This window comes from Pseudomonas sp. NPDC089396 (genome assembly GCF_044749545.1).
Lineage (GTDB): Bacteria > Pseudomonadota > Gammaproteobacteria > Pseudomonadales > Pseudomonadaceae > Aquipseudomonas.
Genome location: NZ_JBIVIC010000003.1, coordinates 284,308 through 399,650, shown reverse-complemented (window position 1 = coordinate 399,650; position 115,343 = coordinate 284,308). Strand labels below are relative to the sequence as shown.

General features: G+C 63.3%; 95 protein-coding genes, 6 pseudogenes and 1 riboswitch (2 of these 102 only partly in view). Of the genes and pseudogenes, 53 read left to right on the top strand and 48 right to left on the bottom strand.

All coding sequences use genetic code 11. The features are described from left to right. The 18 genes from ACIPZB_RS07785 to ACIPZB_RS07700 form a co-directional block, all read right to left on the bottom strand. A protein-coding gene (locus ACIPZB_RS07785) for a hypothetical protein (protein ID WP_400639662.1) crosses the window boundary here: on the bottom strand, window positions 1–1,108 show its 5' portion. The gene continues 14 nt to the left of window position 1, outside the view; only the first 1,108 of its 1,122 coding nucleotides appear in the window; it begins with the start codon at window positions 1,106–1,108; its stop codon lies off the left edge, out of view. An 11-nt stretch (window positions 1,109–1,119) separates the two neighbouring features. Continuing rightward, entirely contained in the window at window positions 1,120–1,374 is a 255-nt protein-coding gene (locus tag ACIPZB_RS07780) for a PAAR domain-containing protein (protein ID WP_400639661.1), read from the bottom strand. Between the two features lie 35 nt (window positions 1,375–1,409). Beyond that, complete coding sequence (gene tssA / locus ACIPZB_RS07775; RefSeq protein WP_400639660.1) at window positions 1,410–2,504, bottom strand: type VI secretion system protein TssA; 1,095 nt, start codon at window positions 2,502–2,504, stop codon at window positions 1,410–1,412. A 98-nt stretch (window positions 2,505–2,602) separates the two neighbouring features. Next, on the bottom strand, window positions 2,603–3,121 hold the full coding sequence (locus ACIPZB_RS07770) for an Hcp family type VI secretion system effector (protein ID WP_400639659.1): 519 nt from the start codon (window positions 3,119–3,121) through the stop codon (window positions 2,603–2,605). A 107-nt stretch (window positions 3,122–3,228) separates the two neighbouring features. Then, window positions 3,229–5,721, bottom strand: coding sequence for a type VI secretion system membrane subunit TssM (tssM, locus tag ACIPZB_RS07765; RefSeq protein ID WP_400639658.1), 2,493 nt, complete (start codon window positions 5,719–5,721; stop codon window positions 3,229–3,231). Further along, window positions 5,718–6,641, bottom strand: a complete 924-nt coding sequence (gene tagF / locus ACIPZB_RS07760) for a type VI secretion system-associated protein TagF (RefSeq protein ID WP_400639657.1) — start codon at window positions 6,639–6,641, stop codon at window positions 5,718–5,720. Before tagF ends, tssM begins: the two co-directional genes overlap by 4 nt. Window positions 6,642–6,675: 34 nt before the next feature. Next, window positions 6,676–10,557: a type VI secretion protein IcmF/TssM N-terminal domain-containing protein gene (locus tag ACIPZB_RS07755; RefSeq protein ID WP_400639655.1), complete on the bottom strand. Its 3,882-nt coding sequence runs from the start codon at window positions 10,555–10,557 to the stop codon at window positions 6,676–6,678. Between the two features lie 21 nt (window positions 10,558–10,578). Next, complete coding sequence (gene icmH, locus ACIPZB_RS07750; RefSeq protein ID WP_400639654.1) at window positions 10,579–11,292, bottom strand: type IVB secretion system protein IcmH/DotU; 714 nt, start codon at window positions 11,290–11,292, stop codon at window positions 10,579–10,581. Continuing rightward, window positions 11,289–12,632 (bottom strand): type VI secretion system baseplate subunit TssK, encoded by a 1,344-nt coding sequence (gene tssK / locus ACIPZB_RS07745; RefSeq protein WP_400639653.1) that lies wholly within the window; start codon window positions 12,630–12,632, stop codon window positions 11,289–11,291. The genes icmH and tssK overlap by 4 nt, the downstream gene beginning before the upstream one ends. After that, window positions 12,625–13,335: a type VI secretion system lipoprotein TssJ gene (gene tssJ / locus ACIPZB_RS07740; protein ID WP_400639652.1), complete on the bottom strand. Its 711-nt coding sequence runs from the start codon at window positions 13,333–13,335 to the stop codon at window positions 12,625–12,627. The genes tssK and tssJ overlap by 8 nt, the downstream gene beginning before the upstream one ends. Window positions 13,336–13,419: 84 nt before the next feature. After that, window positions 13,420–16,017 carry a type VI secretion system ATPase TssH gene (tssH, locus tag ACIPZB_RS07735; protein ID WP_400639651.1) on the bottom strand — a complete coding sequence of 866 codons (2,598 nt, stop codon included), beginning with the start codon at window positions 16,015–16,017 and terminating at the stop codon, window positions 13,420–13,422. Then, on the bottom strand, window positions 16,014–17,084 hold the full coding sequence (tssG, locus tag ACIPZB_RS07730) for a type VI secretion system baseplate subunit TssG (RefSeq protein WP_400639650.1): 1,071 nt from the start codon (window positions 17,082–17,084) through the stop codon (window positions 16,014–16,016). Before tssG ends, tssH begins: the two co-directional genes overlap by 4 nt. Then, the gene (gene tssF, locus ACIPZB_RS07725) at window positions 17,048–18,880 is read right to left on the bottom strand and encodes a type VI secretion system baseplate subunit TssF (protein ID WP_400639649.1); all 1,833 of its coding nucleotides are present in this window, start codon (window positions 18,878–18,880) and stop codon (window positions 17,048–17,050) included. Before tssF ends, tssG begins: the two co-directional genes overlap by 37 nt. Further along, complete coding sequence (tssE, locus tag ACIPZB_RS07720) at window positions 18,880–19,362, bottom strand: type VI secretion system baseplate subunit TssE (protein WP_400639648.1); 483 nt, start codon at window positions 19,360–19,362, stop codon at window positions 18,880–18,882. Before tssE ends, tssF begins: the two co-directional genes overlap by 1 nt. Window positions 19,363–19,394: 32 nt before the next feature. Further along, complete coding sequence (gene tssC, locus ACIPZB_RS07715; protein ID WP_400639647.1) at window positions 19,395–20,897, bottom strand: type VI secretion system contractile sheath large subunit; 1,503 nt, start codon at window positions 20,895–20,897, stop codon at window positions 19,395–19,397. A gap of 14 nt (window positions 20,898–20,911) precedes the next feature. Further along, entirely contained in the window at window positions 20,912–21,445 is a 534-nt protein-coding gene (gene tssB, locus ACIPZB_RS07710) for a type VI secretion system contractile sheath small subunit (RefSeq protein ID WP_008100185.1), read from the bottom strand. Window positions 21,446–21,508: 63 nt separating this feature from the next. Further along, on the bottom strand, window positions 21,509–22,258 hold the full coding sequence (locus tag ACIPZB_RS07705; protein ID WP_400639646.1) for a hypothetical protein: 750 nt from the start codon (window positions 22,256–22,258) through the stop codon (window positions 21,509–21,511). Between the two features lie 562 nt (window positions 22,259–22,820). After that, complete coding sequence (locus ACIPZB_RS07700; RefSeq protein WP_400639645.1) at window positions 22,821–23,372, bottom strand: hypothetical protein; 552 nt, start codon at window positions 23,370–23,372, stop codon at window positions 22,821–22,823. Between the two features lie 102 nt (window positions 23,373–23,474). Here ACIPZB_RS07700 and tri1 point away from each other — a divergent pair, with 102 nt between their 5' ends. From tri1 to ACIPZB_RS07580, 24 genes and pseudogenes are all read left to right on the top strand, one after another. Then, window positions 23,475–24,590: an ADP-ribosylarginine hydrolase Tri1 gene (tri1, locus tag ACIPZB_RS07695; protein ID WP_400639644.1), complete on the top strand. Its 1,116-nt coding sequence runs from the start codon at window positions 23,475–23,477 to the stop codon at window positions 24,588–24,590. Window positions 24,591–24,692: 102 nt separating this feature from the next. Continuing rightward, the gene (locus ACIPZB_RS07690; RefSeq protein WP_400639642.1) at window positions 24,693–25,397 is read left to right on the top strand and encodes a hypothetical protein; all 705 of its coding nucleotides are present in this window, start codon (window positions 24,693–24,695) and stop codon (window positions 25,395–25,397) included. 1,214 nt (window positions 25,398–26,611) lie between these two features. After that, window positions 26,612–27,148, top strand: coding sequence for a hypothetical protein (locus tag ACIPZB_RS07685; RefSeq protein WP_400639641.1), 537 nt, complete (start codon window positions 26,612–26,614; stop codon window positions 27,146–27,148). 11 nt (window positions 27,149–27,159) lie between these two features. Next, window positions 27,160–27,615 (top strand): hypothetical protein, encoded by a 456-nt coding sequence (locus tag ACIPZB_RS07680; RefSeq protein WP_400639640.1) that lies wholly within the window; start codon window positions 27,160–27,162, stop codon window positions 27,613–27,615. Continuing rightward, window positions 27,616–28,311 carry a hypothetical protein gene (locus ACIPZB_RS07675; RefSeq protein ID WP_400639639.1) on the top strand — a complete coding sequence of 232 codons (696 nt, stop codon included), beginning with the start codon at window positions 27,616–27,618 and terminating at the stop codon, window positions 28,309–28,311. Between the two features lie 26 nt (window positions 28,312–28,337). After that, window positions 28,338–30,194, top strand: coding sequence for a type VI secretion system tip protein TssI/VgrG (gene tssI / locus ACIPZB_RS07670; RefSeq protein WP_400639638.1), 1,857 nt, complete (start codon window positions 28,338–28,340; stop codon window positions 30,192–30,194). Window positions 30,195–30,205: 11 nt separating this feature from the next. Next, window positions 30,206–30,790: a hypothetical protein gene (locus ACIPZB_RS07665; RefSeq protein ID WP_400639768.1), complete on the top strand. Its 585-nt coding sequence runs from the start codon at window positions 30,206–30,208 to the stop codon at window positions 30,788–30,790. A gap of 35 nt (window positions 30,791–30,825) precedes the next feature. After that, complete coding sequence (locus ACIPZB_RS07660) at window positions 30,826–31,293, top strand: DcrB-related protein (protein WP_400639637.1); 468 nt, start codon at window positions 30,826–30,828, stop codon at window positions 31,291–31,293. A gap of 6 nt (window positions 31,294–31,299) precedes the next feature. Beyond that, complete coding sequence (locus ACIPZB_RS07655) at window positions 31,300–35,529, top strand: RHS repeat-associated core domain-containing protein (RefSeq protein ID WP_400639636.1); 4,230 nt, start codon at window positions 31,300–31,302, stop codon at window positions 35,527–35,529. Continuing rightward, a complete protein-coding gene (locus tag ACIPZB_RS07650) occupies window positions 35,523–35,939 on the top strand; it encodes an SMI1/KNR4 family protein (protein WP_400639635.1) in 417 nt (138 codons plus the stop codon). Before ACIPZB_RS07655 ends, ACIPZB_RS07650 begins: the two co-directional genes overlap by 7 nt. 208 nt (window positions 35,940–36,147) lie before the next feature. Continuing rightward, a pseudogene (locus tag ACIPZB_RS07645) lies at window positions 36,148–39,056 on the top strand (RHS repeat-associated core domain-containing protein); the annotation flags it as partial. An 18-nt stretch (window positions 39,057–39,074) separates the two neighbouring features. Next, entirely contained in the window at window positions 39,075–39,659 is a 585-nt protein-coding gene (locus ACIPZB_RS07640) for an imm11 family protein (RefSeq protein WP_400639634.1), read from the top strand. Window positions 39,660–39,934: 275 nt separating this feature from the next. Beyond that, window positions 39,935–43,048: pseudogene (locus ACIPZB_RS07635) on the top strand (RHS repeat-associated core domain-containing protein); the annotation flags it as partial. Between the two features lie 362 nt (window positions 43,049–43,410). Further along, window positions 43,411–43,959, top strand: coding sequence for a hypothetical protein (locus ACIPZB_RS07630; RefSeq protein WP_400639633.1), 549 nt, complete (start codon window positions 43,411–43,413; stop codon window positions 43,957–43,959). 190 nt (window positions 43,960–44,149) lie between these two features. Continuing rightward, window positions 44,150–45,006, top strand: a protein-coding gene (locus ACIPZB_RS07625; protein WP_400639632.1) for an IS5 family transposase whose coding sequence is annotated in 2 segments (ribosomal slippage) — window positions 44,150–44,488 and window positions 44,491–45,006 — 855 coding nt in all. Because the reading frame shifts where the segments join, the coding sequence is not laid out codon by codon here. 143 nt (window positions 45,007–45,149) lie between these two features. Continuing rightward, window positions 45,150–45,306 (top strand): annotated as a pseudogene (locus tag ACIPZB_RS07620) (IS5/IS1182 family transposase); the annotation flags it as partial. Between the two features lie 109 nt (window positions 45,307–45,415). Continuing rightward, window positions 45,416–45,829: an alternative ribosome rescue aminoacyl-tRNA hydrolase ArfB gene (gene arfB, locus ACIPZB_RS07615; protein WP_400639766.1), complete on the top strand. Its 414-nt coding sequence runs from the start codon at window positions 45,416–45,418 to the stop codon at window positions 45,827–45,829. Window positions 45,830–46,052: 223 nt separating this feature from the next. Further along, the gene (locus ACIPZB_RS07610) at window positions 46,053–47,228 is read left to right on the top strand and encodes a M20 aminoacylase family protein (protein WP_400639631.1); all 1,176 of its coding nucleotides are present in this window, start codon (window positions 46,053–46,055) and stop codon (window positions 47,226–47,228) included. Window positions 47,229–47,324: 96 nt separating this feature from the next. After that, window positions 47,325–48,635: a citrate-proton symporter gene (locus tag ACIPZB_RS07605; protein ID WP_400639630.1), complete on the top strand. Its 1,311-nt coding sequence runs from the start codon at window positions 47,325–47,327 to the stop codon at window positions 48,633–48,635. After that, window positions 48,632–50,089 carry an amidase gene (locus tag ACIPZB_RS07600; RefSeq protein ID WP_400639629.1) on the top strand — a complete coding sequence of 486 codons (1,458 nt, stop codon included), beginning with the start codon at window positions 48,632–48,634 and terminating at the stop codon, window positions 50,087–50,089. Before ACIPZB_RS07605 ends, ACIPZB_RS07600 begins: the two co-directional genes overlap by 4 nt. A 69-nt stretch (window positions 50,090–50,158) precedes the next feature. Beyond that, window positions 50,159–50,944: an IclR family transcriptional regulator gene (locus tag ACIPZB_RS07595; protein ID WP_400639628.1), complete on the top strand. Its 786-nt coding sequence runs from the start codon at window positions 50,159–50,161 to the stop codon at window positions 50,942–50,944. Between the two features lie 246 nt (window positions 50,945–51,190). After that, window positions 51,191–51,850 (top strand): ABC transporter ATP-binding protein, encoded by a 660-nt coding sequence (locus tag ACIPZB_RS07590; RefSeq protein ID WP_400639627.1) that lies wholly within the window; start codon window positions 51,191–51,193, stop codon window positions 51,848–51,850. Beyond that, window positions 51,847–54,306, top strand: a complete 2,460-nt coding sequence (locus tag ACIPZB_RS07585) for an FtsX-like permease family protein (RefSeq protein WP_400639626.1) — start codon at window positions 51,847–51,849, stop codon at window positions 54,304–54,306. Before ACIPZB_RS07590 ends, ACIPZB_RS07585 begins: the two co-directional genes overlap by 4 nt. Further along, complete coding sequence (locus tag ACIPZB_RS07580; protein WP_400639625.1) at window positions 54,296–55,360, top strand: lipocalin-like domain-containing protein; 1,065 nt, start codon at window positions 54,296–54,298, stop codon at window positions 55,358–55,360. Before ACIPZB_RS07585 ends, ACIPZB_RS07580 begins: the two co-directional genes overlap by 11 nt. Before the next feature lie 129 nt (window positions 55,361–55,489). Here ACIPZB_RS07580 and ACIPZB_RS07575 read toward each other — a convergent pair whose 3' ends face one another. Then, the gene (locus tag ACIPZB_RS07575; RefSeq protein ID WP_400639624.1) at window positions 55,490–56,677 is read right to left on the bottom strand and encodes an MFS transporter; all 1,188 of its coding nucleotides are present in this window, start codon (window positions 56,675–56,677) and stop codon (window positions 55,490–55,492) included. A gap of 135 nt (window positions 56,678–56,812) precedes the next feature. On the opposite strand from ACIPZB_RS07575, the gene ACIPZB_RS07570 reads away from it, so the two are divergent. Continuing rightward, a complete protein-coding gene (locus tag ACIPZB_RS07570; protein ID WP_400639623.1) occupies window positions 56,813–57,718 on the top strand; it encodes a LysR family transcriptional regulator in 906 nt (301 codons plus the stop codon). Here ACIPZB_RS07570 and ACIPZB_RS07565 read toward each other — a convergent pair. From ACIPZB_RS07565 to ACIPZB_RS07545, 5 genes and pseudogenes are all read right to left on the bottom strand, one after another. Continuing rightward, on the bottom strand, window positions 57,708–58,478 hold the full coding sequence (locus ACIPZB_RS07565; RefSeq protein WP_400639621.1) for a substrate-binding domain-containing protein: 771 nt from the start codon (window positions 58,476–58,478) through the stop codon (window positions 57,708–57,710). The two genes, ACIPZB_RS07570 and ACIPZB_RS07565, sit on opposite strands and share 11 nt — an antisense overlap. 12 nt (window positions 58,479–58,490) lie before the next feature. Next, window positions 58,491–59,783 (bottom strand): MFS transporter, encoded by a 1,293-nt coding sequence (locus tag ACIPZB_RS07560; RefSeq protein WP_400639619.1) that lies wholly within the window; start codon window positions 59,781–59,783, stop codon window positions 58,491–58,493. 132 nt (window positions 59,784–59,915) lie between these two features. Continuing rightward, a complete protein-coding gene (locus tag ACIPZB_RS07555; protein WP_400639618.1) occupies window positions 59,916–61,295 on the bottom strand; it encodes an APC family permease in 1,380 nt (459 codons plus the stop codon). A 315-nt stretch (window positions 61,296–61,610) separates the two neighbouring features. Continuing rightward, window positions 61,611–64,148 carry an HWE histidine kinase domain-containing protein gene (locus ACIPZB_RS07550; RefSeq protein WP_400639617.1) on the bottom strand — a complete coding sequence of 846 codons (2,538 nt, stop codon included), beginning with the start codon at window positions 64,146–64,148 and terminating at the stop codon, window positions 61,611–61,613. A 199-nt stretch (window positions 64,149–64,347) separates the two neighbouring features. Continuing rightward, a pseudogene (locus ACIPZB_RS07545) lies at window positions 64,348–64,494 on the bottom strand (cytosine permease); the annotation flags it as partial. 254 nt (window positions 64,495–64,748) lie between these two features. Here ACIPZB_RS07545 and ACIPZB_RS07540 point away from each other — a divergent pair. Then, complete coding sequence (locus ACIPZB_RS07540) at window positions 64,749–65,267, top strand: peroxiredoxin (protein WP_400639616.1); 519 nt, start codon at window positions 64,749–64,751, stop codon at window positions 65,265–65,267. A 23-nt stretch (window positions 65,268–65,290) separates the two neighbouring features. On the opposite strand, the pseudogene ACIPZB_RS07535 reads toward ACIPZB_RS07540, so the two are convergent. Then, a pseudogene (locus ACIPZB_RS07535) lies at window positions 65,291–65,725 on the bottom strand (electron transfer flavoprotein subunit beta/FixA family protein); the annotation flags it as partial. A 185-nt stretch (window positions 65,726–65,910) separates the two neighbouring features. Here ACIPZB_RS07535 and xth point away from each other — a divergent pair. Further along, window positions 65,911–66,699 carry an exodeoxyribonuclease III gene (gene xth / locus ACIPZB_RS07530; protein ID WP_400639615.1) on the top strand — a complete coding sequence of 263 codons (789 nt, stop codon included), beginning with the start codon at window positions 65,911–65,913 and terminating at the stop codon, window positions 66,697–66,699. Window positions 66,700–66,710: 11 nt separating this feature from the next. On the opposite strand, the gene ACIPZB_RS07525 is transcribed toward xth, so the two are convergent. Continuing rightward, window positions 66,711–67,712: an SCO family protein gene (locus tag ACIPZB_RS07525; RefSeq protein ID WP_400639614.1), complete on the bottom strand. Its 1,002-nt coding sequence runs from the start codon at window positions 67,710–67,712 to the stop codon at window positions 66,711–66,713. Between the two features lie 135 nt (window positions 67,713–67,847). Next, complete coding sequence (locus ACIPZB_RS07520; protein WP_400639613.1) at window positions 67,848–71,240, bottom strand: Ig-like domain-containing protein; 3,393 nt, start codon at window positions 71,238–71,240, stop codon at window positions 67,848–67,850. 272 nt (window positions 71,241–71,512) lie between these two features. Next, window positions 71,513–71,627: riboswitch (TPP riboswitch) on the top strand. 78 nt (window positions 71,628–71,705) lie between these two features. Between ACIPZB_RS07520 and ACIPZB_RS07515 the strand changes: the two genes are divergently transcribed. The 3 genes from ACIPZB_RS07515 to ACIPZB_RS07505 all read left to right on the top strand — a co-directional run bounded on the left by ACIPZB_RS07515 (window position 71,706) and on the right by ACIPZB_RS07505 (window position 74,447). Continuing rightward, complete coding sequence (locus ACIPZB_RS07515; RefSeq protein WP_400639612.1) at window positions 71,706–72,353, top strand: TenA family protein; 648 nt, start codon at window positions 71,706–71,708, stop codon at window positions 72,351–72,353. Beyond that, entirely contained in the window at window positions 72,350–73,018 is a 669-nt protein-coding gene (tenA, locus tag ACIPZB_RS07510) for a thiaminase II (protein ID WP_400639611.1), read from the top strand. The genes ACIPZB_RS07515 and tenA overlap by 4 nt, the downstream gene beginning before the upstream one ends. A gap of 124 nt (window positions 73,019–73,142) precedes the next feature. Beyond that, a complete protein-coding gene (locus ACIPZB_RS07505; RefSeq protein ID WP_400639610.1) occupies window positions 73,143–74,447 on the top strand; it encodes a M20 family metallopeptidase in 1,305 nt (434 codons plus the stop codon). A 21-nt stretch (window positions 74,448–74,468) separates the two neighbouring features. Here the strand turns inward: ACIPZB_RS07505 and ACIPZB_RS07500 are convergent, their stop codons facing one another. Together ACIPZB_RS07500 and ACIPZB_RS07495 are read right to left on the bottom strand one after the other, a co-directional pair. Beyond that, the gene (locus ACIPZB_RS07500) at window positions 74,469–75,473 is read right to left on the bottom strand and encodes a DUF1214 domain-containing protein (protein ID WP_400639609.1); all 1,005 of its coding nucleotides are present in this window, start codon (window positions 75,471–75,473) and stop codon (window positions 74,469–74,471) included. Further along, window positions 75,470–76,765: a DUF1254 domain-containing protein gene (locus ACIPZB_RS07495; protein ID WP_400639608.1), complete on the bottom strand. Its 1,296-nt coding sequence runs from the start codon at window positions 76,763–76,765 to the stop codon at window positions 75,470–75,472. Before ACIPZB_RS07495 ends, ACIPZB_RS07500 begins: the two co-directional genes overlap by 4 nt. Window positions 76,766–77,079: 314 nt before the next feature. Here ACIPZB_RS07495 and ACIPZB_RS07490 point away from each other — a divergent pair, with 314 nt between their 5' ends. The 3 genes from ACIPZB_RS07490 to ACIPZB_RS07480 are packed head-to-tail and all read left to right on the top strand — an operon-like array spanning window position 77,080 to window position 79,787. After that, window positions 77,080–77,598, top strand: coding sequence for a 2,4'-dihydroxyacetophenone dioxygenase family protein (locus tag ACIPZB_RS07490; protein WP_400639607.1), 519 nt, complete (start codon window positions 77,080–77,082; stop codon window positions 77,596–77,598). 33 nt (window positions 77,599–77,631) lie between these two features. Next, the gene (locus ACIPZB_RS07485; RefSeq protein ID WP_400639606.1) at window positions 77,632–78,654 is read left to right on the top strand and encodes an NAD-dependent epimerase/dehydratase family protein; all 1,023 of its coding nucleotides are present in this window, start codon (window positions 77,632–77,634) and stop codon (window positions 78,652–78,654) included. 53 nt (window positions 78,655–78,707) lie between these two features. After that, a complete protein-coding gene (locus ACIPZB_RS07480; protein ID WP_400639605.1) occupies window positions 78,708–79,787 on the top strand; it encodes a zinc-binding dehydrogenase in 1,080 nt (359 codons plus the stop codon). Here ACIPZB_RS07480 and ACIPZB_RS07475 read toward each other — a convergent pair. Further along, entirely contained in the window at window positions 79,778–80,809 is a 1,032-nt protein-coding gene (locus tag ACIPZB_RS07475) for an AraC family transcriptional regulator (RefSeq protein ID WP_008089496.1), read from the bottom strand. The genes ACIPZB_RS07480 and ACIPZB_RS07475 overlap by 10 nt on opposite strands. 227 nt (window positions 80,810–81,036) lie before the next feature. On the opposite strand from ACIPZB_RS07475, the gene ACIPZB_RS07470 reads away from it, so the two are divergent. From ACIPZB_RS07470 to ACIPZB_RS07445, 6 genes are all read left to right on the top strand, one after another. Then, window positions 81,037–82,908 carry a DUF1302 domain-containing protein gene (locus tag ACIPZB_RS07470; RefSeq protein WP_400639604.1) on the top strand — a complete coding sequence of 624 codons (1,872 nt, stop codon included), beginning with the start codon at window positions 81,037–81,039 and terminating at the stop codon, window positions 82,906–82,908. Between the two features lie 26 nt (window positions 82,909–82,934). After that, a complete protein-coding gene (locus ACIPZB_RS07465) occupies window positions 82,935–84,290 on the top strand; it encodes a DUF1329 domain-containing protein (RefSeq protein WP_400639603.1) in 1,356 nt (451 codons plus the stop codon). 70 nt (window positions 84,291–84,360) lie between these two features. Further along, window positions 84,361–85,311, top strand: a complete 951-nt coding sequence (locus tag ACIPZB_RS07460) for a WD40/YVTN/BNR-like repeat-containing protein (RefSeq protein ID WP_400639602.1) — start codon at window positions 84,361–84,363, stop codon at window positions 85,309–85,311. Between the two features lie 3 nt (window positions 85,312–85,314). Further along, on the top strand, window positions 85,315–87,699 hold the full coding sequence (locus ACIPZB_RS07455) for an RND family transporter (RefSeq protein ID WP_400639601.1): 2,385 nt from the start codon (window positions 85,315–85,317) through the stop codon (window positions 87,697–87,699). Window positions 87,700–87,926: 227 nt separating this feature from the next. After that, entirely contained in the window at window positions 87,927–88,925 is a 999-nt protein-coding gene (locus ACIPZB_RS07450; protein WP_400639600.1) for a DNA-binding protein, read from the top strand. Window positions 88,926–89,002: 77 nt separating this feature from the next. Continuing rightward, complete coding sequence (locus tag ACIPZB_RS07445; RefSeq protein WP_400639599.1) at window positions 89,003–89,245, top strand: hypothetical protein; 243 nt, start codon at window positions 89,003–89,005, stop codon at window positions 89,243–89,245. A 49-nt stretch (window positions 89,246–89,294) separates the two neighbouring features. On the opposite strand, the gene ACIPZB_RS07440 is transcribed toward ACIPZB_RS07445, so the two are convergent. Then, complete coding sequence (locus ACIPZB_RS07440) at window positions 89,295–89,801, bottom strand: GNAT family N-acetyltransferase (RefSeq protein ID WP_400639598.1); 507 nt, start codon at window positions 89,799–89,801, stop codon at window positions 89,295–89,297. A gap of 10 nt (window positions 89,802–89,811) precedes the next feature. Beyond that, the gene (locus ACIPZB_RS07435) at window positions 89,812–90,525 is read right to left on the bottom strand and encodes an MgtC/SapB family protein (protein WP_008089476.1); all 714 of its coding nucleotides are present in this window, start codon (window positions 90,523–90,525) and stop codon (window positions 89,812–89,814) included. A 408-nt stretch (window positions 90,526–90,933) separates the two neighbouring features. On the opposite strand from ACIPZB_RS07435, the gene ACIPZB_RS07430 reads away from it, so the two are divergent. Further along, on the top strand, window positions 90,934–91,401 hold the full coding sequence (locus ACIPZB_RS07430) for a sterol desaturase family protein (RefSeq protein ID WP_400639597.1): 468 nt from the start codon (window positions 90,934–90,936) through the stop codon (window positions 91,399–91,401). A 3-nt stretch (window positions 91,402–91,404) separates the two neighbouring features. Here ACIPZB_RS07430 and ACIPZB_RS07425 read toward each other — a convergent pair whose 3' ends face one another. The 3 genes from ACIPZB_RS07425 to ACIPZB_RS07415 form a co-directional block, all read right to left on the bottom strand. Continuing rightward, a complete protein-coding gene (locus tag ACIPZB_RS07425; protein ID WP_400639596.1) occupies window positions 91,405–92,304 on the bottom strand; it encodes a bile acid:sodium symporter family protein in 900 nt (299 codons plus the stop codon). Window positions 92,305–92,415: 111 nt separating this feature from the next. Next, the gene (locus tag ACIPZB_RS07420) at window positions 92,416–93,072 is read right to left on the bottom strand and encodes an RES family NAD+ phosphorylase (protein WP_400639595.1); all 657 of its coding nucleotides are present in this window, start codon (window positions 93,070–93,072) and stop codon (window positions 92,416–92,418) included. Beyond that, window positions 93,065–93,751 (bottom strand): hypothetical protein, encoded by a 687-nt coding sequence (locus tag ACIPZB_RS07415; protein WP_400639594.1) that lies wholly within the window; start codon window positions 93,749–93,751, stop codon window positions 93,065–93,067. Before ACIPZB_RS07415 ends, ACIPZB_RS07420 begins: the two co-directional genes overlap by 8 nt. Before the next feature lie 166 nt (window positions 93,752–93,917). Here ACIPZB_RS07415 and ACIPZB_RS07410 point away from each other — a divergent pair, with 166 nt between their 5' ends. From ACIPZB_RS07410 to ACIPZB_RS07380, 7 genes are all read left to right on the top strand, one after another. Beyond that, window positions 93,918–94,799, top strand: a complete 882-nt coding sequence (locus ACIPZB_RS07410; protein ID WP_400639592.1) for a Dyp-type peroxidase — start codon at window positions 93,918–93,920, stop codon at window positions 94,797–94,799. 89 nt (window positions 94,800–94,888) lie between these two features. Beyond that, entirely contained in the window at window positions 94,889–95,797 is a 909-nt protein-coding gene (locus ACIPZB_RS07405; RefSeq protein ID WP_400639591.1) for an aldo/keto reductase, read from the top strand. 4 nt (window positions 95,798–95,801) lie between these two features. Further along, entirely contained in the window at window positions 95,802–97,103 is a 1,302-nt protein-coding gene (locus ACIPZB_RS07400) for an NTP/NDP exchange transporter (protein ID WP_400639590.1), read from the top strand. 126 nt (window positions 97,104–97,229) lie between these two features. Next, window positions 97,230–97,448, top strand: coding sequence for a KGG domain-containing protein (locus ACIPZB_RS07395; protein ID WP_008090016.1), 219 nt, complete (start codon window positions 97,230–97,232; stop codon window positions 97,446–97,448). Window positions 97,449–97,574: 126 nt separating this feature from the next. Further along, the gene (locus ACIPZB_RS07390; protein WP_400639589.1) at window positions 97,575–98,165 is read left to right on the top strand and encodes a nucleosidase; all 591 of its coding nucleotides are present in this window, start codon (window positions 97,575–97,577) and stop codon (window positions 98,163–98,165) included. 89 nt (window positions 98,166–98,254) lie between these two features. Next, window positions 98,255–98,383 (top strand): PSPA7_2676 family Cys-rich small protein, encoded by a 129-nt coding sequence (locus ACIPZB_RS07385; RefSeq protein ID WP_008090012.1) that lies wholly within the window; start codon window positions 98,255–98,257, stop codon window positions 98,381–98,383. 10 nt (window positions 98,384–98,393) lie between these two features. Then, complete coding sequence (locus tag ACIPZB_RS07380; protein ID WP_400639588.1) at window positions 98,394–99,254, top strand: Ku protein; 861 nt, start codon at window positions 98,394–98,396, stop codon at window positions 99,252–99,254. 11 nt (window positions 99,255–99,265) lie between these two features. Here the strand turns inward: ACIPZB_RS07380 and ACIPZB_RS07375 are convergent, their stop codons facing one another. Genes ACIPZB_RS07375 through ligD form a run of 5 tightly spaced genes read right to left on the bottom strand, consistent with a single transcriptional unit; the run spans window position 99,266 to window position 104,810 of the window. Further along, window positions 99,266–99,928, bottom strand: a complete 663-nt coding sequence (locus tag ACIPZB_RS07375; protein WP_400639587.1) for a glycosyltransferase — start codon at window positions 99,926–99,928, stop codon at window positions 99,266–99,268. Beyond that, on the bottom strand, window positions 99,925–100,524 hold the full coding sequence (locus ACIPZB_RS07370; protein WP_400639586.1) for a class I SAM-dependent methyltransferase: 600 nt from the start codon (window positions 100,522–100,524) through the stop codon (window positions 99,925–99,927). The genes ACIPZB_RS07375 and ACIPZB_RS07370 overlap by 4 nt, the downstream gene beginning before the upstream one ends. Before the next feature lie 10 nt (window positions 100,525–100,534). Further along, window positions 100,535–101,290: a PIG-L deacetylase family protein gene (locus ACIPZB_RS07365; protein WP_400639585.1), complete on the bottom strand. Its 756-nt coding sequence runs from the start codon at window positions 101,288–101,290 to the stop codon at window positions 100,535–100,537. Further along, entirely contained in the window at window positions 101,287–102,330 is a 1,044-nt protein-coding gene (locus ACIPZB_RS07360; RefSeq protein ID WP_400639584.1) for an acyl-CoA dehydrogenase, read from the bottom strand. Before ACIPZB_RS07360 ends, ACIPZB_RS07365 begins: the two co-directional genes overlap by 4 nt. Next, a complete protein-coding gene (gene ligD / locus ACIPZB_RS07355) occupies window positions 102,327–104,810 on the bottom strand; it encodes a DNA ligase D (RefSeq protein WP_400639583.1) in 2,484 nt (827 codons plus the stop codon). Before ligD ends, ACIPZB_RS07360 begins: the two co-directional genes overlap by 4 nt. A gap of 158 nt (window positions 104,811–104,968) precedes the next feature. On the opposite strand from ligD, the gene ACIPZB_RS07350 reads away from it, so the two are divergent. Together ACIPZB_RS07350 and ACIPZB_RS07345 are read left to right on the top strand one after the other, a co-directional pair. Further along, on the top strand, window positions 104,969–105,430 hold the full coding sequence (locus ACIPZB_RS07350; RefSeq protein ID WP_400639581.1) for a phosphotransferase system, HPr-related protein: 462 nt from the start codon (window positions 104,969–104,971) through the stop codon (window positions 105,428–105,430). A gap of 2 nt (window positions 105,431–105,432) precedes the next feature. Next, window positions 105,433–105,663, top strand: coding sequence for a metallothionein (locus ACIPZB_RS07345; RefSeq protein ID WP_400639580.1), 231 nt, complete (start codon window positions 105,433–105,435; stop codon window positions 105,661–105,663). Window positions 105,664–105,871: 208 nt separating this feature from the next. On the opposite strand, the gene ACIPZB_RS07340 is transcribed toward ACIPZB_RS07345, so the two are convergent. Genes ACIPZB_RS07340 through ACIPZB_RS07325 form a run of 4 tightly spaced genes read right to left on the bottom strand, consistent with a single transcriptional unit; the run spans window position 105,872 to window position 109,261 of the window. After that, window positions 105,872–106,300: a hypothetical protein gene (locus ACIPZB_RS07340; RefSeq protein WP_400639579.1), complete on the bottom strand. Its 429-nt coding sequence runs from the start codon at window positions 106,298–106,300 to the stop codon at window positions 105,872–105,874. Between the two features lie 29 nt (window positions 106,301–106,329). Then, entirely contained in the window at window positions 106,330–107,289 is a 960-nt protein-coding gene (locus tag ACIPZB_RS07335) for a lysylphosphatidylglycerol synthase domain-containing protein (protein ID WP_400639578.1), read from the bottom strand. Continuing rightward, window positions 107,289–108,491 (bottom strand): cardiolipin synthase ClsB, encoded by a 1,203-nt coding sequence (clsB, locus tag ACIPZB_RS07330; RefSeq protein ID WP_400639577.1) that lies wholly within the window; start codon window positions 108,489–108,491, stop codon window positions 107,289–107,291. Before clsB ends, ACIPZB_RS07335 begins: the two co-directional genes overlap by 1 nt. Further along, on the bottom strand, window positions 108,488–109,261 hold the full coding sequence (locus ACIPZB_RS07325) for an endonuclease/exonuclease/phosphatase family protein (protein ID WP_400639576.1): 774 nt from the start codon (window positions 109,259–109,261) through the stop codon (window positions 108,488–108,490). The genes clsB and ACIPZB_RS07325 overlap by 4 nt, the downstream gene beginning before the upstream one ends. A 169-nt stretch (window positions 109,262–109,430) precedes the next feature. Between ACIPZB_RS07325 and ACIPZB_RS07320 the strand changes: the two genes are divergently transcribed. From ACIPZB_RS07320 to ACIPZB_RS07305, 4 genes are all read left to right on the top strand, one after another. Then, window positions 109,431–109,817, top strand: a complete 387-nt coding sequence (locus tag ACIPZB_RS07320; RefSeq protein ID WP_400639575.1) for a low affinity iron permease family protein — start codon at window positions 109,431–109,433, stop codon at window positions 109,815–109,817. Between the two features lie 48 nt (window positions 109,818–109,865). Beyond that, entirely contained in the window at window positions 109,866–110,417 is a 552-nt protein-coding gene (locus ACIPZB_RS07315; protein ID WP_400639574.1) for an ATP-dependent Clp protease proteolytic subunit, read from the top strand. A 160-nt stretch (window positions 110,418–110,577) separates the two neighbouring features. Next, complete coding sequence (locus ACIPZB_RS07310; protein ID WP_400639573.1) at window positions 110,578–110,790, top strand: general stress protein; 213 nt, start codon at window positions 110,578–110,580, stop codon at window positions 110,788–110,790. Window positions 110,791–110,908: 118 nt separating this feature from the next. After that, complete coding sequence (locus tag ACIPZB_RS07305) at window positions 110,909–111,196, top strand: DUF6555 family protein (protein ID WP_400639572.1); 288 nt, start codon at window positions 110,909–110,911, stop codon at window positions 111,194–111,196. Here ACIPZB_RS07305 and ACIPZB_RS07300 read toward each other — a convergent pair. The 4 genes and pseudogenes from ACIPZB_RS07300 to ACIPZB_RS07285 all read right to left on the bottom strand — a co-directional run. Further along, window positions 111,154–111,321 (bottom strand): hypothetical protein, encoded by a 168-nt coding sequence (locus ACIPZB_RS07300; protein ID WP_400639570.1) that lies wholly within the window; start codon window positions 111,319–111,321, stop codon window positions 111,154–111,156. The two genes, ACIPZB_RS07305 and ACIPZB_RS07300, sit on opposite strands and share 43 nt — an antisense overlap. Before the next feature lie 236 nt (window positions 111,322–111,557). Beyond that, window positions 111,558–113,606, bottom strand: a complete 2,049-nt coding sequence (paaZ, locus tag ACIPZB_RS07295; protein ID WP_400639569.1) for a phenylacetic acid degradation bifunctional protein PaaZ — start codon at window positions 113,604–113,606, stop codon at window positions 111,558–111,560. 32 nt (window positions 113,607–113,638) lie between these two features. Further along, window positions 113,639–114,871, bottom strand: coding sequence for an OprD family porin (locus ACIPZB_RS07290; RefSeq protein ID WP_400639568.1), 1,233 nt, complete (start codon window positions 114,869–114,871; stop codon window positions 113,639–113,641). Window positions 114,872–114,898: 27 nt separating this feature from the next. Beyond that, window positions 114,899–115,343, bottom strand: a pseudogene (locus tag ACIPZB_RS07285) (cation acetate symporter) (its annotated part continues 1,124 nt past the right edge of the window); the annotation flags it as partial.

Here is a 115,343-nt window from a genome sequence, read left to right as displayed (position 1 = left end):
TCGTTTGCAGGCCAGCAACTGCTACCTGCGAAGGGGCAAGCAACCACCCCTGGGTCTGCGTCGAGCCATGCCGGTCGAACACCAGCACCGCGCCCTCCAGGCTGTTGGCCGCCTGCAAGGCGAGCGCCAGCGCGCTCATCTCGCTGATCCCGTGCCCGTATTCGCCCGCCAGCAGGGCATGCCCGATAACATGCTGCTGCAGGTCGCAGTCGGGCAGGCAGGTGTTGAGGAACTGATACAGGTGCTCGAGCCGGTTGTCGTCGTGGTGGCCGTCCGTGACCAGGGCCTTCACCTCGGCGATTGCCATGCCGCTGCGTTCGCACAACTGCTCGGCCACCTGCTCGAGACCGCCCGTGCTCTTGCGCGGCATCAAGCCGCGAGGGCCATGGGCCTCGGTCACCGGCGGATGAAGCTGCCAGTGGGCATTGCCTTCGGGGTTGGCCAGGTCAACCCGTTGCAGGTTCAGCACGGCAATCGCTTCGCCCGCCATGCGCTCGCCTGCAGGGCCGCCGGCCCTGGTCACGGTCGCCCACGAGTCGAGGCCGATGCACAGCAGGTTCGGCGCTTGCAGGTCGTTCTGCAGCGCCCAGGGCAGCCAGGTGGCGAAGGCTTGCTCGGGGGCGATGAAACCGTGCCCGGGCAAGTAGTCGAATGGCCACATTTCCAGCGCAGCATCCAGCCACGGGTCGGCCTCTATGTCGGTGGGCGCGAACAGCACGACCTGGGTCTGATCCCAGTCCAGTTCGGCGGCAAAGTCGTGCCACTGGCCGAGCATGCCTTGCAGCAGTTGCCGCGCCCTTGGCAGGGCGTGGATTTCGGCACGGCGGGTGCCCGCGTGGATGCGCCGCACATTCCGCCGGTGCCCGGCCGGGCTGACCAGTCGTGGGTCGTGTTCGAAATCGGCGCTCAGCTTGCCCAGCGCCTTGCCGGCCCGGGCTTCGGCCGGGCTCAGGTTGGGCAGCCACAGCCAGGCATGGCCCAGCCCGATGCGCGTGGTGTCGTAGTGCGCCACGGGGCGCGGCGGCGGGGCCAGGCGCTGTTCCTGTTCGCGGCGCTCGCCGATCACATCCCATAGCGAGCGGTGGCCCTGGGCAAAGGGTTTCAACATGCGGGCTGTCCTTAAAGTATTCCAGTGTCGCTGTTGGTGGCGATCAGGCTGGAGCCGCAGGCGGTCTTGTCGCCATGGCGGGCCACCGGCATGCCGTCGACCAGGGTGGTGCTGTCGCCGCTGGCGATCACGCAGGCACCGTGCACGCACATCACCTTGTCGCCCAGCCGGGCCACGGCGCGGCCATTGACCAAGGTGGAAGATGAGCCCTGCACGACCATGCCGCCGCGGTCAGTGGGGTCGTTCACGAGAATGATCGGACGCATGTCGAAACTCCTTTTCTGCCGGCTAGGACCACGAATCAGTCACGAGGTTGCAAGGTGCCAAGCACATCGCGGATGCCATCGACCACGCTGCTGTCCTTGATCACATCGTTGAGCCAGGACTCCAGCGGCATGTTGCCCCACTTGATCGCCCGCTCCACCAGGTACGGCACCGGGCTGTGGGGCTCGGTCTGCTTGAAGAACTGCGCCACGCCCTGGAGCAGGGCGAAGGCTTCTTCACGGTTCAGCGGGGTGGTGCGCAGGGGGGCCTCGCTGCTGCGCCGCTCTGGCGCGCTGGCGGCAACCGGGGCGGCAGCGTCGGCGCCTGGCGCCTGCTCGGGCTCGCTCGGGTCGGGCGCCGTGGCCAGTTCCACGCCGCGCTCCTTGAGCAGGCGCTCGACCAGTTGGCGGGCGTGAACCAGCACGTCGTTGAGCGCCAGGAAGCTCGGCGCGTCCTGCTCGAACACGGCCTCGGCGGCCGTTTGCAGTTGCTGGCAGGCATGCAGGCACTGGCTGATCTGCGCATGGCGCTGCTGCAGGTGTTCGGTGTCGGTGAGCACCACCGAGCGCTGGAACAGTTCGGCGTTGATCTTGCCTTCTTCCAGCGCCTGGTGCATGGCCGAGGGGTTTTGCCGGGCGAGGTTCTCGACCTGCCGCGACTCTTCGTACTTGTGCAGGCTGTAGTGCTGCCCCTGGGTGATCGGCAGGGTACGCACCACTTGGGTCAGCGTGGTGGTGAGCCACGCCAGGCGGGTGGCGCGTTCCTCCACCCCCTCGTCGAGGGCGGGGTACAACGTGTCCCAGAAATCTTCCAGCAGGGCCTGGGCCACTGCCAGGGAAAAACGGATGCCAGGAAAGTGCTTGCGGTGTGCCAGGCCTTCGCTCAGCCAGGCCACCAGCATCAGGTCCTTGCTTTGCTCGGTGAGGCCGGCCGCGGCCAGTTGGATCACCTGCTCCCAGTCGGCCTGCTTGAGGTCGGTTTGCCAGTCGCCCTGGGTCAGGTAGTCGGCATCGGCGCGGCGAGCCTCCTTGATCTGATCGAACAGGCTGGAAAAACTCAGGTCCTCGCCGGCACCGCCATCGATGGGGGCACGCAAGGCAGACAATGAAAGGTCGTCAAGAATGTCGGTCATGGACGGCTCTGCAGCAAAGGTAAAGGGAAGGTCCCGTGCCGTGACGGCACGGAACCCTCGATCGAGCTGCCCGTTACCGGCGGCAGCTCAGGTCAGGCTCAGGCGTAGACCTTGTTCAGCGAACGGTCCCAGCCGCCGGTGACCTTGCCACCACCTGCGCCATCGGAACGCTTCTGCTGGGTGTAGGTGGTCTTGATGCGCGAGAAGTTGAACTTGATCTCCTCCATCGGCAGGTCGCTTTCAGCCTTGGCTTCGCCGTCCAGCGGCAGGTTGCCGAGGAAGTTGACCGAGGAGATCACCACTTCTTCCAGGGTGATGGTCAGGTAGGTCACCTTGTCACCACCGGCGCGGTTCACGTTCAGCACCACTTCCTTGATGTGCTGGCCTTTGCAGCACGCCTCGAAAGCCTTGGCAGAGGCCTTGTCGACGTACTTGCGGATGGTGAAGTCGCTCAGATTGACACGCTCGGACGACGCACCGCCGGAGGAGCTGGCAGTGGCCGAAGTGGCCTGGGTAGCGCCGTACTGGTAGCCCAGCACTTCGATCCAGTCCTTGTGCTTGTCATCCAGTGCTTCGCCTGGGATGCCGTCAATCTTGAGGTAAGCGTCAAATGCCATGTTTACGTTTCTCCATAGGTGTAAAGGGCTTCCATGATCCATAGCGTGGACCTGCCCTGAGGTTGACCCCGGCGAACAGCTCGCTGGGGTCGTATTGAGACCGGGCGTCAATCAAGTGCCCGGACCTCTATCTCTACGCGCCTGTTGGGTTCCAGGCACTGAATCAGCTCGGCGCGCGGCGCTTGCAGGTTGCAGCGCACCAAGGGTTTGTTGCTGCCTTCGCCCACGGCGTCGACCAGCTCTGCCGGCAGGCCTTTGCCCACCAGGTAGGTCTTGATGGTCTGCGCACGTTGCCGCGAGACCTGCAGGTTGCTCTGGGCATTGCCGATCTGGTCGGCATGACCGGTGATGACGATCTTGCCGACGTTGGGGGTGTTCAGCAGTTTGTTGGCGATGCTGTTGAGCTGGCGTTGGCCGGCGGCCTCCAAACTCTGGAAATCGGCACGGCCGAAGGCGAACAGCGTGTCGGACTCCAGGGTGATGGTCTCGATGGCGCGCAGCGAGCGCGACAGCAGGCTGTTGATGTAGTTGCGCGAACTGGAAATCAGGAACGCGTTGTTGAGGATGCGCGGTACGTCCGGCTCGCGAATCTGGTCGCTGTAGAAGGCAATCTGGCGCCCGGCGAACTGGTAGTCGTCAGCTTCGCCTGCGGCCTGCGCGGTCTGCCCGGCCGTGCGTGGCACCTGCTTGTAGATCGCCGGGTACCAGTAGTCGGGGATGCGCGCCTTGAGCACGGCAGGCTGGGCTTGCTCGCGCTGCGCCTTGGACAGCATCAGGTAGGTGTCCAGGGTGGTCTGGCCGAAGGTGGCCACCGACTGGGCCCGGTTGTCCACCGGCAGGGCGCGTGGCTCGACGCTGTCGATGCCGCTCACCGTTTCCAGGCGCGGGGCATTGCGCTGGTAGATCTTGATGCTGCTGAGCAGGTACAGCGAGCGGGTCAGGTTGTCGGCGGTGGGCTTGAGCATGACCTTTTCCAGCTGGGCGAAATAGCGCTCGCGGATGAAGGGCTCGATGGCGTGGCCGCTGTACAGGCCCATGCGCATGGCCAGTGGCACGCCGTCGACGTGGTGGCGGGCGTACAGGTCGGCTGCCGCCTGGCGCAGCTGGTCCAGGGTGTGCCAGTCGGTGTACTGCTGGCTGGCTGCGGCGTCCTGTTGCTGGGCAGCCTGCAGGTTGGCGGCCACGGTCTGGATGGCGGCCTTGTTGTTGCTGTACGACCAGCCCCAGGCCAGGCACAGTGCCAGCCCGGCAAGGCCGGCGGCGGCGACCCAGGCGCCCTTGCGCCGGGCCTCGCGGCGGTTGCTGGTGTACAGCGCCACCAGGTGCTGGTCGGGGATGATCACCTTGCGGAACAGGCTGGCGATGAACAGCGGCGCGGCCTGGCTATGGGCGGCGGTCGCGTTGTCTGGTGCCGCCAGGGCGAAGCGCTCGCGCACCTGGCGGGCGTAGGCCCCTTGGGCCGGCTCATCGGCGTCCAGGGCGCTGGTGAAGTAGAACCCGCGCAGCAGCTCGGCGCTCTGGTAAGGGTTGGCGCGCAGCAGGTCGGCGACGAAGGTGTTGAGCAGCGGCTTGAGCGCCGCCAGCTCCAGGGGCAGGCGGTAGGCCGCCGGGTCCTGGCGGGTCAGCTGGACGTCCTGCTGCAGGACTTGCTGGTCGGCCAGTGCCTGCCAGTGCTCGACCAGTTCGTTCAGGGCGGTGGCGAAGCGCGTGCCCCAGTCGGCGTGTTCGAAGCCTTCGTGGGTAAAGGTCTTGCCCATGACTTCGTCGCGGGCGGTGTGCTCCAGCTGGCGGTAGAAATGGGTGAAGCCGGGCAGCAGGTCGCACTTGGTGAATACCAGGTAGATCGGCAGGCGCAGTTCGAGCAGCTCGTGCGCCTCCTGGATACGCTCGCGCAGGCGCTTGGCCAGGCGCTCGCGCCCTTCGGCGCTGGCTTGCAGGATGTCTTCGAGACTGACCGCGACGATCAGGCCGTTGAGCGGGCGGCGTTGACGGTGCTGGCGCAACAGGCCGAGGAAGGCGCGCCACTTGCCGGCTTCTTCCTGGTTGTCCATGTAGCGGCCGGCGGTGTCGAGCAGCACCGCTTCGGAGCTGAAGAACCAGTCGCAGTTGCGCGTGCCGCCCAGGCCGGCGACCCGTGCGCCTTCACGGTCGGCGTAGGGGAAGGTGAGGCCGGACTGGTAGAGCATGGTGCTCTTGCCCGAGGCTGGCTGGCCAATCACCAGGTACCAGGGCAGGGCATACAGGGCGTCCTTGTTGGTCCCAGGTTTAGCCGAGCCTTGCAGACGCTCGATGCTCTGCAGCAGGCGCTCGCGCAGCAGGCTCACTTCTTCGCGGTCCTGGGGGCTGGCATTGAGCACCGCCTGGTCGGCATCTTCGCGCAGCAGCGCCTGCAGGTCGTGCGGGTTCGACACGCCACGGTACATCAGCAGCACATAGGCGGCCGACAACAGCACGAACAGGCCGATACCGGCCAGCAGGCTGTAGAGCGAGGCGAAGCCCAGCGCAAGGCCTGCCGCCCAGACCAGGAAAATGGCCAGGAAGAACACCACGCCGAGCACGTAAGGCTGGTATTTGAAGAAGTAGTACTTGAGCCTGTTCATCGATACTGTTCGTCCCGAGCGCTGGCAAAGCGCTCAATGAATGCGTTCAGGGCCAGGTCGTCGGCGGGCAGCGTCAGGGCGCCGCCTGCCGCAGGCTGTGGCAAAGGGTCCAGCAGGTTGTAGCGCTCCTGGGCGCCGGCCACGCCGGTCAGCACGCGGTACACCTCGTCACTGGCGCGCGAGGCGAAGCACAGCAGGCCAGGGCGCATGAAGTCGTCCACCAGCACACTGACGTCCGGCATGCCGGACGTGCCGCGCAGGCGTGACAGCAGCGTGCACCAGAGGTCGGCCATGGGCCGCTTGAGGCCGCTCTGCGCAGGCAGTGGCAGGCTGATCGCGGCCGGTTGCGCTTGCTGCAGCACGCTGCGCAGGCGGTACAGGCTGGCCATGCCGGCCTGGGTGTCGAATTCCGGGTAGCTGTGGCGCAGCGGCCGGACGACGTCGCGCAGGTTGAAATCGCGCAGGAATTTCTCGTGCACCCGGCGGTACAGGTCCAGGTCCTGCGCGGTCCAGCCGCGCATGGCCTTGATGCGGGCAAACAGCTCGGCCATGTCGCTGCCTTGCGCGGCCTGCATCAGCAACGGCTTGATCTGCCCGGCAAACAGCTCGCAAAGAATGTGCGGGCTGACGAACTGGCCGTCGTGCTCCACGCGGATGCTCTGGAACACCATGAACGGGTAGCGCCGCCCGCTGGTATCGCGCGAGCTGATGAAACCGCCGAGCAGCCAGTGCCCGTTGCGGCTGCGGTAGCAGAAGAAGCACACCGGCAGCGCGTCGAAACGCTCACGCCAGTCGGCTTCTGCCTGCATGCGGCCCAGGCCGTTCTGCAGCCACAGGTCGAACTCGCAAACCTCCGGCAGGGCGCCGTTGAGGCTGACGAAGTCGGCGCTGGCCGGGACTTTGCCGAAACAACCAATCATCGTGCGTCGGCCCCTTGCATCGTGCTCGCCATCATCAGTTCACCCGCGCGCTGTCGTTGAGCACGCTCAGTGCCTTGACCTGGGCCAGGTCGGTCATCTTCACCCCGCCATAGTTGCGCACCACCAGGCTCACCGGGCCTGCGGCCGATTGCCAGGTGAAGCGCTGTTGAATGGTGTCCAGGTCGCTGACCCGGGCACTGTCGTTCATCTTCAGCAGGCCCCAGCGGCCGGGGTAGTCGAACACGGTGATGCGCTGGCCCTCCAGGGTCACCACGTCCAGGCGGGCGCCCGGGGTGTTGTTGCTGCCTGGCCAGGCGAAGCGGTTCCAGCTGGTGCGGCCGTTGCGGTAGTGCTGCTCCTGGCCGTCGAGGGTGAAGATGATGTCGGTGTAGCGGGCGGACGGCTCCAGCATGATCTCGAAGCCGTTCTCGCGGTCCGACAGGCTGGCGATCACCTGGCCAACGGAACTGGCCTTGTCGATGCTGGCGACCATCCTGGCGTTGACCAGGGGGCTTGCGTCGTTGCCGCTGCCCATGCCCAGCCCTTCGCCACCGGCGAGGTTGCCGATTTCATTGCGCTTGAAGGCCGGCAGCAAACCGCTGTCGGGGTCGACGAAGCGTTGCAGGTCCTTGACCGAGGCTTCGTTGTCGCTGCTGGCGACGATCGGGTAACGGTGCGCCATGACCTGTTGCCACGGGCGCGCGATGTCTTGCGCCCAGGCTTTGGCGATCTGCTGTCCGGCCGGGTCGCGCAGGGTTTCCCAGGTGTATTGCAAGGGCGAATTGAACAACCGCAGCAACGACACGGACAGGCTGCCGGCGCTGGTGTCGACGCTGGTCTCGATGTAGTTGCGTACTAGAGTCACTTCCGAAGGCTGGCCTTCGAGGGTTTCGCTGATCAGCAGCTTGCTGTTCTTGCCCACGTCCTGGGAGCGCTGGATGTTGCTCAGGCGCACCTTGAGCTTGCGCAGGGCGGCCAGGTAGCGGTCCATCACGGTGCTGTCGGCGCCCTCGGCATTCTGCGCGGCGAACAGCCGCGAGACCGGTTCGAAGCGTTTGGCCAGGCTGCCGTCGTCAACCCGTGGCAGCTTGGCGACGATGGCATCCGCCGCTACGCCCTGGCTGGCGAACACGCCCTTGATGCTGCTCCAGAAGCTGTCTTCGACGGTATTGGCCGGGGAGGCGGCCGCTTGCTTGGGCAGGTCCCAGTCGGTGTTGTGGTTGACGGCGGCCAGCAGGCTCTTCACCGGCGAGTTCTGCACGTCGCTGAGCACCGTCAGGCGCTCGCTGGCGTTGGCCATGTCGGTGAAGTGACGCACGCCAACGCCTTGCAACAGGGTGTACCAGGCTTCGGCGTAGTCGGCCTTGTAGCGGGCCAGCAGCTCACGCATGAAGTTGGCCTTCTGCACCAGGCCGTTGCCGCCTTCGCCATCGAGCACCCAGTCGCTGTCATTGCGCAGCTCGCCCGAGAGCAGCTTGATCAGCTCGGGCTGGACGAACGATTCCCAACCCTGGCGGGTATAGAAGGCAGGGACCGACTCGGCGGAGAACAGCTGGTTGCGGCTGCTGGCCGGGACCATGTCGGCCAGGGTCAGCGCCGGGTACTGGCGCCCGGACTCCAGCTGCAGGCGTAGGTATTCACGGTCGACCAGGGAGCTGGCGATCATGAACGAGCGCAGGCTCTGCCGCGCATCGGTGACCAGTTGCTCGTTGCGGCGCAGTGCCGGTGCCGTGCCTTGCTGCAGGTAGCGCACATACACGGCGCTGTTGGCCGCGATCAGTTCCGGGCTGATGTCGAGCCCCTGCGCCTGCGCCGCCTGGGCCCAGGCACGCGGCAGTTCGGTGGCGACGAAGTCGGCATCCGGGTGCGCTTGCGGGTTGGACAGGATCAGGTACAGCTTTAGCGCGCTGTAGGCTTCGATCACCGACGCGATCTGTTGCTCGCTGAGGCGCCCGAGGCTGTCTTCGGACAGTGACAGCCCGGCGGTGAGGGCGGTGTCTTCCGAGGAGTCGGCACTCGATTCCGAACGTGCCTTGTCCTGCAGTGCGTCGAGCGCGCGGCGGCGGCCTTCCTGGCCAAGCGACGGGGTACCGTTACCGGCGACGCGGGTTACCAGCTCGGCAGCCTGCGGGGCCTTGAATACCTTGACGCCCTTGGCGGGTGCAGCGTTGCTGGCCGTTGCCTTGGCCGTGCGGCGTTTGCCGGTGTCGGCCAGCGGGGTGCGGTCAACGGTTTCGGCAAACTGGTTGAGCTCACGCAATTGCACTTGCAACTGTTTGCCAATGGGGTCCAGGGCCTGGGTGCGCAACTGCTGCAGGTAAGCCTGGCGCAGCGGGCCGAGCAGGTCGGCGCCACTGTACAGCCCGGCGCCCAAGGCCAGCGGTACGCCCTGGGTGTCATAGCCCTCGAACTCGCCGAGGTAGCGGCGCAACTGCTCCATGGCCTGGCCGGACGCCAGGCGCTCGGCCTGGTCGGGTGCCTGTTCGAGCTCGCTCAGTTCGCCACCGATGTTACCCAGCACTTCGCGGTTGTTCTGGAACGAGACACCTTCCCACGCCAGCAGGGCGACGCCGGCAAGGGCGGCGGCACCGGCGAGGGCAGGGGTGAGGGCGCGGGTACGCCCTTGGCGCGAGTAGTAGAGGCTCAGGTTGCGGTCGGGGAACACCACCTCACGGAAAGTACCGGTGATGAAGAAGCTCTTGTCGCCGATCTTGTGCGCAGGCTGGCCCACCCCCGGACGCTCTTTGGCCTGCAGCGCGTAGTGGGCGCCCAGCGCATCCTCATAGACCGGGGGCAATTGCTCGTCGGTCTGCAGTGCGCTGGTGAAATACACACCACGCACGATCGGTGGCGTGCGGCCATTGGCAGTGCGTTCGAACTGCTCGAGGAAACCGCCCAGCACCGTCGAGAGCTCGGCGAAATAGTTGGGGAACTGCAGCAGTTCGACGTCGGCCGTGTTGCCGCCGCCGATCAACTGGCTGTCGACGTGTTCGCGCACGCTGCCCAGCAACTGGCTGAAGCGGGCCTCAGTCACGGCCCGCAGGCCTTTGCTGCGCACCTCGGCGAGCGGGAAAGTCATCCCCAGCGGTTGCTGGCGCTGGGTATTGTCCAGGTCTGCGAAGGCCTGGTTGAAGCCCGGCAGCAGGTCGGTCTTGCTGAGCATCAGGTACAGCGGTGGGTTGACGCCCAGGCATTCGCTGTATTCGTCGATCCGACTGACCAGGCGTGCGGCGATGGCCTCGCGCTCGGCGAGCGTGGCACAGATGATCTCCGGCAGGCTGACCACCAGCACCAGGCCGTTTACCGCAGGCTTGCTGCGTTGCTTGCGCAGCAGCTTGAGGAACGCGGCGAACTCGCTGGCCGAGGCATCGTCACGCAGGTAACGGCCGGCGGTATCGATCAGCACCGCCTCTGGGCTGAAATACCAGTCGCAGTGCTGGGTGCCGCTGTCGAAACCGCTGGCCTGCGCACCGGCGATCGAGGCCTGCAGCCCGGAGCGGGTCAGCAGCGAGGTCTTGCCCGAGGCCGACATGCCGATCACCAGGTACCACGGCAGGTCGGACAGCGCCGAGGCACCGCCGCCACCGGCCGAGCGTGCCGAGCGCAGCATGGCGATGGCATGCTTGAGGCGCTCGCGCAGTACATGCTGGTCACGGAACTCACCTTCGCTGCCCAGCGAGCGGTCGACTTCCAGCTGAACCAGGTGCTCGATGTTCTGCTCGGCGCGGATGCGTCGGTACTGGCGCAGCACCACCAGCAACAGGCACACCGCGCTGAACAGCGTCATCGCGACGTACACCTGCTCTTGCGCAACCTGCCAGCGCGGCAGTGCGAACCAGCAGGCCAACAGGCCAATGACCCAGCCCAGGGCCAAGGCAAACCAGAAATTCTTCAAACAGCGCAGTAGTGCTTTCATGTCTTCCTGACCGTACCCAAGTTAAACGCCGAACAGCTGTCGGACGTGTTCTGCCAACGCGGCGACTTCCTTGCCCAGCAACCAGTCCAGGGTCAGGTACACGGCGCCGCAGACCAGTGCGATGAGCACCAGGTAAAGCCACAACGGCACCTCGTAGCGCAGCATCTGCGACACCTGGTCGGGCAGCGCCCATTGCGAGGCGAGAGCCTTGCGTGGCCCACGGTGGCGGGCGATGTCCTGGCCCAGGGTGTTGGCGATGTAGCGCAGCTGGTCCTTCTGCTCCAGGCTGTACTTGCCTTCGAAGCCCAGCGCCAGGCACAGGTGGTACACCTCGAGCACGTCGAGGTTGCGCTTGACGTCTGTGCGCAGGCTGTCGAGCTTGTCGAAGAAGCCCTGGCCGGCCAGGTGCACGCCGAAGTACTGGAACTGCAGCGGGTTGATCTCGATCTGGTTGCGGATCTCGCTGGGGCCGGCGTTCAGCACGCTTTCGTCGAGGAACGCGCACAGTGCGTACTGGGCGTCCTTGACCTGCTCGACGCTGTAGTTGGCACGCCGCGCATCGCGCTCCAGTGCCGGGAAGAACTCGTCGACGCTGGCGCGCAGGCGCTTCACGTCGACGACCTTGTTGCCTCGGCGGATCATCAGCGCCATGGTCAGGAAGTCCTTGACCAGGTCCTTGAGGGTCGAGGGTTGTTCGACGGCGGTTGCGCCGCCTGGCATTACGGCAACAGTCATTTGAGCACCGCCATCAGTTCGAGCTTGAGGTTCTTGAAGGCACTGGGTACGTAGAAGGCGATGGCATTGGCGCCCATCATGCGTTCATACACACGTCCATGCGGTTCGATCGCGAAGTACTGGTTGTCCAGGCGCACCGGAATGGCATTGGGTGTGCGCACGCAGTGGTTGAGCGTGGCGCCGGGCATCGCCGTGTTCACCACCACTTCGATGTCTTCCGGCGAGCCGACCTTGAACGCCCGCGGCACCAGCTCCAGCACCTGGGCACCCGGCATGTCGGCATGCACCGAGATGTAGAAGTCGGCGTCGACCAGGCGCGGGTCGTTCAAGCGGCCGACGTAGTACGACGGCCGCGTCTGGTCCAGCGGAATCGGGATGTACTGGTTGGGCACGACGTTGTTGAGCAACTCGCGCACCAGGCGATCGAGCTTCATCATCGACGCGGCCGGGTCGTTGTGGTCGTAGGCCGGAATGTCGTCCAGCCGGGCGTTGAGCGAGAAGGTCAACAGGCTGCCGGCCAGCTCGGCGAGGAAGCGGTACAGCGCCTCTGGGTGCAGGCGCGAGTGCTGCAGCAGGTGGGCAAGGCCGGGGTAGGCGCGGTTGACGGTGTACAGCAGCCAGAACAGGCTGACATCGCTTGAGCCGAACTCGGCGATCTGGTCGGCGCGTTCGCGGCGACGCCCGGACAGCGTCTCGCTCTTGCTTTGCAGCAGCGCCAGCAGGCGCTGGGCGATGGTCAGCAAGGTTTCGTGGGCACCCAGGTGCAAGGCCGGGTGGACGAACTGGCTGTCGATGCTGAAGGCGTTGAGGTTGTTGCGCTGCAGGTGAAGCAGCGGGCAATAGCTGTAGCCGTCCAGCGCATCGCCATCGACCAGCAGCACCACGTTCAGGCGCAGGCTGGTGATTTCGTTTTCCAGGTCGCCTTCGTTGAGGTCGGGCAGGGTATCGAAGGCTTTGCGGTAGCGGCGGGCGCCTTGGCGTTCGGCGCCTTCTTCGAGGTAGTTGGCGCTGTAGGGCTCGGCCAGCTTGAGGGCGGCGTACACCTTCAGGCCCGAGCCTTGCATCACGTCCTTGAGGTCACGGGCAGCCGGCAGCGGGTCGTGCTGCGGGGCGTCGAACACCGAGCCGTCAGGAAACACCAGGTGCAGCCGCTTGAGTTGCAGTACACCGCTGCTCAACGCCTGTTCATCGACTTCGAGTGCCTGTACACCCCAGTGGAAGGGGGACGAACGCAAGGTCGCCTGGGCCAGCTGGTGCTGGTGGAACTCGTCCTGGTACTGGAAGTGCTGGGGCAGGAGGAACATCCCCTCCGACCACATCACACGGCTCTTCTTACTCATGGATACCTTCCAGTGCTGAGTCGAACAGGTTGTTCGTGGTTTTCTTGATGGATTGGTCAGCAGCCTCTTCGGCGGCCTGCTGGGCCGAGTCCAGCGCCTTGGCCTGCAGCTGCTGGGCCACCGAAGGTTGTGCCGGCTGCAAGGTGGCGATGGCCTGCTGGTTGGGCAGTTGCAGGACGTCCTCGCCGCGCTCGGCGGTTATGGCGTTGTGGTCCAGCAGGACGCGACCACCTCTGGACGAGAAAAAGATGCCGTCCTTGCGGAAAGCGTCGGCATTGAAGGCCATTTTCCAGCGCCCGCCGCTTTCGTCGCGGAAGAATGCAGCCACGGCGACGTAACGTGCCTGCTGGGCCAAGGGCCAGCGCTGGATGTCGCCGATGCCCGGCAGTACCACCAGCTCACGGGTGTCGAGCAGGGTGTTGCCCAGCGCCTGTTCCGGGTGATCCTGCAAGGTCTCGGCGTCAGTGCTGACGAAGCGTTCGAGGCTGGTGAGCTGATAGATGCGGGTGACCACCGACAGCGGCCTGCCGGACGCGTCGGGGTTCAGCTGGTTGCCACCGTCGACAGTGAGGATCACCTGCTCGTCGCTGCTGAACAGCATGTCGCCTGCCCAGGTGTCGTCGACACGCTTGCCGACCCGGTCGGTGATCCCGCAGGCGCTGAGCGCCGACGCCACGATCAATACCCCCAATAACCTGCCCATTGCACTGCTCCTGAAATCTCGGTCTGGCAGCACCCGAACGGCGCGGGCTGCTGCTGATGGTCCTTGCGTGAACGTTTGCGCCCCTTACGCCAGGCTGTAGGCGAAGCCACCGGCTTCATCCAGCTCGATGCGCAGGCTGTTGATCGGCTGATCCTGCGCCATGCGCGCCAAAACGTGCTCGGCCAGCTCTGGCATGAGGCTGCCCGACAGGATGTTGTCGATGTTGCGCGCGCCGCTGTCGACTTCGGTGCAGCGCGCGGCAATCGCCGGCACCAGCGCCGGGCTGAAGTGCAGGTGGGCCTGGTGGTTGCGTTCGAAGCGCTGGCGGATGCGTTCGAGCTTGAGGCCGACGATGCGTTCGAGAATGGCGTCCTGCACCGGGTAGTAGGGGACGATGCTCAGGCGGCCGAGGAAGGCCGGCTTGAACACGGCGTTGAGCTGCTCGCGCAGGTCCTCGACCAGTTGTGCCGGGGCCGGCGCCTGTTCAGTGCCCAGGCAGCTGCGCATGATGTGTTCGGTGCCGACGTTGGAGGTGAGGATGATCACCGTGTTGCGGAAGTTGATCTCGCGCCCTTCGCCATCATCCAGCACACCCTTGTCGAAGACCTGGAAGAACAGTTCGAGCACGTCCGGGTGGGCTTTCTCCACCTCGTCGAGCAGCACCACGCTGTAGGGCTTGCGCCGCACTGCTTCGGTCAGCACGCCGCCTTCGCCATAGCCGACATAGCCGGGTGGCGAGCCTTTGAGGCTGGAGACGGTGTGGGCCTCCTGGTATTCGGACATGTTGATGGTGATGACGTTGCGCTCGCCGCCATACAAGGTATCGGCCAGCGCCAGGGCGGTTTCGGTCTTGCCCACGCCGCTGGGGCCAAGCAGCAGGAACACACCGACAGGTTTGTTCGGGTCTTCCATGCGCGCCCGGGAGATCTTGATGCGCTTGCCGATCTCGTGCAGGGCGTGGTCCTGGCCGAGCACGCGCTCGCCCATCAGCGCCGGCAGGCGCTGCACGGTGTCGATTTCATCACGCAGCATCTTGCCCAGCGGGACCCCGGTCCAGCCGGCGATCACCTCGCCAATGGTGGCGCCATCGACCAGGGCGTGGACCAGGGGTTCTTCACCCTGGACATCGGCCAGCTGCTTGCGCAGCGCGGCCAGTTCGACGCGATTGTCGTTGTCGCCGGGCTCTCTGAGGGCGTGGATCTGCCTGACCAGTTCCAGCTCGCGCTGCCATTGCAGGTTCAGCCGCTGCTGGCGCAGGGTGGCCTGTTCGAGCTGTTCGTGCAGCTGTTCGAGTCGGCGCTGGTGGTCGCTGCCTTGGCGTTGCTCCTGTTGCAGCAGGGTGATTTCCGCCTGCAGATGATCGACCAGGCGCAGGCAGTCTTCCAGGCGTCCCGGTTGTGCTGCCTGGCCCAGGGCGACCCTGGCGCAGGCGGTGTCGAGGACGCTGACGGCCTTGTCCGGCAGTTGCCGGCCGGTGATGTAGCGGCTGGACAGGCGCACGGCCTGCACCAGGGCATCGTCCATCACGGCCACGCGGTGGTGCGCCTGCATCTTGTCCAGCAGCCCGCGCAGCATGTAGATGGCCTGGTCCTCTTCCGGCTCCTCGACCTTGACCACCTGGAAACGGCGGGCGAGGGCGGCGTCCTTCTCGAAGTACTTCTTGTATTCGGCCCAGGTGGTGGCGGCGATGGTGCGCAACTCGCCGCGCGCCAGCGCAGGCTTGAGCAAATTGGCCGCGTCGTTCTGCCCGGCCTGGCCCCCGGAGCCGATCAGCGTGTGGGCTTCGTCGATGAACAGGATGATCGGGTGGACGCTGCGCTTGGTTTCCTCGATCACCGATTTCAGGCGGTTCTCGAACTCGCCCTTGATCCCGGCACCGGCCTGCAGCAGGCCCAGGTCAAGGGTGTGGATGGCGACATCCTTGAGTGGCGTCGGCACATCGCCCAGGGCGATGCGCAGCGCCAGGCCTTCGACCACGGCGGTTTTGCCGACGCCGGCTTCGCCGGTGAGAATCGGGTTGTTCTGCCGGCGACGGGTGAGGATGTCGACCATCTGGCGAACTTCAGCCTCGCGCCCCAGCACCGGGTCGATCCGGCCTTCGCGGGCGCTGCGGGTCAGGTCGACGGTGTACTGGTCCAGTGCCGGTGTCTTGCCCGACGTGCGGGCCGGCGCCTGGCTGCTGGCATCGGCGGCCAAGGGCGCGGCGTGCTGCGCTTCGCCACTGGCGCTGATCAGCTCGCCGAGGTTGGCGCGCAGGTCGTCGACGTTGATCTTGTCCAGTTCGGCCGCGCTGGCCAGTACCAGCCGGCGCAGGTCGGGGTCGTTGAGCAAGGCCAGCAGCAGGTAGCCGCTGCGGATCTGTTGGGTGCCGTACTCGATCGAGGCCAGGACCCAGGCGCGCTCGATCAGCTGGGAGATGTGCGGGGACAGGGCAGGGGTACGGGTGTTGCCGGTCTTGAACCCTTCGAGCGCCTGGGCCAGCTGTGACTGCAGGCGCTCGACCACCACGTCGTAGTGGCGCAGCAGCGGGCGCAGGTCATTGTCGTCGCCTTCGAGCAGTTGCAGCAGCACGTGCTCGATGTCCACTTCGTAGTGGCGCTCGGCAAGGCACAGCGCGGCGGCGCTCTCGGTGGCGCTGCGGCAGGTGTCGTTGAGCTTGGCAAACAAGGACTTGAGATTCACAGCGAGACCCCATCAAAAGGAATACTAAAAATGCCGCAGCGCGCAGGCCTGGCCTGGCTGCCGGGCCGCTTCAGCCAGCCCAGCCAGCCCAGCGCCACACCGCCCTGGCGGCCCAGACGGGCGACCGGTACGGCTTCGGGCTTGAGTTGTGGTGCCAGTTCGAAATCGAGGCTGGGGCCGAGGTAGAAACGCACCAGCTCGACCAGCTTGCGGTAGTTGTCGGTGCCGGGCAGGAAGCGCTGGTAATCGGCCAGCTCCAGTGGGCCGATTTCGATGCGCACGCACGACTGGTAGTCCCATACGCGGTTGCCGGCGACACTGCTCTGGCCCAGCTGGGCATTCTGTCGGCCCAGGCGTGTGCATTGTTCTGGCTGCAGTTTCAGCCAACGCCCCGTGAACTGATGCACGGTGAAGTCCAGGCCGAAGTAGAAGCTCAGCATCGCCTGCAGGTTCTGTGGGTTGCGCGGGCGCTGGGTGAACAGCCCGGCGAAATGGCTGAACAGTTCGTGCCGAATCCCCGCGCCTGCGTCGGCGAACTTGCGCTTTTGCCCTTGCTCGCCGAAGCCGACCAGGTTGAGCAGGTAACCCTCGAAATCCGAGGTACCGTTGCGTTCGTGTTCGATGTGGAACTTGTACTTTTGCCAGGCCTGGTAGAACAGCGCGACCATGCGGTGGGAGAACAGGTCCAGGAACGCATGCGCGGCATCGTCGCGGTACTGGATGTGACGGTTCATCAGCAGCTCGGTATACGGCCGCGGCAGTACACCGGACGGTCCGACCAGGCCCATGAAAGTGACCTGTACTTCAGACAGCGGCTGGTCGTTGATGTTGGTGCGCTCGGCACGCTCGAACTTCAGATCGCTGACTTCGCTGACCGGAAAGTTCAGCGACAGCTGCGAGCGAAAACGCAAGGGGTCGTCGTGCGGCCGCGTTTCCGGGTCGATGCGACCCGCGCGGCTGTAGTGCAGGCGCAACAGCCTTACCAGTTGAAAGAATTCGAACCGGTATGGCTCCGCGCGTGCCTGGTCGATCAGACCAGGGGTTGATCGCCGGTTCTGGCTGGCCATTGTACGATTCTCTTTTCCCGCTGACGGGTACGCAGGGTAAGTTGGGTAAAGCTGTTGACGGTGCAGTACTGGCTGAAGAAGTGGTCGAGGATCTTGCCGAACAGGAACACCCCGCTGCCGATGTACTGGCTTTCGTCGAGCTCCAGGGTGATGCCCACACCGCGCACGAAGTTCGGGCGGGGGTGGCCGATGCGGGCCACCACCGGTTCGCTAGTGATCGAGAGAATGCCGCTGATCTGCTTGCGCACGGCCAGCGCGCGCCGGTAGTTGTAGAGGCTGAGCATTTCCTGCAGCACCTCCTTGCCCTGGGAAACCAGCGACAGGTGGTTCAGCGACAGGTGCGAAACCAACCGCCAGATCAGGCCATCGCCCAAGGGGACGCGCGCCGTGGCAGTGGGCTTGCGCAGCATGCGGATGCTGTCGACCACGCCGTTCTGGTCGAGGTTGAAGTCGCTCTGGCTGCCGCCATAACTGAGCAGCTGCGGCAAGTCGCGGTTGCTGCAGGTCACGGCGAGGCTCAGGGTGTCGCTGTTGGTGTCGATCAGGTCCAGCTCACGGTCGACCACGCGGATCAGCATGTCGGTGCCGCTCTGGCTGCCGCGGCGCGACGGTTGGCGGCGGCCGATCCAGTAACATGCGTTGGGCCCCAATTCACCCCGTGGCTCGAAGAACGGATTGCACTCGCTGACGTGGTCCTTCCCGGCCACTTTGCGCACCCGCTGTACGCGATCGATCGACACGACCTCGGCATTGCCTTGCAGGCGCACGTCCGCAGTGACGAGATAGTCGTGCTGGGCGTGGGTCAGCTTGATCGGCTCGGCCTGCTGCTTGAACAGGTTGATGATCGGGGTGCAGCCGAGCTTGAAGTTGTGGCGCCCGATATTCTGCGCCAAGCGCACCAGGCGCTCACCGAGTTCGTAGTGGGCGAAGTAGAAGTTGATCTCGATCGTGCGCAGATCACGGCCGCTCAGGCTGCGCTTGAGCCCGCCGATATCGATGAACATGAACTTGTCGGGGAAGGTGAAGTAATCGTGCAGCAGGCGGTAGCCGGCGAACGAGCGCGCCGAGTAGTCCACCAGGCCATCGGCCGCTTCGAAACCGACCGCTTGCAGGGCATCGGCGGGCAGGCCGATCTCCCGGCGCTGGCCGTTTTCGGTAAAGCTCACGGTGGCTTTTGCCAGGTTGTTGAACAGCAGTTCGTAGAGTTGCAGCATCAACGTGCTTTCGCCGTCGAGGAAGAACCGCAGCGAGTGGATGTCCAACTGACCGAAATGCTGGTTGGTGGTTGCCGCCAGGCCGATTTTCAGGTGCGCAACCAAATCGGCGCTGTGGCCGTTGAATACCGAGCGTTCGAGCTCGACGAACGAGGCCTCCTGCACGACGATGGGCCATAGCTGCACCGGGTAACAGGTGCGGAACCGGCAGGCGACACCGTCGATGCTGCGTGAAGCGATTTCGGTGTGGCGCTCGATTTCGTGGCACGCCGTCAGGGACGCCCGGTTGCCGGCGGAGAATTCCGCGATCGACAGGGCGGGCGTCGGTCGCAGGTAGTGCGGGTACAGCACTTCAAGAAACGCTTCGACGATTTCCGGAAACTCGTCATCGAGCTTTTTATGGATACGTGCCGACAGGAACGAAAACGCTTCGATCAGGCGCTCGGTGTGGGGGTCTTCGCAGTTGTCCCCTTCGATCAACAGGCGCGAGGCGATTTTCGGGTACTCGCGCGCGAATTCCTGCCCGAGATAGCGCAGGTGCGAGAGTTCCTTTTCGTAGTAGGGCAGCAGGTCGTCGAGCATCAGTTCAAGTTCTGCACTTTATATTCTTGTGTATTGACCTGCAGTACCGCGTCGAAGGACACCTGGCGTGTGGCGTCCTGCAGGTGCAGCACCGCATCGACCCGGAAGGTCAGCATGCGGTGGCCCATCTGTTGGTTCATCAGTTGTACGCGCACTGCGCGAAAACGTTTGTCACCCACGCTGATGGCGCGCTCCAGCTGCGCCTGGATCAGCCGTCGATCCTCGGGGTTGAGCACGCCTTTGCTGGTGAAGTCCGGCATGCCGTACTCAAGGATGGTGCCTGCCAGATCCGGATGGCCGTCAAGCCGTTCGGCGACCAGGCACTGGCGGGTGTTGACCAGCACCTCCAGGTCGCGGATCAGGCTGGCCTTGTAATCGGCCAGGGAGCACAGGCGCTTGGAAACCGCCTCGCTTGCCTGGTGCGGGACGTCATCGAGCAAGCGATCCAGCAGTGTTGGCACCAACTGATAATGACGGCTCATGGGTGAACTTCGCCTTCCTGGCTAGGGCTCGATCAGCTACGGGTGGACTGCGGAAGCTCGGCGACCAGTCGCAGCGAGGCGGTCAGTTCGTCGAGCTGGTAGTGCGGGCGCAGGAATGCCACGGCCTTGTAGACACCTGGCTTGCCGGGCACTTCCACCACTTCGACACTGGCTTCGCGCAGCGGGAACTTGGCCTTGGCCTCCTGGCCGGCGGTGTCGTCGAGCAGCACATAATCCGCCAGCCATTCATTGAGGAACGACTCGACATCCCTGCGCGAGGCGAAGCTGCCGATCTTGTCGCGCATGATCGCTTTCATGTAGTGGGCGATACGCGAGGTGGCGAAGATGTACTGCAGCTGTGCCGACAGGCGCGCGTTGGCGTTGGCGATGTCGGTGTTGTACTGCTTTTGCTTCTGCGTCGACTGGGTGCCGAAGAACGCGGCGTAGTCGGTGCCCTTGCAGTGGACGAGGGGAATGAAGCCCAGGTCCGACAGCTCCTTCTCGCGGCGATCGGTAATGGCGATTTCAGTTGGGCATTTGAGTGCGATCTCGCCATCGTCGGTCTTGAAGGTATGGGTGGGCAGGCCTTCAACCAGGCCACCGCCCTCCACGCCACGAATCGCGACGCACCAGCCGTAGCGGGAGAAGGCATCGGTCACACGGGTGCCCAGGGCGTAGGCGGCGTTCATCCACAGGTACTTGTTGTGGTCGCGACCGTCGACGCTTTCGACGAAGTTGAATTCGTCTACGGGCACGGTATCCGGCCCATAGGGCAGGCGGCCAAGCACGTGCGGCAGGGTCAGGCCAACGTAGCGCGAGTCTTCCGCGGCGCGGAAGGATTTCCACTTGGCGTACTCGACGGTGTCGAAGATCTTCGCCAGGTCCCGCGGGCCGGACATGTCGGTGAACGAGTCCCAGCCGAACAGTTCCGGGGAGGCTGCCGAGATGAACGGTGCGTGGGCGGCGGCGGCGACGTGCGAGATCTCTTCGAGCAGGTACATGTCTTCCGGGCTGCGGGTGAACTCGTAGTCGCCCACCAGCATGCCGAACGGCGCGCCGCCGAAGGTGCCGTATTCTTCTTCGTAGATTTTCTTGAACACCGCGCTCTGGTCGAATTCGCTGGCGGACTTGAGATCGCGCACCAGGTCTTTCTTCGAGGCGTTGAGCAGTTGGATTTTCAGCGTGGTGCTGGTCTCGGTCTGATCGACCTGGTATTTCAGACCGCGCCAGGAGGCTTCCAGCTGCTGGAACTCGCGGGCGTGCATGATCTCGTTCATCTGCTCGGACAACATCGCGTCGATTTCAGCGATGCGCGCATCCAGTACCGCGATCAGGTCCTTGCTCGGTGTCAGTTCACCTTCCAGCACCTGGCCGACCAGCTCACCGATCAAGTCGCGGGTGCGGCTGCGTTCGGTTTCCGAACGGGCCACGCGGCTTTCCGAGATGATGCTGTCGAGCAGCGAGGCCTGCGGGGCGAAGTTTTCCACTTCGACCAGGTCGGTGTCCTGCTGAGGGAGTGCTTGTTTGTCGGTCATCGTCTGGCTCCTGCTTACTCGTTGCCGTCGGTGGCGGGGACGGCGGCCTCGCGACCGAATTCCTTGCCCAGGGTTTTCAGCTTCTCGGTGTTCTGCAGCACGTCCATCAGCAGCTCTTCGAGCTTGTCGTTGCCGCCCATCTTGTTGCGCAGGTCGGCCAGCTTGTTGCGTACTTCCAGCAGCTTGCGCAGCGGCTCGACCTGCTTGACCACGTTCTGCGGCTCGAAGTCTTCCAGGCTGTTGAAGTTCAGCTCGACACCCAGCTGGGTGCCGTTCTTGGCCAGGGTGTTGTCGACGCGGTAGGTCAGGCGCGGCTTGATGCCCTTGAGCACGCCGTTGAAATTGTCGCGGTCGATGTAGACGAACTTGCGATCCTTGAGCTTGGGCAAGGGCTCCAGCGGGTTGCCGGAGAAATCACCCAGCACGCCGACGACGAAGGGCAGTTCCTTTTTCTCCAGCGCATCGCCGATGTCCACGTCATAGGTGATGTGGACCCGTGGCGCGCGAACGCGGTCGAGTTTGTGCTGGGTGCTTTCCTTCTTCGCCATCGTGATCTCCAATGCGAGCAATTCGCTGCGAATCTTGGCGCGGCCCGGTTACGGGCGCGCGCGTTACAGTCCTTCGATCGTCAGCAGCAGGCGCTGACGGATTTCGTCGTTCATTTCCAGGATGTTGTCGCGGCCCACCAGCTCTTCGAAGCTGGTGTTGCCGGCAATCTGCGTGCTGCTGCGGATGACCGAATCGTCGGGCAGTTCCGAACGCACCGGCGCGCTGATGACGCAGAACGGGAGGTCGCCCAGGCCCTTGAGGCGCTCGAAGCTCAGGCCGAAGCGCAGGCCTTCGAACAGCCGGCCAAGGCCGGGCGACTTGCTCAGGCAGTAGAACAGCACCAGGTAGTGCACCACGAAGCGATACAGCTCGGCGCTGCTGCGATTGGGGTCGTTGATGACGGCGCGAAAGCGCGCAAGCTCGAAGCCCTGGAAACCGACCACCCAGCGCACCGGGCTGGTGATGCGGATGACCTGGCCGTTCTGGGCCAGGACCTTGTCGTATTCGAGCGGGAACAGTTCGGGGGTGGTGCTGATGAGGTTGAGCGGCACGTCCAGCGCGCTGACCAGCTGGAAAGGCGCGGCGCAGCCGATGCGCTCGTAGAGTTCGATGAGCGACTGGAAGTGGCCCTGGGTTTCGCGCCCGCTGCTGCGTTGCGCGCCCTGCAGGTATTCGCCGAACAACGTTTGCGGACGGATCAGCGGGGCCACGGTGGCGAGGTAATCCGACGCCTGCGCCTTGAGCGCATCGGAAATAGCCCGCGTCTGGCTACGCAGCTTGATCAGTGCTTCGACGTCAAACGTCTGTGTCATCGGTAAATCGTCCATGAAGCTTTGTGTTCGTCCCGTAACGCCGTTGGCGCGGACCTGAAACTGGGTGCTGGCACATGAATAGCGTGTTGCCAGCAATGCCGTGTAGGGCAGTTCGCAGTCGGAGAAGTTCCAGCGAAGTCGCCGATTTTTTCCCTGTTTTGTGAACGGGCGCAATGGTGTCGCATTGCTATCGGCTGGCGGTTGAGCGCGCGAAAATCAGGGGGTAAGCCCCGTAGTGACAGGGTTTTTGGCGGGGCAAATGACCGACGAAATTGCTGAGAAATTATTTTTGGAAAGGTGATGTGGGTCGCATTTTGAGTTGCTTGGGAAACTTCGGTTGGGGCTTGGCAATAGGCCATCCAATGATGGCAATGCGACGGAATAGGGCGCGCTGAGTGCGCAGGTTCTGGCGATTGGTTGTGTCAGTCACGGCCCTATCGCCGGCAAGCCGGCTCCCACATGTACGGCGCCGATTTTGAATACTGCGAGATACCTGTGGGAGCCGGCTTGCCGGCGATAGGGCCGGAACTGCCACTGAAGCAGCCAAGGGTCATCATCGAGACTATCTGCCATCGACCTGAATGCAGATGTCCTTCTCGCCGACTCTTTTGCACGGCCAATGGTCGTTGATGTAGAAATCCGGCGTGAAGCACACGCGCTCATCGTTCACCCAGAACATCTGCCAGCCGGACCCCGAGATCCGCAGCTTCGGGCAAGACCAGTAGCCCTTCGCCGAAAGCGTGGCCGTGGTCAGCGCGATCATCCCCGGGGCGAGGCAGGCCATCATCACCAACGTCAACTGCAGCGAGCGCAACTGAAACCCGTAGAGCCACGAAGTCTTGGGTGGGTCGAACTTCTGCCCGGTCCACGCAGCGATTGCGCAGGCCACGATCATCAAGGGTGTCAGCGCAATTCCGGCGATTACGAAGAAGCCCTTGAGCGGCGTTTCCACGACCGGCGCATTGCGGTAGAGGCGGCCATAGAGCGGCACGATCTCCGTCCACAGCACATAAACGCCAAGCGCCCCCACGGCAAGCATGCAGAGGGCGAAGCCGATGGCCATCAACCTGAAGAGAAGAGGGGATCTGACATGGAGTTCGGGATGATTCCTCACGGTGACCTCAGCGTTCCTTGCTTGGTTAGCGTCGTTGCTAGGTTACCGCAGGGGTGCGCAGAATAGGTGCACGGACGAGACCACCCAATGCAAGGAATCCGCATGATCGACCTCAGAAGCCCGGATGCAACCCTGAGCGAATACGCGCAGCGTTACAACCACCTGTACCCCGAGCCATCGCCGCAGTTGCTGCAGCGCATGGACTACATGCTCAAGCCCGACGCCCCCAGGCTGCCTCGCGTGAAACCCGCCTGGCTCAACGACCGGCCCTGCACGTTATCACAGGACCAGGCGCTCGACCGCGCGCAAGGCGCACTGCTGGGGTTGGCGATTGGTGATGCGGTGGGCACCACGCTGGAATTCCAGCGCCGTGATGTGGGGCGGGTTGACGACATGGTCGGCGGTGGGCCGTTTCGCCTGACACCTGGCGAGTGGACCGACGACACCAGCATGGCGCTGTGCCTGGCGGATACCTACGTAACCCACGGCACGTTCGATTTCGCTGGGTTCGCCGATGCATTGGTGCGCTGGTATCGCCGGGGCGAGAACAGCGTCAATGGCCGCTGTTTCGATATCGGCAATGTCACCCGCAGCGCACTTGAAAGCTGGGAGACACAGGGCCTTGCAGGGCCGGTGAATCTTGAACCCTCTGCTGCAGGCAACGGGTCGTTGATCAGGCTTGCGCCAACGGCCATTTTCCGCCGCCATTCGCTCTCGGCAACCTGGCGCGAAAGTGCGACGCAGAGCAGGGTCACCCATGCCACCCAGGAGGTGCTGGACTGCTGCAGCCTGTTCGGCGCCCAGTTGCATCTGGCGCTCAATGGCGCCGACAAGCACGAAGCGTTGGCGCCGAAAGTGCGGCCACTGCTGCCTCGGGCCAGGATCATCAATGCCGGCGAATACAAGCTCAAGTCACGCGAGCAGATTCGCTCTTCCGGTTATGTGATAGACACGCTCGAAGCCGCGCTGTGGGCCGTTTGGCACACCGATAATTTCAGGGACGCGATACTGCTGGCCACGAACCTTGCCGACGATGCTGACAGCGTGGCGGCCACGGCGGGGCAAATTGCCGGGGCGTTGTATGGGGTGTCGGGAATGCCGCCGGAGTGGGTGGCCAGGGTGGCCTGGGCGCAGCATATTCGGGGGTTGGCGACCCGGCTGTTCGAGGCATCGCCTCAAGGTGATGAGCTCGACGAGCTGGCATACGACAGCCATTGATGGGCTGATTCGCGGGCTTAGCGGCTCACTTGGTCATGGGTGACGATTAGACGGGCCGGGGAACGAGCCTCGGTGATTTCTTGAGAGGCGATGATTAGGCTTATGTTTACCACAGATCGGTTCTTCACCAAGATTGGGGCCGCATGGTTTTTGATTGTAATGCTCTCGGTGTTCATCGCTGGGGCAGGTCCAAAACTACTGGCCATTCCAGCGGTTGCCGCTGTCATCGCGATGACCGTGTGGTGCATCGAGTGTGCCTACCGGACCGAGCGTTTTGTGAATTACGCCAATCTACGCATGTTTTTCAACTTGGCGTATTCGCCGCTCTTCGCAACGATGGTTACGCTTATGCTTACCTACAAGAAAATGAAGTTGAATGCATTGACCTCTCTTGTGATGGGGCTTGCACCTCTCGTGTTGGCACTGTTGGCATACACGTTGGCTTATTACTGGCCTGGCAAGAGCAGCGCGCTGCAGTTTCAGGGTATCCGTGTGGAGTCCAACGAGCCTGCGCAAGCGGTTCAATGGTGGCAGGCTGGTGCGTCGGCTGGTCTCGGCAGCGTGGCCTATCCGTTGATGAAAAGCCATGGTGTGCCTATGACCGGCTTGATCTACGTATTCGTTTTTCTATCCCTGTTCATGATCTTCTATCACCGTGACAACATCACGGCGCTCAGAAAGTTGAAGGCGCGGGAAATGCGTGAAAAGCGACGTTTCACTTTCATGGATATCGAGCGTATTCAGGCAATGAGGGCCGAGTCCTGGCTAGGCAGGCTATTCGCCATCAGGGGGCGTCGAGGTTCGTAGTCAAGATACGTGGAGGTTTCGCCTCAGGGGTGGGAAGATGACAGGTGAGCGCTCGAAAGCATTCAGCTGTCACCTATTGCTACAAGATTATTCCCCTGGCAGGCGAATCTTCAAGCCATTGGCCGATTGTTCTGCAATCTAATAAACATGAAACAAAGCCGTCGAGCTTTGGCCGTCGATGAGCGTTGCGTAAAACGAGGCGTAGGCAGCCTCAAGGTCGCGGTACGCGCCCAAATTAGAATTACTGGCGGCCATCAACCTGGATGCAGGCATTTTTATCACCCATGCGCTCGCAAGGCCAGCCGTCAGTGGTATACGAGTCAGGCTTGAAGCAATACCGCTCATCATTGACCCAGTACACCTGCCAGGCAGATCCCGAAATCAGCAATTTTTGGCAGGGCGTGTAACCTTTGGCCCACAAGCCTAGTGTCACAAGTAGCGCAAGCGCAGGCGCTATGTAAATTATTGACCACAGTGTCAATCTATAAGAATTGTGCTGAAAACGGAATAGATGGGTGTTGGAGGGAGGATCAAACTTCTTTGCATGCCAGCATGCGTACGCTGAGGTGATTACAAGTATTGGGCTGACCGTGCACATGGCGATGAGCATGAACCCTAGGTACGGGGTTACCACGATGGGTGCATTTCTATACATTCTGCCTACTAACGGGAATACATCGTGTACCAGCCAATAGGCTGAAAGTAAACCTAAAATACCTGTGAAAATACCAGTGGAGAGTGTCACGAGACGAAACAACTGTGGTGAACGCTCGTGAAACGCATGGGGTTGATGTTTGGTCATTGTTGAAATTACGCCTGTGACAGTCCTTGATAAGTATTGATGCATAGACAAAAGATGGCGCAATGCCATCTCGTTCATAATGGCTAATACAAAAGCTAGTTGATGGCATTATGATGCCATCGAGTGTTATTCATAGTTGACAGCGTCGCGCATTCCGGTGTTTCCTGCGCCCTTCATAGCGCTGCCGACAAATCCATTTGTGATCTGTTTGGCATTTTCTGGTGTTATTGGGAACTTTGCTTGGCCGCATAGGTCGCAGGGCCTGATTGGTGGGCCGAAATGCGCAAGTCGCGCAAGCAGGATTTTTGACAAGGATTTCAGTGAGCATGGAGCTTTCTCCGCCAGCAGGCACCTACGCTGCCGCCATTTGTCTTCACGCCCACGCCCCTCAGCGAGCAGCACGGAGGGCGGCGTGAACAGAATCTATCCCTGTACCGCAGCCGACCCGATGGGCACCGGCGGGCAAGACGGCCTCCTTGGGCAAGGCGACTTGCCTTGGCCAAGTGTTGTAGCCGCGAGAACCTACGCCAGGATGGATGTAGGCGGCCTTTATTCGGCTGATGACATGAGTGCCGCCGAGTTTCTTGTCGCAGAACTTCAGTCGTCCGAAACGCAATTGAGTGCTGACGAAGCCGAGGAATACGCGCAGTTACTTTATAGCCTGATTGCAAAAATGGAAAAATCCGGGCGTTTTGCCGCGGATGAACTGCTGGCCATCAAGGAGAAGGCCGAGAAGATTCCAGTCGTAGGGTCACTATTATTTTCAACTGCAAATTTACCCGGCACGCTTGCCAACGTTGCTGCGCTAGGCCATGCCGCATCCAAAGCCACCAAAGTTGAAAACCTGCTGAACATGACGGATGCCACGCGCGGCAAACTGAAGAAGTGGGCAGCGTCACGTGGCAAACCCGGCAGTGTGTCTGCCGCCAGGGCCATGAAAGGCGCCTGAAACTGGTGCGCATGGGCGCAAACCTCTACTTCGAAATACCCGCCAATAGCCAGGCAAGTTTGTACAGGCTGCCCGGTCGGGGCAGTAACCTGCATGTGGCTGCTTTCAATACCGCCAAGGCGATGCGTGCAACTGCCCATATTGACTCGGCCGGGTACAGCAGCCGTGGTGTAGGCAAAGTACTGACGGGGGCCAAATTAGGCGGCGCATTGGCGTTCGGCCCCCAGGCTTACCTGGATGCGACGGAGGCAAAAAGTGTCTCGGAGTTCTTTCAGAAGTCGGCTTATACCCAGCCAACCAATGCATTGGCCTTCGGTGTCGGGGTATTGGTCGGCGGGCTGACAGGGCCGGCTGTAGCCGTAATTGCCTTCTCTTTGGGTGCGGGTTTGGCAGTTCAGTTTTTCATGAGTGACGATTTTTCGGGGCTGGGCACTACCCTGGGTAATTTCTTGACGGGTAAGGAATAAATGTTTACCACAGAACGTTTCTTTAAAAAAATCTGGTCGGTGTGGCTGCTGGTCGTGATATTGGCCCTGATGATGACCGGCGTGGCGCCGCCATTCATGGCGGTGCCGGCGATCCTGATCATTATCACTATGACGCTGTGGTGCATCAATTGTGCTTACCGCAGTGAGCACTTTGTAAGTTTCGCGAATTTGCGCATGTTCTTCAATATGTCGGTTGCACCCATGTTCGCATCGATGCTGATACTGGGGGTTACCTACAAGAAAATGAAGTTGGGAGCGGCGACTTCTGTGATGTTAGGGCTCGCGCCCGTCGTGCTGGTGTTGTTGGCCTACGCAGTGGCTTATTACTGGCGCAGTAAAAGCGATATTCTCCATTTTAAAGGGCAACGCGTGGAATCCATCGAGCCGCCCCAGAAAGTTCAGTGGTGGCAGGCGGGTTTGGCGGCGGGCTTGAGCAGCGTGATCTATCCGCTGATGAAAAGCCATGACGTGCCGGCCACTGGGCTGATCTACTTCTTTGCGCTAATGTCCGTGTTCATGGTGTTTTACAATCGTGACAAGATCAGTGCACTCAGAGAGCTGAAAGCGCGCGAAGCGAAGGAAAACCGTCAATACACATTCATGGATATTGAAACTATTCAGAGCATGCGTGCTGCCTCGTGGTTGGGCAGGCTTTTCGCCGTACGGGCACGCTGATGTTCGCAACTGACAGGGAGTAGTTTATGTTGACCGACGTTCTTTCCATGCTCGCGCCCCAGAACAGGCGCCTGTTCAAGCTCAATATCCTGTCGCAGAGTGCCAACGACGAGTTTCTGCTCGAGCACTTCTCGGGCAGCGAAGCCTTGTCCAAGCTCTACGAGTTCGACCTGGCGCTGCTCAGCCAGCAGAGCGACGTAAAGCTCAAATCCCTGATCGGCAGCCCGGCCACCGTTGAAATCGAATTGGCCGACGGTTCCTACCGCCACGTCAACGGTTACATCAACCGCTTCAGTACCCAGGGCAGCGATGGCGGCTATGTGCGCTACGCCGCCGTGCTGGGGCCATGGCTGTGGATGCTGACCTGCCGCTTCGACACGCGGATCTTCCAGGAAAAAACGGTACAGGACGTCGTCAGCGAAGTGTTCGCCGGCTTCGGCTCGCTGGCCAAGTACGAATTCCGCCTGAGCAAACCGCTCAAGTCGCACAGCTACATCACCCAGTACCGCGAAAGCGACTTCAATTTCGTCCAGCGCCTGCTGGAGAACGAAGGGCTGTTCTATTACTTCGAGCACACCGCCGACTCGCACCTGATGGTCATCACCGATGACTCCAGCACCCTGGTGCCATTGCCCGAACAACCGCAGATCCGCTTCCACTCCGCGTCGGTGACCGAAACCGCCGACTCGATCACCCAGTGGCAGGCATCCCGGCAGCTGCAGTCCGGGAAGATCGCCGTTCGCACCTTCGACTATCGCCAGCCGCGCAACTTCCTCCCGGTGACCATGCAAAGCCTCAACGAGCAGGGCGACGTGGACCAGTTCGAGGTCTACGACTTCCCGGGGCAATACACCCACGGCACCTACGAAGACGGCGAAGCCATGGTGCGCAACCGTATCGAAGCGCTCGAACTGATGGGCAAGACCTTCTACGGAGACAGCAACTGCCGGGCCATGAAGCCCGGCTACACCTTCGAACTCACCCAGCACTACGCCCACGACATGGGCGATGCCGAGAACCGTCAGTTCCTGCTGCTGAGCGTGGAGCACCGCGGCAGCAACAACTACATGACGGGCGACCAGGCCGGTTACCTGAACCGTTTCGTCTGCGTGCGCAAGCAGATCGCCTACCGCCCGCAACTGAGCACCCGCAAGCCATTGATCAACGGCCCGCAGACCGCCATCGTCGTCGGCCCGCCCGGTGAAGAGATCTTCACCGACGAGCTGGGCCGGGTGAAGCTGCAGTTCCACTGGGACCGCCAGGGCCAGTTCAACGACCACAGCTCCTGTTGGGTCCGCGTCGCCCAGTCCGGCGCCAGCGGCGGCTTCGGCAGCATCCAGATCCCCCGTGTCGGCGACGAAGTGGTGGTGGTGTTCCTCGACGGCAACCCCGACCGCCCGTTGATCATGGGCAGCCTGTACAACAGCACCAACACCCCGCCGTGGGCGTTGCCGGCGAACAAGACCCAGAGTGGCTTCCTGACCCGGTCGATGAAGGGCGACGGCGGTACGGCCAACTTCTTCCGCTTCGAGGACAAGGCCGGCGCCGAGCAGATCATCATGCATGCCGAGCGCAACATGGATACCGAGATCGAGCTGGATGAGACCCATGATGTGGGGAACAACCGGACGATCACTGTCGGTGGTGCGCATACCGAAACGGTCAAGAAGGACACCGTGGTGCACGTGACCGAAGGCTCCTACACCCTTCAGGTCGACAACCAGTTCATTCAGGTGGCCGCCAAGCAGCACATCATCCTGCAGGTGGGCGACAGCAGCATCACGCTGACCCCGGAAGGTATTTCGATCAAAGGCAAGGTGATCACCACCACCAGTACCGATACCACGCAGATCACCGGCGCTGCCGTGCGGATCAACGACTGAGGCCGATGACGATGAGGCGGACCTCGATCTACGACCGCATCTCTGCCAAGCGCGAAGCCCAGGAAGAAGCAGATCGCCTGGCGAAGCTCGCAGAGGCCGCCAAGGTGCTGGAGCCAGTGCCCGAGCCGACACCGGAACCTGTCGCGCTGCAGGACGTGCCCAGCGGTTTCAGCTTTGCCGGTTTCAACCTGCAATTCCCGGTGGGTTTCCGCTTTTGCGACATCCAGACCACCCTCGAACATGAAGGCGAGCCAGTCACCCTGCAGATCCGCCGCCGCGATGTGCGTGCCGGGCAGACCCTGGAGCAACTGTTCGAGGCCGCGATCCTCGCCCTGCGCGAATCGAATCCGCAACTGCGCGTGATTCGTCAGCGCGACTGTCACCTGGCAGGCAGCGCGGCCAAAGCCTTGGATTTTCACTTCAATGCCGGCCATGAACCGCGACACGGTCGCCTGGTGGGCGCGCTGGTGCCCATCGAAGGCAGCAACACGCTGCAATGGCTGGATATTTCCTGCGTGATCGACCCGACCAGACCGAGCCTGAGCCTGTGGCTGGTGGAGTTCGACCTCATGCTCGAAAGGCTCGCGTTGCGCTGACCCCAACGTTTTTTGCTATCAGGAATTTTCATCGCATGGACTACGAGTTGCAGGAAGGCGGCATTGCGCTGCCAGCAGGTTTCGAGGACCGCACGGTCAACATGTTCGTTCTGGGCGCCAGTGTCCCCGCGCCTTTGAGCATCACCATCTCCCGCGACACGCTGCTACCGGACGAAGCGTTGCAGGCATACGTGGAGCGGCAGATCAAGATGCTCACCTCCAAGCTGCGCGGCTACACTCGCCTGGGCAACAAGGCCGTGTCGCTGTCGGCAACAGCGCCCATCCCCGGCATCCAGATCGACGCCTATTACCTGAACCAGGGCCGCCCGCTGTACCAGCGCCAGGCGGCTTTCATCATCAGCCCCGGGCGCGCACTGATCTTCTCCACCACCGCCCAGGCCGACTTCAGCGCCCAGCAGAACCAGGACTGGGACAACCTGCTGGCCAGCTTTACCCCGCGCAACCCGGTCACAAACACCGCCGAGCACGGCGAACAGGAGTAACCCCTCATGTTCGAAGCGGCCAGGTTCGGCGACGAGATATCGCACACCAGCGCGCTGGGGGGCTTCCTGATCGGAGCGGCCCTGGGGATAGCGCTGGTGGCCACGGTGGCCATCGCCACCTTCACCTGCGGGTTCGGCGTGGCCTTGCTCGCTGGCCTTGCGGCAGGCATCGGAGGCAGCTTGCTGACCGCTGCCGGAGAGGCGATAGGCAGTATGTTTTCATCCCCCTCAGGGACGATCACGACTGCCTCACCCAACGTCTTCATCAACAGCCGCAAGGCCGCCCGCGTCGAGAAGAGCATCGGCGCCTGCGACAAGCACCCAGGGCCGGTGCAGATCGCCGAAGGCTCGACCAACGTCTTCATCAACAGCGTGGCTGCGGCGCGCAAGGGCGACAAGCTGACCTGCGGCGCCACTATTTCCGGCGGCTCGGGCAACGTCACCATCGGTGGCGGCACCTACCGCTACCTGCCGGTGGACGATGAAATTCCTCAGTGGCTGCGTACCACCGTGGACGTGCTGATGGCCGTCGCAGGTGCGGCGGGGGGCATCGCTCAACTGATCAAGGCCGGCACCCAGGCCGGCATGAAAGCGGTCATGCCCTGCGCCCTGAAGTTCACCGCAGGCTTTGTCGCTGGCGAAGTCGCCAGCCGCTACGTGGTCGAACCGGTGGCGCGCAGGGCCATTGGCGGCCTGGTCGGCAACCCGGTCGACCTGACTACCGGCCGCAAAGTAATTCCCGATGAAATCGACTTCAGCCTGCCGGGCCTGATGCCCATCGAGTGGTCGCGCTTCTACGCCAGCGACCTCAGCGTGGACAGCGTGCTCGGCCGTGGCTGGGTGTTGCCGTGGGAACAAAGCCTGCGCCGCAACGGCAGCTTCATCTACCTCACCGACAACCAGGGCCGCGAAGTGCCGTTCGTGACCTTGCAGCCTGGCGAGCGGATCTACAACCCGCACGAGCAGGTGTACCTGGTCTGTACCGAGGGTGGCCATTACATTCTACAGACCCTCGATAACCTGTTCTTCTACTTCGGCGAAGTGCCGGACACCAACACCCACGTGCCGTTGCAACGCATCGAGAACGCCCTCGGTCACTTCCTGCATTTCACCCGCACGCCGGACGGGACGCTGACCGACATCAGCGCCACTGGCGGCACTCGCGTGCACCTGCACTACGACAATCCGCTGGGTCGCCTGACCGACATCAAGCGGGTGGTGAACAATGAAGCGGTCGAAACGCTCACCCAGTATCGCTACGACGAACACGGCCAGCTCAGCGCGGTGATCAACCGCAACGGCGACACCGTGCGCAGCTTCAGCTACGCCGAAGGCCTGATGGTCAGCCACAGCAATGCACTGGGCCTGGGCTGCCACTACCGCTGGGAAACCCTCGGTGGCCAGCCGCGCGTAGTGGAGCACTGGACCAGCGACGGCGAGCACTTTCAGTTCCGTTACGACTTGGATAACCGCACCAGCTGGGCGACCGATGTCCTCGGCCGCGAGCTGGAAGTGCAGTACAACGCCGACCACCGTGTGATCGCCAGCCGCGACTACGGCGGCGAGCGCTACGCCATCGAGCTGGACGACAACGGCAATATGGTCGGCCTGACATTGGCGGACGGTAATCGCCTGCAGTTCCAGTACGACGAATACGCCCGTCTGCTCGAAGAAATCGACCCGCTGGGGCGCAAGATCGCCTACGAGTATCACCACCTGACCACGTTGGTGACCAAGGTCAGCTACCCGGACGGCGCCACTTGGCAGGCACGCTACGACGACAAGGGCAACCTGCTCGCCGAAACCGATGCCTTGGGTCACCTGACCGAGTACCTGAACGGCGACGATGGCCTGCCGCACACCATCATCGACGCGACCTACAAGTCCAAATACCTGTGGTGGAACACCCTGGCCCAGGTCGAGCGCTACCAGGACTGCTCGGGCAAGAGCACCTATTACCGCTACGACGATCGCCATCAGCTGGTGGCCGTGACCGATGCGCTTAACCAGACCACCACGCTGGAGCGCAAGCCCGACGGGGAAGTGCTGCGCATCCATCACCCGGATGGCAGCTCGGAAAGCTTCACCTACAACGTCTACGGCCAGGTCCTCAGCCACAGCGACGGCAAGGGCCAGACCACGCGTTTGCTGCGCACGGCGCGCGGGCTGCCGAGCAGCCGGCAAGACGCAAAAGGCCAGCGGATTCGCTACGAGTACGACAAGGCGACCCGCCTGACCGCCTTGGTGAACGAGAACAACGCGACCTACAGCTTCGCGTACGATGCGTCGGACCGGCTGACGGAAGAAGTGCGGGTGGACAACCTGACCCGGCGCTTCACCTACAACGTTGGTGGCCACCTGACGCGACTGGATGAGATCGGCTATGGCGAGCGGGGAGAGCGCCCGGAGCGGCACACCCTGTTCGAGCGCGATCCCATTGGCCGTTTGGTTGCCAAGCTCAACCGCGATGCCCGGCAAGACTTCGTGTACGACGACGGCGACCGGTTGCTGAGCATTGAGCGGCAACCCAGCGGTATCGGCAAGCAACTCGGAGTCACCGCAGAAAAGCTGGAATACGCCTACGACCTGCTGGGCCGTCTGACTCAAGAAATCACCGCCAGCGGCACACTGGCCTATGAGTACGACCCGCTCAGCAACCTGACCACGCTGACCCTGCCGGATGGCCGCAAGGTCAACCACCTGTACTACGGCAGTGGGCATCTGCACCAGTTGAACCTGGACGGCCAGGTGATCAGCGACATGGAACGCGATGACCTGCACCGAGAGGTGTATCGCACCCAAGGCAAGCTCACCAGTTGCTTTGGCTATGACGCGATGGGGCGCAAGGCCTGGCAGTTCGCTTCGACGTTACCTGCCGACAAACTCTCCCAGGTGCACAACGCTGGCATCCACGCCTCGTTGCTGGTGGAGCATGCCTACAACCCGATTCACCGCCGTTATCAGTACGACCCGGCCGGTGAACTGGTGCGCACCCTCGATAAACTGCGCGGCGAGATCAAGTACGAGTACGAAGCCAACGGTCAACTACTCAGCCGCGACACCGGCTCGCTGATTGGCAGTGAAGAATTCCGTTATGACCCGGCGGCGAACCGGCTGGACTTCAATGCGCGGCAGTTCGACAAGGTCAAGGACAACCGGATCCAGCAGTGGCGGGATCAGGAATACCGCTACGATCCGTGGGGCAATCTGATCGAGAAGCGCTCGGGGCATAGCAAGTTGCAGAACTTTAGCTATGACTGCGAGAACCGGCTGGTACGCGCCGAGACGCTGGTCAATGGCAAGCTGGAGAGTACCGGGGCATATCGATACGACAGCCTCGGGCGCCGAGTGGCCAAGCACGCGGAAATCAATGGCGAGGTCGAGCAGAAGCGATTCCTCTGGCAAGGACTGCGAATGCTGCGTGAAGAAACTCCGGGGCAGAGCATCGTGTATCTGTATGAGCCGGGAAGCTATGCGCCGTTGGCGCGGGTGGATCAGGCTGAGGGTGAAGCGCAGAAGGTCTACTACTTCCATACCGACCAGATTGGTACGCCGCTGGAACTGACGGACAGCCAAGGGGAGATTGTCTGGCAGGCGACGTATCGTTCATGGGGGGCGGTTGAGCGTTTCGCTGTCAACGAAATTGAGCAGAACTTGCGCTTTAAGGGGCAGTACTTTGATTTAGATACAGGCCTGCACTACAACACATTTAGATACTATGATCCTGAAATAGGCCGATTTATTAGCCAAGACCCAATTGGTTTGGGGGGTGGCTGGAATCTTTACAAATATGTAGCCAACCCAATCGCTTGGGTGGATCCACTTGGGCTTGATGCATTAAGCACTCTCGCGGAACGAGGGTATTCTGGTGTAACGAAAACACTGGGTGGTGGGTTAGATTATTCTGGTAGTAATGCGCTTTATGCGAAAAAGCCTAATGTCAATCCTATAGTTACAGTCGAATACACGGGGGGCTATATTAAGGATTTTGAGGCGGCGAATAAGGTTGCTGAGTTGAATCAAAAAACGACCCCGCGTGGCTATGTTTGGCACCATCTGGATGACTATGATCCTAAGACTAATAAAGGTACTATGCAGCTAGTGGAGCAGAGAGCTCACCAAGGCGTTCCTCATAAAGGGGGAGTGGCCCAGTACAAGGCAGCAACAGGGAAGTCTTATACATTCCCTGCTAGGAAACCGGCGGCAGCAAAAAAGATAGGAGGGACTACATGTTAGATCTAGAAGAGTCTGAGTTGAGTATTGACATGGGGGATTTCTCCCAAATTGAGCTTCTGGCTGGAGGAAATCTTCCGCCTCTATTTAAGAGGATTTATCTTAAGAATAATGGCGGTTTCCCTGAGGCGACGGAGGTCGAAGGTGATGAGTATGTGTTTAGTATAAATGGTTTCAACTCCATAAAGTTTGGTAAGCTGCCGATAGAAAAATTAATGCAGGAGTATATGGATCAAGATGGCGATCTTGAAGGCTATGTTCCTTTTGCATATGATGATGGTGGAAACAGTTTTATGCTTTCTTTGAAAAAAGAAGATGCCGGGGTGGTGTATTTGTGGATTCAAGGTGAAATGCGTTTAGAGAAGGTTTGTTCGAGCTTTGATGATTTTATAAGTTCACTTCGTGTAGGCTAAAGGATTTTTGTCTGTCAGATATTACTGGAGGTAGCCGCTTGCTGTGAAAATTAGTTATAACCTGAGCGGCGTACTGGACTATTGAGTGCGCCGCCCTCATTAATTCAATGTATTTTACGTTGCTGGACGGCTGCAAGATCAGCCATCTGTATCGCTCAGCAGGCCTGCATCAATTAAACGTGGAAGACCAAATAAATAGTGACTGGGCAATGCGCTGGGCCTGGGCTGTCACTACCGCTGGGAAACCCTCGGCGGCCAGCCGCGCGTGGTCGAGCACTGGACCAGCGACGGTGAACATTTCCACTTCCGCTATGACCTGCCAGCGCGCACCAGCTGGGCCACCGATGTCCTTGGCCGCGAGCTGGAGGTCCAGTACAACGCCGACCACCGTGTGATTGCCAGCCGCGACTACGGCTGCGAGCGTTACGCCATCGAACTCGACGACAACGGCAACATGACCGGTCTGGCCCTGCCGGACGGAAATCAGCTGCACTTCAAGTACGACGACTTCGCCCGTCTGCTTGAAGAAACCGACCCGCTGGGGCGCACCATCGCCTACGAGTACCACCATCTGACCACGTTGGTGACCAAGGTCAGCTACCCGGACGGCGCCACTTGGCAGGCACGCTACGACGACAAGGGCAACCTGCTGGCCGAAACCGATGCCTTGGGTCACCTGACCGAGTACCTGAATGGCGACGATGGCCTGCCGCATACCATCATCGATGCGACCTACAAGTCCAAGTACCTGTGGTGGAACACCCTGGCCCAGGTCGAGCGCTATCAGGATTGCTCGGGCAAGAGCACCTATTACCGTTACGACGAACGCCATCAGCTGGTGGCGGTGACCGATGCGCTGAACCAGACCACCACGCTGGAGCGCAAGCCCGACGGGGAAGTGCTGCGCATCCATCACCCGGATGGCAGCTCGGAGAGCTTCACCTACAACGTCTACGGCCAGGTGCTCAGCCACAGCGACGGCAAGGGCCAGACCACGCGTTTGCTGCGCACGGCGCGCGGGCTGCCGAGCAGTCGGCAAGACGCAAAAGGGCAGCGCATTCGCTACGAGTACGACAAGGCGATCCGCCTGACGGCGCTGGTGAATGAGAACAACGCCACCTACAGCTTTGCCTACGATGCGTCGGACCGGCTGACGGAAGAAGTGCGGGTGGACAACCTGACCCGGCGCTTCACCTACAACGTTGGTGGCCACCTGACGCGACTGGATGAAATCGGCTATGGCGAGCGGGGAGAGCGCCCGGAGCGGCACACCCTGTTCGAGCGCGACCCGATTGGCCGGTTGGTTGCCAAGCTCAACCGCGATGCCCGGCAGGACTTCGTGTATGACGACGGCGACCGGTTGCTGAGCATCGAGCGGCAACCCACCGGTATCGGCAAGCAACTCGGGGTGACCGCAGAAAAGCTGGAATACGCCTACGACCTGCTGGGCCGTCTGACCCAAGAAATCACCTCCAGCGGCACACTGGCCTATGAGTACGACCCGCTCAGCAACCTGACCACGCTGACTCTGCCGGATGGGCGCAAGGTCAACCATCTGTATTACGGCAGTGGGCATCTGCACCAGTTGAACCTGGACGGCCAGGTGATCAGCGACATGGAACGCGATGACCTGCACCGCGAGGTGTACCGCACCCAAGGCAAGCTCACCAGTTGCTTCGGCTACGACGCCATGGGGCGCAAGGCGTGGCAGTTCGCCTCGACGTTACCTGCCGACAAACTCTCCCAAGTGCACAACGCGGGTATTCACACCTCGCTGCTGGTCGAGCATGCCTACAACCCGATTCACCGCCGCTACCAGTACGACCCGGCCGGCGAACTGGTGCGCACCCTCGATAAACTGCGCGGCGAGATCAAGTACGAGTACGAAGCCAACGGGCAGTTGCGCAGCCGCGATACCGGGTCACTGGTGGGCAGTGAAGAATTCCGTTATGACCCGGCAGCGAACCGGCTGGACTTTAATGCGCGGCAGTTCGACAAGGTCAAGGACAACCGCATCCAGCAGTGGCGGGATCAGGAGTACCGCTATGACCCGTGGGGCAACCTGATCGAGAAGCGCTCGGGGCATAGCAAGCTGCAGAGCTTTAGCTATGACTGCGAGAACCGGCTGGTGCGCGCCGAAACGCTGGTTAACGGCAAGCTGGAGAGCACCGGGGAGTATCGGTATGACAGCCTCGGGCGACGGGTTGCCAAATATGTTGACCTCAATGGCGAATTCGAGCGGACACACTTCCAATGGCAGGCATTTAAGCTGCTCCAAGAAGCGGTGCCAGGACGTCGTAGCCTTTACCTCTATGAGCCCGGGGGATACGTTCCGTTAGCACGCATTGATGATGTAGAAGGTCACGAGAAAAATGTCTACTACTTCCATACGGATCAAATGGGAACGCCGATAGAGCTGACTGACAGCAATGGTGAGATTCTCTGGCAGGTGTGCTATCGATCTGGGGCGTGATCGATAGTCTTCCAGTCGGCAATATTGTGCAGAATTTGCGATTCCAAGGTCAGTATTTCGATGAAGAAACCTCTCTTCATTATAATTTATTCAGGTATTACGATCCTGAAGTAGGCCGATTTGTAACACAAGATCCGGCGGGTATCGTTGGAGGTGATAATCTATATACTTATGCTCCCAATCCTATCTCGTGGGTGGATCCGGCTGGCTTATCACCGAGTAAACTTCTTGCAGCAGCGATGGCCAAAGCCGGAAATACAGTTCCACCAGGGTATGCGGCCCACCACCTAATTCCGACTAATGTGGTAAGTAAATCCAATCTCATCCAAGAGGCAATGAGGCGAGGAATATATAACCCTAATGGTGCCAGCAATGGATCGCCGCTCCCTATCACCTCCGCTGAATCTTTAGCTTCTGGGAAGCCGTTACACAGCGGCGGACATTTGGGATCTTACTATGATGCAGCCCGAAACCGTTTGTTGATCGCTGAGCAGAAAATTGGCAACCTAGCAACAGCGTCCGATAAAGAGCTCCTCAAAAAAATTGGAGCAGTTGAGCGTAGTATGAGGATGAGTCTTGACTCAGATACTTTACGTCTACAGAACACGGATCCCAGGCCTAAAGGCACTCGATCGACATGTTAGGATCTTAGGAGATATAGTATGAAATATTACTCAATGTGCCATGAAGCCGTTGAAGGCGGTTACACCGATGGTGATGTTGTTTTTTCTCCTTCGCTTGGTGACTATTATCAAGTTGGTATGCCTCTTTCTTTAAAAGGTCTTTCAGTGGATGTTGTGCTAGACAAAAAAGTGCGCAGACTGACCTCTGACTTTTTCTTGACGACCTGTGGTGCTTTTTTTGTATCGGAAAATATGAAAAAAGCTCTTGAAGAGGTCAGCGTTGAATTGCAATTTGTTTCTGCGTGCATAAAATATTCTGGCGGAAAGAATACAGAGAAACAGTATTTTTTTATTCATGCGAATGCAAGGGTTTCATGTTTTGATTATAATCGCTCGGAATATTCCGGTAAGTCAATGGTTGTAGGTAAGTTAGTGGCAAATGAATTGGGTGCTAACTACAAGGTTAGAGGTGTTAAGAAGTTAATTGTTGATGAGTTGAAAACGAATGGCCTGGATTTCTTTTTTTTAGATGGGGTTATTTGGATTGATCCGATTGTGTCAGAATTCTTTGTGCGAAAAGTTGAAAGTGAAAAACTTAATGCCAGGTTTGTGGCTATCGAATGACGTTTCTTTGATGTTTTAACGCTGTCATATCGATAAGCCATCGGGCGAATGGCTCGCGCGTAGAGTTGAGTGAGTAAGGCGGGGTGAAGTTATTGCTAAGTTATTTTGAGTCCTTTCACGGGTAGGGCAACGCAAGCATCTAAGTATTGATTTTTAAAAATATGGTTGGAGGGCTAATGCGGGAATTCTTAGCCCGACAAGTACATTCTCGATGCAGATTGGCCAATCAGCCGGCAGACAATATGGTCGAAATAGTGAGGTAGTCGGTCATCGATCGCGAACTGCTTTCCGATGAAATCGACTTCAGCCTGCCGGGCCTGATGCCCATCGAGTGGTCGCGCTTCTACGCCAGCGACCTCAGCGTGAACAGCGTGCTCGGCCGTGGCTGGGTGTTGCCGTGGGAACAAAGCCTGCGCCGCAACGGCAGCTTCATCTACCTCACCGACAACCAGGGCCGCGAAGTGCCGTTCGTGACCTTGCAGCCTGGCGAGCGGATCTACAACCCGCACGAGCAGGTGTACCTGGTCTGTACCGAGGGTGGCCATTACATTCTGCAGACCCTCGACAATCTCTTCTTCTACTTCGGTGAAGTGCCGGACACCGACACCGACGTCCCGCTGCAACGCATCGAGAACGCGCTCGGTCATTACCTGCATTTCACCCGTACCCCGGACGGCACGCTGACCGACATCAGTGCCACCGGCGGCACCCGTGTGCACCTGCACTACGACAATCCGCTGGGTCGCCTGACCGACATCAAGCGGGTAGTGAACAATGAAGCGGTCGAAACGCTCACCCAGTATCGCTACGACGAACACGGCCAGCTCAGCGCGGTGATCAACCGCAACGGCGACACCGTGCGCAGCTTCAGTTACGCCGAAGGGCTGATGGTCAGCCACAGCAACGCGCTGGGCCTGGGCTGTCACTATCGCTGGGAAACGCTCGGTGGCCAGCCACGGGTGGTCGAGCACTGGACCAGCGACGGCGAGCACTTTCAGTTCCGTTACGACTTGGATAACCGCACCAGCTGGGCCACCGACGTCCTCGGCCGCGAGCTGGAAGTGCTGTACAACGCCGACCACCGTGTGATCGCCAGCCGCGACTACGGCGGCGAGCGCTACGCCATCGAGCTGGACGACAACGGCAACATGGTCGGTCTGACATTGGCGGACGGTAATCGCCTGCAGTTCCAGTACGACGAATACGCCCGTCTGCTCGAAGAAATCGACCCTCTCGGGCGCAAGACGAGCTACGAGTATCACCACCTGACCACCTTGGTGACCGAGGTCAGCTACCCGGACGGCAGCACCTGGCAGGCGCGCTACGACGACAAGGGCAACCTGCTCGCCGAAACCGATGCCTTGGGTCACCTCACTGAGTACCTGAACGGCGACGATGGCTTGCCGCATACCATCATCGATGCGACGTACAAGTCGAAGTACCTGTGGTGGAACACCCTGGCCCAGGTCGAGCGTTATCAGGACTGTTCGGGCAAAAGTACGTACTACCGCTATGACGATCGCCATCAGCTGGTGGCCGTGACCGATGCGCTTAACCAGACCACCACCCTGGAGCGCAAGCCGGATGGCGAGGTGCTGCGTATCCATCACCCCGATGGCACATCGGAATCCTTCACCTACAACGTCTACGGCCAGGTCCTCAGCCACAGCGATGGCAAGGGCCAGACCACGCGTTTGCTGCGCACGGCGCGCGGATTGCCGAGCAGTCGCCAGGACGCCAAGGGTCAGCGCATTCGCTACGAGTACGACAAGGCCATCCGCCTGACCGCGTTGGTGAACGAGAACAACGCGACCTACAGCTTTGCCTTCGATGCGTCGGACCGGCTGACAGAAGAAGTGCGGGTGGACAACCTGACCCGGCGCTTCACCTACAACGTTGGCGGCCACCTGACGCGACTGGATGAAATCGGCTATGGCGAGCGGGGAGAGCGCCCGGAGCGGCATACCCTGTTCGAGCGCGACCCGATTGGCCGGTTGGTCGCCAAGCTCAACCGCGATGCCCGACAGGACTTCGTCTACGACGACGGTGATCGGTTGCTGAGCATCGAGCGGCAGCCGAGCGGTATCGGCAAGCAACTGGGCGTCACCGCAGAAAAGCTGGAGTACGCCTACGATCTGCTGGGCCGTCTCACGAAAGAAATCACCCCCGCTGGAACACTGGCCTACGAGTACGACCCGCTCAGCAACCTGACCACGCTAACGCTGCCGGATGGCCGCAAGGTCAACCACCTGTACTACGGCAGCGGCCACCTGCACCAGCTGAACCTGGACGGCCAGGTGATCAGCGACATGGAACGCGATGACCTGCACCGTGAGGTGTATCGCACCCAGGGCAAGCTGACCAGTTGCTTCGGTTACGACGCCATGGGGCGCAAGGCGTGGCAGTTCGCTTCAACGTTACCTGCCGAGAAACTCTCCCAGGTGCATAACGCAGGTATCCACACGTCGCTGCTGGTCGAGCATGCCTACAACCCGATTCACCGCCGTTATCAGTACGACCCGGCCGGTGAGCTGGTGCGGACCCTGGACAAGCTGCGGGGCGAGATCAAGTACCAGTACGAAGCCAACGGCCAGTTGCACAGCCGCGACACCGGCTCGCTAATTGGCAGTGAAGAATTCCGTTATGACCCGGCGGCGAACCGGCTGGACTTCAATGCGCGGCAGTTTGACAAGGTCAAGGACAACCGCATCCAGCAGTGGCGGGATCAGGAGTATCGCTATGACCCGTGGGGCAACCTGATCGAGAAGCGCTCGGGGCATAGTAAGTTGCAGAACTTTAGCTATGACTGCGAAAACCGGCTGGTGCGCGCCGAAACGCTGGTCAATGGGAAGCTGGAGAGCACGGGGGCGTATCGGTACGACAGCCTAGGGCGACGGATTGCCAAGCACGCAGAAATCAATGGAGAGGTCGAGCAGAAGCGGTTCCTGTGGCAGGGGCTGCGGATGCTTCGTGAGGAGACGCCGGGGCAGAGCATCGTGTACCTGTACGAGCCGGGGAGCTATGCGCCGTTGGCGCGTGTGGATCAGGCTGAGGGTGAAGAACAGAAGGTCTATTACTTCCATACGGACCAGATCGGTACGCCGCTGGAGCTGACGGACAGCGAGGGGGGGATTGTCTGGCAGGCAACCTATCGTTCATGGGGTTCGATAGAGCACTTGGCTGTCAATCAGGTCGAGCAGAATCTGCGTTTTCAAGGGCAGTACAATGACCGTGAAACGGGGTTGTATTACAACACTTTCAGATACTATGAATGTGAAATAGGCCGGTTTATTACTCCTGACCCAATAGGTCTTCTGGGAGGGGTTAATCTCTATCAATATGGGGTGAGCCCAATTGGGTGGCTGGACCCTCTTGGTTGGGCGGGTAATCCTGCAAATGCAACTCATATTACCTATGAAGGGATTAAGAACGGTAAACCATACATCGGATATGCTAGCAAACCGGGGCTAGGTCACTCTGCGGAAGATGTGTTACGTTACAGGTATCCCAATACAGCGGGCTTTAATCAAGCTCCTAAACCCATATTTGTGGGTGATGGTCAAGCTGGTAAAAATATTGCTAGAGGTCTAGAGCAGCGTGTTTTTGAGGATCGCGGAGGGCTTGTGAAAACTTCAAACCTGCAACATCCAGTTGGCGCAAAAAACCCCAATGCGGCAACGTATCTTGCAGCTGCAGACGAATATAGAGCTAAGGCCAGCACAGTTGAAACGATGAAAACAGGAGCTTCTGGATGTTGAAAAGTGTGAAGTGGGTTGAGAATTCTGTACTGGTTATAAAGCTGGAAGACTCTCTGTTTACATTGGCTCAGATGAGAGTTAATGGTTTAATGGAGTTCTTTAATGTTTTTAACTCTGATGATGATTGGGGCGGCCGAAATCTTAATGAGGCTGAGCTATTATTTTGCATTTTTGTAGCAGAGAAACGGCTAAAGCCATTATTTGTAAGAGTCCTTGGGAAAGACGAGGTAGTAGCGAATTGCCGCCCTATCACGAAGAAAATGCTGTCGTTTGAGTGGGTTGCTGAGGACACATATACCGCTAATCTCATTGAATTAAGTGAGGGTTATTCAAGTGTGGGTGGGCGGGTAGTTAAGTCAAATTTGTCTATCGAATCCGATTTGGATGTTATACAGTCGCATGAAATGTGTGGCGTTTTGGGTGAGCCAGATAAGCTCAAGCATAGGTTGAAGTTTTTCTATGAAACTGGCATTAATTGGGATGAGCAAAAAAAATTCATATACCCGGCTTTAGAAAGGCCAAAGGGTTTCCCAGTTACTTAGTGGGCAACCAGCTATGCCTAAGCCCTAATCTGATTTTGTCGTCGGAGTGATGATGTTTTTTGTCACCGCCCAAGTGACGAAAAACTTCGTTAGGCTAGGCTCTGTACGAAATCCCGAGAAACCCAATTGGCGCCCTTCGGAAGCTGAAGTTCTGTAGGGTTCCCGACCATCTACGGAAAGGAATTCTGTGATGGCAAAACGTTACGAACTCTCGGACGAGGCCTGGGATGTGGTCTCTGATCTCTTCATCGAAACTCATGGTCGGGGGCGACCGCGTCTAAGCGACCGCCTGATGCTCGATGGCGTGCTCTGGGTGCTCTGCTCGGGCGCTGCGTGGCGAGATATGCCGGAGCGCTTCGGCCCTTGGTCAACGGTGTATCAACGGTTTCGCGGCTGGCGAAATCAGGGGACATTCGATCAGATGCTCAAACGCTTGCACCTGAGATTGAATGAGCAAGGCTTGATCGATCTGCAAACCTGGATGATCGACTCAACCGCTGTACGCGCAACCCGAGCCTCATCTGGCGCTCGGAAAAAAGGGGGCCTGACGAGCCTGCCGATCACGCTTTAGGTCGCAGTCGCGGTGGCCTGACAACCAAAATCCACATGCTCTGCGATGCCAACGGGACACCGTTGCGCTTCCTCCTCTCTGGCGGTCAAGCCAGTGACATCAGCTATGCCCAGCCATTGCTGGACGACGTCAGCATTCCATCAAGCCAACCTGGCCGCCCGCGTAAACGCTGCAAATGGTTGCTTGCTGACAAGGGCTACGACGCCGAAGCGCTACGCCGCTATTGCGACCAATATCGAATGCAGCCCGTCATCCCGATGCGCTCGATGAAGCGCAAACCCAAGCCTGGCTTACCCAGGCTGTTTGATCGGCCCAAGTACCGACAGCGCAACATCATCGAGCGCATGTTTGGCTGGCTGAAAGAGAACCGCCGCATCGTGACACGCTTCGACAAGCTCGCGAAAAGCTATGCCGCCATGGTCTCGCTGACTTGTTCCATGCGGTGTTTGCGACATCTCTTTTCGTACAGAGCCTAGTAAGCATAATTTGACAGGCTACGAGATAGTCCCAATTAAATTGGCTTCAGTCTGCTGGGGCTGATGGCCATCGAGTGGGACACCTCAATGCGGTGATCAACCGCAACAGCGATACCGTTCGCAGCTTCAGCTACGCCGAGGGCAAACGCTTGCACCTGAGACTGAATGAGCAAGGCTTGATAGAACTACAAACCTGGAAGATCGACCCAACCGCGGTACGTGCAACCCGGGCCTCATCTGGCGCTCTGAAAAAAGGGGCCTGACGAGCCCGCTGATCACGCTCTAGGCCGCAGTATTGGCAATGGCGAAGTAGGGCATCTCGATCCGTGTGCTTGAGGTCAAACGTAATTCGTCCTGTGAGCAAACGGCGAAGGCTGTGATAATGAAGAGCAATCCCAAGGGCCATGCCATGCTGACCATCTCCAATACCGTGCATCTGCCAGATGCCGACATCGAACTGACCTACATCCGCGCGCAAGGCGCAGGTGGGCAGAATGTCAACAAGGTGTCCAGCGCCGTGCACCTGCGCTTCGACATTCCCGCCTCAGTGCTGCCCGAGTTTTACAAGGAGCGGCTGCTGGCGCTGCGTGACAGTCGCATCACCGCCGACGGCGTGTTGATCATCAAGGCCCAACAGTACCGCACCCAGGAGCAGAACCGTGCTGACGCACTGGCGCGTCTTGCCGAGTTGATCATCACTGCCGGCAAGACCGAGAAGAAACGCCGTCCTACCAAGCCGACCCTCGGCTCGAAGACCCGCCGTCTTGAAGGAAAAGCCAGGCGCAGCACGGTCAAGGCGGGGCGGGGCAAGGTGGAGTTCTAGGGGCTTGGGCATGCACGGGCTTTGCCCGTGATCGCGGATAAATCCGCTCCTACAAGAGCCGGGATGCTCTTTGATAGGCAACCAGTTCCACTGCGTGGAACCACATTCAATTGTGCACCCACCCTCACTCGCGCTTATCTGTCGCCAGCCACGACCTGCCTTCCCCGTCGTGATCTCAAGCGAAAAACAAGAAACGGGCCCCACCCGCGCGAGGAGATTCCCCATGTCGCAGCATCAGCACATCCTGGCCTGGCTCAATGACGTGGCCAGCGACCTGCACGCCATCCGCCACGATATCCATGCCCACCCCGAACTTGGTTTCGAAGAAAGCCGCACCTCGGCCTTGGTCGCGTCCTTGCTGGAGCAGTGGGGCTATGAAGTGCACACTGGCATCGGCAAGACCGGCGTGGTCGGTGTGCTGCGCAATGGCAGCAGCCCCCGCAAGCTGGGCCTGCGCGCCGACATGGACGCACTGCCGATCATCGAGGCCACCGGCGCCGAATACAGCAGCCGCCACCAGGGCTGCATGCACGCCTGCGGCCACGACGGGCACACCACCATGCTGCTGGGCGCGGCGCGCTACCTGGCGGCGACGCGGCAGTTCGATGGCACGCTGACGCTGATCTTCCAGCCGGCCGAGGAGGGCCAGGGCGGGGCGGAGGCGATGCTGGCCGATGGCTTGCTGGAGCGCTTCCCCTGCGATGCGCTGTTCGGCATGCACAACATGCCGGGGTTGCCGGCAGGGCACCTGGGCTTTCGCGAGGGGCCGATGATGGCGTCGCAGGACTTGCTCACGGTGACCATTGACGGCGTTGGCGGGCATGGCTCGATGCCGCACCTGACAGTCGACCCGCTGGTGGCGGCGGCCAGTGTGGTGATGGCGCTGCAAACGGTGGTGGCGCGCAATATCGATGCCCAGGAAGCGGCGGTGGTGACGGTCGGGGCGCTGCAGGCGGGGGAGGCGGCCAACGTCATTCCGCAGCAGGCGCTGCTGCGCCTGAGCCTGCGTGCGCTGGATGCCAAGGTGCGGGCGCAGACCCTGGAGCGGGTGCGGGCGATCATCACCCAGCAGGCCGAAAGCTTTGGCTGCACCAGCACCATCGAGCACCGCCCGGCGTACCCGGTGCTGGTCAACCATGCTGCGGAAAACGCTTTCGCCACCCAGGTCGGGGTCGAGCTGCTCGGCGCCGAGGCGGTCGATGGCAACACCCGCAAGCTGATGGGCAGCGAGGACTTCGCCTGGATGCTGCAGCGCTGCCCGGGCGCGTACCTGTTCATCGGCAACGGCGTGCAGCGGCCGATGGTGCACAACCCCGCCTATGACTTCAACGACGACATCCTGCTGACCGGCGCCGCCTACTGGGGCGCGCTGGCGGAGAGCTGGCTCAAGCCCGCCTGACCTGCCTGTATTGACGACTGCCGCTGGAACCTGGGCGCGAGCGCGCCTGGGCGATCACTTGAACGTTGCTGGCCAACTGAAGATGGAGTGTTCCGCATGCAGATTTCCAATACAGGCGCGTCGCGTACCCGGCAAGTGGTCGCGGCGGTCATCGGCAATGCGCTGGAGTGGTATGACTTTATCGTGTACGGCTTTCTGGCGAGCATCATCGCCCGCCAGTTCTTCCCCTCCGACGACGAATACGCCTCGTTGCTGATGGCCCTGGCCACCTTCGGCGTGGGCTTTTTCATGCGCCCGGTGGGTGGCGTGCTGCTGGGTATCTATTCCGACCGCAAGGGGCGCAAGGCGGCGATGCAGCTGATCATCCGGCTGATGACGGTGTCCATCGCGATGATCGCCTTCGCCCCCAGCTACCTGGCCATCGGCATGGGCGCGCCGCTGCTGATCGTGGTGGCGCGCATGCTGCAGGGCTTCGCCACGGGTGGCGAGTACGCCAGTGCCACGGCGTTCCTGGTGGAGAGTGCGCCGGCCAACCGCAAGGGGCTGTATGGCTCGTGGCAGTTGGTGGGGCAGTGCCTGGCGGTGTTCTCCGGGGCGGCGATGGTCGCGCTGGTGACCCACCTGTGCACGCCCGAGGCGCTGGACAGCTGGGGCTGGCGGATTCCGTTCGTGCTCGGCTTGCTGATCGGGCCGGTGGGGCTGTGGATTCGCAAGCACATGGAGGAGCCAGAGGAGTTTCTCGAAGCGCGCAAGCAGGCCAAGGGCGAGGCGCCGGGGCTGTTGCAGGTGCTGCGTGAGCATCGGCGCAGCCTGCTGGTGTCGATGGGCCTGGCCTGTGGCGCAACGGTGTCGTTCTACGTGGTGCTGGTGAACATGCCGACCTTCGCCCACAAGAACCTCGGCCTGCCGCTGGACCAGGTGCTGCTGGTGCAGATGCTCGCCGTGGGCCTGATGACCGTGGTCATTCCGCTGGCCGGCGCGCTGTCGGACCGCCTCGGCCGGCGGCCGGTGCTGATGGCCTTTACCCTGGCGTTCTTCGTGATGGTCTACCCGCTGTATGTGTGGGTGGCGGCGGCGCCTTCCATCGAGCGCCTGCTGGTGATGCAGCTGCTGCTGTGCACGGCCATCGGCGGCTTCTTCGGCCCGGCGCCGACCGCGCTGGCCGAGCAGTTCCCGGTCGAGGTGCGCTCCACCGGCGTGTCGGTGGCCTACAACGTGGCGGTGATGGTGTTCGGGGGGTTTGCGCCGCTGATCGTCACCTGGCTGAGCAAGGTGCTCGGCACCCCGGTGGCGCCGTCGTTCTACGTGCTGTTCGCCTGCCTGCTGACCCTGCTCGGCACCTACTGCCTGAAAGAGGCGCCGCGTGCCGGCAAATCCGTTGCCTACAACCTTGGAGTGAAACCGTGAACGCGTTAGCCATCGACCCGATCGTCAGCCTCGACGCCGAGGCGCTGTCCCAGGCGATCCATGCCCGTCAGTATTCCTGCCGTGAAGTGATGCAGGCCTACCTGGCGCACATCGAGCGGTTCAACCCGCAGGTCAATGCGCTGGTGTCGTTGCGCGATGCCGGGGCCGTGCTGGCCGAGGCCGACGAGCGCGACCGCGAACTGGCGCGTGGCCGGTCGCGCGGCTGGATGCATGGCATGCCCCAGGCGATCAAGGACCTGGCGGCCACCGCGGGGCTGCGTACCACGCTGGGTTCGCCGTTGTTCGCCGAGCAGGTGCCGGCTGAGGATGCGATCAGCGTGGCGCGGATGCGGGCGAGCGGGGCGATCATCGTCGGCAAGAGCAATGTGCCGGAGTTCGGCCTCGGTTCGCAGAGCTACAACACGCTGTTCGGCACCACCACCAACGCCTATGACCACGCTCGCGTGGCCGGCGGCAGCAGCGGGGGCGCGGCGGCGGCGCTGGCCATGCGCCTGCTGCCGGTGGCCGATGGCAGCGACATGATGGGCTCGCTGCGCAACCCGGCGGCGTTCAACAACGTGTACGGCCTGCGCCCCTCACAGGGACGGGTGCCGTTCGGGCCGACGCCGGAGCTGTTCGTCCAGCAGCTGGCCACCGAGGGGCCGATGGGGCGCAGCGTGCAGGACGTGGCGCGGTTGCTGTCGGTGCAGGCCGGGCATGATCCGCGCGTGCCGTTGTCGATCAACGCAGGCCCGGTCGATTTCGCCGCTGGATTGGCGCGCAGCTTCAAGGGCGTGCGGGTTGGCTGGCTGGGCGACTATGACGGCTACCTGCCGATGGAAGAAGGGGTCATGGCGCTGTGTGAAACGGCGCTGGCCGATTTCGCCGAGCTGGGCTGCGAGGTCGAGGCCTGCCAGCCAGGCTTCGACCTGGCGCGCCTGTGGCAGTGCTGGCTGACCCATCGCCACTTCCTGGTGCACGGCAACCTCGGCGCGGCCTATGCCGACCCCGCCAAGCGAGCCTTGCTCAAGCCGGAAGCGCAGTGGGAAGTGGAAGGCGGCCTGCGCCTGAGCGCGCAGGACCTGTACCAGGCCTCGCTGGACCGCAGTGCCTGGTACCAGGCGCTGAACAGATTGTTCGAGCGTTACGATTTCCTGCTGTTGCCGGCGGCGCAAGTGTTTCCTTTCAACGCAGTGCTGCCATGGCCGCAGGTGGTTGGCGGGCGGGCGATGGACACTTACCACCGCTGGATGGAGGTGGTGATTGGCCCGACCCTGGCCGGTTTGCCGAGCATGAGCGTGCCGGTGGGCTTCAATGCTGCCGGGCTGCCGATGGGCCTGCAGATCATCGGCCCGGCCCAGGCCGACCAGGCCGTGCTGCAGCTGGCCTTTGCCCATGAACAGCTGACCCGGTGGGTGTCGCGCTGCCCGCCGAGCTGCCTGCAAGCACGCTGAAGGCCCTGGCCAGGCCCGTATCTTGCTGGGCATGATGACCATCCACGCACAGACAGGGAGGTCAACCCCATGGGCACTCAAATCAGTACGGCAACCGACGGCGGTGGCGTGCGCTCGGTGGAGCGGGCGCTGGCCATCGTCGAACTGCTGGGCGAGCATCAGGCACTGGGGCTGGAAGAGCTGCATTACCTGACAGCCCTGCCCAAGGCCACGGTGTCGCGCATGCTCGCCACCTTGCAGGAACAGGGCTGGGTCTACCGCGGCTTGAGCGACCGGCGCTACCGCCTGTGCGCCCGTCGGCTGTTCGGCGACCGCCAGCAGCGCTTCAAGCGCCAACTGGTGGAGCGTGCTGCGCCGCTGTTGCTGGAGCTGAGCGAACGCACGGGCCTGGTGGCTGATTTGTCCTGTTTCGACGGCGAGCGGTTGGAGGTGATGGAGAGCGCGATTCCCCAGGTGCTGCGCAAGCGCTACCCGAACAACTGCCAGATCGTCGGGCACCATGCCAGCCTGTTTCATTCGGCCATGGGGCGGGCGTGTCTGAAGGAGCTGGCCACGGATGAGGTGCAGCGGCTGGCGGCGCATGAGCGGGTGGGGGACGAGGCGTTGTTGCGCGATATCGAGGCGGATGCGCACAAGGGGTTCGGGCAGCGGACCGAAGGGTTTTGGGAGTATCCGGTGCGGTTGCCGTTCCTGATTCGGGCGATTGCCTTGCCGGTGCGGGCCCAGGGACGGTTGGCGGGAAGTATTGCGCTGCATTGGCCGCTGGACCAGGCGCCGGTGGAGCGGGTGTTGAGTTTGCATTTGAACAGCTTGGCTGCGGCGGTGGGAGAGGTGCAGCAAGCCTTGGTGGGGTAGGGAAGTCCACGATCCCTGTGGGCGCCGGCTTGCCGGCGATGAGGCCGGAGCAGGCAAACGCGGACAGTCTGTTCGGGCCCTATCGCCGGCAAGCCGGCTCCCACAGGAATCGCGTCAACTTCTAGAAATTGAGCAAGACAGTTGCTCCCACAGGGAAGAATCACAGCTTTCGAAGGCAGTGGTGTACCTGGACTACTGCCTCAGCGCCATACTCTACCCAGCACCCCAGCAAAAAAGGCCCCACCCATGCTGGCCGTCGAACAACTCCACAAGTCGTTCACCACCGCCCAAGGCACCCTGCACGTCCTGCGCGGTGTCGACCTGTCCCTCCCGCGCGGCAGCAGCCTGGCCCTGATGGGCGAATCCGGCAGCGGCAAGAGCACCTTGCTGCACCTGCTGGCCGGCCTCGACCGCGCCGACAGTGGCCGCATCCTGATTGACGGTCACCCCCTGAACCCCCGCGACGAATCCGCCCTGGCCCGCTGGCGACGCGAGGGAATCGGCCTGGTGTTCCAGCAATACAACCTGATCAGCAGCCTGGACGTAGCCGCCAACCTGTCCTTCCAGGCGCGCCTGGCAAACCGCCACGACCCGGCCTGGGTGGCGCACCTGGCCGCAAGGCTGGGTCTGACGCCCTTGCTGCAGCGCTACCCGGAGCAACTCTCCGGCGGCCAGCAGCAGCGCCTTGCAATCGGCCGGGCACTGGCCGGCCGGCCCGCGCTGCTGCTCGCCGACGAGCCTACCGGCAGTCTCGATGAACACAACGGCGACGAGGTGCTGGCCCTGCTGCTGCAACTGGTGAACGAAGCCGCCAGCACCTTGTTGATGGTCACCCATAGCCAACGGTTGGCCGCACGCCTGCAGCAGCGCTGCGTGTTGCACCAGGGCCGGGTGCAAGCCGCATGAGCAGCCTCGGGCTGGCCTTGCAGGCGCTGTGCAGCCATTGGCGGCGCCACCGCCTGCAGGGCATCGGCATCTTCACCGGCATCTGCCTGGCCACGGCATTGTGGGCTGGGGTACAGGCGCTCAACAGCCAGGCCCGCAGCGACTACGCCCAGGCCCGCGCGGTGCTGGCCGGGCCGGCGTACCCGCAGCTGATTGCGCGCAAGGGACAGCGCTTCGACCAGGCGTTGTATGTGCAATTGCGCAGGCAAGGCTGGCAGGTGACACCGGTGCTGGAGGGGCGTTTACAGCTGGCAGGCGAACCCTCGCTGACGGTCAGGCTGGTGGGCATCGAGCCGCTCAGCCTGTTGCCGGGCATGGCGGTTGCCGGCGCCGACCCGCAAGGTTTTGACCTGCAGGCGTTCGTCGTCGCGCCCGGGCAAACCTGGATCGGCCCGGACACGTTGCGCCAACTGGGCCGCAAGGTAGGGGAGCAGATCCGCACAGTGGAAGGCCAGAACCTGCCACCCCTGGCCCTGAGCGCCCACCTCGCGCCGGGTGTGGTGGTGGTCGATATCGGCCAGGCCCAGACCTTGCTCAAGGCCCCGGGACAGCTGTCGCGGTTGATCAGCAACAGCGACCAGCCCTTACCAGCGGCGCTTGCGGCCGACCTCAAGCTGCAGCCCGCCAGTGACGACACCGACCTGCAGCGCCTGACCGAAAGTTTTCACCTCAACCTCACCGCGCTGGGCCTGCTGGCCTTCGTGGTCGGTTTGTTCATCGCCCACGCGGCCATTGGCCTGGCATTGGAGCAGCGCCGCAGTTTGATGCGTACCCTGCGGGCCTGTGGCGTCAGCCTGCGCACCCTGCTCGCGGCCCTGGCGCTGGAGTTGGGGTTGTTCGCGCTACTGGGAGGCCTGGTGGGCGTGCTTGCCGGCTACCTGATCGCCGCCGCGTTACTGCCCGACTTCGCCTCCAGCCTGCGGGGGCTGTACGGTGCCGAGGTGGCCGGGCAGCTGCACTTGCCGTGGCAGTGGTGGCTGGCGGGGATGGCCGTCAGCCTGCTGGGGGCGTTGCTGGCTGGCTTCGACAGCCTGCTGCGCGCCGCGCGCCTGCCGTTGTTGGGGCTGGCCCAACCGCAGGCCTGGCGCTTGGCCCAGGTGCCCTGGCTGCGGCGTCAGGCCCTGGCCGCTGCTGTGCTGCTACTGCTGGCCCTGGGCTGTGGCTACCTGGGCAACAGCCTGCCCAGCGCGTTCGGCCTGCTGGCGGCGTTGCTGCTGGCAGCGGCGCTGTTGCTGCCAGGGCTGCTGGCGCTGCTGCTCGGCGGCCTTGCCCGCTACGCGCGGCGGCCGTTGGCCCAGTGGTTCTTCGCCGACAGCCGGCAACAGCTGCCGGCCCTGAGCCTTGCGTTGATGGCGCTGCTGCTGGCGTTGGCTGCCAGTGTCGGAGTGGGCGGGATGACCGAAGGGTTTCGCCGCACCTTCATCGGTTGGCTTGACCTGCGCCTGGCGGCCGACCTGTATGTCACGCCTCGCGACAGCGCGCAGGCACAGCAGCTGTATGCCCAGTTGCCGCGCGAGCCGGCCGTCAACGCCGTGCTGCCGAGCTGGCGGGTGGAGTGGCGCCTGCAGCACTGGCCGGTGCAGGTGCAAGGGGTGGTCGATCATCCGTTCTACCGCAGCCACTGGCCGTTGCTGGCACAAAACGCGGATGCCTGGGCGCAACTGGCAGCGGGCCGGGGCGTCATGCTCAGCGAGCAACTGGCCCGGCGCCTGGGGTTGGCGCCGGGCGACCGCGTGACACTGCCCGGCGAGCCGCCGCAGGCCATGACCGTGGTCGGCATTCATGCCGACTACGGCAACCCCAAGGGGCATGTGCTGGTCAACGCCGACTGGCTCCGTGCCCATGCACCGGCCGCCAACCTGTCCGGCCTGAGCCTGCTGGTACAGCCCGGCCAGGTGGCCGCGCTCCAGCAGCAGTTGCAGCAACGCTTTGCCCTGGATGACGACCAGCTGGTCGAGCAGGCCCGCCTGAAGGCCTGGTCGACAGCGATTTTCAACCGCACCTTCGCCGTCACCGCGGCCCTGAACAGCCTGACCCTGGGCGTGGCCGGCGTGGCCTTGTTCATCAGCCAGCTGACCCTCGGCCAGCGCCGGTTGGGGCAACTGGCGCCCTTGTGGGCACTGGGCGTGCCGCGTCGCTGGCTGGGCTGGCTGTGCCTGGGCCAGGCACTGATGCTCTGTGGCTTCACCGTGCTCCTGGCGATTCCCCTGGGCCTGCTGTTGGCCTGGTGCCTGGTGGCGGTGGTGAACGTCCAGGCATTTGGCTGGCGCTTGCCGTGGCAGGTGTTTCCCGGCCAGCTGCTGCAACTGGGGGCACTGGGTGTGCTGACCAGCCTGCTGGCCTGTGCCTGGCCGCTGTGGCAGCTGGCGCGCAGCCAACCCGGTGTGCTGTTGCGGCGGTTCGCCGATGAAGCCTGAAGCCTGGCTGCTGCTGGCCGGCCTGTTGCTGGCCGGCTGCGATGCGCCGGAACCTGCGCCCAAGGGCTTTGCCGGGCTCGGCAACGAAGCCGGGGCGTTCAGGCAGGTCACGCCCGGCGTGGCACTGGAATTCCCCCGCGACCACGGCGCCCATGACGGCTATCGCATCGAATGGTGGTACATCACCGCCAACCTTGAGGATGTTCAGGGCCGCGCCTGGGGTGCGCAATGGACCCTGTTCCGCTCGGCGCTGCGCCCGGGGCCGGAGACCCGCGACTGGAACAGCCCGAACCTGTGGATGGGCCACGCCGCATTGACCGGGCCCGGTGGCCACCAGGTCGGTGAAGCGCTGGCCCGGGGTGGGGTGGGGCAGGCCGGCGTGGTCGCCGAGCCATTTCAGGCGTGGATCGATGATTGGTCACTGCAAGGTGAGCCCGGTATCGAGCGCTTGCGCATGCGCGCGGGCGGGCCGGGCTTTCGCTACGACCTGAACCTGGCCACCGACAAACCTGTGGTGCTGCATGGCCTGCAGGGCTACAGCGAGAAGTCCGGCAAGGGCCAGGCGTCGTACTACTACAGCCAGCCGTTCTATCAGGTAACCGGCGAGGTCGAGCGCGCCGGGCTATGCATTGCCGTGACGGGCCAGGCCTGGCTGGACCGGGAGTGGAGCAGCCAGCCCCTGGCGGCCGGGCAGCGGGGTTGGGACTGGTTCTCGCTGCATCTGGAAAGCGGGGCGAAGCTGATGTTGTTCCAGGTGCGTGAAGATCAGGGCCTGCCTTACCGGGCCGGCACCTGGGTCGATGCCCAGGGGCGGTCGCGGGCGTTGCAGGGCAAGGAGATCGAGCTGACCCCGCTGGCGTGGGCGCGGCAGGACAATGGCAAGTCGGTGCCAACGCGCTGGCGGGTGCAGGTGACCTCGGAGCAGGTGGATGTGCAGGTCGAGGCGTTCGAGCCGAAGGCCTGGATGAACACGCGGTTTGCGTACTGGGAAGGCCCCGTGCGAGTGACGGGCAGTGCTGGTGGCAAAGGCTACCTGGAAATGACCGGCTACTGACAAGTCCCCCCTCGATCCCTGTGGGAGCCGGCTTGCCGGCGACGAGGCCAGTACAGACAAAAACCGACTGGGGCCCTATCGCCGGCAAGCCAGCACCCACAGTTACAGCGAAGGTCCTTGAGCCCTAGGTCAATCCCCGCCTTTCATCCGCCGCGCCACCAGGTAAATCCCCAACCCCACCAACGCCGCACCCGCGCCGATATAACCGGTACTGGTCCACCCCAACCCGGCACTGATCGCCATGCCCCCAAACCAGGGCCCCAGCGCATTGGCCAAATTGAACGCCGCATGGTTGGAAGCCGCCGCCAGGCTCGGTGCCTCATGGGCGATATCCATCAGGCGAATCTGCAGCGGCGCCGCCAGGGCAATCATGGTCCCCACCAGGCCGATCCCCAGCAGCAGGCTCCACAGTGCATGCGCCGCGAAGGTGAAGAACAGCAGCACCGCCGTCGACCACACCAGCACCAGGCCCACGGCGCGGAACTGCAGGCGGTCGAACAGCTTGCCCCCGGCAATGTTGCCGATGATGCCGCCGACCCCGAACGCCGCCAGGCCAAAGGGAATCCACTGCGGCGACACGTGCGTCACCTGCAGCATGGTCGGTGCCAGGTAGCTGAACACGCAGAACATGCCGGCAAAGCCAATGGCAGCGATGCCCAGCGCCATCCACACCTGGGGCAGGCGGAAGGCTTGCAGCTCCTTGCGCGGGTCGCTGCGCGCCTCGTTGCGGGGTTGCGGTACATAGCGCCAGACCAGGGCGATGGTGCACAGGGCGATCACCCCGACCAGCACGAACGCCGAGCGCCAGCCAAAGAATTGCCCGAGGAAGGTCGCGATCGGGTTGCCCAGCAGCATCGCCAGGGTCAGGCCCATCATCACCCGCGCCACGGCGCCTGCACGCTGGTTGCTCGGCACCATGCTCGAAGCCACCACGGCAGCGATGCCGAAATACGCACCGTGGGGCAGGCCGCTGACGAAGCGGAAGGCCACCAGGCCGGCGAAGGAAGGGGCGAAGGCCGTGGCCAGGTTGCCGATGGCGTAGAGGGCCATCAGCAGCAACAGCAGGTGTTTACGCAGAAGCTTGGCACCGAGTATCGCCAGCGCCGGTGCACCGACCACCACGCCCAGGGCGTAGGCGCTGATGGCATGTCCCACTTGCGGCTCGCTCAACTGCAGGTTGCCGGCGATATCGGGCATCAGCCCCATGATCGCGAACTCGCCGGTGCCAATGGCAAAGCTGCCCAAGGCCATGGAAGCTTCCATCTTGCCCACTTCGCCTTTGCTGATGGCGAGCGGGGGTAATTCCTGAACAGACATCGGGATCCTTACTGAAACTGGCTGAAACGTTCAACGCGCGATGATAGACGACATCGTCGGGCTCTGTAATATTTTGCATTAATTGCCGGTACTCATAAAATGGTTGCATCAATTCGCAGTTCCCGAGTGCGCGCCATGGCCATCAATTTCGACCTCAACGACTTGCAAGCCTTTCGCGCAGTGGTCGAGCAAGGCAGCTTCCGCAAGGCGGCGGAGGCGGTGCGTATCTCGCAGCCGGCGCTTAGTCGGCGCATCGACAAGCTGGAGGATGCCTTGGGCGTGCGGCTGTTCGAGCGCACCACCCGCAAGGTCAGCCTGACCCAGGCCGGGCGGGGCTTCATGCCCAGCGTCGAGCGCTTGCTCGACGACCTGGACAACGCCCTGCTGGGCATCAGCGAAGTGGCCTCGACGCGGCTCGGCCAGGTCACGGTGGCCTGCGTACCGTCGGCGGCGTATTACTTCATGCCCCGGGTCATCGCGCATTACCACCAGCAGTTTCCACGGATCAAGGTCAAGGTGCTGGACGCCAGCGCCCACGAGGTGCTGGGCGCGGTGGTCGATGGCGAGGCGGATTTCGGCCTGAGCTTCATGGGCACGCTGGAGGCCGATGTGGAGTTCGAACCGCTGGTGCAGGAGAGCTATGTGCTGGCGTGCCGGCGAGATCACCCGCTGGCGGCGCGCAGCAGTGTCACCTGGGACGAGTTCTACCAGCAGTCCTACATTTCGCTGGGCAAGACCTCCGGCAATCGCTTCCTGCTCGACCAGGCGTTGAGCGGCATCGTGCCGCAGCGTCAAAGCATCTGCGAAACCCGCCACGTCACCACCATGATCGGCCTGGTGGAGGCGGGGCTGGGGGTGGCTGCGGTGCCGTCGATGGCGATGCCGGCGGGTGATCACCCGATCCTGACCCGGGTCGCCCTGACCGAGCCAAAGGTCATGCGCAGTGTCGGCCTGATCAAACGCCGGGGTCGAACCCTGACCCCGGCAGCGTTGGCGCTGGAGCGCCTGGTGGTGGACATGAAGGTCGAGGTCAGCGGCTGACCGAATCCAGCCCGGTGGCCTGCACGGTCTGCTGGGCAGCGGGCGCGGCCAGGTAGGCGAGCAGTGCCTTGGCCTGGCGCGGGTGTTCGGCATGGGTAGGAATGCCTGCGGCAAAGCGCGTGACCGATTGCACCGCCTCCGGCAGCTTGCCGACGAAGCTTGCGCCCGGCACCGGCAACAGCTCGCTGACCTGCTGCAAGCCGACCTGGTAATCGCCTTTGGCGACCACCGAGGCCACCGGGAGCTTCGCGATCATGCTGGCCTTGGGTGCAAGTTGCTGCTCGATGCCCAGCCGTTTGAACAGCTGCTTGTGCACATACACGCCGCTTGCACTGTCCGAATAGGCCACCGACCGGGCGCCCAGCAGGGTTTTCTTCAGCCCCTCCACACTGCTGATATCGGGTTTCGGCGCGCCGGCACGCACCACCATGCCGATCCGCGAATCGGCCAGTTCCACCCGTGACGCCGGGTCGACCTTGCCTTGGCGGATCAGCTCATCAAGCGCGTAGCCGACCATGATCACCACGTCGGCCTTCTCGCCACGGGCCAGGCGATTGGGGATCGCCTCGGGCGCCTGCCCCATCGACGGCCCCAGGGCGGTATCGAGGGTGTTGCCGGTGGCTGCGGCGAATTTCGGGCCGAGTATCTGGTAGGCGGCGGTGAAGCCACCGGAGGTCATCACCCGCAGCTGCTCGGCGTGGGCGACGCTGCCCAGGCTTGCACAGGCGAGCAGGGCAAAGGCGTGCAGTACTTTACGCATGATCGAGCGCCCTCAAGACAGTGCCGGTTGCAGTTGACCGCGCGAACGGCGGTAGAGAAACAGCGTCGCGCCCAGGGCGCAGAGTGCGGCGAAGCTCATCCAGTAGCCGGGGGCGGCCTTGTCGGCGGTGTACTGGATCAGGAAGGTCGAAATGGCCGGGGTGAAACCGCCGAACACGGCCGTGGCCAGGCTATAGGCCAGGGAGAAGCCCGCCACCCGCACCTCGAGCGGCATGATTTCGGCCAGCGCGGGGATCATCGCACCGTTGTACAGGCCATAAAGGAACGACAGCCACAACAGCACCACCAGCATGTGCAGGAAGCTTGGCGCATTGACCAGGAAAGTCAGCGCAGGATACGCGCTGGCCAGGGTCAGCAGGGTCATGGCGACCAGCACCGGGCGGCGCCCGATACGATCGGACAGCGCGCCACCGAGCGGCAGCCAGATGAAGTTCGACACGCCTACCAGCAACGTCACCAGCAAGGCATCGGCGGTGCTCAGGTGCAACACCGTCTTGCCGAACGTTGGCGCGTACACGGTGATCAGGTAGAACGCCGTGGTAGTCAGCGCCACCATGAGCATGCCGGCGAGCACCGTGGCCCAGTGCTGCAGCAGGGTGCGCAGCACCTCGGCCCGGGCTGGGCGGTGCTTGCGTGCGGCGTATTCCTCGGACTCCTCCAGGTTACGGCGCAGCAGGAAGATGAACGGCACGATCAGGCAGCCGACGAAGAAGGGGATGCGCCAGCCCCAATCGGCGATCATCGCCGGTGCCATCCATTGGTTCAGGGCATAGCCCAGGGCCGCCGCGACGATGATCGCCACTTGCTGGCTGGCAGACTGCCAACTGGTGAAGAAGCCTTTGTTGCCGGGCGTGGCGATCTCGGCCAGGTACACCGACACACCGCCCAGTTCGGCACCCGCCGAGAAGCCTTGCAGCAGGCGCCCGACCAGCACCAGGGCGGGCGCGAGCAGGCCGATGGATTCGTAGCCGGGCACCAGCACGATCAGGATCGTGCCGCTGGCCATGATCGACAGGGTGACGATCAGCCCTTTGCGCCTGCCCACTTCGTCGATATAGGCGCCGAGCACCACGGCACCCAGGGGGCGCATGAGGAAGCCGGCCCCGAACACGGCGAAGGTCATCATCAAGGAGGCGAATTCACTGCTGGCAGGGAAGAACACAGCCGCGATCTGCGTGGCGTAGAAACCGAAGAGGAAAAAGTCGAACTGCTCGAGGAAGTTGCCCGACGTGACCCGGAAGATCGCGCCGGCGCGGGAGTGCCCGGAGGCGGTTGTTGCTGTCATTGCCTGTACTCCATACCGCTTTTGTGACGTGCGCCGCTGGGAACGGCGCACGGTTCTTATTGGCGGGAATGGTGCGACAGGGTCATTGATTAGAGAATTGCATTGTTCGCATCGATTGATGCGGCTAGCGGATCAATCCGCCATTTGCAGTTCGGGCAGGCTCACCCGGAACGCCCGGGTCAACCCGAGCAGGCAGAGGAAACCGACGCCCAGCCAGCACAGGCCGATGGTGAACGACATGCTCGACAGGCTGGTCCACAGCCACAGCGTGCTGAGGAAACCGAGCGCCGGTATGGCGCCGAACAACAGGTAGTTGCGTGGGCCGCTCAGCTTCTGGTCGAGCAGGTAATGCTTGACCACCGCCAGGTTGACCGCAGAAAACGCGAACAGCGCGCCAAAGCTGATCATGTTGGCGACCGTGTCCAGGGTGATGAACAGGGCGACCAACGACATCGTGCTGACCAGCATGATCGCCGTGGCCGGCACGCGCTTTTTCGTGACCAGACGGCCAAACACCCGTGGCAGCGCACCGTCGCGCCCCATGGCGAACAGCACCCGCGAAACGCTGGCCTGGGACACCATGGCCGAGGCGAAGCAGCCGGCCACGTAGGTGGCGGTAAAGCCGGTCACCAGCAGCTCGCCGCCGACCCGACGCATCACGTCCACCGAGGCCGAGTCCGGGTCGGCGAAGCTGGCCCAGTCGGGGAACACCTGCTGGGCGAAGTACGACACCAGCAGGAACAGCAGGCCACCGATCACCGACACCGCCATGATTGCCTGGGGAATGCGCTTGGTCGGATTACTGGTTTCTTCGGCCATGGTCGACACCGCATCGAAGCCCAGGAACGACAGGCACAAGACGGCCGCGCCGGCCATGACCAGCGGCACGCTGAAGCCCTCGTGGTGGAACGGCGCCAGCAACGACACCGGCGCCGCCTGTTCGCCCTGGTTGCGCACCGACAACGCCACGAACACGACGATGAACACCAGCTGAGCGACCACCAGGATCCAGTTGACCCGGGTAATCGATTCGATGCCGATCAGGTTGAGGAAGGTGACCAGGGCGATCGAGCCCAGTACCCACACCCAGGCGTGTATCGCCGGGAAGTATTCGGACATGTAGATGCCGATCAGCAGGTAGCTGAGCAGCGGCAGGAAGATGTAGTCGAGCAGCAGGGTCCAGCCGGCGATAAAGCCGAAGTGACTGCCAAAGGCCTTGCGGGTATAGGTGTAGACGGAGCCGGAGTAGGGGTGGGCCTGGACCATGCGGCCATAGCTGTAGGCGGTCAGGAGCATCGCGGCGAGGGTCAGCATGTAGGCAGTGGGCAGGTGGCCCTTGGTCATCTGGGTGACCAGCCCGTAGGTAGTGAAGACTGCAAGGGGCACCATGTAGGCGAGGCCGAACAACACCAGCGCGGTCATGCTCATGGACTTTCTGAAACGGCCGGAAGCGGCAGGTTGCGACGCAGGATGGTGGGCAGGGGCAGAGTCTGTATTTGTTGTTGTATGCATTGCTAACTCCTGAAATGGAATGCAGGACGCCGCAGTAGGCGAGCGGGCTCGCTACTGGTCTTGGGAGTTCGATCAGGGACAGGGTCAGGGGTGGGGCTGGGGAATGCTCCCACACTCCAGGGGCGCTCGAAATCACCCTTTGGGGGGAGCCCGGTTTCGCATGCTGCGCTGTAGCTGTGGGAGCAACTGCCTTGCTCAATGTCTAAAAGTTGACGCAATTCCTGTGGGAGCCGGCTTGCCGGCGATGCAGGCGCCGTGGTGCATGGCACCGGCTTCGCCGGTGATCGCCGGCAAGCCGGCTCCCATAGGGACTGCCTAGCCCAGCAGGATCTCCAGGTTCGACAGAATCGACGCCGCGTCATAGGGCTTGCGCACCACGGGCGCCTGCTTCAGGTGGGTCGGAATGCTGACGCTGTCGCCGTAGCCGGTGGCGAACAGGAACGGAATGCCAAGACGGGTGAGCGCTTCGGCGACGGCAATGGAGGTACCGCTGCCGAGGTTGATGTCCAGTACCGCCACATCCGGCCTTTGCGTAGCCAGGAGCTTGAGCGCCTCGGCTTCGGAGCTGGCGGTGATGACGTCCTGGACCTGCGCATCGGCAAGGATCTGCTCGAGGCCGACGGCAATCACCAGTTGGTCCTCGAGGATCAGCACGCAGGCATCGACCAGGGCTGCGCAGTCTGGCAGCACCACAGGCGCTGGGGCCGATGGGCTGTCGTGGCTGGAGTCATCGACCAGGGTCAGGTGCTTGGCCGGGATCCTGAACACGCCATACAGGCCTTCTGGCCGGTATTCAAGGTTACTGCTGCCGCCAAGGTCGAACGGAATGCTGCGCTCGATCAGCACCGAGCCAAACCCCGTGCGGGTCGGCGGACGCACGGTGGGGCCGCCGCGTTCGCACCAGATGATCTCGCAGGCGCCGCCGGCATCCACGGTCCAGGTGACCGACAGCGTGCCACCGACCTGCGACAGCGCGCCGTACTTGGCCGCATTGGTGGCCAGCTCGTGCAGCACCAGAGCCAGCACCGAAAAGGCGCGGGCATCGAGGAGCAGGGCGGGACCGCGCAGTTCCAGGGCATCGGCCGAGGTCCGGTAGGGCGACAGCTCGGCTTCCAGCAGCGCGGCGAAACGCCCGCCACCGTCACCGCGCACGACCTGGTCATGGGCCAGGGACAGTGCCTGGATACGGCCTTTGAGGGTGGCTACGTAGTCGTTGAGGGTCTGGTTTTCCGAGGTGGGGTGGGCCACCAGCGCACCGATCAGCGACAGAATGTTCTTCACCCGGTGGTTGAGTTCTTCGTTGAGCATGCGCTGGCGCACGTCGGCCTTGGAGCGTTCGTCGGCCAGCAGTTCGCTGTTGTGCAGGGCGACTTCGACGATCGCGGCGCGGATCGCTTCGCCAAACTGGCGGTCCTGCTCGCTCCACGGCAAGGCGTGCTGGTGCACGGTCTGCTTCCACACCGCGAAGCTCTTGCGCGGGGTGAGGCGCTCGCCCAGCGGGCCGCTTTCGTAGGTTTTGTTGGGGTCGCCTGCCCAGTCCAGGGTTTCCACCACCTCCTTGCGAAACAGCATCAGGTAGTCCCTGGGGTGCTGCGACATCGGCACGATCAGTACGCCGGAGACGTCGACGGCATAGTCCTCGGCCGGCGGGTGGGCCATCGACAGGCAGTTCGACGCCCAGGTGCGTCCCTCGGCGATCCCCTCGGCGAAGCTCAGCAGGCCGGGAATCGCCGCCTTGGGCGGGGTCAGTCCGTCCGCGGACCAGCGGCCTTGCAGCGCCATGCCGATGCCATCGCAAGTGATCAGGGCCTTGAACACCGACAAGCGCGAACGCAGCAGCGCTTCAAGGTCATCCGTGCGGTGCGCGTCGAGCAGCAGGTTGTCCAGCACCTGTCGCGCCTGTTCGGCGGCTTCCAGGGTGTGCTTGGCGCGCAGGGTCTGCAGGTGCAGGGAAAAGAACTCGCCGAACATTTCCGCTGCCACCCGTTGGCCCATGGCCAAGCTGCGCGGTGCGTAATGGTGGCAGGCAATCAGGCCCCACAGGGCGCCGTCGACAATCACCGAAATGGACATGGAAGCACCGACCCCCATGTTGCTCAGGTACTCGCAGTGAATCGGCGACACGCTGCGCAGGTGAGCGTACGACAGGTCCAGCGGCTCGCCAGACAAATCCAGCACCGGCTCGATGGGCACGCTCTTGAAGTTGGCATCGGAAATGATCCGCACCGGGTTGCGCAGGTACAGCGCACGGGCTTGCTGCGGGATGTCCGAGGCTGGGAAGTATTGCCCGAGGAAACTCTCAAGGCCGCCGCGCTTGGCCTCGGCCACCACCTTGCCGGCGCCGTCGGCACCGAGCTGGTAGATCATCACCCGGTCGTAGCCGAGCAGCGCGCGCACGCGCCGGGCGGTGTCGACGATCAGCTTGTCGGAGCGCTCGATGTCGCGCAGCTGGGCGATCACCGTGCGCACCAGCTCCACAGGCTCGGCGATGCTGACGCCGGAAGGTTCGAATTCGAGAATGACCGTGCCCTTGAACAGGTGCGCGGACACATCGAACGCCTGCCCCGAGGCGATCAGCACGCCGAACGACAGTGCCGGGCGCGATGCCTCTTTGACCCGTGCCAGGGCGTTGCGCAGGGTATGCGCGGCTTCGGCGCCGAGGATCGCTTCGAGCCGCTGCCCGTTGAGCTCGGCGGTAACGCCGAGCATGGCCGGGGCGTTCAACGAGTGGCGCAGGACGACACTGGCGGATGCGTTGCAGGCCAGCAGGCAGCCATGCGGCTGGATGCTGCCGGGAATCTGGATGGGTTCGCGGTCACAGTTGGTCAAGTTGACCTGAGGTTGCACAGTCATAGGTTCCTGCCGGTTTCCCAAAGACCGGTTGCCTAAGTTGACCGCCGAAACTTTCAGGCAAACGAAGTGGTTAAGTCATGTTCAGCTTCCGAGTCTAGCTGGCGCGTTGGCCTTCGTCACCTGAGGCCCACGCTCGCAGGGCGCGGCGAGCGTGGGCCTGGACAATGCCTTCAGCCCTTGGCCGGTGCGGGTGTCAGGCGTCTTGGGCCAGGGTGCACAGGTCGGTGGCTGCGGCGCAGATCACCAGCATGAAGCCGGCCCGCACGCGCGGGGTGACCTTGAGCGCCGCATAGGGCTCAATGACGGTCACGGTCGACATGAACGCGCCACCGAACACCACGATGGAGGCCAACGACAGGACTTTCTGGAAGCGGTGGATCAACGAGTAGCTGAACAACGCCACCAGGACGCACGACCGTCTTGCTCAACTTCTAGACGCTGACGCGAATCCTGTGGGAGCCGGCGTCAATCATCGGGGAGTGTTACCAATGGTATGTGGAATAGCCATCAGGCAGCGACACGCAACGTAACGTGCGGAACACCAGAGACGTTGTACTATCCCGTGAGCGTACCTACAGACCCGACTTCAAGGAGACCGCAATGATCGAGACCGGCGAGCTGTTGCCCGACGTAACCCTCTATGAATACAGCGACGGCCAAGGCAGTTGCCCGCTGGGCCCGCAGGCGTTTTCGCTGCGCGAGCGCTGTGCAGGTAAAAAGGTGGTCATCTTCGGCCTGCCCGGGGCCTTCACGCCGACCTGCTCGGAGCGTCATGTGCCGGGCTATCTGGCATCGGCGCAGGCGCTGTCGGATGCCGGTGTCGATGAAATCATCTGCGTGGCGGTGAACGATGCCTTCGTCATGCACGCCTGGGGCAAGACATTTGCCGAGCAAGGTGCGGTCAGCATGATATCGGACGGTAACGCCGAGCTGACCGACGCCCTGGGGCTGGCCCAGGACGCCTCGGCCCGCGGCATGGGCAAACGTTCCCAGCGATATGCCCTGTTCGCCGACGACCTGCTGGTCAAGCGCATCGTCGTGGATGCGCCCGGCAAGCTCGAGGTGAGCGACGCGCAGAGCATGCATGCGTTCCTGCGTGAGAGCGGTGGCCCGCGCTAACCCGTTTCACTCCGCTGACAGGGCTTGGGGGTGGAGGTGCCTTGGGCGTAGCCGGTCAGCGCGGCCAGCATCTGGCCGGTCTGGTTGTTGTCACTGTCGATGGCCTGCTTGCCGAGGATGACCAACTGCGGCTGCTCTTTGTCGACAACAGCCTTGAGCGCCTTGGCCACGGCCAAGGAATTCAGCTCATCGGCGGCTTCGACCAGAATGGCACGATCAGCCCCCAGCGCCAGTGCGGTACGCAGCTGCTCTTGCACAGTGGCCGGGCCGACAGAAACGACGACGATCTCGCTGGCCACACCGTTCTCTTTCAGGCGCACGGCTTCTTCCACGGCGATTTCGCAGAAGGGGTTCAAGGACATCTTGACGTTTGCCAGGTCGACGCCGGAATGGTCCGCCTTGACGCGGACTTTCACGTTGTAGTCGACCACGCGTTTGACACTTACCAGCACCTTCATAGGCTCTCCAGTCATGGTCATCATCGGTAGACGGGCAGCAGCCCACGGGTATACGACGATAATCAAGGTGAGCCGGATCCGGATCGTCCATATCGACTAACCGCACAGCGATTGAACGTTGCGTCAGGGCAGGGCTCACACATGCAAAGGGCTCGATCAGATATCTCCAGTGAGCGAACCAATCCATGAAAGCGCTGAAGATCGCCACCTTCAACCTCAACGGCATTCGCAGCCGCCTGCCGGCGCTGCTGGCCTGGCTGGACCGGGAGCAGCCCGACATTGCTTGTCTGCAGGAGCTCAAGGCGCCTGACCAACAGTTCCCTCGCCAGGAACTGGAAGCGGCGGGGTACGGCTGCCTCTACCAGGGGCAGCCGTCGTGGAACGGGGTGGCGATCCTGGCGCGTGGCAGCGAGCCGCTGGAGGTGCGCCGGGGTCTGCCCGGCCTGGAAGACGACAACCAGAGCCGCTACCTGGAAGCAGCGGTGCACGGGGTGCTGGTGGCCTGCCTGTACCTGCCCAACGGCAACCCGCAACCGGGACCGAAGTTCGACTACAAGCTGCGCTGGTTCGAATGCCTGATCGAGCATGCGCGCAGCCTCCATGGCAGTGGCCACCCGACGGTGCTGGCAGGGGACTTCAATGTGGTGCCCACCGACCTGGACATCTACAACCCACGCTCCTGGTTGAAGGACGCGTTGCTGCAGCCCGAGTCGCGCGGGTGTTACCAGCGACTACTGGCGCAGGGCTGGGTCGATGCCATACGCCATCTGCATCCGGACGAGCGTGTGTATACCTTCTGGGACTACTTTCGCGATCACTGGGCGCGCAATGCCGGCTTGCGCATCGACCACTTGCTGCTCAACCCCGATCTTGCGCCTTACCTGAAGCGGGCGGGCGTCGATGCCTGGGTGCGCAACGAGCCCAAGGCCAGCGACCACGCGCCGGTGTGGATCGAGCTGGGCGCGGGTCGTTGATCGACTGACGCTCAAGGGTTGCCGCGATCTGCCAGGGGCGCCCGTAGTCGCGCCGTTTCCTCTTCAAGGTAACTGATCAGCGCGGTCACCTCGGCATCGCCCAGGCGCATGTTGGGCATGGCCAGGCGGTTGTATTGCTCGTAGAGCAGGGTGGCCAACGGGTCTTTCTCTGCCAGCATCTGGTCAGGCTCCTTGAGCCAGCGGGCCAGCCAGTGGGGGTCGCGTTGGGCGGTCACCCCTAGTAGGTCGGGGCCGATGCCGGGTTGTCCGGGCTCGTTGTTGCCCACCGTATGGCAGGACGAGCAGCGGGTGCGGAAGATCTGCTCGCCGCTGCTGGGCGGGCGGATTTGCGGGGCACTGGCGTAGTCGTTGGCCGAGGCGGTGGCCTGCTTCCAGTTGTGCAGGCTGTTGCCCAGGCGGTCGGCGAGGATATAGGGACTCTCGAACGGCGAGGCTTTCATCCAGCGGCCGGTGCTCTGGTTGCCGATGATCAGGCTCAGGTTGTGGTCTTTCGAGCGGCCGTTTTCCAGGCCTTCTATGTAGAGGCCCAGGCGCCGACGCAGTTGTTCGATGTCATCGGGCTCGCCAGTGAGCAGCGTCCAGCCGGGGCCGATGCCGAACTTCTCGGCGTAGCGCTTGAGGGTGGCTGGGGTGTCGTTGTAGGGGTCGATGCTGATCGAGTAGAAGAAGATGTCCTTGCCCACCCGGTCGCCGAGGATCTTCTGCACCTGGCGCAGGCGTGCGGTTTCCACCGGGCAGGAGTCGGAGCAGCCGGTGAAGATGAAATTGATGGCGACCACCTTGTCCTTGATCAGGTCGTCGAAGAAGCGCACTTTCTGGCCGTCCTGGGTCACTAGCGGGGTGTTGGGGAAGTAGTTGGCACCCCAGGGCGTGGTGGGTTCGGTCTCTGCCTGGACTTGCGGCTGGGCTTGCAGGGGCGGTTTCAGCGGCCAGTAGCAGGTGCTGGCGGCGAACAGGGAGAGTGCGAGCAGAACACGCCATGAGCCGGTCATCATGCAGTCCTCTTTGGGTCTTGTAGGGGGTGTTCGGGCCTTATCGCCGGCACGCCGGCTCCCACAGGATTTTGCAGCGCTTCGATCCCTGTGGGAGCCGGCTTGCCGGCGATGGGCCGCCACGCGGCCCCGCCTTTACTTGACGCTGACCGGCGCGGTTACACTCTGGCCCAGCGTCGACTTCACCGTCACCGTCGTGGCCGGCGCATTGCCGGTGGTGGTCGTCGACAACCGCCAGCGCGCGCCACTGGTGGACGCAGTAAGCGTCGCCGTACCGAGGTTCAACGGCCCACTGCTAGTGTTGGCCGTGACCGTGATGCTGTTGCCAGTGGCCACCGACGTGGTACCCGACAACTCCCAGGTGTAGCGGTCGTTGCTGCGCACCTGCACCGTGGCGCTGCTCACCTGGATCTCGTCCGCCACCACTGCCGGACCGACCGCCACGCTCACCGTGGCCGGTACCAGCGATTCGGCCCCTTTGGCATCACGCGCCGAGTAGTTGAAGCTGGCGGTGAACGGCGTGGTGACCGTGGCTGGCGGGGTGAAGGTCACCAGGGTGCCGTCGGTGCTGACCGTTCCCTTGCCCGAATCCGGCTGGCTCAGGCCGCTGACGGTCAACGGCAGGTTGCGGTCAGGGTCGGTGTCGTTGGCCAGCACGTTGATCACGACAGGCTTGCCGGCTGTGGTCGCGGCCGTGTCGTTGACCGCCACCGGTGGCTTGTTGGTGTCGTCTTCACCGTTATTGTTGTTGCTGGCGGTGCGGAAGGTCGGCAGACCCACCGAAGGGGCATACTGCACGCCATCCCAACCCGGCAGCGGCGTTGGCATCACCTGGAACTGGCCAGGGTGCTCGATGTCCCAGCGCAGCAGCATCGAGGAATCCTCATGCTGGGTGTTGTGGCAGTGCTCCATGTAGGTCCCAGCGAACTCGCGGAAGCGAATGGCCATTTCCACTTCTTCGGAAGAGTCGGCATCCGGGCCGATGCGGTAGACGTCCTTGCGTGCCCATTTTTCCCACTCGGGCGGTGTCTTGCCGTCGCGGCTGAGGATCACGCCTTCCTCGAAGTGCACATGCACCGGGTGGCTCCAACCGTTGCCGCCGTTCTTGATCTTCCACACTTCCAGGGTACCGTCACCGCTGAAGCCGCCATCGGTCGCTTCGCTCGACAGCTGCGCGGCGGCGTTGATGCGCCGTGGGTCCATGCTGTAGCCGAAGCCACCGTCGGTCTTGATGGTCCAGGGCGCGGTGTCGGTGCCATCGGAACGGCCGAAGATGAACTCGCGGTGCCGGGCGGCCTTGAGCTTGTCCTTGTCGGCTGCGGCGGTGCGGTCGATGGTCAGCGGAATCATCTTCAGGCCTTCGGCCTTGCCCGGTTTGGCCGGTTCGTAGGCAGTCGGGTCCATGCTCACGTCCTGGCCGCTGTAGGGTTGCACCAGCAGTTGCAGGAACTTGCCGACCACCGGGTCGCCCTTGTCCCACTCAGGGCCTTTGCTGGTCTGCTTGATCACCGCCTTGTATTTCTCCGACAGGACATCGGCCAACGAAATGGTCTGTTTCGGGCCTTTGCCGGTGTCATGCTCTTCCAGGTTGACGAAATACAGCTTGTCGCCCGCCTTGATGCCGTTCTTGGCGAAGTTGATGATGATGTCGTAGCGCTCGGCGATGCCTTGCAGCGGCAGGATGCCGTTGTTGTCCTGGCGGTCGCCGTCGCCGTTGAGGTCCATGCTGCCGTCGAACGGTACGGCGTGTTCCATGATGTTGCCGTCGTTGCCGATCATGTGGAACGGCACCCGCGCGTAGGACAGGTTGGAGCCCGATGGCCCCTTGAACTCGCCGCTGTTGCCGGCGATTTCACGCACCACGGCAAACTTGAAGTAGCGCGAAACCGAGCCGTTGAGTATGCGGAAGCGGTAGCTGCGCGCACGCACCTTGAGCTTGGGCTGGTACTGCCAGTTGACCAGGATCTGGTCGCCCAGGAAGCCATCGGTGTTGAACGGGTTGAACCACAGCTGCCCAGTCTGATCCCAGGCCTTGTCGGCGATCACCAGGTTGACGTCATAGTCGCGGTTACCCCACGGCAAGGCGCTGCCGCTGGGGAAGCGCAGGTTGACGCCGTCCTGCAGTGCTTCGTTGCCACGGTCCAGGGCGCTGTAGTAGTTCATCATCACCGCGTTGCCCTTGTAGACGTTCTGCGCGGTGAAATCCATCATGTGGTCGTGGAACCAGTGGGTGCTCATGGTTTCGCGCCAGTCGCCACGAATCTTGATGCTGCCGTTCTCGCAGGTCTTCAGGCCCGGCGAAGCATCGTTGACGAACAGGGTTTCCCCCGGTGCGCAAGGGAATGCCGCGCGAGGGTCCTGGGCGCGGGTGTTGATGGTGTCGTAGCCGGCCAGCTGCACCGGCCAACGGTAGTCGTAGTACTGGCCGGGGAAGAAGTAGGCGTTGGCGAAGCCATCGCTTTCGGCCGGGGAGTGGCCGTTGTGTTCATGGGTCGAGATGGTGTGCAGACCGAAACCTGCGTTCGCTGCAGGGTCGATCGGCAGCGCGTTGTAATGGCGCATGAGGATCGGCTGGCCATAGCGCACCATCAGCAGTTTCGGCGGGAAGGTGCCGTCGAAGGTCCACAGCGACTTGTGGTTCTGCAACGGGAAGTTCGGGTGAAAGCGCGTGTCGATGCCTTTGGTGGTACCGATGGTGGTCGGGATATCCGAGGTCTGGTAATACAGCCCGCCAGGCCCGAACTCGCCGACCGCGTAGTTGTGCAACTGCTTGCGGTCACGCAGCCCCTGGTTGATGCGCGCGCCGGCCTGTGCAGTCTTGAACGCCGCCTGGGGGTAGAACTCGTTCCAGCGCTGGTGCGACCAGCCTTTTCCTGGTGGGCGGCCTTCGGCTGGTGAGCCTACCGAGTTGCGGTTGAGGAACAGCTCGATCTGCGCTTTCCAGGGGTTGCGGTCGAGCACGTTGGAGTATTGGGTCGGGAACGGGTACAGGCCCGGTTGCTTGAGGAAGGCTTCCAGGGCATTGCCGTTGGGGCTGCTGCGGGCCACCACGTCCGGATCCTGCGCGGGAGCAGCGCCCAAGGTGGGAACTGGGAAGGTCAAGTTCGGCGGTGGCAGGCTGGGGTCGAGTTTTTCCGGGCCGAATTCTTCGAACAACAACAGTTGCTGGGTGAACGGCTGCGCGCCGAACAACGGGCTTGGCATGCCATTGGTGGGGTAGTTGCGCGATGTCTGCTGCAACGGTTGCAGCACGTTGTCGACACGGTTGGTCGAGCGGTCACCGAACACGCCGTCCTTGAGTTCCAGCGAGCCCTCGTTGGCTTCCGGCAGGTTGAACAGGTTGAGCAGCTCCGGGTTGGGGTCCGCCGGTTGGTCGTCGTAGTGCGAAGGGTCCGTCGGCGGCGGCTGGCTTACGTCATCGAGCGAAGAGGCCCTTGCGCAAATCAGGCCGAGGCTGACCATCAACGCGGCCACCGCGGTTAGTTTGAAGGCGTGGCGTGTGGGGTGGATGATGGCAGGTGTTTTCATTGCCTATGCCTCGCTCGATGCTAGAAATGGCCTTGAGCCATCAATGGCGTTTTGCCCGTTTCCACGGCTTGAGCAATGGTTGTGCCAACCGACAGTGTTGTAATGGTTTGACATACAAAGCCTAGGAAAATGTAAAGCGCGCAAAACACTTGAGCGGCAAGCGTTGGGGATTGGAGCCCGGAACTGGGGCTGTTCGGGCCCAGTTTCGGTGGGTTCGACCGGGGCAAATTCGTCCCTGCGCCTTGGCATCCTCCCCATGCTCCTGTATACCTCCAGCCACCAAGGGGAGTCCGGCAACGGGCTGAGAAACCGCTGGCTCCTGCAGCGCGGTGACCCTTCGAACCTGATCCGGATCATGCCGGCGAAGGGATGGGGCTACCGACCTGCCTTCCTGCCGGCCTTACTGCGAGGCCGCTTCATGCCCAGCGCCAACGGCCTCGCTGTCACCCTATGGAGGACAGCACCTTGACCGAACGTTTCAGCGAAACCCTGCGTCGCCAGAACCAACCGACCTGGTCGGCCGCCATCGGCCACCGCTTCGTCCGTGAACTCTGCGATGGCAGCGTGGCGGACCCGATCATGGTGCGCTACCTGGTACAGGACCATCGTTTCATCGACAGCTTCGTGACCTTGCTCGGCGCGGCCATCGCCACTGCCGACACCTTCGACGCGCGCCTGCGCCTGGGCCGGTTCGCCGGCATGATCTGCAGCGACGAGAACACCTACTTCCTGCGTGCCTTCGAGGCCCTGGACGTGAGCCCGGCGCAACGTACCGAACCCGCAGACACCGTGCCCACCGCCGGCTTCAAGGCGATCATGCGCGAGGCTGCGGCCACCCGCTCCTATGCCGCAGCCCTGGCGGTGCTCAACGTGGCCGAAGGGCTCTACCTCGACTGGGCGACCAAAGCACCCCAGCCGCTGCCGGGCAATTTCGTCCATGCCGAATGGATCACCCTGCACGACAACCCGGCCTTCGCCGACTTCGTCGCCTTCCTGCAAGCCGAACTGGACCGGGTCGGGCCACAGCAGGCTGCACTGAGCAGCGACTTCTACTCGCGCAGCGTGGCACTGGAACTGGCGTTCTTCGACGCCATCTATGAGGAGCAGGCATGAACATGGATATCTTCGCGCGACTGAAATCGGCTGCCGCGCCGCAGTGGGCCAGCTACGTCGACCATGACTTCGTCCGGCAGATGGGCGAGGGCACCTTGCCGGAGGCTGCGTTCCGTCAGTACCTGGTGCAGGACTACCTGTTCCTCATCCAGTTCGCCCGGGCCTGGGCGCTGGCGGCCTACAAGAGCCGCCTGCCCGCCGATATCCGTGCCGCCCAGGCCGGTCTGGCAGCCATCCTCGACGAAACCGAACTGCACCTGCGCCTGTGCGCCCGCTGGGGGCTGTCGCAGGCCGATATCGAGGCGGCGCCCGAGCATCAGGCCACGGTGGCCTATACCCGTTATGTGCTCGACTGCGGCGCGGCGGGCGATCTGCTTGAGCTGCATGCGGCACTGGCACCCTGCGTGATCGGCTACGCCGAGATCGGCCGCACCCTGGCCGAGCGTATCGGTGACCTGAGCAACCATCCGTACCGTGAATGGATTGGCGAATATGCCGGCGAGGCCTATCAGGGCGTGGCGGCGGCTGCGCGCAAGCACCTCGATGAGTTGGCGGCGCGGAGCATGACCGAGCAGCGGTTCGTTGAACTGGCCGCTATCTTCGGCCAGGCATCGCGATTGGAAGCGGACTTCTGGCAGATGGGGCTGGATGCGTTGCGGGTCTGATCCTCACGGGTAAGGGCGCTACAGGACGGCAATTTCCTACAGCCGAATGAGGCTGATTGGATTTGCCGGCCTGCAGTGCAGCGGCAGACTCTCCGGGATTCTCTTCCAGACCCCGGAGCCCTTCATGAAAGCCCGAACTTTGTTGCTGGCACTGACCTTGGCCTGCGTGCCCATGGCCCAGGCCACTGTAGCGCCCTTGAACCTGAACGAACAGGCGATGGTGCGTTTCATCGAGCAACACCACGACAGCCAGGTGGCGTTGCTGGAGCAACTGGTGAACATCAACAGCGGCACCGGCAATCGTCGCGGTGTCGAGCAGGTCGGCGAAATCCTTCGGCCGCAGTTCGAACGGCTAGGCTTCCAGACCCGCTGGGTCGATCTCCCCGCACCCATGACCCACGCCGGTAGCCTGGTCGCCACCTTGGGCAGTGGCAAACGGCGCATCTTGCTGATCGCGCACCTGGACACGGTGTTCGCACCCGAGAGCCCTTTTCAGACATTCCAGCGTTCCGCCGATCAGCGCACGGCAACCGGCCCTGGTGTGATCGACAACAAGGGTGGGCTGGTCACCTTGCTGTACGCGCTCAAGGCCCTCGATCAGGCTGGCCGGTTGAGCGAAGCCTCGATCACCGTGGTGCTGGTCGGCGATGAAGAACAGGCTGCCCAGCCCAGTTCGATTTCGCGGCAGGCCCTGCGCGACGCCGCCCGGCAGAGCGAAATCGCCTTGGGCCTGGAATTTGCGTCGACTGCCCAGGGCCTGGTGACCGGGCGCAGGGGCATCAGTGCCTGGCAGTTGAGCAGCCATGGGCAGGCTCGGCATTCATCGTTGGTGTTCGGGGCGCAGGTTGGTTTTGGCGCGATCTATGAGACGGCCCGAGTGCTTGAAGCGATGCGCATCGCCTTTTCCCAACAGCCTGGCCTTACCGTCAACCCAGGCATCCTCGCAGGCGGGCGCACCGCCAATCTGGACATAGGGCAAAACACTGCCAATGCCGAGGGGCTGAAGAACATCATCGCAGGCCAAACCCAGGTCCATGGTGACCTGCGCTTCTTGTCACAAACCCAGCAGCGCGAGGCTGAGCAGACGCTGCGCAAGATCGCTGCGGCGTCCCTGCCCGGCACTTCCAGCACACTGCGATTCAACGACATCATGCCGGCCATGCCCGAGACGCCGGGCAATCGTCAATTGCTCGCGCAGTTCAGTGAAATCAACCAGGCGCTGGGGGGAGGGCCGCTGCAGGCGGTGCCCGCTGCCGAACGTGGCGGGGCCGACATTTCTTATGTCGCCAGCCTGGTCGATGCCGGGCTCGATGGGCTAGGGCCCTGGGGTACGGGGGCGCACAGCGACCAGGAAACCCTGGAGCTTGCAGCGCTCCCCGTGGTGACTCAGCGTCTGGCCATTTTCATCAGCCGCCTCCAGGAGGGTTGAGGTGCAGCGTTCAGTGGCAGATCACTGGACTTCGTGTGGCTCGGGGATGGTGTAGGCGCCGCTGAGCACCGTAGCGCCGGGGCGGTAGATGCGCATGCCGAGGTACCAGTTGTCTCCTGGCGTCGGCAACCAGTTCGCCACCTCGCCACACTGGGCCTTCGGCCCGAAGCGCAGGGTGACGGTGCCGTCCGGGTTGAACTTCAACGTTCGGTCATTGAGGTTGGAGTGCTCGCTCTTCAGGTATTTGTCGGCGCCGTACAGGGTGAAGGAGAAAAACCCGCCCTCAAGAAACTCAGGTTTCGCATAGGTGGCTTCATAACACTTGCTGCCGCTCAGGCCGTAGTCGCGGTAGATGTACATGGCGTCCCTGGCCGGCAGCAGCCCCAGGGCGACCGAAGCGCTGCGCCTGAGCATTTCCGGCTTGACGACGCCGCGCGGGCCTGCGGCTTCGTTGAAGTTGGTCAGTTTCGCCGCCTCCTTCTGGTACTGGCTACGCAGTGTCTTGAGGCTGGCCTGGTCCCAGGCCACGATGGGGTAGTCCTTGGGTACCGTGCCTTCGGGCCAGCTCACCTTGATCGCATCTTGCAGGGCCCGGACCTTGTCGATGTCCTGCGGGTTGTTGGGGTCGACCTGGGTGCGTATGACGGCGGCGACGAATGCAGTTTGCGATTCGATCTTGAAGGTGCCAGGCGCGTAGAACACCTGGTCGGTGTAGTCGTCGTTCTGCAGGATCATGGCCGACTGGTAACGATTGTCTGCAGACTTGGGCAACGTGATCGTGGTGCCTGGCGGCGCGTAGAACACACCGAACGAATACACCGTGTCGCGGTTCATGGTGACCGCGAGTTGCTTCTCCAGCGGCATCAGTGCCCGATCATGGCGAAACGTGTTGCTGCCCACGTCCCTGACGACTTTGGCAAAGGCTTCATCCACTTCGGCGCGGGCGTAATTGTCCGGCGTTACCAGGTCGGCGGCGTGCGCGAGGCCGGCATTCAACAACACAGCACAGAGCAATGCGCTTTTCATGGCTTGACGACCTCGACTTGCGGGAACTTGTAACCGCCGCCTTGCACGGCCTTGCTTGGGCCATACATCCTCAGCACGATGTAGACGTCCTTCTGCGGGATCGGCAGGTAGTTGGGATTGCTGGCATCGCCGTTGGCGGCGAGCTCAAGGGTGTAGTTGCCATCGGCATCGGGCTTGAGCGTGCGGTCGCCGCGGCTGTGGCGGTTGAGGGCGTTGTGGGCCATGAAGCGGTTGTCCGTGCCGTAGACGGTGAACGACCAGAACTGGCTGACGTCCGGGGCCTTGAAGTGCAAACGGTAGGTCTTGCCGTTCGCGCCATTGATCGGCTCGCCATCGCTGCCCTTGACCGCCTGCAGGTAGACGGTCTCATCGGGCGGCAGCCCCCACTGACCGATGTAGGTGCCCTCGGCGAACAGGTCTCGCGGCCCGTCAGCCAGTTGCTTGCGCGTGCCCAGCAGCTTGCCGGCATCGGTCATTTTCGGTGCCAGGTCCTGGATGTGTTTTATCCCCAGTGCTTCACCTCGCCTGGCCGCGGCCAGTTGCTCCTCGGTGAAATCGGTCTTGCACGGCTCGACGCCAACCGCCTTGTACTGCTCCAGCCATTTGCGGTCGGCTTGCCCCATGCTGCCGTCACACAGCAGGAAGTTCACCCGTTGCAGCCAGTTGCTCGTGGCCGGGTCGAGGTAAACGCGCTGCTTGGGTTTCGGGCCCGAAACGCCCAGGTAAGCCGAAAGGGTGCGCACGTTCCAGTCGTCCATGTAGCCGAGCGCGACCTTCTCGTCTGCGGGACCTGTGGCCATGATCCGGCCCATCAGCTTGACCAGGTTGGAGTCGACGCGGATCACCTCGGTGACGCTGCCCGGTACTTCGCCCTTCCAGTCCTGCGCCGCGAACATGAAGTGGCCGCCCTGGTTGCCACGGGTACGCGAGCCGATCATGGACGTGGTGTAGTGGCCCATGTCCATGGTGTGCAGGATCCAGTAACGGCCCTTGTCCATGTCCGGCACGCTGACGATCACCGGCTCCGCGGCGACGTCCAGCCAACCCATCAGGTGCAGGGTGTCGTTGTTGATGGTGGGGTGGTCGGTGTAGGTGTCGTCGGCCAGGTGGCGGATGTTCTGGAAGCGGTTGAGCGGGGTGTCGGTCTTGACCGCCGTCTCATGGAAGAACGTGTAGGCCTCATCCATGGAGTAGCCGTAGAGGTAGGCATCCTCGGCCAGTTTGTCGGGTATCTGGGCGAAGGCCGGCAGGGCCAGCGAGAACACGGAGGCGGCAAGCACTGAACGTTTCACGGGCGTTCCTTTTTGTTGGTTTCTTTTTTGGTAACACCGGGATTGACCAGCTGTAAACAGCCAGGTAGAGCCGCTGCGGCTGAATTTTAAGCTGGCATGAAAGGACAAGTTCGCGGCGGCAAATGACAAGAAACCAACCCTGGCCGGGGTGACCATGGAGGGCCCGTTGGCGGGGCTGGCAGGCCTGTTCGGGCGGTTGGCGGCAAATGCCAACTGAGTGACGGCAAATGGCAATTCTCTGCGCCGACACGCCAGCAAGATGGCCACAGAGCGCATGTCGCGCTCCGGCCAGACGCCGCCTGAGGAGAATAACAATGCCAATGCCTACGCCCGTGTTCGATCACAAGGAACTGCTTACCCTCAATACCCATGAGCTGCCGGTCTACGAGAACGCCCTCGCGCCTTACTTCCCGGGTGTCGACGTGCAACCGCTGTACCTGGACCCGAACCTTGGGGTGTGGACCTTGCGCGTGATCTTCCAGCCCGGGGTGCGTCTGCCTTGCCACTACCACACTGGCCCCGTGCACCTGTTCACCCTGACAGGCCGCTGGAACTACGTCGAATACCCGGACCAGCCGCAGACCGCCGGCTGCTACCTGTATGAGCCGGGTGGCTCGATCCATACCTTCAGCGTGCCGGCCGACAACACCGAACCCACCGAAACCCTGATGGTGGTGCATGGCGCGAACATCAACTTCGACCAGGACGGCAACTTCGTCAACGTCATGGACGCCAGCGACATCATGCAGATCATCGAGCGCCTGGTCAGGGAGCGCGGCCTGCAGCCGGCACGCTACATCCGCCCCGGCCACGCCGGCTACACCGCAGGCTGAGCCGCCTTCACGACGATTGCTGGAGCACGCTCGATGATCAATCCTGCAATGCCGACCGGGGCACAAGGGCAAAGCCCTGAAGTACCGCGCTCGGTCTTCATTACCGGGGCCAGTGGCTTCATCGGCCACGCCCTGGCCAAGCGTTACCGTGCCCTGGGGGCTGAAGTGCGCGGCATGGACCTGCGCGCGGACCCTGCCAATGCGGTGGTGGCCGGCGACCTTACCCGGCCGCAGCAATGGGCAGATGCCGCCCGCGGCTGCGAGCTGTTCATCAACACGGCGGCGGTGGTCTCGCTGGCAGCCCCCTGGCAGGACTATCGCGACATCTCCGTGCGCGGTGTGCGCAATTGCCTGGACGTCGCCATTGCCGCCGGGGCCAAGCGCTTCGTGCAGTTCTCCTCCATCGCCGCGCTGGGCTGGCAGTACCCTGACCAGGCCGACGAACGCTGCGACGTGGTCATCGGTGAGCAGTACCGCTACGGCGTGGCCAAGGGCGCCAGCGAGCACCTGGTGCTGGCGGCCCATGCAGCGGGGGAAATCGACTGCACCATCGTCAGGCCCGGCGATGTGTATGGACCAGGCTCTCGTGCCTGGCTGAGCGAACCGCTGAAGATGGCAAGGTCCGGTGCGTTGATCCTGCCCAACGGTGGCCGCGGGCGATGGACGCCGGTGTATATCGACGACCTGCTGGACGGCGTCATGCTGGCGGCGGGCCTGGAGCAGGCCAAGGGCCAGATCTTCCACGTCAGTGCGGCGGAGTCAGTCAGTTGCGCCGAGTTCTTCACCCATCACTGGCGCTGGGCGGGGCGCTCCGGAAGGCCGCCCAGCCTGCCCTTGTGGCTGGCAACGTGGCTCACCCGGGGCATCTGGCGGTTCAACCGACTGCTGGGGCGCCCCAATGAAATCAGCCCGGATGCCATGTACATGTTTTCCCGCACGGGCGGCATTTCCATCGACAAGGCGCGCCTGCTGCTGGGCTACGCGCCGAAGGTCAGCCTTGAAGAAGGCCTGCGCCGATCCGAGTCCTGGCTGCGCGAAGTCGGCCAGTTGCAATGACACTGCGGCGGGCCTGCGCAGGCACGGCCCGCAACCGAACAAGGAGAGACACCATGAAAGCTGTCGTCATGCGCGAAAAACAGCTGCGCATCGAGCAGTTGGCACCCCCCCGGCCCGGAGCCGGCGAAGTGCTGGTCAAGACCCTGGCGTGCGGTATCTGCGGTTCGGACCTGCACATGTTCCACCACTGTGAAAAGGTGCTGGCCAATTTCAAGCGCGGCAACATCCCCATCGCCTTCGACGATCGTCAGGACGTGGTATTCGGCCACGAGTTCTGCGGCGAGATCCTCGACCACGGGCCCGGCAGCGACAAACGCTTCAAAGTCGGCACCCGGGTGTGTTCGCTGCCGTTCGTGATCGACGCACAGGCCTTTCACCATATCGGCTACTCCAACCGCTACCCCGGCGGTTATGGCGAGCAGATGGTACTGGCCGAACCCATGTTGCTGGCCGTACCGGGCGACCTGCCTGCGGACCTGGCGGCCCTGACCGAGCCGCTGACAGTCGCTGCCCACGCGGTGAATCGCGCCCGCCTGGACGGTAGTGAAGTACCGGTGGTGATAGGGTGTGGCCCGATCGGTCTGGCATTGATCGCCATCCTCAAGTCGCGCGGCATCGGCCCGGTGGTGGCGGCGGACTTCAGCCCGGCACGGCGTGCCCTGGCCGAACGCATGGGCGCCGATGTGGTGGTCGATCCCGCGCAGCAGTCGCCCTATACGTCCTGGTTGCAGGTGGCAGCACCGGCGGGTTATGACATCAACGGGCCGATGGCGCTGCTGGGCCTTGGGCCGCAACCCAAGCCCTGCGTGGTGTTCGAGTGCGTTGGCGTGCCGGGGCTGATCCAGCAGGTGATCCAGCACGCACCGCCGCGTTCGCGCCTGATCGTGGTCGGGGTGTGCATGGAGAGTGACCGGATCGAACCCTTGATCGCCATCGGCAAGGAAATGAACGTGCATTTCTCCTTCGGCTATACCCACGAAGAGTTCGCCGAGACGCTCCATGCCCTGGCGGACGGCAAGCTCGACGGCGCGCCGATGATCACCGCGCGGGTGACCCTGGAAGGCGTGAACGAGGCCTTCGCCACGCTGGCCCATCCGGACCAGCACGCCAAGATCATGATCACTTACCCCTGAGTGGCCAATGACGCGGCGGCGCGCAATTGCACGCGCCGCTCGCGTGGCGACAGTCCGTACCAGCGCCGGCAGGCCCGGTTGAACGAGCTCTGCTCGGCGTAACCGAGCAGCCCGGCGATCTGTGCCATGGGCATGTGTGCCTCGGCCAGGTACAACTCGGCCTGCTCGCGCCGCACCCCCTCGACCATGTCCTCGAAGACCAGATCGTGCTCGGCCAGGCGCCGCTGCAGGGAGCGCTCGCGCATGCCCAGTTGCTCGGCAATCAGCGGCAGGGCGCAGCGCTGGGTGGGCAGCAGGCGGCGGATGGCGGCATCGACCTGGCTGTGCACTTCCAGCGGGTTGTGGGCGCTGAGGTTGCTGATGTAGTCCATCAGCGTGTCATGCAACTGCCGGTTGTGCTGGTCGATGGTTTTTTCCAGGTGCTCCGGCAGCAGCACCAGCGCGTTCTGCGCCTGGCCAAAGTAGGTGCGCGCACCGAAGAACCGCTGGTAGCGGCTCTGGGGCAGGCGCGCCTCGGTGCGCGACAGCACAGAATGCGGCCGGAACCCCGGGCCGTACAGCATCTGCAGCGCCTTGAACATCACCCCCAGGGACAACTCGATGATCTGTGTCTGGCGCGGGGCAGGGCGCAGGCGCATTTCGTAGACCAGGTGCGGGCGTGCCGGGTCGCTTTCGCAGTCCAGGTACACCAGCACCCCAGGGCTGTACGTGTGCAGGAAGCGGGTGATGGCCCCCACCGCTTCGGCAACGTTGCGCGCGTTTTGCCCCACCACCGCCACAGGGCCAAGGATCAACAAGCTCTGCCGCTCGGCCAGGCGCAGGCCGAAATCCACGCAATCGAGCTGCTCGGCACAGCGCTCGAGCAGGTTGATCATGGCGCGGTAGGGAATCACCGCGGCGACATTGTCCAGTTGCCGCGGATCAATCTGCATCTGCTGCAGCAGGCTGTCGGGGTCGCCGCCCAACTCCCGTACCAGTTCCGGGAAGCCCGTGAGCGAGGTGATCTTGATCAAGGCTGTCATGGTTATTCGACTTCTTCTGAGCGGAATCGATCATCTGCGCTTCATCCTCGCCAGTTTTTACCTGTGGCAACAGAAAAAATCCACGGCTGACGGCAAATGACAAAAGCCTGACATCCACCGACAAATGATTCCGGCGCACTGCTGGGCATGCTTGGGCAAACCAACAAGAACGCTCACCTGGCGGGTCGCAACCTCCCGCCACGGCAAGGGCGGTACCGGAGACCTGCATGCACAACAACAAGAACGCGTTTGGTCGCTACCTCTTCACGCCTCTGGCCGTGGCCGTCGCCCTGGCCAGCGCCGGTGCCGCGCAGGCGCTGCCGTTTCAGCTGGAGAACGGCTGGGAAGGGGAATGGAACACCACATTGTCGGTCGGCTCGCAGTGGCGCGCCGAAAACCAGGACCACGACCTGTTCAGCGCCGCCAACGGTGCGCTGCGGGGCAAGTCCGGTGGCACCGGCGGATCGGTGGATGCGGGCAACCTGAACTACGACAAGGGCGACCGATTCAGTAGCGTCGCCAAGTTCGTCACCGACCTGTCGCTGCGCAACGGCGACATGGGCGGTCTGGTGCGGGTCAAGGGTTGGTACGACGAGGCCCTCAAGGACGAGGACGTGAATTTCGGCAGTGCCAACAATGGCTATCGCAAGAAACCCCTGAACGACGACGGTACCGCAGACCTGCAGAAGTTCAGCGGTGTGTACCTGCTCGACGCCTATGCCTACAACACCTTCTACCTTGAAGAAACCCCCGTCCAGGTGCGTCTGGGCCGCCAGGTGGTGAACTGGGGCGAGAGCGTGTTCATCCAGGGCATCAATCAGATCAACCCGCTGGACGTGCCGGCGTTGCGGCGTCCAGGCACCGAGCTCAAGGAAGCGCTGATTCCGGTATGGATGGCCTACATGAACATCGGCCTGCCGGCCGGTGTCTCGCTGGAGGCTTTCTACCAGCTCAAGTACGAGAGCACCGCCATCGAAGGTTGCGGCCACTACTGGTCGGTCACCGAGAGTGGTGTTGGGCAAGACTACGGTGACTGCGAGCTTGGTACGTTCCTTGGTGGCACCAATCCGTCTTCGCCAGACAAGATCGCCGCCGGCGCCTACCTGCCGGAGGTCAAGGGCAAGGACCCGCACGACAGCGGCCAATGGGGCGTGGCGCTGCGCCTGCCGGTCGATGCGCTGGATGGCGAAGTCGGCCTTTACTACCTCAACTACCATTCGCGCACGCCGTACCTGGGCCTGCGCAGCACCGACTCGGCGAGGCTGTCGGAGTTTCCCGACGCCGGCACGCCCACCGCCCGCAATGCCAACGGTCAGTTCGTCGGGCCGAGCTGGGAATACCCCGAGGACATTCGCCTGTTCGGCCTGAGCTTCAGCACCACCCTGGCGGGCTGGTCGATCGGCTCGGAGCTGAGCTATTCGCCGAACCAGCCGGTGCAGATCAACGGCGCCGACCTGCTCAACGGTGCCCTGGCCGGTATCGGCCCGGCGGCCGACCTGGTGCAGCAAGTGCGCCTGAACAGTTCGCCGTTCACCGCCGGCTGGGATCGCTATGAGAAGACCCAATTCCAGGTCAACGGCGTCAACGTGTTCCCCAACGTGCTCAAGGCCGACAACCTGACCGTGGTGGCCGAAGCAGGCTTCCAGTGGAACAACGTGCCGCAAGGGGAGAGCGATCGTCGCTACGGACGCGGCTTCATCTACGGGCTGGGTTCTTCCCCGACCATTCCCGCCGGTGGCAGCACCTGCAGCAATCCGGTGGCCGGATTGGTTAACACCAGCCCGGCCGGTTGCAAGAACGACGGCTACATCACCGACTTCGCCTGGGGTTATCGCCTGCGCGGGCAGCTCGATTACAACAACGTCTTCGGCACCAGCGTGACGGCGTCGCCCTATGCCTTCTTCGGCCAGGATGTCGATGGCGTGTCGGCCGATGGCCAGTTCAACGAAGGCCGCATCACCTCCGCCCTGGGTATCAGCTTCGATTACAACAAGCAGCACAAGCTCGATTTCAGCTACGTCAGTTTCGACAACAGTGCCGAATACGACCCCCTCCACGACCGCGATTTCTACGCCGCCAGTTACAGCTACAGCTTCTGACAGAACAACAACAAGAGGTGACATCGATGAACAAGACACTCCGCGCCGCACGCCTGGGCGGCCTTGCAGCGGCCATCCTGCTGGCCTGGTGCAGCCAGGCTCAGGCCCAGATCAGCGAGCAACAGGCCGCGCGCCTGGGCAACGACCTGACGCCACTGGGTGGCGAGAAGGCCGGCAACGCCGACGGCACGATTCCACCTTATACCGGCGGCATGACCCAGCCGCCGGCAGGCTGGAGCCCTGCCCAGGGTTACGTCGACCCGTTTGCCAACGAAAAGCCGCTGTTCACCATCACCGCCGCCAACCTGGCGCAGTACAAGGACAAGGTCACGCCCGGGATGCAGGCGTTGCTGGCGAAGTACCCGGCGTTCCGGATGCCGGTGTACCCCAGCCACCGCACCGCTGCAGTCCCGCCGGACATCGCCGCCAAGGTCCGCCAGGAGGCGGTGCACGCCCAGCTCAACGGCTTCGGCGTCAGCCAGCTCAATGGCACCACCACGCCATTCCCGATTCCGCAGAACGGCCTGGAAGCCATCTGGAACCACAACCTGCGTTACCTGGGTGGCGGCCTGCAACGCACCTATGCCTCGTTCCCGGTACGCGGCAGCGGTGACTACTACACGCTGCGCATCCAGGAAAACCGCGTGTTCGATGCCAACATGGACAAAGCGTCGGACAACCGCCTGCTCAACTATTCGGCACGCTTCATCTCGCCGGCCACGCTGGCCGGTACCGTGCAACTGGTGCACGAGCCGATCGATCAGGTCCAGGAAGTGCGCTCGGCGTGGATCTACAACGTCGGCCAGCGCCGTGTGCGGCGCGCGCCGGACCTGGCCTACGACAACGTCAACGATGGCACCGAAGGGCTGCGGGTGACCGACGACTTCGATGGCTACAACGGCGCGCCCGACCGCTTCGACTGGAAACTGGTCGGCAAGCGTGAAATGTACGTGCCCTACAACGACTACAAGCTCGGCGCCAAGGAGGTGAAGTACAAGGATGTGCTGACGGCCAATACCCCCAACCCCGACTACATGCGCTATGAACTGCACCGGGTGTGGGTGGTGGAGGGGACGCTGCGCCCGGACGCCAAGCACGTGTACGGCAAGCGTGTGATGTACCTCGACGAGGACTCCTGGACCGTGCTGGCCAGTGACGCCTATGACACCCGTGGCACTTTGTGGCGTGTCGGCGTGCACCCGCTGGTGCAGTTCTACGACGCCCAGGTGCCGTGGTACCGGGCGAACATCTGGCATGACCTGAGCAACGGCAGCTACTACCTGGCCGGCCTTGCCAACGAAGAAACCCAGCCCTGGACCTTCGGCATCAAGGGCCGCTTCGCCGACTTCCAGCCTGACGCCCTTCGGCGCATGGGCAAATAACCCCCACCCCGTTCGTTGAACCAGGCTCGGGCCACCCACGGTGGCCCGTCCGGTCACTGGAATCGCGCTCATGTCGTCACGATATCTGCTGCTGTTGGCGGGCCTGTGCCTGCCTGTTTCACTGGTTTGTGCCCAGGCGCCCGTGCCCGATGATGCCGTGCGACCTGACCGGGTACTGCTTCTCAACCTTACCGACACCGGTGAAAACCTGATCGCGGTAGGCGAACGCGGCGTGGTGCTGCGCTCGCCGCACGATGCCCATGACTGGCAAAGCGTGCGCACCTCGACCACCCGCACCCTAGCCGGGGTGGCCTTCGTCAACCCACAGCGAGGTGTTGCCGTGGGCCACGGCGGCACACTGCTGCGTACCGACGACGGTGGCCTGCACTGGCAGGCGGTTGAAACCGACAGCGGTGAGGATGCCTTGCTGGGTGTCGCCGCGCTGAGGGAAGGGCGGTTGGTGGCTTGGGGCGCCTTCGGCCTGTACCTGCTGTCGACCGACCAGGGGCAAACCTGGCAACGCCTGAGCGTGCTGGGCGAGGACTTCGACCGGCACATCTCGCAAGTCATCGCCCTGGCCAATGGCGACTGGCTGATGGTCGGCGAGAGCGGCACCCTGGCCCGCTCCACGGACCAGGGCGAGCACTGGCAGGCACTGCAGAGTCCTTACCAGGGCAGCCTGTTCGGTGCCCTGCAACTCAAGGGCGGCGGCCTGCTGATCTATGGCATGCGCGGCAACCTCTGGTACTCCGCCGATGGCGGGCAGACCTGGCAGCCGCGCCAGACCGGCACCACCTTCGCCCTCAACGGCGCCGTGCAGTTGCGCTCGGGCCGCGTGCTGCTGATGGGCAACAGCGGCTTGCTGCTGGCCAGCGACGACCAGGGCCGCAGCTTTGCTGCCCAGCCTTCCACCCAGGCAAGCCTGGCCCGCGCCCTCGAACAGGACGACGGCACGCTGCTGGCCGTGGGCGATCGCGGCGTCATGCCGCTTACCGTGAATGCACGCAAAGGGCAGGAATGATCGATGAGCATGCAGCAGAACCTTGATGGCCAACTGGCGCGCCAGGCTTTCTCCCGCGGGCTGGTCGGGCGGGTGTCCTACTGGATTTTTCACCAGCGCAAGCCGTTGCTCGCGCTGTTCGTCCTGATCACCCTGGGGCTTGGCTACAGTGCCAGCCACCTCAAGGTGGAGGCGGGGTTCTTCAAGATGATCCCGCTGCACCACCCCTACATGAAGACCTTCCTCGACTACCAGAAGGACTTTGGCGGCGCCAACAAAGTGCTGGTGGCGGTGAAGAACAACCGGGGCGAGGTATTCACCCCGCAAGCCATGGCGGTGTTGCGCAAGGTATCCGACGAGGTCTTTTTCATCGACGGTGTCGAGCGCAGTTCGGTGACGTCGTTGTTCACCTCGAACGTACGCTACACCGAAGTCGTCGAAGACGGTTTCACCGGCGGCAACCTGGTCGACTCCAGCTACGCGGGCACCAAGCAACAGATCGCCCAGGCCCGTGAACGCACCCTCAAGTCCGACTGGGTGGGGCGCATCGTCTCCAACGACCTGTCCTCGGCCATGGTGGTGGCGAATCTGCAGGAAACCGACCCGGCCACCGGCCAGCGCCTCGACCTGCAGCAAGTGGCCAAGCGCCTGGAACAGATCCGCCAGGAGAACCAGACGGCCGATATCAGCATCCACGTCATCGGCTTTGCAAAGTCCATCGGCGACATCGCCGACGGCGCCTCCGGGGTGCTGGTGTTCTTCGTCATCGCCTTCGTGATTACCGCCGTTCTGCTGTACTGGTACTGCGGGTCGCTGATGCTCACCGGCTGGGCGCTGATCTGCGCGACAGTACCGGTGATCTGGCTGCTGGGCCTGCTGCCGCTACTGGAGCTGACCCTTGACCCGATGTCGATCCTGGTACCGTTCCTGATTTTCTCCATCGGCGTCTCCCATGCCGTGCAGATGACCAACGCCTGGAAACTGGAAACCCTGCACGGTGCCGATGGCGTGACCGCGTCGCGCAACTGCTTCCAGAAGCTGTTCATCCCGGGTGCCGTGGCACTGCTGGCCAATGCCCTGGGCTTCATGGTAATTGCCCTGGTGGACATCGAGATGGTGCGCGAGCTGGCGATCACTGCGACGCTGGGTGTCTCGGTGATGATCGTCACCAACAAGATGCTGCTGCCCATCCTGCTGTCGTTCATGCGCCTGTCCGCCGCCGATGCGAGCAAGTTGCGCGGCAAGGAAACGCTCGGCGCCGGGCTGTGGGAGCGCCTTGGCGTGCTCGCTACCCGCCGCGGCGCAGCGTGGGCACTGGGGTGCGCGGCGTTGCTGCTGGCTGTCGGCCTGTTCGAGGCGCGCAACCTGCACGTGGGCGACATCGGCGCAGGCGTGCCGGAACTGCGCGCCGACTCGCGTTACAACCAGGACGTGGCGGTGATTACCCGTGACTTCGCCATCGGCGTCGACCTGCTGCAGGTGATCGCCCGGGCCAGCGGGGATGAAGAAACCCCTTGCGTGAAGCGCGAGGTACTCGACCCTGTCGCTGAGCTGGAGCTGTACCTGCGCCAGGATGACGGCGTGTCGTCGGTGCGCAGCCTGGCCGGTTTCGTCGCCAGCATTACCCAGGCCTACGCCGAGACCGACCTGAAATGGCGGGTGCTGCCCGAGTCCACCGCCCAGATCGCCCAGGGCGTCGGCTTTGCCACGCGGGTGGGTACCGAGTACATGAACAGTGCCTGCAACGCGATTCCGGTGTCGATCTACACCCGCGACCATCAGGCCGACACCATCAGCACGCTGATGGACAAGATCAAGGCCTTCAAGGCCGCCCACGACAACGATCAGGTCAGTTTCCAGCTGGCCTCGGGCAACCTTGGGGTCATGGCCGCCACCAACGAAGTGGTGCACGCCGGCGACCGGCTGGTGAACGGTGCGCTGTTCGCTTCGGTCACGCTGCTGTGCCTGTGGATGTTCCGCAGCTGGCGCATCACGCTCTGCGTGATCGTACCGCTGGCATTGGTCACGGTGCTGTGCAACGCGCTGATGGCGTTGCTGGGCATCGGTGTGAAGGTCAACACCTTGCCGGTGGTCGCGCTTGGGGTCGGCGTGGGCGTGGACTACGGCATCTACCTGTTCGAACGGATCAAGCACGAAATGCAGGAAGGGCGGATGAGCCTGCGCGATGCCTTTGTCGAAGCGCTGAAGCAGCGCGGTACTGCCTCGGTGTTCACGGCGGTCACCATGACGCTGTCGATCGCGACGTGGGCTTTCTCGACTTTGAAGTTCCAGGCCGACATGGGCGTGCTGCTGGCGTTCATGTTCCTGGTCAACCTGTTGGGCGCCGTTCTGCTGCTCCCCGCACTTGCAGCCTGGCTGCTACGCCCAGACGCGCTTGCGCGCGACTGATCATCGACGCTGGTCGGCGTTTTGCCGACATACCCGGCCCCGTGGTTTCAGGGCCGGTTTTTTTTTGCGTACAGCATCTGCGGCGAAATTTCGTCAATCCAAACTTTCACATGCGATAAGCCGTGATTATTCAGTGATAGAAATGCATTGAGTATTCCGCTTAGAAAAGACACAATACATCTGTAATTACATAATACGTAACACGGTACGAAATCGTAGGAGCGACCATGGCCCGGGGCGGCATCAACAAGGCGGTAGTACAACAGGCAAGGCAGGTGCTGATCGCCCGGGGCGAACACCCAAGCATCGATGCAGTACGTATCCAATTGGGTAATACGGGCTCCAAGACCACCATCCATCGCTACCTCAAGGAGCTGGAAGAACTGAAGCCGGCCGCACTCCAGGGCACGGCAGCGCTCAGCGAACCCTTGTCGAAGCTGGTGGCACAGCTGGCCACGCAGCTGCAAGAAGAAGCAGACACCTGCGTCGAGCAAGCCGAAGCGGCCTTCCAGCAAGCGCGCGAACAGCTCGAATCGCAACTGCAGCTAGCTCAGCAGGCGTTGGCGGCCGCTCACCAGCAACAGCAGATTCAGGACGCCGCCTTGGCAGCCGAGTCGGAGCGACTGGCCTCCACCCACAGCACGTTGCAGGCCGAACAGCTGCGCAGCGCCAGCCTCAACCAGGCGCTCGGTGAGCTGCAGGTGCGCCTGACCGACAAGGACGAGCAGGTGCGCTCGCTGGAAGAGAAGCACCGGCACGCCCGCGATGCCCTGGAGCACTACCGCACGGCCAGCCGCGAGCAGCGCGAGCAAGAGCAACGGCGTCACGAAGCCCAGGTGCAACAGCTGCAGGTCGAACTGCGTCAGTTGCAGCAGGGCATGATCGTCAAGCAGGACGAGTTGACCCGCCTGCACCGCGACAACGAGCGCCTGCTCGGCGAACACCGCCAGGCCAGCAGCGAGCGTCAGGTACAGGACCAGCTGCTGGAACAGCGCGATGCGCAGATCCAGGGCTTGCGCACGATCCTGGCCCAGGCCCAAGGCGCCAGCGAAGAAATGCGCCGGCAATTGCAGGCGCAGGAGCAGAGCCTGGAAGACAAACGCGGTATCTGCGCAGAGCAGGGGCGGCAGTTGCAGTACCTGAAAGACGAATTGCTCAAGCGTGATGAGTCGCTCAAGACCTGCCACGCACAGTTGGCCCAAGGCCAGGCAGCCGATAAAGGGTAGTGAACGCTGCGTTGGTGTTGAACGATGTACCGCTGCAATGCTCACACCTTCAAAGGTTGCAGCGAAGGAGCAGAGCCATGAGCATCGAACGCAGCATTCCCGAGCTTGAGGCCTGGTATGCCCAGTACGATGACGCCAGTTACCGGCGTGAGTCCCCGGATGCCTACCATCACGACCTGGTGCGCACCGCCGAGGCTTTGCGTGACGATGGCGCAATCGACTGGGACGACTGGTTGGCCCTCAAGACCTTGGCAGACCAGGCCCACGGGCGGGCGCTGGAGGAAGCCGTGCAAGCCCATGTGGACGACCCTGACGCATGAAAGCCCTGCTGACAGTCAGGCCTCTACCTGGAAGCCGCGCAAGCGTGAATCAACGCAGATCCAGTAGCATGGCGCATCGGCCCTCCAGCCCCTGCGCGCGCTCGCCGGCCATCACGGTGCTCAACCGCGCACTCAGTTGGTCGTGGGCAATCACTTCGAAGCCGTAGCGTGCATAGAAAGGCGCATTCCAGGGCACATCGGCGAATGTGGTCAGGGTCAGTTGCTGCAGGCCAGCGCGTCGGGCAGCGGCGACCACCTCATCCAGCAGGCGTCTCCCGATGCCTTGGCCCTGGGCCTCCAGGCGCACGGACAGCTCTTCGATATGCAACGCCTGGCCCTGGAGGCAGGCACAGATGAAGCCCAGTAACGGGCCCTGGGCTTTTTCTGCCACCCAGCTGCGACCTGAATCGATGAATGCCTGGTGCGTATCCCCATCCAGCACTTCACCTAGGGCCAGCCACGCCAGTTCAGGGCGTTGGGCGAACGCTTGCGCGGCGGAGCGCTCAATGGCCATGAGGTGTGGTACATCTTCATAGCGGGTAGGGCGTACAAGCATTGCATGTTCCTCAATCCGTAGTCATCGCCTGTGGCTGCAGCTGCCAGCGCACCGAGCTCACGCCTTTTTCCAGGCTCACCCGGCTGACCAGGCGCTCCAGTTGTGCCGGCGCCTGCGGGTTGCCCAGCAGCTCTGCACGTACTTCCAGGCGGGCTGGGTTGGGCAGGTCTTCGCTATGCAGTGACTGCAGGCGCAGCTCGGGGTCGCCCAGGCTGTGCAGCATCAGGCTGCGCACCTGGATTTCGTCCTCGGCGCGGCAGACGACACGCACCTCGAACCGTTGTTCGACTTCACTGGCCGGCAACACTTCCTGGCGATCCAGGCGCTGGGCGATGTCGCGCAGCAGGATGTTGGCGCACAGCACCACCAGGCTACCCAGGGTCGCCTCCAGCAGCAGGCCAAGGCTGCACAGGACGCCGACCGCCGCAGTGCACCAGAGGGTGGCGGCGGTGTTCAGGCCGCGCACATTGAAACCGTCGCGCATGATCACGCCGCCACCCAGGAAGCCGATACCCGAAACCACGTAGGCGGCAACGCGCGAGGCGTCGGTGGGGGCCATGCCCGGCACAGCCTGGGTCATCAATACGAAAAGGCAGGCGCCGGTGCTGACCAGCGCGTTGGTGCGCAGGCCGGTGAGGCGCTGGCGCAGTTGGCGCTCGGCACCGATCAGGGCACCGAGCAGCAGGGCAATGCTGACACGCAGCAGAAAGACTTTCCAATCCATAGCAAACCTCTAGCGCGGGGCAAATGCCCGCTCGAACGCCATGTCGATGGCGTGGCTGTAAAAAACCAGAAATGCGCAGGACCACAAAGGGGAGAGGGGAATGCAGCCGCAAGGGGCTGGGAGAAATTCCACCGTCTGGCCAGGGGCGAGACAGTGGCAGGACGCTGCCGGACTAGCTCGCCGAGTGGGCCTGTCGCAAGCGACTGGGGCTACTGTCCAATTCAGGACTCCTGTGCAGGGGTGCGAAATTGCGACGCGGACCTTACGCCCGGCAGCAAGCGGGGTCAAGGGCAGAAAGATGACAATGGCTTAATCGAGAAATGCCCTACAACCGGTCACTGCCGCATGGAAAAAAAGGCGGGCAATCGGTACCCTTGCGGCACTTTTCACCTTCACCCGGACCGTTACATGCTGCTCAATTTCCTCGTGCTGCTTGGCACCCTGGTGGCCATGGAAGGTGTCGGCACGCTGGCGCACAAGTACATCATGCATGGCTGGGGCTGGTGGCTGCACCGTTCGCACCATGAACCGCAGCTGGGCATGCTCGAAACCAACGACCTGTACCTGGTGGCCCTGGGCCTGATCGCCACCGCGCTGGTGGCGCTGGGCAAGGCCGGCCATGCACCGCTGCAATGGGTCGGCGCGGGCGTGGCAGGCTACGGGGTGCTGTACGTGCTGGCGCATGACGGTTTGTTCCATCGTCACTGGCCGCGTCAGCCACGGCCGGTGAACCGCTACCTCAAGCGCCTGCATCGCGCCCACCGGTTGCATCACGCGATCAAGGGCCGCACCGGCAGTGTGTCGTTCGGCTTTTTCTATGCGCCGCCCCTGAAAGTGCTCAAGCGCCAGTTGCAGGCTCGGCGCGACCGCGCCTGAGCGTCAGTTGGCCGCTTCCCCCTTGGCGGTTGTCTCCACGCCAGCATGCCCACGGCTCACCCACCAGCCGAACGCGGCAGCGGTAAAGAACATGATCAGGCTGTACAGCGCCGCCGGCACCGCCATGGTGGCGTTGTTCAGCAGTGACGGGCTCAGGGCCAGGGCGATCGCCAGGGTGCCATTGTGGATGCCGATCTCCATGCCGATGGCGATGGCCTGGCGCTTGGGAATGCTCAGCAAACGCGGCACCCAGTAACCCACCGTCAGGCTGACCAGGTTGAACACCAAGGCCGCCAGACCGACCACGGGCGCGTACTCGACCACCGTCTGCCAGTCCTTGGCCATCGCCAGGACAATGGTGAAGGCCAGGAACAACGCGGCCACCAACTTCATCGGTTTTTCCATGCGCGCGGCAAACGCTGGCGTCCAGCGACGAATCAGCATCCCCAGCACCACCGGCAGCAGGACGATGGCGAACACCTGCATGACCTTGGCGAACTGTAGCGGTATGGCTTGGTCGGAGGCCATGAACCAGCTCAGCGACAGGTTCACCAGCAAGGGCATGGTCAGGATCGCGATCAGTGAGTTGACCGCTGTCAGGGTGATGTTCAGGGCCACGTCACCGTGGGCGAGGTGGCTGAACAGGTTGGCAGTGGTGCCGCCCGGTGAGGCCGCCAGCAGCATCAGGCCGACCGCCAGCGCCGACTCCAGGCCAAAGCCATTGGCGATCAGGAAACACAAGAACGGCAGCAGCAGAATCTGACACACCAGTCCGACCACCACGGGTTTGGGGTATTTCACCACCCGGGCGAAGTCGGCCAGGGTCAGCGACAGCCCAAGCCCGAGCATGATGATGCCCAGGGCCAGGGGCAGGAAGGCGGTGAGCAAGGGCGAGGCGGTCATGGGCAAGCACTCGGATGAAGGATCCGGAGAGTCTAGGTCGGCCTCTGGCGATCGCTAATTGCATAGCGCCATCGCTAGGTAACTTTTTGTTACTGAGCGGCGCGCTGCGCTTCAGTCTGCATCAGGCAGCAGCAGAACGCCTATGCGCTCAGCCAAATCAAGCAGGTCGGAGAACGTGGCTGGGTCGCTCAACAAGTCTCGGCTGGCCGCGTGGGCCTGTAGCACAGTGCCGGCCACCCGGTCGCCGAACAGAACGATCGCAACGGCCTCATCGTCCTGCCGCGATACCCAGCGTAGCCCCTGTGCTTGCGGGGCAAAGGCGTGGATGGCTTCGGCCCATTGCCGTGTGTAGGGGTAGCGTTCTGCCTCGGTGTCGATCAGTTGCGAGCGCGGCACCCCCAGCAGGCGCAGGGCCTTGCTGGACAGATCGACCAGTTGCAGGTCGCCGCCCAGCACCACCTGTGAATGAAGGTTGCCGACGTAGCGGCGCTGCTGCACGGCTTTGAAACCCGGGGCATAGGGTATGTCATGGAACACCGTTTCCATGGCCGCGCAGTGGAACGTGGTACCGGCATACAGGGTGGGGATGACTTGACCGGCCGCATCCTTGATCGGGCTGAAGCGGGCATCGCCCACGCCGGTCGGGTTGTATTGCGCAGCGCCGAAGCGTTTGTTGTGGATGCGATGGAGGAGGGTGCCGGCCGCCAGGGTAATGAACGAGAGGTTCAATGCCTCACCGGGGACCGGCAGCCTCGGGGGTTTAGCCATGGGTAATACCGGCAACCTCTTGCTGGGCAGCCGCCACGACGCGTTCGGGTGCACTGCGCAGCAGGTCCTGCGGGCGCTTGGCGCCAAGCCAGCTGTTCACGGACATGAACCAGTAGGCCATTTCCCAGCCATCTTTCATCGGTTCAAGCACCGTGATCAATTCCTTGAGCACCGGCAGCGGACGATAGCTGGTCGTTTCATCGAGCCCGTAGAGCGGGAAGTAGTCGACGCCTTCATGGCGGATGGCGAAGAGGCGCTTGTCACGCTTCCATTTGCTCGGTTGCGAGCTGGGGTTGGCCGCGCTGAAGTTGGCCAGGCTGGCGATTTCGCCCGCGCTTACCCAATCACCGCTCTGCAGCACGGCGGTCTTGGCTTTCGCCAGCATTTGCGCTTGCTTGAGCTGCGTGGAGGTCACAGGTTTGGCCGGAACCAAGGCCTGCACGATCAGTTTGACGGCCTCTTCGGGTGCGCCCGCCACGCGTGCGGAGAAGTACTGCCCGAGCATTTCCAGCGCACTGACGTAGACGTCCAGTTGCTTTGCGCTGTCGGCGTTCACTTCGATGACGATGCCGGTCTTCGACTGGGCACGACCCTTGGCTTTCTCCAGGCGTGTCAGTAACTCCCGAACATTGCCCACCGCGGGGTGGCCAATACTGAAGATGTCTGCTGCTTGGGCCATTTGCTCCTCCTCGCGGTAATCATGATTACCACTTTCAATGCTAACCATCCTATCCGCAAGCCCTGCTTGCCGCAAGCCGCGCCCTTACCCCTGCGGCATTGGCTGCGTTGCGGTAGCGATGCTGGCGCAGTAGCATTCCCGCTTTTAGCGAAAGGATTAGCCCGTCATGCCGTTCCAGCAAGGTCTGCTTGCCACCCCGGTGCCGGCCCAGGCCCGCCATCTGTTCTTCACGTTGCAGTCGCCCGAAGCCCTGCCTGCGGCGCTCGATGCGCTGCTGCCACAGGTGGATGGCCAGCGTCTGATTGTCGGTATCGGCGCGCCGCTGGTAAAAGCGCTGGGCCGTGAAGTGCCTGGCCTGCGAGCGTTTCCGCAGCTGGATACGGTGGTGGAGAACCCAAGCACCCAGCACGCCCTGTGGCTGTGGCTGCGTGGCGACGAACGCGGCGACCTGCTGTTGCAGGCCCAAGCCCTGGAAGCTGCACTGGCCCCGGCCCTGCGGCTGGCCGACAGCGTTGACGGTTTCCTGCACCGTGGCGGCCATGACCTGACCGGTTACGAGGACGGTACCGAAAATCCGGTCGACGAGGACGCCGTGGCGGCCGCCATCGTGGCCGGCGATCAGCCGGGCCTGGCGGGCTCCAGCTTCGCCGCTTTCCAGCTGTGGAAGCACGACCTGGAATACTTCAAGTCACTGCCCCAGGCCGACCAGGACAACATCATCGGTCGACGCCTGGCCGACAACGAAGAGCTCGACGACGCTCCGGACTCGGCCCACGTCAAGCGCACTGCCCAGGAAAGCTTCGAGCCCGAGGCGTTCATGGTCCGCCGTTCGGTAGCCTGGGCCGACAGCCGCGGCGCCGGCCTTGCGTTCGTCGCCTTGGGCCACAGCCTGGAGGCCTTCGAAGTGCAGCTGCGGCGCATGAGCGGGCTGGAAGACGGCATCATCGACGGCCTGTACCGCTTCAGCCGGCCACTGACCGGTGGATACTACTGGTGCCCGCCCATGACCGAAGCCGGCCTGGACCTGAGCCTGCTGCTGCAGGCTTGAGCCCTAAACATCCCGACACAGAATCACCGGCCAGTGCAGGCGGGAGCGGCTAGCCTTGAAAGTTTCCGACTTATGACGGGAGCTTTTCCATGTATGGTCGTCGCGATGTCCTACGTGCCAGTGCGGCTTTGGGCTTGTTGGCCGCCAGTCCCTGGTTGCACGCCGCTACCTCCCCCGGGTTGCTGACCCGCAAGGTCCCGTCCACGGGCGAGGCCTTGCCGGTGATCGGCGCGGGCACCTCCGGCAGTTTCGAGGTGGCGCCCGATTCGGCCCAGTTCCAACAGCTCAAGGCAGTGCTCAAGGCGTTTTTCGACGGCGGCGGCAAAGTCATCGACACGTCGCCGAACTATGGCGGCGCCGACAGTGTGCTCGGCCAGTTGCTGGAGGAGGGCGGCTGGCACCGGCAATGCTTCATCGCCACCAAGATCGCCGCCGACAGCCGAGCCGACGCCGAGGCGCAATGGGCGGGCAGCCTGAAAAGCCTGCGCACCGACAAGGTCGACCTGCTGCAGATCCACAACCTGCGGGACTGGCAGACGCAACTGCCCTATGCCCGTGAACTCAAGCAGCAGGGCAAGACCCGCTACGTCGGCATTACCCATTACTTGAACAGTGGTCACGATGAAGTCGCCAGCATCGTGCGCCGTGAGCCGCTGGACTTCATCCAGATCAACTACTCGGTCAACGCGCCGCAAGCCGCGCGCGAACTGCTGCCCTTGTGCCAGGACAAGGGCGTGGCGGTCTTGATCAACCGGGCGTTCGACGATGGCCGCCTGTTCGGCCGGGTCAAGGATCAGCCGCTGCCCGCCTGGGCGGCGCAAGCCGGCATCGGCAGCTGGGCGCAGCTGTTTCTCAAGTTCGCCATCAGCCACCCGGCGGTGACCACGGTAATCCCCGCGACCGGCCGCCCCGAGCGCCAGCTCGATCAACTCAAGGCCGGGCATGAACCTTTGCTCAGCCAGGCGCAGCAACAGGCGCTGATCCAGCAGTTCGGCTAAGGCCGTGGCCCGCTGGCGCAAACAGCTGGAGCAGGGACTGAACATCCGGCCTGGCGAGGGGCCGGCCGTTGTCGCGGGGCTTGCGCTGTTCTACCTGCTGTTCACCGGCTACTTCATGTTGCGCCCGGTGCGCGAGACCATGGGTGTGGCCGGGGGTGTCGACAACCTGCAGTGGCTGTTCACCGGCACCTTCATCGCCACCCTGGCGTGCCTGCCGCTGTTCGGCTGGCTGGCCTCGAAGGTGCGGCGGCGGCATATCCTGCACTGGACCTACGGGTTTTTCGTCAGCAATTTGCTGCTGTTCGCGGTGTTGTTCGCCTGTCAGCCGGACGACGTAGGGCAGGCGAGGGCCTTCTATATCTGGCTGTCGGTGTTCAACCTGCTGACCATTTCGCTGGCCTGGAGCGTGCTGACCGACCTGTTCGCCAGCGAGCAGGGCAAGCGACTGTTCGGCCTGCTGGCGGCGGGTGCGAGCCTGGGCGGGCTGAGCGGGCCGATTCTGGGCGCGCTGCTGGTCGCGCCGTTGGGCCATGCGGGCCTGGTCATGCTGGCGGGCCTGTTTCTGCTGGGTAGCATGGTCGCGGCCGAGTACCTGCAGCGCTGGCGCGACCGCCACCCCTTGCCTGCGGCGAGCGAACAGCCCGACTCGCGGCCTTTGGGCGGCAATCCCTTCGCCGGGGCAACGGCCGTGCTGCGTTCACCGTATCTGTTGGGCATCGCCTTGTTCGTCGTACTGCTGGCCAGCGTCAGTACGTTTCTGTATTTCGAACAGGCCCGCATCGTCAGCGAGACGTTCACCGACCGCACCCGCCAGACCCAGGTGTTCGGCCTGATCGACAGCGTGGTGCAGGTACTGGCGATCCTTACCCAGGTGTTCATTACCGGGCGCCTGGCCAGGCGCATGGGCGTCGGCGTGTTGCTGGTGGCCGTGCCACTGGTGATGGCGGCAGGTTTCCTGTGGTTGGCGCTGGCTCCGGTGTTTGCGGTTTTCGTGGTGGTCATGGTGGTCCGTCGGGCAGGCGAGTACGCGCTGGTAAGGCCGGGGCGAGAAATGCTCTTTACGGTGTTGCCGGCCGAGGACAAGTACAAGGCCAAGAGCTTCATCGATACCGTGGTCTATCGGGGCGGTGACGCCTTGAGTGGCTGGGTCAAGCGGGCGCTGGACGTGTTTGCCGAGCACCCGCAGATGGCCATGCTGATCGGTGCGCTGATCGCCGTGGGCTGGGGCCTGACCGGGGGCTGGCTGGGCAGGCGCCAGCGGCAACTGGACAGCAGCGACGGACAACCCGGCGCACCAAATAAGTAACGCCCGTTTATTAACGCCACCGGTCCGAACGCTTGGCGATAAAACGAATCCCTCGCTATCGCCGAACTCCGAACCTATGTACGGCGTTCTGCCGTGCATTTCCGAAGTCACATGAGGTTTCAGACCATGGCTAACAAAGAGAACAGCCGTACCGGCAGCCAGGGCGGCCAGGGTGGCACCAAGAACCCAGGCAACTTCGCCAATGACCGGCAAAAAGCTTCCGACGCCGGACGTAAGGGCGGGCAGTCCTCCGGCGGTGGCATGAGCCAGGACCGCGAATCGGGCCGTAAGGATGCCGATATGAACAAGGACCGCGAGTCAGGCCACAAGGGCGGCCGCTCGTAATTGAAGCCTGCGCAGTGCCGGGGCGACCTGGCACTGCTGGCGCAAGGTTTTGCCGAACACTTGCATTCGGGCAGGGTTTGCCGACAATGGCTGCGCCCTCGCAAGCCATTCGGAACCGCCCGCGCCATGCTGCTCATCAAGCAATTCCCCCACATTTCCCTCGCCGACACCCTGTTCGTCTTCGCCCTTGAGGCCGAAGCCGGTAGCGTGTTCGCCGACGTCAACACGGTGTTCACGGGTATCGGCAAGGTCAATGCCGCCATCGCGTTGACAAAAGCGGTGCAGCAGCACCGTCCCAAGCTCATCGTCAACCTCGGCTCGGCCGGCAGCCAGCGCTACGGCAAAGGCGAAGTCGTGTGCTGCACGCGCTTCGTGCAGCGCGACATGGACGTGACCCCACTGGGCTTCGCCCGCTACGAGACGCCGCTGTCGGACATCCCGGTGCTGCTGGAGCATGGCGAGGCGATTCCCGGCCTGCCACTGGGGGTCTGCGGCAGCGGCGACAGCTTCGAGGTCAACCACGGCGAGTCGCCTTACGACATCGTCGACATGGAAGCCTATGTGCTGGCCCTGATCGCCGGCACGGAAGGTATCCCCTTCGTATGCCTGAAATACATCTCCGATGACGCCGGCAGTGACGCAGCGGACGACTGGTCGGTGCAGGTTCACCTGGCGGCGGAGGCCTTCAAGCGCGTGTTGTTCAGCAGCGAAGGCTGAGGGGCAGGGCGCAATTGGAGTAAACCTTCACCGCGCCGCGCAGTCACTTCAAGTAAGTGCCCGACCTTTTCGGGCCAAGGAGGTGGCTGATGACCCTTGTCTGCCTGCTGCGTGGCTGCCACTGGCGTACCCTTGTGAGCGCTGAGGCCAATGGCCTGGTCTGCCAACAGTGCGAGCGCTGCGGCGCGATGCGCTCCAGCCAACCGCTGCAACCTTAGGAGGCTCGCCATGGCCAGGGCAATCTGGAAAGGTGCGATCAGTTTCGGCCTGGTGCATATCCCGGTCTCGCTCAACACCGCCGTGCGCACCGAACGGGTCGATTTCGACTGGCTCGACAAGCGCAGCATGGAGCCGGTGGGCTACAAGCGGATCAACAAGGTCACCGGCAAGGACATCGACAAGGACAACATCGTCAAGGGCGTCGAGTTCGAGAAGGGCCGCTACGTGGTGATCAGCGAGGAAGAAATCCGCAGCGCTCGGCCCGAAGCGACGCAAACCATCGACATTTTCTCCTTCGTCGCGGCCAGCGAAATCCCGTTGCAGCACTTCGATACGCCTTACTACCTCAGCCCCGACCGTCGCGGCGGCAAGGTCTATGCGCTCTTGCGCGAAACCCTGGAAAGCACTGGCAAGGTGGCCCTGGCCACGGTGGTGCTGCACACCCGTCAGCACCTGGCGCTGCTGCGCCCGCTGGAGGATGCGCTGGTGATGATCACCCTGCGCTGGCCCGGCGAGGTACGTGGGGTGGAGTCGCTGGAGCTGGACAAGAGCGTGACCGAAACCAAGGTCGACAAGCGTGAACTGGACATGGCCAAGCGCCTGGTCGAGGACATGAGCGGGACATGGGCGCCGGACGAATACCATGACGCCTTCCGCCATACCATCATGGACCTGGTCGAGGAAAAGGCCAGCAAGGGCAAGATCAGCGTGGTGGACAAGGGCGATGCAGTGCCAGAGAAGGGCGCCGATATCATCGACCTGACCGAACTGCTCAAGCGCAGCCTGGGCGGCAAGGGCGGCAAGAAAGCACCGGCAGAGAAGGCACCGGCAGAGAAGAAACCGGCCAAGCGCCCGCGCAAGGCCTCCTGACGCGGGCAGTGCTACTGCAGCGTCGAGTCCAGACGCGCCAGATAATCACCAAACCCTTCCCGTGCCCGGCTATCGCGGCGGCTGCTGGTCGCCACGCTATGTTTGGCCGTCCACACGATCTGCGCGCCGCTGGCCTCCAGGTCATGCACCAGTTGCACGTCCTCATGGGCCGCCAGCGGCCGGAACCCACCGACGCGTTCATAAGCCTGCGCACAGACGCCCAGATTGGCACCGTGGATATGCCTGTGCCCTTCGCAGGCCTGGTAGCCACTGAGGTAGCGCTTGCGCAGTGCGGCGCGTTGCCAGGGTTGCCAATGCGCGATATGCACCGTGCCGCAGACCACTTCGGCGGTGCAGGCGAGCTGTGACAACAGCCAGTGTGGCGGGACCTGACTATCGGCATCGGTACAGGCCAGCCAGCAGGCACCGCGCTCGAGCATCAGCGCCGCCCCGAGCCGCCGCGCCATGCCAACGCAGCCAGCTTCGACCGCCATGGTATGCACACCATGCTGCCGAGCCACGGCGGCACTGCCATCGACGCAACGGTCCAGTACCACCAGCACTTCGACCCGATGGCCTGCCTGCTCGGCCACCGCCACTGCCGCGGCCATGGCCTTCAGGCAACGGCCCAGACGCCGGGCTTCGTTGTGCGCCGGGATCACCACCGCGATCATGGGCAGGTCTCTTGCAGGTCGACCACGCTGGGCTGGCACGACCAGTACTCCAGCACGAAGTCCGCTTCCTCATGGCGGCAAACCGGATACAACGGCAGGTGGCTGGCCAGCAGGTGGTGAACTTGACGCCCATCCTGGGGGCAGCCGGCGATCGGGTGCAGCCAGTGACAGGCCAGCACACCGCCGTCGCAGGTCAGGCTGCCCACCGTCTGCTCGATGACCTGCAACCAGTCGGTCGGGTCCAGGTAATAGCCGAGTTCGCTGAGCACGATCAGGTCAAAACGCTCACCCGGCCAGTCGACGGGCAGCCGGCCCTTGACGACCGTGGCATTGGGCATGGCGGCCAGGCGCTCACGCGCCAGCCGCACGGCGGTCGGGTCGAGGTCCTGGCACAGCAGTTCGGCACAACGCTCGGCCAGCGCGGCGCTCAGCTCGCCGTTGGCGCACGCCGGTTCGAAAACGCGCTGGTAGTACTGGCGCGGCAGGCAGGCCATGAGGAGATCGCGCTTGCGCCGCTCGTACCAGCGCGTGCGGAACGCCCAAGGGTCCTCGTCGTGGGCGTACAGGTCGGCGAAATAGTGCGCATCGAGGCTCATGACCCATCCCCTAGAGAAAGACCAGTTCAAACGGTTGCAACAGACACTCCAGCAGGTCGGGCGGCAGTACCGCAGGTCGCTCCTGGTCCGGCTCCAGCTGGCTATGGTGCGCGGCCAGGGCCTGGCGCTTGCGGGCCAGGCGGGATTCGTCGAGGGCGATGCGGTGCGCCCGTGACCAGGGCAGCCGTGGGTCGTCGGGCTGCGCCCAGTGCCAGGCCCACACCGGCACTTCGACCAGTTGCACTTTGCGCGCCTGGGCCGCTTGTGCCGCTGCGCGGCCGAGTGTCTCGTGGTCGCAGTGGCCGTCGCCACGCCAGGTGGTCATCAGCAGGTCTTCGGGCCTGAGCAACTGGTTCAGGTGGTTGACCAGGAACGCTTCGTCGCGGGGCAAGGCGCCGTCCTTGAGGTGCAAGCGCCGCCAATCCAGCTGGTTGAGGTCCAGGTCCAGCTGTTGCAAGGCATGCCGGCTTTCCAGCGGTCGCTGGCGGCGCAGACGGTGTTCGGTCCAGGTCGACGAGTCCGGGTGGCTGCCTTCGCCGTCGGTGGCGGAAACCAGCAGCAGGTCCTGCTCGCGACCGTGCATGCCCGCCAGCAGGCCGCCGGCCATGAGGATCTCGTCATCCGGGTGCGGGGCCAGCAATACCAGGCGCCGGCCCGGCGGGCACAGCTGATCGGGGGTGAGCCAACCGGCACGGGCCAGGTGCGCCGACTGCTGCCAGGCGGCCCAGGGCGTGCCGTTGCTGGCCTGGATCAGGTTCTCGCTCATAGCTGCCAGGCTCCTGCCGGCACCTGGGCCAGCTGCTGTCCAAGGGTGGCCAGGTCGCGTTCGGCGTGGCTCTGGCGCAGGAACACCGGCAAGTCGGCGCTGAGCCTGGCGAAGTGGCTGCTGCGGCAGAACGGCGTTGCGCCCAGCGCGCGGCCCACATGGTGGATGACCTGTTCCACCGACTGTTCGACCTGGGCACGCACGCGGCGTACCTCGAAGCTGGCGTCGGCGCCCGGTTGGCGGTCGATCCAGGCGGCGCACGCACGCAACGCTGCCCGGGCGCCACACAGGGCAGCGTCGACAGCGCCCAGATGCGCCTGGGCATGGGGATCGGGGTGGGGTTTGCGGCAATGCTCGCGCAAGTAGTCGGCCAGGGCCTCGGCGGCGCCGTACCAGCAGGCGGCAATGCCCGCGCCGCCATGCCAGAAGCCCGGGCGTGTGAGGTATTGGCCTGGCTGACCGATCGCAATGCCGGGCGCGTCGTCGAACTCGACCTCGACGCTGGTGGTGGTGGCCATCCCGACCGCCTGCCAGTGCTCGACCTGCAGGCGTTGGCGGGTATGGGCCAGTTCGATGGCCACCAGCTGCGGCTGGTCATCCTCGGCCCAGGCGGTGATCAGTGCGCGGTCGATCTGCAGAGCGCCGGAGCACCAGGCCTTGCGCCCGGCCAGGCGCACCTGGTCGCCGTTCCGGCCGACGATACGCGCGCGGGCATCGGGTGGCTCGGCCGCCCACACACCCCATACGGCATCACCCACCCGGTGCGCGGCGCCACATTCGGCCAGGATCGCCAGGGCGTCGGTATGCCCCTCGTACAGTTTCGCCAGTGCCAGGTCGCAGCCGGCTACCCGCGCCAGGGTCTGCCAGCGCTGCAGGGTATGGCCCTGGCCGGGCAGTGGCAGCAGGTCGAGGTGGTCAGCCAGCAGCGCCTGCATCAGCTCGGCCAGCTTGGTGTCGAGGTTGAGTGCCTGCGGGCGTTCGCTGAACGTGCGCAACAGGCTGTCGAGGGTGTTCAAGTCGAAATCCTGGATGATGCTCATGCCATCCCCATCTGTTTGCGCATGCGCGCGGTAATCGATTGGCGGGTCTTGGCCAGGTCGGCCCAGGGGTCGTCGAGGTCGGCCAGGCGATCATGCAGATTGCCGATATGCCATTGGTTGGCGCCCTTGAGTTGAGCCAGCTCCGCGCGCCAGATCGGCACCGACACCGGCAGTCCTTCGCGGGCGCGCAGGGAATAGGCACAGGCCGTGGTGGCGCCCTGGCCGTTGCGCAGGTAGTCGATGAAGATCCGCCCGACCCGGTTCTTCTGCCCTGACACGGCGCTGAGGCGGTCGGGGAACAGCTTGGCCAGGTAGTCGACGATGGCGTGGCTGAAGTCCTTGACCTCGTCCCAGTCGGCCCGCCGAGTCAGCGGCACTACGAGGTGCATGCCCTTGCCGCCACTGGTCTTGAGAAACACCTTCAGGCCCAGCTCGTCGAGCAGCGTCAAGGTCAGCTGGGTGGCGTCGAGCATGGCTTTCCACGGCAGTGCCGGGTCCGGGTCGAGGTCGAGCACGAAGCGGTCGGGCTTGTCGAAAGCCTTGTTGGTGGCATTCCAGGTGTGCAGTTCGAGCATGTTCATCTGGACCGCGCCAAGCAGGGTATCGGGGCGATTGATGACCATCGCCGCCTGGCCAGCTTCGGCTTTGTCGTAGCTGAGCACGTTGGGGAGATGCAGCTGGCCGGCATTTTTCTGGAAGAACAGCTCGCCCGTCAGGCCCTCCGGGGCGCGCACCAAGGCCACCGGGCGGTCCTTGAGCTGGGGCAGGAGCCAAGGCATTACCTGGGCGTAGTACTCGGCCACGTCGCGCTTGGTGGCGCCTGAGGTGGCATCGATCACCCGGTCAGGGTGGGTCAGGCGCAATGCGCTCAGCGGCTCATCGTGGGGCGGATGGCGGGGGATCTTCTTGCCGGGCATCGGGCGCTCCAGGTCGATGGCGGTGGCAGGCTTGTCATCGCGCAGGCCGTGAAACACCGCGTGGCGTACCGAGCCGTCGCGGGTCATCTGGGCGTAGGCGACTTCTGCCAGCAGTTGCGGCTTGAGCCAGTGCACACCGCGGGCCTCGACGCCGGTCGGCGGGTTGGCCAGGGCAGGTTTGGCAACTTCCAGGGGTTTGAGCCGGGCATGGATCGTGCCGAGTGTGGCGGCGCTGAAACCGCTGCCGACCTTGCCGGCGTAGCGCAGCTCGCCGCTGTCGTTGTCGTGAAGGGCCAGCAGCAGTGCACCGAAGGCCGTGCGGCTGCCCTTGGGATCGGTGTAGCCGACGATCACGAACTCCTGGCGCTGCTTGCACTTGAGCTTGATCCAGTCGGCACTTCGCTTGCCCAGGTAGGGGCTGCCCAAGCGCTTGCCGATCAAGCCTTCGAGCTGCAGGCGGCAGGCGCTGTCGAGCAGGGATTCGACCGGCTGGTCGAAATCGGCGGAATACTCCAGCACCTCGGACTGCTCGTCCTCCAGCAGCTTGGCCAGGGCCGAGCGACGGTCCTCCAGGGGCAGTTGGCGCAGGTCATGGCCACCAAGGTAGGGCAGGTCGAACAGGTAGTAGACGATCTGCTCGTCATTGTCGGTGTCGAAAGCGTTCTGCAGGGCCTGAAAATCAGACACGCCATGCTCGCCCTTGACCACCATCTCACCATCGAGCCAGGCCGAATCGATGCCCAGCGCGCGCAGCGCTTCGACCTGCCTGGGCATCTTGCTGCTCCAGTCATGGCCGTTGCGAGTGAACAGCCGAACATCGTCGCCTTCGATACGGGCCAGCACCCGGTAGCCGTCGAACTTGACCTCGTAACGCCAGTCGCCGCTGGGCGGTGAGTCGACCAGGGTAGCCAGCTGCGGTTGCAACTGGGCGGGCAGGGCTGCTTTCTTGCCCGTGGCCGGCCGTTTGCGCCTGGCAGGCGCCTGAGCGGCCTTGGCAGGACGGCGTGGTACCAACGTACGGTCGCTCAGCACGCTGTCGGGTTGGGCATCGACGATGCTGTAGTCCGACTCGCTGCGGGCCTCGCCGTCGTTGGACTTGACCAGCATCCATTGCTCTTTCTTGCCCGCCAGGTGGGTGCGAAACAGGTTCCATACGCCATTGAGCTTCTCGCCCTGCAGGCGAAACCGCAGCTTGCCCTTGGCATAGGCTTGCCGGGCGTTGCCTTCGGGCTCCCAGATGCCACGGTCCCAGACGATCACGTCGCCGGCGCCGTAGTGGCCCTCGGGGATATTGCCCTCGAAACTGGCGTAGTCGAGCGGGTGGTCCTCCACCTGCACGGCCAGACGCCGCACTTTAGGGTCCAGTGACGGGCCTTTGGGGATGGCCCAGCTTTTCAGCGTGCCATCGAGCTCCAGGCGAAAGTCATAGTGCAAGTGACTGGCGTCGTGTTTCTGGATGCAGAACTGCAGGGCATGGGCCTTGGCACGCCCGCGCTTGCCGCTGGGCTCGGGCGTGGCGTTGAAATCGCGCTTGCGCTGGTACTCCTGCAGGGGCTTGGCCATGACGGGCTCCGGGACGATATGCAGGTCTCTAGAAATGGGAGGGAGCAGGGCGCCGGCGAGTTCAAAAATTCGCCACCGGAAAAACTCTGAATCATTGTCTTCCACGGGTAGTCAAACGCCTGTAACGAGTTGAAATACCTGGATGACGGAGAGCCGACATGTCCCGACCCGATAACCCCAAGCCCTATACCCCTGGCGAAATCGATGACACCGAAGACCGCATGGGCAATGTCCACGAACTGGATTTCAACGAGCACGACGACGAGCGCCAGGGCCGCGTGGGGGATGAGCGCCCGGCACGCGAAGTGGACCAGGAATTCCCGCCGCGGCGGGTGGCCGAAAGTGGCATGACCGGTGGCGAGACGCTGAGCGACAGCCTGCACGAAGACAACGTCACCTGGGACGACATGAGCCCGGACACCCTGCTGGATGAAAACGGGGCGCGCGACGACGATGAGCCCGGCACCGACGACGGCCCGGCCGACCAGATGCTGCGCAGTGTCGACGAGCACGAGATTGGCGGTGGCATTGGCCTGGACGAAGCCGAGCTGGCCCGTTCAGATCCCTTGGACGGCGAGCCTTGGACGGATGACGTCGTCGATGAAAAACCGAGGAAATGACCATGAACGAACAACGCTGTGCGTGTCCCCATTGTTCCTGCACGGTGGACGGCAATGCCCTGATGCAGGACGGCAAGGCGTACTGCTGCGAGGCGTGTGCGTCCGGGCACCGCAACGGTGAACCGTGCAGGATGGGCGACTGCAAGTGCGCCCAGGCGTCGCGGCCCCGTGAAAGCACCGTGGACAATGCGCTGGATGAGACCTTCCCGGCCAGCGACCCGATCTCACCTTGATACCCGTGGGATCAACTGTCTTGCTCAATATATAAAAGCTGACCCGATGCCTGTGGGAGCAACTGTCTTGCTCAATTTCAAAAAGCTGACACGATTCCTGTGGGAGCCGGCTTGCCGGCGATAGGGCCAGAACAGCTTGGCCAGTTTTGCCTGTCCCGGCCTCATCGCCGGCAAGCCGGCTCCCACAGGGACCGCGTAGAAAAGACGGTCAGTGGGTCTGCCAAATACCATTGTTGCGCTCGCAATCGCTGCGGGCCTGGCCCAGGCTGGGCGTGTCGTAGTAGTAGGTGATCACCCGCGCATCCTTGGGTAATGCGGGACGCGTCGAGGGCCCATCGCCGCCGCCGGCTTTCGGATTGGCCAAGGCTTCCTGGGTCAGTGGCGCGATGCAGCTGCCAACGCTGCCATCGGCGCAGCGGGCCACCTTGTGCTTCTCGGTGCTGAGCATTTCCTTGCTCTCGTTGCTGCAGGACCAGTTGATCGCCTCCGCTGGCATGTTGCCGAAGCTGTAGCAGGTATGCCCTTCGACAGGCTTGACCGCCTCGCTGGAGGAGCGGGTGACCACATCGCACGCCTCGGCCAGCACCTCGCCGCTGGCCAAACTGCCCAGCATCACCATCAACAGGGATAACCGCATGTGCCACCTCCCGGGCGCGTGGCCCGTGTTCAGGTCTTGCGTAACGTCGCTTTACCGCGTTGGCGCATGGTCCGGGCGCGTTTCTCCAGGACCAGGTAGGTAATCACCGCCAGCAGCAACGGGATCAGGTAATACAGGGTGCGATACCCCAACAGCGCCGCCACCAGGCTGCCCTGGCCCAGCTGGCCATGCAGCAGGGCCAGAAATACGGCCTCCAGTACACCAAGCCCGGCGGGAATGTGCGCCACCACGCCAGCCACGCAACTGATCAGCAGGATGCCGAGAATCGACGGGTAGAACAGATCACCCGGCAACAACCAGTAGATCAGCGCCGCCATCAGCGCCCAGTTGCTGGCCCCCAGCGCCACCTGACACAGCGCCAGGCGCAGCGAGGGCAGGGTGATCTCGTGTTTGCGGATGTGCCAGGTACGCCGTGTGGCGAATGCGCAGGCCAGCAGGTAACCCACGGCCACCGCCAACAGCACGAAGCCGACCACCTGCAACCCGGTCACGCCAAGGGCCCAGCTTTCCGGCAACTTGACCAGGCGCAGGGCGAACACCGTGCCTGCCAGCAGCATGTAGCCCATCCAGTTGGTCAACAGGCCCAGGGTGAGGATCCGGGTGATGGTCGCCGTGTCCAGCCCCAGCCGGCCGTACAGCCGGTAGCGCAATGCCACGCCACCGACCCAGGTGGTGAAGTTCAGGTTGAACGCATAGCAGACGAAGGCCACCGGCAATACCTGACGCGCCGGCAGCTGATGCCCAGTATAGGCCCGTGCCAGCAGGTCGTAACTGGCAAAGGTCAGGTAGCTGCACAACGCCAGACCCAGCCCGACGACCAAGGTGCTCGGTTTGTACGCCACCAGCGACTGGCGCACTTCGTTCCAGTCCAGGTTTCGCGCCAGGGTATACAGCAGCACCGGGATCAGCACGATGAACAGCACGGTCAGCACGCGCTTGCCCCAGGTCTGCCAGGGTTTGTCGGTCATCAGGTCTTGCCCTCGTGCAGGTCGCCCTGGGCCTGCACTTCGGGCTGTACCGAACGCAGGCGCTGCCGATGCGCGGGGAACCAGCCGGCAATGCGCGGGAAGTGGCGGATAACGTGGAAGCACATGAAGATCAGCGGCGCTCGCCACCAGTAACCGCGCACCATGCGTTCCAAGGTCACCCGCTTGCACTGTTCGCTGGCCAACCCCGTAAGGTGCTGGTAGAGGTGCTGGTTGAAGGCACGGTCCCGGATCAACAGGTTCGCTTCAAGGTTGAACGACAGGCTCAGCGGGTCGAGGTTGCTCGACCCCACGGTCGACCACTGATCGTCGACCAGCGCCACCTTGCCGTGCAGTGGCCGCTGGCAGTACTCGTGGATCTGCACCCCATCGCGCAGCAGGTAGTTGTACAGCAGCCGCGACAGGGCTCGAACCCAGCGCATGTCCGGCTGGCCTTGCAGGATCAGCGTCACCTCTACGCCGCGTCGCGCGGCATTGCGCATTTCGCGCAGCAAGCGGTAGCCGGGAAAGAAGTAGGCATTGGCCACCACGATGCGCTGACGTGCGCCGCGAAAGGCCTCCAGATAGCAGGCTTCGATCTCGGTGCTGTGCCGCGCATTGTCGCGCTCGACCAGCACGGCGCTGGCCGGCCCGGCGCTGGCGACGGCGGGGCGGACGTCGCTGGGTGGGTCAAGCACCGGCGCCATCAGCCGCCGGCTCGACGCATGCACCTGCGCCACCACCGGCCCACACACCTCCACGGCATAGTCCTGCTTGGCCATCGGCCCAAAGTCTTCCAGGTGATCGGCGCTGTAGTTGATCCCGCCTATGAACGCGCGCTTGCCATCGACCACCACGATCTTGCGGTGCAGGCGACGGAACAGGTTGGTGCGCATGCCGGCCAGGCGCGGTTGCGGATCGAACGCGTGAAAGCTCACGCCCGCTTCGGTCATCGCCGCAAGGAAGGCGTCCGGCAGGTCTGCCGTGCCGTAGCCATCTGCCGCCAGCTCCACCCGAACGCCGCGCTGCGCAGCTTCGATCAATACCTGTTGCAGCTGCTGGCCGACCTTGTCGTCATAGATGATGAAGGTTTCCAGCAGGATTTCTTCCTGCGCCTGGGCCATGGCCTCGAACACGCGGGGGTAATACCCCTCGCCATTGACCAACAGCTCGACGCTGTTGCCCTCCACCCAGGGTCTGTTCACAGGTTGATCTCCGCAGCCAACGGGGCATGGTCGGACAGGTGCGACCACGGGTATTTGGACAACACCTGGGCCTTGCACGGCATGGCATTGCGCAGGTAGATGCGGTCCAGGCGCAGCAGTGGCAGACGCGCCGGGAAGCTGCGGGCCGGGCTGCCGAAACGTTCGCCGAAGGCTTCCACCAGGCGCTGCGAGAGCACGGCATCGGCTTTCAGGCGCCAATCGTTGAAATCGCCCGCGACGATCACCGGCGCGCTGGCCGGCAAGCTGTCCAGCAGGTCGAGCAACAGCCTTACCTGGCTTTGCCGGTGGGCTTCACGCAGCCCCAGGTGCACGCAGACCGCATGCACCTGATCATGGCCGGGCACGTCCAGGCGACAGTGCAACAGCCCGCGCTCCTCGTTGCCGTGGATCGAAATATCGAGGTTGCGGTGCTCGACGATGGGGAATTTCGACAACAGGGCATTGCCATGGTCGCCATGCGGGTAGACCGCGTTGCGCCCATAGGCGAACTGCGGCCACATGCTGTCGGCCAGAAATTCGTACTGGGGCGTCTGCGGCCACGCCGGATGGCGTTGGGCATGCTGCTCATGACTGCCATGCACTTCCTGGAGGAACACCAGGTCGGCACCGCTGGCGCGCACCGCTTCGCGAAGCTCCGGCAGGATGAAACGCCGGTTCAGCGGGGTAAACCCCTTGTGCACATTGATCGTCAGCACGTTCAGGCGGTGCACCGCGGCCACCTCGGGCAGTCTGGCGCAGCTATCGCTCATGGCCGTCTCCATTGCAAGGCACTTCCGTATCAGGGCGTCTGGAATTGCGACCCACCAGACGGGGCAACGGTTCAGCGTGGTCTGATCAATGGCCGGCAGTCCGAGGCGCGGGAACTTTGCCGTGGTGGGCGTTTCCACCGAAGGACAAAGCCTGCTTGGGAGCGTTGGAATGAAATTCGACCGTTTCGCGCAATGGCTGGCCAATTGGACGGGACGCCCGTGGTCCTTCGGGGTCGCCTTGTTGCTAATCCTGGTATGGGGCGTCAGCGGGCCGCTGTTCCACTTCAACGACACCTGGCAACTGGTGATCAACACCTCGACCACCATCATCACCTTCCTGATGGTGTTCCTGATCCAGAACACCCAGAACCGCGACAACGACGAACTGCACATCAAGGTCGACGAGCTGCTGCGCACCACTCGCCGTGCGCACAAGGCGCTACTGGACCTGGAGGACATGGACCCCGCCCAGTTGCATGCCCTGCGCAAGCAGTATCAACGGATGGGCGAGCGCAGTGACGATGGGCAAACGACCGACGAAGACGCACGCGACTGAAGGTCTGTCCGTTTCACTGGAATGACCCGCCAACCTTTGGAGGCAAGCATGGCCAGACACATCATCCACTTCACCGGACCGATCAATTCATCGACTTGCGGCAACCTGATCAACACCTGTGGCAAGGCCCTGCAACAGGGCGCTGACGTGGTGCAGTTGAATATCGCCACCATGGGCGGGGAGTGCAGCTACGGCTTCACCCTGTACAACTTCCTGCGCGGCCTGCCGGTGCCCTTGCATACCCATAACCTGGGCACCGTCGAGTCGATGGGCAATATCCTGTTCCTGGCCGGCGACCACCGCACCGCCTGCGCCCGCAGCAAGTTCCTGTTCCACCCGTTCCACTGGACGCTGCACGGGTCGGTGGACCATGCGCGCATGGCCGAATATGCGATGAGCCTGGATTATGACTTGCAGCTGTATGCGCAGATCGTCGCCGAACGTACCGAGGGCGCCAGCGAAGTGCTGGACACAACGCGCTACCTGATGGCCTATCCGCGCATCCTGGGGCCTCAGGAGGCGCTGGACAGCGGCATGATCCAGGCCATCGATGAAATGCCCATGGAGGCCGAAGTTGCCCAGTGGAGCGTGCATGCGTAAGGCGTGATGGCCGGGACACAAGCATTTGCCATGACGGTGTTTCGTGCCACCGGTCAGCCGCGGGCAATCCGATTGAGCAGACGCGAGCCTCAATCGCTCGGAAAAGAGGCGTGGCAAAGATTCATGCGTCCATTCCAATTGCAGTGCAAGGAGATACGACATGGCTCGTGACCAAGAGCGGACCGGACAACGTGGCGGCACCAAGGAAACCAACCCCGGCAACTTCGCCAATGACCGCGAGCGAGCGTCCCGCGCAGGCCACAAGGGCGGCCAGGCTTCTGGCGGCAATTTTGCCAACGACCGTGAGCGGGCGGCGGAGGCGGGCCGAAAGGGTGGGCAGAACAGCCACGGCGGCGGGCGTCAGCCCCATTGAATTGCGAATCAGCGGGGCCTCAGGGCCTCGCTTCAGATTGTTCGACAATTTTTTTGAATCTTTACCAAGCGGCATCACTCCATGAAGTGTCATCCATGGAGAACAGGAGGGCCGCGTGATGCCTAATCCCCAGCTGTACATCATCGACTACCAACTGCACGCTGAGCCGCGCAGCTTCATCATTCGCCTGGAGCGGCTGGACAACGCCGAGGCCTGGCATTGGGCGAGCTGCGATGCGGGGATCGGCATCATTCCCAAGTTCGGACGGGAGAAGATCAAGAAGGTCAGCAGGCCCATGGCGGAACGGTACGGGATTACCGAAGTGCGTTGGCGGGTGTCGGGGGACAAACCCCAGTCGACCCATCAAGCGCCCGATTCGGGGTCGCTGGCCGGTACGCCGGGCTGACGCTGATCGTCGTCGGCGACGTTGGGGTCGGCATCCGGGTCGTCGGCCCGGTCGTTGCGTTCCGGGTCCAGTTCGGGCCAGTCATCCTGGGCGTTGCCGCCGCCCATTTTCAGTAGATCGTTCATGGCAGTCTCCGCGGTGGTTGATGCACGTTGGAGTACTGCGCAGGAGTGGATGATCGCTTTTTGTGGGGTTGACCCCGACCAGTGGCAGGCCATGAGTGCTGCGTTGTCTGGGCTGGCTCTATCGCCGGCAAGCCGGCTCCCACAGGTACAGCACAGGCCTCGGGAGCTGTGGAGATCCTTGTAGGAGCTAGCTTGCCAGCGATAGGGCCAGCCCAAGCAACGCAAATGTCAGCCTCTTAGCGCTTGAGCACCAAGGTCAGAATGTCATAGCTGGCCACCAGCTCACCCAGCTGGTTGGTCACCTCCACATCCCACGCCACCACACCCTGCGGCTGCCCCAGCGGGCTGGTCTTGCCCTGGTCGATCTTGCGTTTGCAGGTCAGGCGCGCCTGGATGGTGTCGCCGATGCCCACCGGGTTGATGAAGCGCAGGGTATCCAGTCCGTAGTTGGCCAGCACCGGCCCTGCACCCGGCGACACGAACAACCCGGCCGCCGCCGACAGCACGAAGTAGCCATGGGCGATGCGTTTGCCGAATTGCGACTCCTTGGCGGCGATCTCGTCGAAGTGCATGTAGAAGTGATCGCCCGACAGGCAACCGAAGTTGACCAGGTCCGCTTCGGTCACGGTGCGGCGGTGGGTCAGCAGCGACTCGCCGATGCGCAGTTCGTCGAAGTAGCGACGGAATGGATGCACTTCGGTCTCGATCACCTCGGCACCGCGCACATACTCACCGGTCACGGCGCTGAGCATGCTTGGCGAACCCTGTACCGCCGCACGCTGCAGGTAATGCTTGACCGCGCGCAGGCCGCCCAGCTCCTCGCCACCACCGGCGCGGCCGGGGCCGCCGTGCTTGAGCTGTGGCAGCGGCGAGCCGTGGCCGGTGGACTCTTTCGCAGCTTCGCTGTCCAGCACCAGCAGGCGACCGTGCCAGGCGGCGGCGACCGGGATGGCTTTGGCGGCCACGGCACGGTCGGCGGTTACCAGCGAGGCGACCAGGCTGCCTTTGCCGCGCGCGGCCAGGGCCAGGGCTTCGTCCAGGTCGTCATAGGCCATCAGCGTGCTGACCGGGCCGAACGCCTCGATATCATGGGCGCCGCCCTCGGCATGCGGGTCGCGGGCCTGCAGCAGGGTCGGGGCGAAGAAGGCACCTTCGGCAACCCCTTCGCCACGTGGGCTGAAACCGTCGCTGGCGCCGAACAGCTGATCGCAGCTCTGCAGCAGGCTCTGCACGCGCTCACCGACGTCACGCTGCTGATCATGGGAGGCCAGGGCGCCCATGCGCACGCCTTCCACCGACGGGTCGCCGACCACCACCTTGCTCAGGCGCTCACGCAGGCGCGTGGCGACGGCGTCCAGGTGCTTGGCCGGCACGATGGCGCGGCGGATGGCGGTGCATTTCTGCCCGGCCTTGGTGGTCATTTCGCGGACCACTTCCTTGATGTACAGCTCGAACTCGTCGCTGTCCGGGGTGACATCGGGGCCGAGGATGGCGCAGTTGAGCGAATCGGCCTCGGCGGTGAACGGCACCGAGTGGCGGATCAGGTTCGGTGTGACGCGCAGCTTGGCGGCGGTATCGGCGGAACCGGTGAAGGTCACCACGTCCTGGCCTTGCAGGCGGTCGAGCAGGTCGCCGGTGCTGCCGATCACCAGTTGCAGACTGCCCTCGGGCAACAGGCCCGAGGCATTCATCAGGCGCACCACGGCTTCGGTCAGGTAGCTGGTGGAGGTCGCTGGCTTGACGATGCAAGGCATGCCGGCCAGGAAGGTCGGGGCGAACTTTTCCAACATGCCCCAGATCGGGAAGTTGAAGGCATTGATGTGCACGGCAACGCCCGCACGCGGCACCAGGATGTGGCTACCGGCGAAATGACCTTGCTTGCCCAGCGGGATCGCCGGGCCTTCGTGCACCAGGTTGCCCGAGGGCAGCTCGCGGCTGCCGATGCCCGCGTAGGCGAACAAGGTGGAGTTGCCGCCTTCGATGTCGATCCAGCTGTCGGCGCGGGTGGCGCCGCTGTGGTGGGACAGTGCGTAGAGCTGCTCCTTGCGCTCGGCCAGGTACAGGGCCAGCGCTTTGAGGCGCGCGGCGCGCTGCTGGAAGTCCATGGCCATGAGTGCGGCCAGGCCGCGAGCGCGGGCGAAGTCCACGGCTTCGGCAAAATCCGGGCGCTCTTCGTGGCTGTAGGCCAGGACGTGGCCGTCGAGGGCGCTGCGCAGGGCCTGGGCGCCGTGTTGGCCGATCCAGCGACCGGCGATGAAGCTCTGCAGGGTTGGGGCGTCAGACATGCTGTTCTCCATTCTCGAATAGGGGGGCGCTGTTACCACAGCGCCAGGGTGTAGCCGATGATCAGGCGGTTTTCGTCCACGGCGTTGGTCAGGCCATTGCCGGAACGGAAGGTGACGTTGCGCCAGCGCAGGCTCACGTCCTTGAACGGACCGCTCTGGATGACGTAGGTCAGGTCGGTGTCACGCTCGCGCTCACGGCCATTGCTGACCGTGGCGGTTTCGGCGTGGCGGCCGTCGGTGTAGCGGGTCATGAAGCTCAGACCGGGGATGCCCAGTGCGACGAAGTCGTAGTCGTAGCGCAGCTGCCAGGAGTCGAGCCCAGCGCGGGTGAAGGTGTTGAAGGTCACCAGGTTGACGGTGAACGGGTCGCCGCCATTGACGAACGGAAAGGCGCTGTCACCGGACATCTGCTGCCAGGCGGCGGTGAACTTGTGGGCCCGCACGCCCAGGGTGAACATGGCGTTGAAGTTGCGGTTGTCGATGTTGCCGGCGCGTTCGGCGCCGTCGTTGCGGCTGTCGAAGTAGCGCAGGTCGCTGCGCAGGCTCAGGCCTTCGCCCAGCGGGCGGGTGTCGACCAGGCCGACGAACTGCTGGCGGTAGATGTCTTCGAGCTTGGCGTAGTAGTAGCTGGCGCTGGTCTGCGGGGTGATGGCGTAGCTGCCGCCGGCAAAATCCAGGTGGTCGCTGGTGGCGGCGCCCAGGCCCATGTCATCGCGCCCGGACGAGTCGCGCAGGTTGACCTTGTCCAGGCGCCCGGCGTTGAAGGTCAGGTTGCCGAAGTCCTGGCTGGTCAGCTGGCCGCCCTGGAAGGTCGAGGACAACAGGCGCGTGTCGTTGTACATCACCACCGGCAGCATCGGCTGCAGGGAACCCATGCGCAGGGTGCTCTTGGACACGCGCAGCTTGCCGGTCAGGCCCAGTTCGCTGTAATTGTCGACCGGTTCATGGCTGTTCGGGCCGAACGGCAGCAGCCCGGTGTTGCGCCGGTCGGGACTGGAGTCGAGCTTGATGCCCAACTGGCCCATGGCATCCAGGCCGACGCCAATCGGGCCGTCGGTGAAACCGGACTCAAAGCGCGCGGTGAAGCCTTGGCCCCATTCCTCGGCCTTGGCCTGGGGCGCATTGTCCTGGCGGAAGTCGCGGTTGATGTAATGGTTGCGCAGGTCCAGCCGCGCATGGCTGTCGCCGATGAAGTCGGCCAGGGCCGGCAAGGGCAGGGCGAGGGTGGCCAGCCAGGCGGCGGATTTCAGGTGCATGCGGTTCATTGTTGTTATACCCGACATAGTCAACGATCAGTGCTTGCTGGCGCCGGCGGCGCCGATTCCGGTCATGGAACGGATGAACTGGCCCAGGTAGCGCCCACGCTCTTCACGGGCGCGTTCGGAGCTGTCCGTCACCGAGAACGCCCAGGCACTGAGGAACGCCAGGCTCATGGAGAACAGTGCAGGGTTGCTGTAGGGGAATAGCGCCTGCGGGTTGTGCAGCACGTTGACCCACACCGCCGGGCCCAGCACCACCAGCACGATCGCCGACACCAGGCCGGCCATGCTGCCGATGACCGCACCGCGCGTGGTCAGGCCCTTCCAGAACATCGAGAGCAGCAACACCGGGAAGTTGACCGAAGCCGCCACGGCCAGCACCAGGCCAGAGAGGAAGGCAATGTTCTGCGACTCGAACACCAGGCCCAGCACGACTGCCAGCATGCCGATCACCAGGGTGGCGATACGCGACACGCGC

Excerpts from the sequence above, each read along its gene's own strand:
- ACIPZB_RS07780 (WP_400639661.1), bottom strand. The coding sequence starts at position 1,374 with ATGCGTCCGATCATTCTCGTGAACGACCCCACTGACCGCGGCGGCATG.
- tssA (WP_400639660.1), bottom strand. The coding sequence starts at position 2,504 with ATGACCGACATTCTTGACGACCTTTCATTGTCTGCCTTGCGTGCCCCC.
- ACIPZB_RS07770 (WP_400639659.1), bottom strand. The coding sequence starts at position 3,121 with ATGGCATTTGACGCTTACCTCAAGATTGACGGCATCCCAGGCGAAGCA.
- tssM (WP_400639658.1), bottom strand. The coding sequence starts at position 5,721 with ATGAACAGGCTCAAGTACTACTTCTTCAAATACCAGCCTTACGTGCTC.
- tagF (WP_400639657.1), bottom strand. The coding sequence starts at position 6,641 with ATGATTGGTTGTTTCGGCAAAGTCCCGGCCAGCGCCGACTTCGTCAGC.
- ACIPZB_RS07755 (WP_400639655.1), bottom strand. The coding sequence starts at position 10,557 with ATGAAAGCACTACTGCGCTGTTTGAAGAATTTCTGGTTTGCCTTGGCC.
- icmH (WP_400639654.1), bottom strand. The coding sequence starts at position 11,292 with ATGACTGTTGCCGTAATGCCAGGCGGCGCAACCGCCGTCGAACAACCC.
- tssK (WP_400639653.1), bottom strand. The coding sequence starts at position 12,632 with ATGAGTAAGAAGAGCCGTGTGATGTGGTCGGAGGGGATGTTCCTCCTG.
- tssJ (WP_400639652.1), bottom strand. The coding sequence starts at position 13,335 with ATGGGCAGGTTATTGGGGGTATTGATCGTGGCGTCGGCGCTCAGCGCC.
- tssG (WP_400639650.1), bottom strand. The coding sequence starts at position 17,084 with ATGGCCAGCCAGAACCGGCGATCAACCCCTGGTCTGATCGACCAGGCA.
- tssF (WP_400639649.1), bottom strand. The coding sequence starts at position 18,880 with ATGCTCGACGACCTGCTGCCCTACTACGAAAAGGAACTCTCGCACCTG.
- tssE (WP_400639648.1), bottom strand. The coding sequence starts at position 19,362 with ATGAGCCGTCATTATCAGTTGGTGCCAACACTGCTGGATCGCTTGCTC.
- tssC (WP_400639647.1), bottom strand. The coding sequence starts at position 20,897 with ATGACCGACAAACAAGCACTCCCTCAGCAGGACACCGACCTGGTCGAA.
- tssB (WP_008100185.1), bottom strand. The coding sequence starts at position 21,445 with ATGGCGAAGAAGGAAAGCACCCAGCACAAACTCGACCGCGTTCGCGCG.
- ACIPZB_RS07705 (WP_400639646.1), bottom strand. The coding sequence starts at position 22,258 with ATGACACAGACGTTTGACGTCGAAGCACTGATCAAGCTGCGTAGCCAG.
- tri1 (WP_400639644.1), top strand. The coding sequence starts at position 23,475 with ATGATCGACCTCAGAAGCCCGGATGCAACCCTGAGCGAATACGCGCAG.
- ACIPZB_RS07690 (WP_400639642.1), top strand. The coding sequence starts at position 24,693 with ATGTTTACCACAGATCGGTTCTTCACCAAGATTGGGGCCGCATGGTTT.
- ACIPZB_RS07680 (WP_400639640.1), top strand. The coding sequence starts at position 27,160 with ATGGGCGCAAACCTCTACTTCGAAATACCCGCCAATAGCCAGGCAAGT.
- ACIPZB_RS07675 (WP_400639639.1), top strand. The coding sequence starts at position 27,616 with ATGTTTACCACAGAACGTTTCTTTAAAAAAATCTGGTCGGTGTGGCTG.
- tssI (WP_400639638.1), top strand. The coding sequence starts at position 28,338 with ATGTTGACCGACGTTCTTTCCATGCTCGCGCCCCAGAACAGGCGCCTG.
- ACIPZB_RS07665 (WP_400639768.1), top strand. The coding sequence starts at position 30,206 with ATGAGGCGGACCTCGATCTACGACCGCATCTCTGCCAAGCGCGAAGCC.
- ACIPZB_RS07660 (WP_400639637.1), top strand. The coding sequence starts at position 30,826 with ATGGACTACGAGTTGCAGGAAGGCGGCATTGCGCTGCCAGCAGGTTTC.
- ACIPZB_RS07655 (WP_400639636.1), top strand. The coding sequence starts at position 31,300 with ATGTTCGAAGCGGCCAGGTTCGGCGACGAGATATCGCACACCAGCGCG.
- ACIPZB_RS07650 (WP_400639635.1), top strand. The coding sequence starts at position 35,523 with ATGTTAGATCTAGAAGAGTCTGAGTTGAGTATTGACATGGGGGATTTC.
- ACIPZB_RS07640 (WP_400639634.1), top strand. The coding sequence starts at position 39,075 with ATGAAATATTACTCAATGTGCCATGAAGCCGTTGAAGGCGGTTACACC.
- ACIPZB_RS07630 (WP_400639633.1), top strand. The coding sequence starts at position 43,411 with ATGTTGAAAAGTGTGAAGTGGGTTGAGAATTCTGTACTGGTTATAAAG.
- arfB (WP_400639766.1), top strand. The coding sequence starts at position 45,416 with ATGCTGACCATCTCCAATACCGTGCATCTGCCAGATGCCGACATCGAA.
- ACIPZB_RS07610 (WP_400639631.1), top strand. The coding sequence starts at position 46,053 with ATGTCGCAGCATCAGCACATCCTGGCCTGGCTCAATGACGTGGCCAGC.
- ACIPZB_RS07605 (WP_400639630.1), top strand. The coding sequence starts at position 47,325 with ATGCAGATTTCCAATACAGGCGCGTCGCGTACCCGGCAAGTGGTCGCG.
- ACIPZB_RS07595 (WP_400639628.1), top strand. The coding sequence starts at position 50,159 with ATGGGCACTCAAATCAGTACGGCAACCGACGGCGGTGGCGTGCGCTCG.
- ACIPZB_RS07590 (WP_400639627.1), top strand. The coding sequence starts at position 51,191 with ATGCTGGCCGTCGAACAACTCCACAAGTCGTTCACCACCGCCCAAGGC.
- ACIPZB_RS07585 (WP_400639626.1), top strand. The coding sequence starts at position 51,847 with ATGAGCAGCCTCGGGCTGGCCTTGCAGGCGCTGTGCAGCCATTGGCGG.
- ACIPZB_RS07580 (WP_400639625.1), top strand. The coding sequence starts at position 54,296 with ATGAAGCCTGAAGCCTGGCTGCTGCTGGCCGGCCTGTTGCTGGCCGGC.
- ACIPZB_RS07575 (WP_400639624.1), bottom strand. The coding sequence starts at position 56,677 with ATGTCTGTTCAGGAATTACCCCCGCTCGCCATCAGCAAAGGCGAAGTG.
- ACIPZB_RS07570 (WP_400639623.1), top strand. The coding sequence starts at position 56,813 with ATGGCCATCAATTTCGACCTCAACGACTTGCAAGCCTTTCGCGCAGTG.
- ACIPZB_RS07565 (WP_400639621.1), bottom strand. The coding sequence starts at position 58,478 with ATGCGTAAAGTACTGCACGCCTTTGCCCTGCTCGCCTGTGCAAGCCTG.
- ACIPZB_RS07560 (WP_400639619.1), bottom strand. The coding sequence starts at position 59,783 with ATGACAGCAACAACCGCCTCCGGGCACTCCCGCGCCGGCGCGATCTTC.
- ACIPZB_RS07555 (WP_400639618.1), bottom strand. The coding sequence starts at position 61,295 with ATGCATACAACAACAAATACAGACTCTGCCCCTGCCCACCATCCTGCG.
- ACIPZB_RS07550 (WP_400639617.1), bottom strand. The coding sequence starts at position 64,148 with ATGACTGTGCAACCTCAGGTCAACTTGACCAACTGTGACCGCGAACCC.
- ACIPZB_RS07540 (WP_400639616.1), top strand. The coding sequence starts at position 64,749 with ATGATCGAGACCGGCGAGCTGTTGCCCGACGTAACCCTCTATGAATAC.
- xth (WP_400639615.1), top strand. The coding sequence starts at position 65,911 with ATGAAAGCGCTGAAGATCGCCACCTTCAACCTCAACGGCATTCGCAGC.
- ACIPZB_RS07525 (WP_400639614.1), bottom strand. The coding sequence starts at position 67,712 with ATGACCGGCTCATGGCGTGTTCTGCTCGCACTCTCCCTGTTCGCCGCC.
- ACIPZB_RS07520 (WP_400639613.1), bottom strand. The coding sequence starts at position 71,240 with ATGAAAACACCTGCCATCATCCACCCCACACGCCACGCCTTCAAACTA.
- tenA (WP_400639611.1), top strand. The coding sequence starts at position 72,350 with ATGAACATGGATATCTTCGCGCGACTGAAATCGGCTGCCGCGCCGCAG.
- ACIPZB_RS07505 (WP_400639610.1), top strand. The coding sequence starts at position 73,143 with ATGAAAGCCCGAACTTTGTTGCTGGCACTGACCTTGGCCTGCGTGCCC.
- ACIPZB_RS07500 (WP_400639609.1), bottom strand. The coding sequence starts at position 75,473 with ATGAAAAGCGCATTGCTCTGTGCTGTGTTGTTGAATGCCGGCCTCGCG.
- ACIPZB_RS07490 (WP_400639607.1), top strand. The coding sequence starts at position 77,080 with ATGCCAATGCCTACGCCCGTGTTCGATCACAAGGAACTGCTTACCCTC.
- ACIPZB_RS07485 (WP_400639606.1), top strand. The coding sequence starts at position 77,632 with ATGATCAATCCTGCAATGCCGACCGGGGCACAAGGGCAAAGCCCTGAA.
- ACIPZB_RS07480 (WP_400639605.1), top strand. The coding sequence starts at position 78,708 with ATGAAAGCTGTCGTCATGCGCGAAAAACAGCTGCGCATCGAGCAGTTG.
- ACIPZB_RS07475 (WP_008089496.1), bottom strand. The coding sequence starts at position 80,809 with ATGACAGCCTTGATCAAGATCACCTCGCTCACGGGCTTCCCGGAACTG.
- ACIPZB_RS07470 (WP_400639604.1), top strand. The coding sequence starts at position 81,037 with ATGCACAACAACAAGAACGCGTTTGGTCGCTACCTCTTCACGCCTCTG.
- ACIPZB_RS07465 (WP_400639603.1), top strand. The coding sequence starts at position 82,935 with ATGAACAAGACACTCCGCGCCGCACGCCTGGGCGGCCTTGCAGCGGCC.
- ACIPZB_RS07460 (WP_400639602.1), top strand. The coding sequence starts at position 84,361 with ATGTCGTCACGATATCTGCTGCTGTTGGCGGGCCTGTGCCTGCCTGTT.
- ACIPZB_RS07455 (WP_400639601.1), top strand. The coding sequence starts at position 85,315 with ATGAGCATGCAGCAGAACCTTGATGGCCAACTGGCGCGCCAGGCTTTC.
- ACIPZB_RS07450 (WP_400639600.1), top strand. The coding sequence starts at position 87,927 with ATGGCCCGGGGCGGCATCAACAAGGCGGTAGTACAACAGGCAAGGCAG.
- ACIPZB_RS07445 (WP_400639599.1), top strand. The coding sequence starts at position 89,003 with ATGAGCATCGAACGCAGCATTCCCGAGCTTGAGGCCTGGTATGCCCAG.
- ACIPZB_RS07440 (WP_400639598.1), bottom strand. The coding sequence starts at position 89,801 with ATGCTTGTACGCCCTACCCGCTATGAAGATGTACCACACCTCATGGCC.
- ACIPZB_RS07435 (WP_008089476.1), bottom strand. The coding sequence starts at position 90,525 with ATGGATTGGAAAGTCTTTCTGCTGCGTGTCAGCATTGCCCTGCTGCTC.
- ACIPZB_RS07430 (WP_400639597.1), top strand. The coding sequence starts at position 90,934 with ATGCTGCTCAATTTCCTCGTGCTGCTTGGCACCCTGGTGGCCATGGAA.
- ACIPZB_RS07425 (WP_400639596.1), bottom strand. The coding sequence starts at position 92,304 with ATGACCGCCTCGCCCTTGCTCACCGCCTTCCTGCCCCTGGCCCTGGGC.
- ACIPZB_RS07420 (WP_400639595.1), bottom strand. The coding sequence starts at position 93,072 with ATGGCTAAACCCCCGAGGCTGCCGGTCCCCGGTGAGGCATTGAACCTC.
- ACIPZB_RS07415 (WP_400639594.1), bottom strand. The coding sequence starts at position 93,751 with ATGGCCCAAGCAGCAGACATCTTCAGTATTGGCCACCCCGCGGTGGGC.
- ACIPZB_RS07410 (WP_400639592.1), top strand. The coding sequence starts at position 93,918 with ATGCCGTTCCAGCAAGGTCTGCTTGCCACCCCGGTGCCGGCCCAGGCC.
- ACIPZB_RS07405 (WP_400639591.1), top strand. The coding sequence starts at position 94,889 with ATGTATGGTCGTCGCGATGTCCTACGTGCCAGTGCGGCTTTGGGCTTG.
- ACIPZB_RS07395 (WP_008090016.1), top strand. The coding sequence starts at position 97,230 with ATGGCTAACAAAGAGAACAGCCGTACCGGCAGCCAGGGCGGCCAGGGT.
- ACIPZB_RS07390 (WP_400639589.1), top strand. The coding sequence starts at position 97,575 with ATGCTGCTCATCAAGCAATTCCCCCACATTTCCCTCGCCGACACCCTG.
- ACIPZB_RS07385 (WP_008090012.1), top strand. The coding sequence starts at position 98,255 with ATGACCCTTGTCTGCCTGCTGCGTGGCTGCCACTGGCGTACCCTTGTG.
- ACIPZB_RS07380 (WP_400639588.1), top strand. The coding sequence starts at position 98,394 with ATGGCCAGGGCAATCTGGAAAGGTGCGATCAGTTTCGGCCTGGTGCAT.
- ACIPZB_RS07375 (WP_400639587.1), bottom strand. The coding sequence starts at position 99,928 with ATGATCGCGGTGGTGATCCCGGCGCACAACGAAGCCCGGCGTCTGGGC.
- ACIPZB_RS07370 (WP_400639586.1), bottom strand. The coding sequence starts at position 100,524 with ATGAGCCTCGATGCGCACTATTTCGCCGACCTGTACGCCCACGACGAG.
- ACIPZB_RS07365 (WP_400639585.1), bottom strand. The coding sequence starts at position 101,290 with ATGAGCGAGAACCTGATCCAGGCCAGCAACGGCACGCCCTGGGCCGCC.
- ACIPZB_RS07360 (WP_400639584.1), bottom strand. The coding sequence starts at position 102,330 with ATGAGCATCATCCAGGATTTCGACTTGAACACCCTCGACAGCCTGTTG.
- ligD (WP_400639583.1), bottom strand. The coding sequence starts at position 104,810 with ATGGCCAAGCCCCTGCAGGAGTACCAGCGCAAGCGCGATTTCAACGCC.
- ACIPZB_RS07350 (WP_400639581.1), top strand. The coding sequence starts at position 104,969 with ATGTCCCGACCCGATAACCCCAAGCCCTATACCCCTGGCGAAATCGAT.
- ACIPZB_RS07345 (WP_400639580.1), top strand. The coding sequence starts at position 105,433 with ATGAACGAACAACGCTGTGCGTGTCCCCATTGTTCCTGCACGGTGGAC.
- ACIPZB_RS07340 (WP_400639579.1), bottom strand. The coding sequence starts at position 106,300 with ATGCGGTTATCCCTGTTGATGGTGATGCTGGGCAGTTTGGCCAGCGGC.
- ACIPZB_RS07335 (WP_400639578.1), bottom strand. The coding sequence starts at position 107,289 with ATGACCGACAAACCCTGGCAGACCTGGGGCAAGCGCGTGCTGACCGTG.
- ACIPZB_RS07325 (WP_400639576.1), bottom strand. The coding sequence starts at position 109,261 with ATGAGCGATAGCTGCGCCAGACTGCCCGAGGTGGCCGCGGTGCACCGC.
- ACIPZB_RS07320 (WP_400639575.1), top strand. The coding sequence starts at position 109,431 with ATGAAATTCGACCGTTTCGCGCAATGGCTGGCCAATTGGACGGGACGC.
- ACIPZB_RS07315 (WP_400639574.1), top strand. The coding sequence starts at position 109,866 with ATGGCCAGACACATCATCCACTTCACCGGACCGATCAATTCATCGACT.
- ACIPZB_RS07310 (WP_400639573.1), top strand. The coding sequence starts at position 110,578 with ATGGCTCGTGACCAAGAGCGGACCGGACAACGTGGCGGCACCAAGGAA.
- ACIPZB_RS07305 (WP_400639572.1), top strand. The coding sequence starts at position 110,909 with ATGCCTAATCCCCAGCTGTACATCATCGACTACCAACTGCACGCTGAG.
- ACIPZB_RS07300 (WP_400639570.1), bottom strand. The coding sequence starts at position 111,321 with ATGAACGATCTACTGAAAATGGGCGGCGGCAACGCCCAGGATGACTGG.
- paaZ (WP_400639569.1), bottom strand. The coding sequence starts at position 113,606 with ATGTCTGACGCCCCAACCCTGCAGAGCTTCATCGCCGGTCGCTGGATC.
- ACIPZB_RS07290 (WP_400639568.1), bottom strand. The coding sequence starts at position 114,871 with ATGAACCGCATGCACCTGAAATCCGCCGCCTGGCTGGCCACCCTCGCC.